Origin of the sequence: Cereibacter sphaeroides 2.4.1 (assembly GCF_000012905.2) — a bacterium.
GTDB classification, from domain to species: domain Bacteria; phylum Pseudomonadota; class Alphaproteobacteria; order Rhodobacterales; family Rhodobacteraceae; genus Cereibacter_A; species Cereibacter_A sphaeroides.
Genome location: NC_007494.2, coordinates 767,097 through 882,439, shown reverse-complemented (window position 1 = coordinate 882,439; position 115,343 = coordinate 767,097). Strand labels below are relative to the sequence as shown.

Annotated in this window: 93 protein-coding genes and 1 pseudogene (2 of these 94 cut by a window edge); 48 read left to right on the top strand and 46 right to left on the bottom strand. The window is 68.6% G+C overall.

The annotated features are described in order from the left end of the window. Positions 1-761 carry the 3' portion of a UvrD-helicase domain-containing protein gene (locus tag RSP_RS19475; RefSeq protein ID WP_011339588.1) on the top strand. Its footprint begins 325 nt before the window's first position, so the window shows 761 of its 1,086 coding nt (coding positions 326-1,086); its start codon lies off the left edge, out of view; the stop codon is at positions 759-761. Continuing rightward, complete coding sequence (locus RSP_RS19470; protein ID WP_011339587.1) at positions 758-2,191, top strand: RES domain-containing protein; 1,434 nt, start codon at positions 758-760, stop codon at positions 2,189-2,191. Before RSP_RS19475 ends, RSP_RS19470 begins: the two co-directional genes overlap by 4 nt. Positions 2,192-2,661: 470 nt before the next feature. On the opposite strand, the gene RSP_RS19465 is transcribed toward RSP_RS19470, so the two are convergent. After that, positions 2,662-3,615 (bottom strand): DUF4365 domain-containing protein, encoded by a 954-nt coding sequence (locus tag RSP_RS19465; RefSeq protein WP_235929202.1) that lies wholly within the window; start codon positions 3,613-3,615, stop codon positions 2,662-2,664. Positions 3,616-4,186: 571 nt separating this feature from the next. Here RSP_RS19465 and RSP_RS19460 point away from each other — a divergent pair. The 3 genes from RSP_RS19460 to RSP_RS19450 are packed head-to-tail and all read left to right on the top strand — an operon-like array spanning position 4,187 to position 6,464. Beyond that, on the top strand, positions 4,187-5,620 hold the full coding sequence (locus RSP_RS19460) for a hypothetical protein (protein WP_227590655.1): 1,434 nt from the start codon (positions 4,187-4,189) through the stop codon (positions 5,618-5,620). Between the two features lie 8 nt (positions 5,621-5,628). Then, a complete protein-coding gene (locus tag RSP_RS19455) occupies positions 5,629-6,024 on the top strand; it encodes a hypothetical protein (RefSeq protein WP_011339583.1) in 396 nt (131 codons plus the stop codon). Continuing rightward, positions 6,024-6,464 (top strand): hypothetical protein, encoded by a 441-nt coding sequence (locus RSP_RS19450; protein WP_023004239.1) that lies wholly within the window; start codon positions 6,024-6,026, stop codon positions 6,462-6,464. The genes RSP_RS19455 and RSP_RS19450 overlap by 1 nt, the downstream gene beginning before the upstream one ends. Positions 6,465-6,736: 272 nt before the next feature. Here RSP_RS19450 and blaRHO read toward each other — a convergent pair whose 3' ends face one another. Continuing rightward, positions 6,737-7,879, bottom strand: coding sequence for an RHO family class C beta-lactamase (gene blaRHO, locus RSP_RS19445; RefSeq protein ID WP_011339581.1), 1,143 nt, complete (start codon positions 7,877-7,879; stop codon positions 6,737-6,739). A 92-nt stretch (positions 7,880-7,971) separates the two neighbouring features. Here blaRHO and RSP_RS19440 point away from each other — a divergent pair, with 92 nt between their 5' ends. Then, positions 7,972-8,853 carry a LysR family transcriptional regulator gene (locus tag RSP_RS19440; RefSeq protein ID WP_011339580.1) on the top strand — a complete coding sequence of 294 codons (882 nt, stop codon included), beginning with the start codon at positions 7,972-7,974 and terminating at the stop codon, positions 8,851-8,853. A 356-nt stretch (positions 8,854-9,209) separates the two neighbouring features. Here the strand turns inward: RSP_RS19440 and RSP_RS19435 are convergent, their stop codons facing one another. After that, a complete protein-coding gene (locus RSP_RS19435; RefSeq protein WP_011339579.1) occupies positions 9,210-10,388 on the bottom strand; it encodes a M24 family metallopeptidase in 1,179 nt (392 codons plus the stop codon). 296 nt (positions 10,389-10,684) lie between these two features. Between RSP_RS19435 and RSP_RS19430 the strand changes: the two genes are divergently transcribed. Genes RSP_RS19430 through RSP_RS19410 form a run of 5 tightly spaced genes read left to right on the top strand, consistent with a single transcriptional unit; the run spans position 10,685 to position 14,537 of the window. Next, positions 10,685-11,299, top strand: coding sequence for a DUF1989 domain-containing protein (locus tag RSP_RS19430; protein WP_011339578.1), 615 nt, complete (start codon positions 10,685-10,687; stop codon positions 11,297-11,299). Then, positions 11,296-12,096, top strand: a complete 801-nt coding sequence (locus tag RSP_RS19425; RefSeq protein WP_009565108.1) for an amino acid ABC transporter ATP-binding protein — start codon at positions 11,296-11,298, stop codon at positions 12,094-12,096. The genes RSP_RS19430 and RSP_RS19425 overlap by 4 nt, the downstream gene beginning before the upstream one ends. Then, positions 12,093-12,752: an amino acid ABC transporter permease gene (locus RSP_RS19420; protein WP_002723203.1), complete on the top strand. Its 660-nt coding sequence runs from the start codon at positions 12,093-12,095 to the stop codon at positions 12,750-12,752. Before RSP_RS19425 ends, RSP_RS19420 begins: the two co-directional genes overlap by 4 nt. A 3-nt stretch (positions 12,753-12,755) precedes the next feature. After that, positions 12,756-13,718 (top strand): agmatinase, encoded by a 963-nt coding sequence (locus tag RSP_RS19415; protein ID WP_011339577.1) that lies wholly within the window; start codon positions 12,756-12,758, stop codon positions 13,716-13,718. A gap of 27 nt (positions 13,719-13,745) precedes the next feature. Further along, positions 13,746-14,537, top strand: a complete 792-nt coding sequence (locus tag RSP_RS19410; protein ID WP_011339576.1) for a transporter substrate-binding domain-containing protein — start codon at positions 13,746-13,748, stop codon at positions 14,535-14,537. A gap of 176 nt (positions 14,538-14,713) precedes the next feature. Here the strand turns inward: RSP_RS19410 and RSP_RS19405 are convergent, their stop codons facing one another. The 8 genes from RSP_RS19405 to RSP_RS19370 form a co-directional block, all read right to left on the bottom strand. Next, positions 14,714-17,089, bottom strand: a complete 2,376-nt coding sequence (locus tag RSP_RS19405; protein ID WP_011339575.1) for an aldehyde dehydrogenase family protein — start codon at positions 17,087-17,089, stop codon at positions 14,714-14,716. An 11-nt stretch (positions 17,090-17,100) separates the two neighbouring features. Next, positions 17,101-18,075, bottom strand: coding sequence for a deoxyribose-phosphate aldolase (gene deoC, locus RSP_RS19400; protein ID WP_011339574.1), 975 nt, complete (start codon positions 18,073-18,075; stop codon positions 17,101-17,103). Beyond that, positions 18,072-19,019, bottom strand: a complete 948-nt coding sequence (gene rbsK / locus RSP_RS19395) for a ribokinase (RefSeq protein ID WP_011339573.1) — start codon at positions 19,017-19,019, stop codon at positions 18,072-18,074. Before rbsK ends, deoC begins: the two co-directional genes overlap by 4 nt. 3 nt (positions 19,020-19,022) lie before the next feature. Beyond that, positions 19,023-20,117, bottom strand: a complete 1,095-nt coding sequence (locus RSP_RS19390; protein ID WP_011339572.1) for an aldose 1-epimerase family protein — start codon at positions 20,115-20,117, stop codon at positions 19,023-19,025. Further along, on the bottom strand, positions 20,114-21,124 hold the full coding sequence (locus tag RSP_RS19385; RefSeq protein ID WP_002723195.1) for an ABC transporter permease: 1,011 nt from the start codon (positions 21,122-21,124) through the stop codon (positions 20,114-20,116). Before RSP_RS19385 ends, RSP_RS19390 begins: the two co-directional genes overlap by 4 nt. A gap of 12 nt (positions 21,125-21,136) precedes the next feature. Then, positions 21,137-22,114, bottom strand: coding sequence for an ABC transporter permease (locus RSP_RS19380; RefSeq protein WP_011339571.1), 978 nt, complete (start codon positions 22,112-22,114; stop codon positions 21,137-21,139). Between the two features lie 8 nt (positions 22,115-22,122). Beyond that, the gene (locus RSP_RS19375) at positions 22,123-23,616 is read right to left on the bottom strand and encodes a sugar ABC transporter ATP-binding protein (RefSeq protein ID WP_011339570.1); all 1,494 of its coding nucleotides are present in this window, start codon (positions 23,614-23,616) and stop codon (positions 22,123-22,125) included. Between the two features lie 81 nt (positions 23,617-23,697). Further along, complete coding sequence (locus tag RSP_RS19370) at positions 23,698-24,744, bottom strand: autoinducer 2 ABC transporter substrate-binding protein (RefSeq protein WP_011339569.1); 1,047 nt, start codon at positions 24,742-24,744, stop codon at positions 23,698-23,700. Between the two features lie 163 nt (positions 24,745-24,907). Between RSP_RS19370 and RSP_RS19365 the strand changes: the two genes are divergently transcribed. Next, on the top strand, positions 24,908-25,627 hold the full coding sequence (locus RSP_RS19365) for a DeoR/GlpR family DNA-binding transcription regulator (RefSeq protein WP_002723188.1): 720 nt from the start codon (positions 24,908-24,910) through the stop codon (positions 25,625-25,627). Positions 25,628-25,669: 42 nt separating this feature from the next. Here the strand turns inward: RSP_RS19365 and yghU are convergent, their stop codons facing one another. After that, positions 25,670-26,551, bottom strand: a complete 882-nt coding sequence (gene yghU, locus RSP_RS19360) for a glutathione-dependent disulfide-bond oxidoreductase (RefSeq protein ID WP_011339567.1) — start codon at positions 26,549-26,551, stop codon at positions 25,670-25,672. A gap of 192 nt (positions 26,552-26,743) precedes the next feature. After that, the gene (locus tag RSP_RS19355) at positions 26,744-27,136 is read right to left on the bottom strand and encodes a hypothetical protein (protein WP_002723184.1); all 393 of its coding nucleotides are present in this window, start codon (positions 27,134-27,136) and stop codon (positions 26,744-26,746) included. A 475-nt stretch (positions 27,137-27,611) separates the two neighbouring features. Here RSP_RS19355 and RSP_RS19350 point away from each other — a divergent pair, with 475 nt between their 5' ends. From RSP_RS19350 to RSP_RS19325, 6 genes are all read left to right on the top strand, one after another. Beyond that, the gene (locus tag RSP_RS19350) at positions 27,612-28,202 is read left to right on the top strand and encodes an FMN-dependent NADH-azoreductase (RefSeq protein WP_011339565.1); all 591 of its coding nucleotides are present in this window, start codon (positions 27,612-27,614) and stop codon (positions 28,200-28,202) included. Between the two features lie 368 nt (positions 28,203-28,570). Next, positions 28,571-30,550 carry a dynamin family protein gene (locus tag RSP_RS19345; RefSeq protein WP_017140283.1) on the top strand — a complete coding sequence of 660 codons (1,980 nt, stop codon included), beginning with the start codon at positions 28,571-28,573 and terminating at the stop codon, positions 30,548-30,550. Continuing rightward, on the top strand, positions 30,547-32,256 hold the full coding sequence (locus tag RSP_RS19340; RefSeq protein ID WP_011339563.1) for a dynamin family protein: 1,710 nt from the start codon (positions 30,547-30,549) through the stop codon (positions 32,254-32,256). The genes RSP_RS19345 and RSP_RS19340 overlap by 4 nt, the downstream gene beginning before the upstream one ends. A 283-nt stretch (positions 32,257-32,539) precedes the next feature. After that, a complete protein-coding gene (locus RSP_RS19335; RefSeq protein WP_011339562.1) occupies positions 32,540-33,616 on the top strand; it encodes a sensor histidine kinase in 1,077 nt (358 codons plus the stop codon). Between the two features lie 176 nt (positions 33,617-33,792). After that, positions 33,793-34,947: an acyltransferase family protein gene (locus RSP_RS19330; RefSeq protein WP_011339561.1), complete on the top strand. Its 1,155-nt coding sequence runs from the start codon at positions 33,793-33,795 to the stop codon at positions 34,945-34,947. Between the two features lie 96 nt (positions 34,948-35,043). Continuing rightward, positions 35,044-35,994, top strand: coding sequence for a phosphoribosyltransferase (locus RSP_RS19325; RefSeq protein ID WP_011339560.1), 951 nt, complete (start codon positions 35,044-35,046; stop codon positions 35,992-35,994). A gap of 166 nt (positions 35,995-36,160) precedes the next feature. Here RSP_RS19325 and RSP_RS19320 read toward each other — a convergent pair whose 3' ends face one another. From RSP_RS19320 to RSP_RS19310, 3 genes are all read right to left on the bottom strand, one after another. Beyond that, positions 36,161-37,312, bottom strand: a complete 1,152-nt coding sequence (locus RSP_RS19320) for a glycosyltransferase family 4 protein (RefSeq protein WP_011339559.1) — start codon at positions 37,310-37,312, stop codon at positions 36,161-36,163. A 436-nt stretch (positions 37,313-37,748) separates the two neighbouring features. Further along, positions 37,749-38,702, bottom strand: coding sequence for a phosphoribosyltransferase (locus RSP_RS19315; protein WP_011339558.1), 954 nt, complete (start codon positions 38,700-38,702; stop codon positions 37,749-37,751). Positions 38,703-38,713: 11 nt separating this feature from the next. Further along, positions 38,714-40,228 (bottom strand): lipopolysaccharide biosynthesis protein, encoded by a 1,515-nt coding sequence (locus tag RSP_RS19310; protein ID WP_011339557.1) that lies wholly within the window; start codon positions 40,226-40,228, stop codon positions 38,714-38,716. Between the two features lie 333 nt (positions 40,229-40,561). Between RSP_RS19310 and RSP_RS19300 the strand changes: the two genes are divergently transcribed. Beyond that, a complete protein-coding gene (locus tag RSP_RS19300) occupies positions 40,562-42,004 on the top strand; it encodes a GMC oxidoreductase (RefSeq protein ID WP_017140282.1) in 1,443 nt (480 codons plus the stop codon). Positions 42,005-42,015: 11 nt separating this feature from the next. Further along, entirely contained in the window at positions 42,016-42,453 is a 438-nt protein-coding gene (locus tag RSP_RS19295; protein ID WP_011339555.1) for a hypothetical protein, read from the top strand. 71 nt (positions 42,454-42,524) lie between these two features. On the opposite strand, the gene selD is transcribed toward RSP_RS19295, so the two are convergent. Further along, the gene (gene selD, locus RSP_RS19290) at positions 42,525-43,580 is read right to left on the bottom strand and encodes a selenide, water dikinase SelD (RefSeq protein ID WP_011339554.1); all 1,056 of its coding nucleotides are present in this window, start codon (positions 43,578-43,580) and stop codon (positions 42,525-42,527) included. A gap of 319 nt (positions 43,581-43,899) precedes the next feature. On the opposite strand from selD, the gene RSP_RS19285 reads away from it, so the two are divergent. The 7 genes from RSP_RS19285 (at position 43,900) to RSP_RS19255 (ending at position 51,886) form a co-directional block, all read left to right on the top strand. Next, the gene (locus RSP_RS19285; protein ID WP_011339553.1) at positions 43,900-46,794 is read left to right on the top strand and encodes a monovalent cation/H+ antiporter subunit A; all 2,895 of its coding nucleotides are present in this window, start codon (positions 43,900-43,902) and stop codon (positions 46,792-46,794) included. Then, positions 46,794-47,138 (top strand): Na+/H+ antiporter subunit C, encoded by a 345-nt coding sequence (locus tag RSP_RS19280; RefSeq protein ID WP_011339552.1) that lies wholly within the window; start codon positions 46,794-46,796, stop codon positions 47,136-47,138. The genes RSP_RS19285 and RSP_RS19280 overlap by 1 nt, the downstream gene beginning before the upstream one ends. Next, positions 47,135-48,757 (top strand): monovalent cation/H+ antiporter subunit D, encoded by a 1,623-nt coding sequence (locus RSP_RS19275; RefSeq protein WP_009565140.1) that lies wholly within the window; start codon positions 47,135-47,137, stop codon positions 48,755-48,757. The genes RSP_RS19280 and RSP_RS19275 overlap by 4 nt, the downstream gene beginning before the upstream one ends. After that, a complete protein-coding gene (locus RSP_RS19270) occupies positions 48,754-49,242 on the top strand; it encodes a Na+/H+ antiporter subunit E (protein ID WP_011339550.1) in 489 nt (162 codons plus the stop codon). Before RSP_RS19275 ends, RSP_RS19270 begins: the two co-directional genes overlap by 4 nt. Further along, the gene (locus RSP_RS19265; protein WP_011339549.1) at positions 49,239-49,520 is read left to right on the top strand and encodes a K+/H+ antiporter subunit F; all 282 of its coding nucleotides are present in this window, start codon (positions 49,239-49,241) and stop codon (positions 49,518-49,520) included. Before RSP_RS19270 ends, RSP_RS19265 begins: the two co-directional genes overlap by 4 nt. Further along, positions 49,517-49,963 (top strand): monovalent cation/H(+) antiporter subunit G, encoded by a 447-nt coding sequence (gene mnhG / locus RSP_RS19260; RefSeq protein WP_009565143.1) that lies wholly within the window; start codon positions 49,517-49,519, stop codon positions 49,961-49,963. Before RSP_RS19265 ends, mnhG begins: the two co-directional genes overlap by 4 nt. A 261-nt stretch (positions 49,964-50,224) precedes the next feature. Further along, positions 50,225-51,886: a methyl-accepting chemotaxis protein gene (locus RSP_RS19255; protein ID WP_011339548.1), complete on the top strand. Its 1,662-nt coding sequence runs from the start codon at positions 50,225-50,227 to the stop codon at positions 51,884-51,886. 34 nt (positions 51,887-51,920) lie between these two features. Here the strand turns inward: RSP_RS19255 and RSP_RS19250 are convergent, their stop codons facing one another. After that, entirely contained in the window at positions 51,921-53,612 is a 1,692-nt protein-coding gene (locus RSP_RS19250; protein ID WP_011339547.1) for an FAD-dependent oxidoreductase, read from the bottom strand. A gap of 306 nt (positions 53,613-53,918) precedes the next feature. Here RSP_RS19250 and RSP_RS19245 point away from each other — a divergent pair, with 306 nt between their 5' ends. Next, complete coding sequence (locus tag RSP_RS19245; RefSeq protein WP_011339546.1) at positions 53,919-54,446, top strand: hypothetical protein; 528 nt, start codon at positions 53,919-53,921, stop codon at positions 54,444-54,446. Between the two features lie 91 nt (positions 54,447-54,537). Here the strand turns inward: RSP_RS19245 and RSP_RS19240 are convergent, their stop codons facing one another. From RSP_RS19240 to RSP_RS19220, 5 genes are all read right to left on the bottom strand, one after another. Then, positions 54,538-56,172: an FGGY-family carbohydrate kinase gene (locus RSP_RS19240; protein ID WP_011339545.1), complete on the bottom strand. Its 1,635-nt coding sequence runs from the start codon at positions 56,170-56,172 to the stop codon at positions 54,538-54,540. Positions 56,173-56,245: 73 nt separating this feature from the next. Further along, the gene (locus RSP_RS19235; RefSeq protein ID WP_009565148.1) at positions 56,246-56,974 is read right to left on the bottom strand and encodes an SDR family oxidoreductase; all 729 of its coding nucleotides are present in this window, start codon (positions 56,972-56,974) and stop codon (positions 56,246-56,248) included. Positions 56,975-56,986: 12 nt separating this feature from the next. Then, a complete protein-coding gene (locus RSP_RS19230) occupies positions 56,987-58,225 on the bottom strand; it encodes a sugar ABC transporter permease (RefSeq protein WP_017140281.1) in 1,239 nt (412 codons plus the stop codon). A 2-nt stretch (positions 58,226-58,227) separates the two neighbouring features. Further along, positions 58,228-59,025 carry an ATP-binding cassette domain-containing protein gene (locus RSP_RS19225; RefSeq protein WP_011339543.1) on the bottom strand — a complete coding sequence of 266 codons (798 nt, stop codon included), beginning with the start codon at positions 59,023-59,025 and terminating at the stop codon, positions 58,228-58,230. A gap of 58 nt (positions 59,026-59,083) precedes the next feature. Next, complete coding sequence (locus RSP_RS19220) at positions 59,084-60,133, bottom strand: ABC transporter substrate-binding protein (RefSeq protein ID WP_002723135.1); 1,050 nt, start codon at positions 60,131-60,133, stop codon at positions 59,084-59,086. A 220-nt stretch (positions 60,134-60,353) separates the two neighbouring features. On the opposite strand from RSP_RS19220, the gene RSP_RS19215 reads away from it, so the two are divergent. Continuing rightward, positions 60,354-61,367, top strand: a complete 1,014-nt coding sequence (locus tag RSP_RS19215) for a substrate-binding domain-containing protein (RefSeq protein WP_011339542.1) — start codon at positions 60,354-60,356, stop codon at positions 61,365-61,367. Between the two features lie 89 nt (positions 61,368-61,456). On the opposite strand, the gene cysW is transcribed toward RSP_RS19215, so the two are convergent. From cysW to RSP_RS19195, 4 genes are read right to left on the bottom strand one after another with little or no spacing between them, the layout of a single operon-like run. Then, positions 61,457-62,296 (bottom strand): sulfate ABC transporter permease subunit CysW, encoded by an 840-nt coding sequence (gene cysW / locus RSP_RS19210; RefSeq protein WP_011339541.1) that lies wholly within the window; start codon positions 62,294-62,296, stop codon positions 61,457-61,459. After that, a complete protein-coding gene (gene cysT, locus RSP_RS19205) occupies positions 62,293-63,150 on the bottom strand; it encodes a sulfate ABC transporter permease subunit CysT (protein ID WP_002723132.1) in 858 nt (285 codons plus the stop codon). Before cysT ends, cysW begins: the two co-directional genes overlap by 4 nt. Beyond that, positions 63,147-64,139 carry a sulfate ABC transporter substrate-binding protein gene (locus tag RSP_RS19200; RefSeq protein ID WP_011339540.1) on the bottom strand — a complete coding sequence of 331 codons (993 nt, stop codon included), beginning with the start codon at positions 64,137-64,139 and terminating at the stop codon, positions 63,147-63,149. Before RSP_RS19200 ends, cysT begins: the two co-directional genes overlap by 4 nt. Then, positions 64,136-65,251, bottom strand: a complete 1,116-nt coding sequence (locus RSP_RS19195) for a sulfate/molybdate ABC transporter ATP-binding protein (RefSeq protein WP_011339539.1) — start codon at positions 65,249-65,251, stop codon at positions 64,136-64,138. The genes RSP_RS19200 and RSP_RS19195 overlap by 4 nt, the downstream gene beginning before the upstream one ends. Before the next feature lie 369 nt (positions 65,252-65,620). On the opposite strand from RSP_RS19195, the gene RSP_RS19190 reads away from it, so the two are divergent. Further along, entirely contained in the window at positions 65,621-66,715 is a 1,095-nt protein-coding gene (locus RSP_RS19190) for a M20 family metallopeptidase (protein WP_011339538.1), read from the top strand. Here the strand turns inward: RSP_RS19190 and RSP_RS19185 are convergent. Continuing rightward, the gene (locus RSP_RS19185; protein ID WP_002723124.1) at positions 66,685-67,350 is read right to left on the bottom strand and encodes a TenA family protein; all 666 of its coding nucleotides are present in this window, start codon (positions 67,348-67,350) and stop codon (positions 66,685-66,687) included. The genes RSP_RS19190 and RSP_RS19185 overlap by 31 nt on opposite strands. Next, positions 67,343-68,185 (bottom strand): BtpA/SgcQ family protein, encoded by an 843-nt coding sequence (locus RSP_RS19180; protein ID WP_011339537.1) that lies wholly within the window; start codon positions 68,183-68,185, stop codon positions 67,343-67,345. Before RSP_RS19180 ends, RSP_RS19185 begins: the two co-directional genes overlap by 8 nt. Positions 68,186-68,217: 32 nt before the next feature. On the opposite strand from RSP_RS19180, the gene RSP_RS19175 reads away from it, so the two are divergent. Further along, the gene (locus RSP_RS19175) at positions 68,218-69,096 is read left to right on the top strand and encodes a PfkB family carbohydrate kinase (RefSeq protein WP_011339536.1); all 879 of its coding nucleotides are present in this window, start codon (positions 68,218-68,220) and stop codon (positions 69,094-69,096) included. A gap of 129 nt (positions 69,097-69,225) precedes the next feature. On the opposite strand, the gene RSP_RS19170 is transcribed toward RSP_RS19175, so the two are convergent. The 10 genes from RSP_RS19170 to RSP_RS19125 all read right to left on the bottom strand — a co-directional run bounded on the left by RSP_RS19170 (position 69,226) and on the right by RSP_RS19125 (position 78,621). Next, on the bottom strand, positions 69,226-69,990 hold the full coding sequence (locus RSP_RS19170; protein ID WP_011339535.1) for a glutamine amidotransferase: 765 nt from the start codon (positions 69,988-69,990) through the stop codon (positions 69,226-69,228). 22 nt (positions 69,991-70,012) lie between these two features. Further along, positions 70,013-71,077, bottom strand: a complete 1,065-nt coding sequence (locus RSP_RS19165) for a phosphotriesterase family protein (protein WP_011339534.1) — start codon at positions 71,075-71,077, stop codon at positions 70,013-70,015. Then, entirely contained in the window at positions 71,074-72,078 is a 1,005-nt protein-coding gene (locus RSP_RS19160; RefSeq protein ID WP_009565164.1) for an ABC transporter permease, read from the bottom strand. Before RSP_RS19160 ends, RSP_RS19165 begins: the two co-directional genes overlap by 4 nt. Continuing rightward, on the bottom strand, positions 72,078-72,863 hold the full coding sequence (locus RSP_RS19155; protein ID WP_011339533.1) for an ATP-binding cassette domain-containing protein: 786 nt from the start codon (positions 72,861-72,863) through the stop codon (positions 72,078-72,080). The genes RSP_RS19160 and RSP_RS19155 overlap by 1 nt, the downstream gene beginning before the upstream one ends. Beyond that, the gene (locus tag RSP_RS19150) at positions 72,860-73,792 is read right to left on the bottom strand and encodes a substrate-binding domain-containing protein (protein ID WP_011339532.1); all 933 of its coding nucleotides are present in this window, start codon (positions 73,790-73,792) and stop codon (positions 72,860-72,862) included. Before RSP_RS19150 ends, RSP_RS19155 begins: the two co-directional genes overlap by 4 nt. 2 nt (positions 73,793-73,794) lie before the next feature. Further along, positions 73,795-74,835: a LacI family DNA-binding transcriptional regulator gene (locus tag RSP_RS19145; RefSeq protein ID WP_002723115.1), complete on the bottom strand. Its 1,041-nt coding sequence runs from the start codon at positions 74,833-74,835 to the stop codon at positions 73,795-73,797. A gap of 388 nt (positions 74,836-75,223) precedes the next feature. Next, positions 75,224-75,595, bottom strand: coding sequence for a hypothetical protein (locus RSP_RS22485; protein ID WP_011339531.1), 372 nt, complete (start codon positions 75,593-75,595; stop codon positions 75,224-75,226). Between the two features lie 236 nt (positions 75,596-75,831). After that, positions 75,832-76,278, bottom strand: coding sequence for a ferritin-like domain-containing protein (locus RSP_RS19135; protein ID WP_002723112.1), 447 nt, complete (start codon positions 76,276-76,278; stop codon positions 75,832-75,834). 102 nt (positions 76,279-76,380) lie between these two features. Next, positions 76,381-77,061, bottom strand: a complete 681-nt coding sequence (locus RSP_RS19130; protein ID WP_011339530.1) for a helix-turn-helix transcriptional regulator — start codon at positions 77,059-77,061, stop codon at positions 76,381-76,383. A 573-nt stretch (positions 77,062-77,634) separates the two neighbouring features. After that, entirely contained in the window at positions 77,635-78,621 is a 987-nt protein-coding gene (locus tag RSP_RS19125) for a GNAT family N-acetyltransferase (RefSeq protein ID WP_011339529.1), read from the bottom strand. Positions 78,622-78,728: 107 nt separating this feature from the next. Between RSP_RS19125 and RSP_RS19120 the strand changes: the two genes are divergently transcribed. Beyond that, positions 78,729-78,986 carry a hypothetical protein gene (locus tag RSP_RS19120; RefSeq protein ID WP_011339528.1) on the top strand — a complete coding sequence of 86 codons (258 nt, stop codon included), beginning with the start codon at positions 78,729-78,731 and terminating at the stop codon, positions 78,984-78,986. A 60-nt stretch (positions 78,987-79,046) separates the two neighbouring features. On the opposite strand, the gene hpbA is transcribed toward RSP_RS19120, so the two are convergent. Further along, positions 79,047-81,083, bottom strand: coding sequence for an N-methyl-L-proline N-demethylase HpbA (gene hpbA / locus RSP_RS19115; protein WP_017140423.1), 2,037 nt, complete (start codon positions 81,081-81,083; stop codon positions 79,047-79,049). 138 nt (positions 81,084-81,221) lie between these two features. Between hpbA and RSP_RS19110 the strand changes: the two genes are divergently transcribed. Both RSP_RS19110 and RSP_RS19105 read left to right on the top strand, forming a co-directional pair. Continuing rightward, on the top strand, positions 81,222-81,845 hold the full coding sequence (locus RSP_RS19110) for a TetR/AcrR family transcriptional regulator (RefSeq protein ID WP_002723102.1): 624 nt from the start codon (positions 81,222-81,224) through the stop codon (positions 81,843-81,845). A gap of 237 nt (positions 81,846-82,082) precedes the next feature. After that, positions 82,083-83,249 carry a glycosyltransferase family protein gene (locus tag RSP_RS19105; RefSeq protein WP_011339526.1) on the top strand — a complete coding sequence of 389 codons (1,167 nt, stop codon included), beginning with the start codon at positions 82,083-82,085 and terminating at the stop codon, positions 83,247-83,249. Between the two features lie 140 nt (positions 83,250-83,389). Here RSP_RS19105 and RSP_RS22480 read toward each other — a convergent pair. The 3 genes and pseudogenes from RSP_RS22480 to RSP_RS19095 all read right to left on the bottom strand — a co-directional run. Next, a pseudogene (locus RSP_RS22480) lies at positions 83,390-83,544 on the bottom strand (IS5/IS1182 family transposase); the annotation flags it as partial. A 19-nt stretch (positions 83,545-83,563) separates the two neighbouring features. After that, on the bottom strand, positions 83,564-84,601 hold the full coding sequence (locus tag RSP_RS19100; RefSeq protein ID WP_011339525.1) for a siderophore-interacting protein: 1,038 nt from the start codon (positions 84,599-84,601) through the stop codon (positions 83,564-83,566). Between the two features lie 732 nt (positions 84,602-85,333). Next, positions 85,334-86,413 carry an ABC transporter ATP-binding protein gene (locus RSP_RS19095; protein ID WP_011339524.1) on the bottom strand — a complete coding sequence of 360 codons (1,080 nt, stop codon included), beginning with the start codon at positions 86,411-86,413 and terminating at the stop codon, positions 85,334-85,336. A gap of 126 nt (positions 86,414-86,539) precedes the next feature. Between RSP_RS19095 and RSP_RS19090 the strand changes: the two genes are divergently transcribed. The 7 genes from RSP_RS19090 to RSP_RS19060 all read left to right on the top strand — a co-directional run bounded on the left by RSP_RS19090 (position 86,540) and on the right by RSP_RS19060 (position 93,267). Continuing rightward, the gene (locus RSP_RS19090) at positions 86,540-87,265 is read left to right on the top strand and encodes a GntR family transcriptional regulator (protein WP_011339523.1); all 726 of its coding nucleotides are present in this window, start codon (positions 86,540-86,542) and stop codon (positions 87,263-87,265) included. After that, positions 87,262-88,179 carry an alpha/beta hydrolase gene (locus RSP_RS19085; RefSeq protein ID WP_011339522.1) on the top strand — a complete coding sequence of 306 codons (918 nt, stop codon included), beginning with the start codon at positions 87,262-87,264 and terminating at the stop codon, positions 88,177-88,179. Before RSP_RS19090 ends, RSP_RS19085 begins: the two co-directional genes overlap by 4 nt. Before the next feature lie 47 nt (positions 88,180-88,226). After that, the gene (locus RSP_RS19080; protein WP_011339521.1) at positions 88,227-89,441 is read left to right on the top strand and encodes an ABC transporter substrate-binding protein; all 1,215 of its coding nucleotides are present in this window, start codon (positions 88,227-88,229) and stop codon (positions 89,439-89,441) included. Positions 89,442-89,568: 127 nt separating this feature from the next. Further along, the gene (locus RSP_RS19075; RefSeq protein WP_011339520.1) at positions 89,569-90,495 is read left to right on the top strand and encodes a carbohydrate ABC transporter permease; all 927 of its coding nucleotides are present in this window, start codon (positions 89,569-89,571) and stop codon (positions 90,493-90,495) included. Next, the gene (locus RSP_RS19070; protein ID WP_011339519.1) at positions 90,495-91,328 is read left to right on the top strand and encodes a carbohydrate ABC transporter permease; all 834 of its coding nucleotides are present in this window, start codon (positions 90,495-90,497) and stop codon (positions 91,326-91,328) included. Before RSP_RS19075 ends, RSP_RS19070 begins: the two co-directional genes overlap by 1 nt. A gap of 53 nt (positions 91,329-91,381) precedes the next feature. After that, positions 91,382-92,269 carry a sugar phosphate isomerase/epimerase family protein gene (locus tag RSP_RS19065; RefSeq protein WP_011339518.1) on the top strand — a complete coding sequence of 296 codons (888 nt, stop codon included), beginning with the start codon at positions 91,382-91,384 and terminating at the stop codon, positions 92,267-92,269. Then, positions 92,269-93,267, top strand: a complete 999-nt coding sequence (locus RSP_RS19060; protein WP_011339517.1) for a Gfo/Idh/MocA family protein — start codon at positions 92,269-92,271, stop codon at positions 93,265-93,267. The genes RSP_RS19065 and RSP_RS19060 overlap by 1 nt, the downstream gene beginning before the upstream one ends. A gap of 318 nt (positions 93,268-93,585) precedes the next feature. Here RSP_RS19060 and RSP_RS19055 read toward each other — a convergent pair whose 3' ends face one another. Together RSP_RS19055 and RSP_RS19050 are read right to left on the bottom strand one after the other, a co-directional pair. Next, a complete protein-coding gene (locus RSP_RS19055; RefSeq protein ID WP_043764347.1) occupies positions 93,586-97,104 on the bottom strand; it encodes a hypothetical protein in 3,519 nt (1,172 codons plus the stop codon). Between the two features lie 13 nt (positions 97,105-97,117). Further along, the gene (locus RSP_RS19050; RefSeq protein WP_017140422.1) at positions 97,118-108,022 is read right to left on the bottom strand and encodes a DUF7507 domain-containing protein; all 10,905 of its coding nucleotides are present in this window, start codon (positions 108,020-108,022) and stop codon (positions 97,118-97,120) included. Positions 108,023-108,279: 257 nt separating this feature from the next. Between RSP_RS19050 and RSP_RS19045 the strand changes: the two genes are divergently transcribed. Further along, the gene (locus RSP_RS19045; RefSeq protein ID WP_011339513.1) at positions 108,280-108,996 is read left to right on the top strand and encodes a LuxR family transcriptional regulator; all 717 of its coding nucleotides are present in this window, start codon (positions 108,280-108,282) and stop codon (positions 108,994-108,996) included. Between the two features lie 221 nt (positions 108,997-109,217). On the opposite strand, the gene RSP_RS22370 is transcribed toward RSP_RS19045, so the two are convergent. Then, positions 109,218-109,628: a hypothetical protein gene (locus RSP_RS22370; RefSeq protein WP_011339512.1), complete on the bottom strand. Its 411-nt coding sequence runs from the start codon at positions 109,626-109,628 to the stop codon at positions 109,218-109,220. Positions 109,629-109,935: 307 nt separating this feature from the next. Here RSP_RS22370 and RSP_RS19040 point away from each other — a divergent pair, with 307 nt between their 5' ends. The 6 genes from RSP_RS19040 to RSP_RS19015 all read left to right on the top strand — a co-directional run. Beyond that, on the top strand, positions 109,936-110,637 hold the full coding sequence (locus tag RSP_RS19040) for a FadR/GntR family transcriptional regulator (RefSeq protein WP_017140420.1): 702 nt from the start codon (positions 109,936-109,938) through the stop codon (positions 110,635-110,637). 204 nt (positions 110,638-110,841) lie between these two features. After that, positions 110,842-111,396, top strand: a complete 555-nt coding sequence (locus tag RSP_RS19035) for a TRAP transporter small permease (protein ID WP_009561206.1) — start codon at positions 110,842-110,844, stop codon at positions 111,394-111,396. Next, complete coding sequence (locus RSP_RS19030; protein ID WP_002723068.1) at positions 111,393-112,673, top strand: TRAP transporter large permease subunit; 1,281 nt, start codon at positions 111,393-111,395, stop codon at positions 112,671-112,673. Before RSP_RS19035 ends, RSP_RS19030 begins: the two co-directional genes overlap by 4 nt. 67 nt (positions 112,674-112,740) lie before the next feature. Next, entirely contained in the window at positions 112,741-113,736 is a 996-nt protein-coding gene (locus tag RSP_RS19025) for a DctP family TRAP transporter solute-binding subunit (RefSeq protein WP_009561204.1), read from the top strand. A 51-nt stretch (positions 113,737-113,787) separates the two neighbouring features. Then, entirely contained in the window at positions 113,788-114,630 is an 843-nt protein-coding gene (locus tag RSP_RS19020; RefSeq protein ID WP_011339510.1) for a carbon-nitrogen hydrolase family protein, read from the top strand. After that, positions 114,627-115,343: the 5' portion of an HpcH/HpaI aldolase family protein gene (locus tag RSP_RS19015; RefSeq protein WP_011339509.1), read on the top strand. Its footprint extends 84 nt past the window's final position; the window shows 717 of its 801 coding nt (coding positions 1-717); it begins with the start codon at positions 114,627-114,629; the stop codon falls past the right edge of the window. The genes RSP_RS19020 and RSP_RS19015 overlap by 4 nt, the downstream gene beginning before the upstream one ends.

The following is a 115,343-nucleotide window of genomic DNA, read 5'->3' as shown; positions in this document are numbered from 1 at the left end:
GTCACTACTTTTTTGATGGCTCCCGGATTTATTCGGACAAGATCGCGAAGTTTGTTTGTGAGTGTGACCGACGATCGGGTGGCGCTATCATGCGCCGACTGAAGCAGCGCTTCCGCCACATCATCATCGACGAAATCCAGGACATGGCCGGGTACGATCTCGACCTCTTGGAGTTGATACTAAAAGCGGGCGTCCCGGTCACCTTTGTCGGTGACCACCGGCAGGCCACCTTTGCCACGAACAACGCTTCGAAAAACAAAGTGTTTTCTGGCCCGGCCATCATCAAGAAGTTCGAGCTGTGGAAGAAGCAGGGGCTCGTCGAGATCGAGTACGAAACCCACACACACCGCTGCAACCAAACCATTGCGGATCTGGGCGACGGCTTTTTCCCGAATGAGCCGAAGACCGTTTCGCGAAACGACAAGGTGACGGGACACGACGGAGTGTTTCTCGTCTCCAGCGCAGACGTCGGTGAATACATGAAGCGGTTCGCCCCACAGGTGCTCCGGTATTCCGCTGCGACCAATTGTGATCTCGACGAAGCTATGAATTTTGGGGAGTCAAAGGGCCTGACTTTTGAGCGGGTCCTGATCTACCCGCACGGGCCGGCTCGCAAATGGCTCGCGTCGGGCGACATCAGACATGTCGAGAAATCCTTGACGAAAATGTACGTAGCCGTCACACGCGCTCGGTACAGCGTGGCCTTCGTCCACGACGGAAAGATCTGCAGCGTCGCTGCTACCAAATGGGTACCCGGATGAGTCACGACGACGAGGAAGACGAAGTAGGGCCTTTCGTCTGCGATGAGTGCATCGGCGACGAGGTTCTCTCAGACGAAATCGAAGCTGAAGGCGGCGTCCGCGAGTGCGACTACTGCAACCAGGATCATAGTTCTACCGTTTCAATTCGCTGGCTAGGCCAGAGAATCGACGAAGTGTGGCGGGAGCTGATCGGCGAAGCCGAGCCTACGCCCTATATCGGGGATGACGATCGTACGAGCTGGCAGGCCAACGGCGATAGCGCGATCACGCTCCTGAGTGAAATGCTGATCGCCTCCGACGACAAGATCGCGGAGGACGTGCTCGACCTCCTCGGTTCCCAACATCAGTTCGACATCCATGATGGTGGATACGACTGCTACGATACGACCGAGGACAAATACGTCATTCGCCTTCCCGACGATCGCCGGTATCGGGACCTCTGGCAGTCGTTCTGCGAGTCTCTGAAACACGGTCGGCGCTTCTTCAGCGATGTTGCAGAAGAGCGTCTTGATGAGATTCTTGGGCCGATCCTACGGGGCGAAAATACGGACTACGGCGCAGCAATCCGCACGATCACACCGCAAGATGAGAACCGTTTCGTCTATCGGGCTCGGGTCGCGAACGATGATGCCAGTCGGCGCGCGATCTTTGCCGCTCCTATCAGGCAGCTTGGTCCGCCACCGCCAGAGCATTGCACCGCCGGCAGAATGAATGTGACCGGCATACCAGTTTTCTACGGGAGTTTTGACGTTGCGACCTGTGTTGCTGAAACACGGGTTCCGGTTGGAGGCTCGTCGATCGTCGGCCGCTTCGAAGTGGCCCGGCCGCTTCGACTTCTTGACCTCACGCAGCTCAGCTCGATTGGAAACCGCCTGAGCTATTTTCACCCTGACTATCTGCGGGCGCAGGCCTACCGGAGCTACCTCCGGGGCTTCCACAATGAGATCAAGCGCGCCGTCATTCCTGGCCGCGAAGCACTCGAATATCTTCCAACCCAGGTGGTAGCGGAGTACCTCTGGACTAGGGATGAGAATCGGGTCGACGGCATCATTTTCGGCTCGGCTCAAATGAGCGGCGATCACTCAAATTTGGTCTTGTTTCCTCATGCCGCCAAAATCGCCGGCGCTGACGAGGAAGTGCCACGCGACATCGTTCAGGCGTTCGTCTGGAGTGGAGACCCCGATGAGGGGGAGCCTCCCGTGCAAGCAGTCTCCTATCGTGAGCCTGTACCTGTGGCTGAAGCCGGACAAGAGACTGACGATACCTTCATCGGCGGACTTGAGGTTTGGGTTGTTGATCCGGTCGTTCCAATCGAGCCCGCTCTAAGCTTCACCGGGACGTTGATCAGAACGGAGGTGACAGGGATTCACTTCGATGTTGCCGAGATCCCTGTCGAGTATCATGCTCGCGTCGGTGACCCAGGTTTCTAGGGTCAGAACCCATCGATTTTGCTTCTGCGGCGTGGCTCGGCCGCGGCAAGGAGACTGACTGACTGCACCGCCCTCAGTCGGCTTCCCGCCCTCTGGGGCGCTCGGTCGCAGCATGCAGACTCGGCCCTGAGCTGCCTGTCGAGGGTTATCGGTTGCCACACTCGGCTTCACGATAGCTGCCGTTTGAACGCGCCAGAGCGAAGGAACCGAACAGCCATTTCTCAGTGATTGTTGAGGGCTTTGCGTCAATTGAGTGCAGCCAAACACTTACTTGCCATGCAGAACGAGGTCTGACGCTTCGCGCGGGGCTCATGACAGAAATCCATGATTGCAAACTTTCAGTGTTTCGTGCAGTCAGTCAAGTCGGTGGACCAACGTCTTCGGCAACCCAAAGCCGGCATACGTGCAAGTTGGGGTGAGGCCCTTCGGGTTGCCTCAGTTGTGCTTGGGCGTTGCGTCCACCACCGCACTCAGTAGGATATAGAATTTCCCCGGCGAAGCTCATGGACGCTGTAGAAATATAGACGAGACCTTCCTGACCCGGTCAATTTGCAGATGGAACGCGTTCTGCGAATAATTACCTGCACAGTGGCGGGAGCTCGCGATTTGAAAGTTACGCTGGCTCGCAGAGACAAGGCATCGAGAACATCGGTTGTCTGCGATCGTTCACGCGTTTTAGCGCTGCCCAACTGTCTCCAGTCAGCTCCCTGAATAATCATCTGGCGTGCGGCCTCAAGCAGGAAGAATGAGTTTTGTATGTTTTCGGGATTTCTACTGCGCCTTGTGAGATGTCTCCAACCCGCATTTGTGACTTCGATGTCCCCCAATTCAGGATGGTGCCGGAGGTTCGATTGCGACCATTCCCTGTAGAATTGTCGAGCGGATTTCCTGTCATGGACCGAAATTTGCGACAGTCGCTCAATCTTCCGCATGTCGATATTCTTAAGTGGCGCATCATCAGCTTTAGAGCCTGTTAATCGCCGCAGCGCTCCTTTGGCCTCGCTGCCGAATGTCTGATGCCGCGGGATAAGAACCACATTCTTATTTGTTGAGGAATAGGATGCATCTGATTTCAGGTTCTGCCAAAAAATAGATGAAGTTTTCTTGTCAGGTTCAGCGACATAGACAAGAATTACAGGGCCAGGCAGCGCTTCCCAGCGTGGTCGATGAGTCGCTATATAATCTTTGCCAATTTTTACCCCAATATATCCGGAGACGCGTTTCCGCTTGTAGTCCAACAAGAAGGATGGCCCGCTTTTCACCTGAACGAACAATAACCTTCCGAGGAACGCTTTTCCTTCTCGTAAGGAAATTATACCGTCGATACCGTTATCGTTTTCAGGATCGATATTCTGCCAACTACTTTGAAGAAGCGATCTGACCTGAAAGGACACCAGGTCTCTTCCCGCGGCCCCACGTTGCAAACTGTCCAATCTATCTTCCCCTCCAACATGGTCGAAGCTTCGCCCAAGGAACCTATGGATCAAGCGCTGCCAAAATTGCGTGACAATCTCTCACCCTACGAGAAGCTGGCATTTCATGCGCTGGCTGCGTTGCCAGTATCTTACACGAGCGGCGGCCTTCGTTCATAGAAGCGTCCGTTGGTGGCTCAAAACTCATTGTGATCCTTCTGCCGATTGTGTCGCTCTCCAGGCGCATGACGGATGGCCGCAATCGAAGATCTTCGCGGATGCGAGGGCTGCAGCCGCCCCTCGTGCCTGCGCCATGCCTTTCGCGGCGCCTCGCATGAAGGTCGGCAAAGGGCTGTCCGCGGCCTTTCGCCGCACCACTCTCGGATGGCGGCGAGGCCCAGGAAGCGACCACACGGCCTCAACGCCATGAGCGTGCGGATCTGCGAGGTCGGCCAATTGCGGCCCTCAGCGAACCTTCATGCCTGCTGCTATGAATGACTGGTCCGAGTCAAAAAGCGGGCGTGAGAACGTAAAATACCCCTGAAGAGCGACCGAGTGAACGTCACGCATCGACAACCTTTTGTTGCCAACGACCCGCAGTATTTGGTATCGACGAAGCAACCTCCCCCAGCATGCGGCGGTACCTTTGCTTATTCGACCTCGTCTTACAGACTATCATGGGATTCACGCCGCACAGGTCGATCTCGACTTCGCGATTCCGTTTCTGGATGAGGACATTCCCCTTTACCTAGACCCCTTTATGCTATGGCGATCGCCCTCTCAGCAGGATCATGGGCTGCACATAGGCCTAATCAACGCCTTCAATCACCTTGGGGTTCTCGCCGCGCAAGGCAAAGAAGCGCAGGCAATCGAAACATTGATCATCGCCTCCGAGTGCGACGAAGTCGGCTTGGGCACGTCCCTCACCCGAAAGGGAAAGCGGATTGGAGCAGATAAGGCCCGCGAGATAATTGACCTGTTCAAAGTGATTCCGCGCTATCAACAGAGCGGTTTCAGGCACTTCGAGGAGATTCAGCTCTTCATCGAAGGAATATCAAAGGACCGCATTTCTGATATTGGCTGCAACTTCCTGAAATCTTTTCTGATCGACTTCACGATTGAGCAATGCCAAAAACTCAGCGTTCCGACCCAGGATTGCACCGTTGAGCATGTCTATGATGCTCGCTTAGGTATGTTTAAACGGGAAGTGGGCGTACCGTTGCCCGTGAACCCTGAAAATGGCTCGCCGATTATCTTTGTGCCAAAGCGGTGGCTGCGGTTTGCCCCGTGGATCAGCTACGACGAGTATTTTGAAAAGCACTGCCCGCAAGATGAGATTTCGCACAAGCCCGAGGAACTGACGCGGGTTAAGGTTCTCAACTATAATCGCCAAAACTATGGCGTCATTGATCAGTATATCCAGTTGAAAGAACGCACGGCAGATGATTGCGCGCACGATCCGCTGTTCTCTCAAATCCCCATCACTTCGGCAAAGCGAGTATTTGCCGAGATAAAGAAGTTGCCGACAGGGAAAACAAACGGCGCAGACGTGAAGTATGAGAAGTTGGTCGGGCGATTGCTGCCGTCACTATTCTATCCAAGCCTTGACTTTGCACAGGAGCAGGCGCGAACGGACGACGGGGTGTCCATCCGCGACCTGATCTTCTACAACACCCGCTCGACGCCACTTCTTCAAGAATTGATGGACGACTACGGGTCGCGACAGATCACCTTTGAGATGAAGAACGTCGCGGCAATTGAGCGAACGCATATCGACCAGATCAACCGCTACCTAACAGACGAGCTTGGCAAGTTCGGGGTCTTCGTGACAAGGAAACCACTCAAGCGTGCGGAGTTTCAGCGCACAGTCAATCTATGGGGTGGGCAGCGGAAGGCCGTGATTACCCTCACCGATGCTGACCTGGAGCGGATGGTCGAGGTCTTCGACAGTAAACAGCGCGCACCGCTCGACATTCTGAACATGAAATACCGCGAGTTTCAACGCGCTTGCCCATAGGAGAGATCATGGACAGCAAAGAGGATGTAGAACGGCTCGAAAAACTAGTCGGCCAACTTCAGGGACTTTATTCCGAAGTAGGAGCCCTTGCAAAGAAAAACCCAAATGACGCAGTAAACTCGTTCAAGCTCAAGCTCATAAACAGAGTGTTAGAGATGGGCAACGAGGTGCTTGGAGAAAAATACAAGCCTTTCGACGACTTCGATAGTTTTGATCCAGACGACGCCCCTTCGACCAGCGATGTTACGATTGTTGTTGCGCAGTATATGGAAGAAGCCGAGCGATTCCGCTCTGACAACGTGATCAGCGCGTCGGTCAAGGGGAGTTACGGCTGGTATTATGTTGTGGATGGAAGGGCGAGCGAAGTTCGATCTGGCCCGCCGACAAAGATTGGAAGAAAATAATGGCATTTGAAGACCACTACTATTTCCCCAATATAACAACAGATGCAAAGGTCGCTGAGTATGAAGCGAGTCATGACGTGTTTTCGTCCTTGCTCGACGAAGTGAAAGAGCTTTCAAAGAAAAAGCCCGACGCATCTATGAGTGCGGGCAAAGTCAAGATCGTGAACCGGGTTCTTGAAAACTTGTTGGTCGTGCTCGAAGGCCAGCCAGACGCAAAATATCTTGAGGCTCTAGACGACGATGACCTGCCGCAGGTCAGCGACGCCGTTCTTGTCATGGTGCAATTCAAGTCGGCCCTCGCTTCATTCAAAGAAAGGCACTATCGGCACGTTTCGCGGATGGGCTATCAGTGGATCACCGTGGAGTTGATTGAACAGCTTAAGGTGGACTATGAGGAGGACCTTGAAGGCGACGAAGAGGACGAAGATGAAGCGTTGTAGAACATTAGCGAAGGCGACTGCAGCTTGAGCTCTGTTGAGGTATGCGCCAACACAACGACTTCGCAGCGTCTGCTTGGCTTCGCTTAGCCGTCGCTCTTGCAGACCGCAGCGACCGTCCGCTCCCCGCCCTGTACGTCGGGACCACATACCATGCTGCAGCGAGCTTGAAGGTCTGAGAAAGGGCTGCCAGCAGACCTTTGCCGCCCGGAATTCCGGGGGGCCGTGAAGCGGATGCTTCGGCCGTTTGGCGGTCCCCCCCGAGCGTGTCGAACTTATTCGGCCAAGATGTGAGTGATCAGGTCGTAAGTGGCTCGAACCCGCGCCTCGTTGGGGTAGTTGCGGTTGGCAAGGACGACGACGCCCAGATCCTCGCTTGGCACGATCGCGATGTACCCACCGAAGCCGTTCGTGGAACCTGTCTTGTTCAGGATGACCCTCCGATCGGGTGTCGTGTCCACCTCGTCCACAGGCTGAGGCTGGAGGATGAAGTCATACCCGTTCCCCTCCACCAGACGCTCTGGGTCGACAGGCCAAGGATAGGCCTCCCATATCATGGCCTGCGTGTACAGGCGGGTCTGGAACCGGCCCTCCTGCGTGGTGGCCACCGCCGTTTGAACTTCGGGCGAGGCAGTGCCGGTTCCAAGCTCGAGGTCGAGCAGCGTCAGCATGTCGCGAGCGGAGGATTTTACCCCGTACGCTTCATCGTCCAGCACGCCGGGCGTAACCCGGGTTGGCGCGTCTGTCTTGCGGTCATAGCCGAAGGCGTAGCGTCCCATCGCATCGGTGGGGACGTCGATCCACGTGCTCTTCAATCCGAGCGCCGGGAAGATAACCGTCTGGGACGCATCAGCATAGCTCATGCCCAGCACGCCCGCGGTGATGTGCCCCAATAGGCCGATGCTGATGTTGGAATAGCTGCGCGTACCGGGCTCGGGCGGTCGCCAACTCCGTAGCCAGTCGACCAGGCGATCTACATCTGCAACTTCGTCCGGCACCTGCAACGGGAGGCCGCCGGTATGGTGCGTCGCCAGATCGATCAGCGTCAGCTCTCCTGCAGGAGAACCTCGCAGGGAGGGAAGATAGTCGGCGACCGGCGCATCGAGCGACAGCGCGCCCCGCTCCTCTGCCAAGGCCGCCAGCGTCACGTTGAAGATCTTGCTGATCGAACCGAGCTCAAAAAGCGTGTCAGGGGTTACCGGCTGCTGATCTTCCCGTGAGGCCAAGCCTGTCTGATAGAAACTGTGCCGTCCGCCGTGGGTCACGCCCACCACCAGACCGGGAATGTCATGCTCCTCGATGACGCTCTCGAAGGCCGCGGCGGCGGCGCTCTCGAACGACGGCGTGGTGTCTTGCGCAAGCGCGGGCGTCAGCGCGCCCACCATGAGCAGGATGGAGAGGGGGGAAAGGTGCTTCATGTCCGGTCCTATGTGATCATCGGAGCCGGGATAGACCGCGCCGACTGCACGAGGCAGACGACAAAGGGTTGGACTGCACATAAGTAGATCTCATGCCAGATCGTCCCGACATCCCGCTGAACGCCCTGCGCACCTTCGAGGTGGCCGCTCGTCAGGGCAGCTTCACCCGCGCAGCCGTCGAACTGCGCGTCACCCAGGCCGCCGTCAGCCACCAGATCGCGCGGCTGGAGGATATGCTGGGCGTGATCCTGTTCCAGCGAACGCCGGGTGGCCTGATGCTGACGGATGCGGGTCAGGCGCTGTTCCCGGTGATGGAGCGCGGGCTGGACGACATCGCCCGCATGCTGGACCGGGTGGCGGCGGGGCAGGCGGGCGAAGTGCTCAACATCGGCGTGGTGACGACCTTTGCCGCGGGCTGGCTCATCCCCCGGCAGCAGGCATTCGGCCGCGCGCATCCCGGCATCACGTTGCGCCTGTCCACACACAACAACCGGGTGGAGATCGCGCGGGAGGGGCTGGACGCGGCGATCCGCTTCGGCGACGGCCAGTGGCCGGGGCTCGAGGCGCATCACATCATGGATGCCCCCATGACGCCATTCTGCGCTCCAGATCTGGGCCTGCGGGTTCCGTCAGACCTTCACCGGCACACGCTTCTGCGCAGCTATCGGGCGGATGAATGGCCGGCCTGGTTCGCGCAGACAGGTGAAAGCTGTCCTTCTCTGACGGGGCCCATCCTGGACAGTTCGATCGGGCTGGCGGACCTCGCCTCCGAGAGGTTCGGGATTGCCTTGCTGCCTGCGCCGATGTTCGAACGCCATGTTCGGGCGGGTCGGTTGACACGCCCCTTTGCCACCACCGTGACCCTGGGCAGCTACTGGCTGACCGTGCCCAAGGAGCGACGCATGACATCAGCATCACGGGCCTTGCTGGACTGGATGCGCGACGTGCTTCGTCAACCGCGTGCCCCTGAATGACAGCGACCGCTGCGAGCTGGCCGCAGCCCGAGGACGCGGAACATGGAGGGCCGCGATTTACGAGACGCGCCCGGGTTCACTGAACCTGAGTGAACCCGGAAATCTTGGCCAGACCGTGAACACGCGCCTTTTACAACACGCGCCTTTGACGGCAAATCAATGGCTTGGCTGGTGCCGCCCTTCTTTACACCGAGGATGTCGGGGGTTCGAGCCCCTCACCACCCACCATCAACGCAGATGACTTTCCGAACAGTTGCAGGGCGCGCTCGGGTCCGCAGCACCCATCCTGCTCACATCGCCCGTCGCGGGCCATCAGCCTTTCCGCACCGTGAGGCTTACGCCCAAGGCCGCATGGGTCACCAGAAATAATGGGGGGTGCGGGTGAGGAGTTCGGGGGTGCCTGCCGTCACGATCACGATGTCCTCGAAGAAGGCCGACCCCACGCCCTCGAGGGCGAGGAAGGCCTCGACGCCGAAGACCATGTTCTCCTCGACCACATCGCCCGGCAGCGACATGGCGGTCGAGATCCGCGGCTGCTCGAACGAGAGGCCGATCCCGTGGCCGTAGAAGGGGAAGTTCTTCATCAGCGGAGAGATCTCGCCGCCGAAGGCCTGTGTCATCCGGTCCCCCTCGGCCGCCACGTCAAGGAGACGCGCGCCGGGGCGCATCATGCCGATCAGCCGCTGGACGATGTCGTTGGTGGCCTCGATCAACCGCCGCTGATCGGCAGTGGGGGTGCCGCGCACCGCGGTGCGGCCGGGATCGAGATAATAGCCCTGGAAGAAGGCCGCATGGACCGTGCCGCGCACCATGTCGCCCACCGCCGGCGTGTCGGCGCTCGAGCCCGTGAGCGGGTTGCGGTAGTCATACTGCATCGTGTCGCCGTGGTTGGTGCCGATCGCCTGCACCCGCCCGCCGCGCGCCACGGTCACGCGGGCGGCCTCGCCGGCCGCCTCGCGCTCGGACAACCCCGACAGGAGGCCCTGCATCAGAACCGTGGTGGCCTCGGTCGCCGCCTCGCCCGCGATCCGGTAGCAGTCGAGTTCTTCCGCGCTCTTGATCCGGCGCAGGCTGCGGATCAGGTCATCGGCCTCGACCCATTCGATCCCCGGCGTCCGCGACACGAGCTGCTGGTAATATTTCACCGGGATGAACTGGGTCCCGCAGAGCGCGACGCGCCCGGTGACGCCGCGCGCCACCAGCGCTTCGGCCACACCGATGAACGGATGGTTGTGGCAGGCCACCCGGTCCACGGCGAGGAGATCCGCGCGTCCCTCGGGCTCGTCGATATGCAGCTCGGGCTCCTGCCCGCGGCGCAGGATCACCGCCGAGAAGGACCGCGCCGACCAGATCGTCGAATCGGTGCCCCCGCTGACCGAATAGTGGTTCGCCAGATAGAGCACGTCGCCGCAATTGTCGGTCGTCCCGCCGCCGCGCGAGAAGACGACAGCCGTCTCGAAGCCGCGCTCGGCCATCAGCGCCTCGGCCTTCTGCCAGCGGCGCTCGTACTCGGATCGGGAAAAATAACGGCTCATGGAGCTCCTCGCAGTCTCGCGCCGGGCCAGCTGCGCAAGGACTTGGCCTGATTTCAGTATACCGAGCGTATTCCGCGTTCGGCAAGGCTTGCGTTGCCGGGACTCGCCGGCACCCGAGGCGGGCACGGACCTGCCCGATCGTGCAGCACCGGTGCGCGAACTCTGCATCTTTCTTGACAGGTTCGTAAAAGACGGTTCCGAATGCCAGTGGTATACTGAATTTGCGTTTCCATGGCGACCGCTTCCCCCCACCACCGTCTGCATGAGCCTTGCCGACCTTCCGAAAGGACTGCCCGATGCGCGAAAGCCACATTCTTCCCGCCGCCCGAGGCGCAGCCTATGCGGTGCGGGCAGGCCAGTGCGCCACCATCCGCAACCCGCACGGGACGCAGGTCGTCGATACCTGGGCGCTGGCGCTCGACGATCCCTTTGACCATTCGGCGATGGAACATACGCGCTCGGTGAACAGCAATCTGTTCTTCGAGGCAGGTCAGCGGGTGATGTCCGTCCGCCGCCGACCGATGCTGACCATGATCGATGACACGACGCCGGGTCACCACGACACGCTGCTCTGCCCCTGCAGCGCCGAGATCTACCGCGAACTCGGCTGCACGGGGCACCACCGCAGCTGCACCGAGAACTTCCACGAGGCGATCGCCGCGCACGGTCTGTCGCTGCCCTTCACGCCCGCCTCGCTCAACCTGTTCATGAACGTGCCGGTGGCCTTCGACGGCAGCCTCGACCGGTTGCCGCCGCGCAGCCAGCCGGGCGACCGGGTGACCCTGCGCGCCGAGATGGATCTCCTCCTCGTGCTCTCGGCCTGCCCGCAGGATGTGACGCCGATCAACGGCAGCGCGCGCACGCCGCGCGACATCGAGGTCATCCTCCATGCAGAGGGAGAAGAGGCATGACGGAGGCCGCACCGCTTCTCCGCTTGCGCGAGATCCGCAAGAGTTTCGGCACCTTCGAGGTGCTCAAGGGCGTCTCGCTCGATGTGGCGCAGGGCGAGGTGGTCTCGATCATCGGCGCCTCGGGCTCGGGCAAATCCACCTTCCTGCGCTCCATCAACGTGATGGAGATGCCGCAGGCGGGCACCATGGATTTCGGCGACTTCCATTTCGACTTCCGCAAGGGGGCGGCTTCGCACCCGACCAAGGTCCAGCTGCAGAAGCTGCGCGCCGAAATCGGCATGGTGTTCCAGAGCTACAACCTCTGGCCGCACATGACCGTGCTGCAGAACGTGATCCACGCGCCGATGACGCTGCGCCGGACCCCGCGCGCGCAGGCGGTGGAAGAGGCCGAAGCCCTGCTGGCGCGGATCGGCCTCTACGAGAAGCGCGACAGCTATCCCGCGCGTCTCTCGGGCGGCCAGCAGCAGCGCGTGGCCATCGCGCGGGCGCTGGCGATGAAGCCGCGCCTCATGCTGTTCGACGAAGTGACCTCGGCGCTCGACCCCGAGCTCGTGCATGAGGTGCTGGTGCTGATGGCCTCGCTCGCCGCCGACGGCATGACCATGCTGCTCGTCACGCACGAGATCGCCTTCGCCCGCGACGTCTCGAGCCGCGTGCTCTTCTTCGATCAGGGCGTGATGGCCGAGCAGGGCCCGCCCGACCGGGTGCTGCGCAACCCAGAAAGCCCGCGGCTGCGGCAGTTCCTGCACCGCATCCTGCACGACGAAATGACCCGGACGACAGAGGATCAGGCATGAACGGCTCTCTTCTCCAGGATATCGCGGCCTACGGACCGGGCTTTCTCAAGGCCGCCTGGCTCGTCCTGTGGCTGACGCTGCTCACCATCCTCGTGAGCTGGGCCTGCGGCCTGCTGGCCGCGCTCGCCCAGCGGTCCGAGCTGCGTCTCGTGCGCGGCGCCGCCGCCTTCTACATCTGGTTCATCCGCGGCACGCCCGCCCTCATCCAGATCTTCATCATCTATTTCGGCCTGCCGCAGCTCGGCCTGCGCCTGTCGCCCTTCACCGCGGGCGTCATCGCGCTCGGCATCAACTCGGGCGCCTATGTGGCCGAGATCGTCCGCTCGGGCCTCTCGGCCATCCACCGCGGCCAGACCGAGAGCGCGCTGGCGCTGGGCTTCAGCCAGAGCCAGACCATGCGTACCATCGTGCTGCCGCAGGTCTTCCGCATCATCCTGCCCTCGATCACCAACGAGGCGATCTCGACGCTGAAGAACACGTCGCTTCTGTCCACGATCACGGTGGTCGAGCTCACGCTCTATGCCCAGACCCTGATCTCGGCGACCTTCCGGCCCTTCGACTTCTACATCGCCGTGGCCGTCATCTATCTTGTCCTCACCACGGTGCTCACCCAGATCGCGAACTGGGCCGAGCGGCGCTACGCAAGGCTGAGCTGACCCATGTCCGTCCTGCCCACCGATTCGCTCTCCACCCCCCGCTTCGTCGGCCTGCCGAGCTTCATGCGCCTGCCCATGGCCACGGAGCTTCAGGGGCTCGACGCCGCCATCGTCGGCCTGCCCTCGGATTCGGGCGCGCCCTTCCGCACCGGCGCGCGCTTCGCGCCGAACGCGCTGCGCGCCATGTCGGTGATGCTGCGCCCGATCAACCCCTACCGCGGCCACATCAACATCTTCGAGGTCCTGCGCGTGGCCGATGCGGGCGACGCGACCTGCGTGCCGGGCTACGAGATCGAGAGCCTCGCCGCGCTCGAACGGGCGCTCGACGCGGTGGTCGAGGCCGGCGCCGTGCCCTTCGGCATCGGGGGCGACCACTCGGTCTCGCTCGCCGGTCTCCGGGCGGTGGCCAAGCGTCACGGGCCGCTCGGCCTCGTGCATTTCGACAGCCACACCGACACCTGGGACAGCTACTTCGACGGCAAGCGCTACAGCGCCGGCACCATGTTCCGCCGGGCCATCGAGGAGGGCATCGTCGATCCCGCCCGCTCGATCCAGGTGGGGATGCGCGGCTCGCTGTTCCAGCCGGCCGATGTCAGCCAGTCGGTCGATCTCGGCCTCGAGGTCATCACCTGCGACGAGATGTTCGCGCTGGGACTGCCCGAGACCGCCCGCCGGATCGCCGCGCGCAGCGCAGGTCACCCGGCCTTCCTGAGCTTCGATCTCGATTTCGTGGATCCCGCCTATGCGCCCGGCGTCGAGACGCCCGAGTGCGGCGGCCCCACCGCGCGCGAGACGCTCTCGCTGCTGCGCAGCCTCCAGGGCCTCAACCTCGTCGGCTGCGACGTGGTCGAGCTCAATCCTTCCTATGACGGTCCGGGCCAGATCACCGCCCTGCTCGGGGCCACCGTCATGGCCGAGCTTCTGGCGATCCTCGCCGAGGCGCGGGTCCGCGAGCGGTCACGATAAGCAGCGTCCCAACAGAGAGAATAGATCATGACCCTGAAAGCCCTGGCGCTCGGCGCCGTCCTTGCCCTCCAGACCTTCGCCCCGGCCGCCTGGGCCGCCGACGAGCTGGAACTCCTCGTTCCCGGCCAGCTCAGCGCCGCGACCGAGGGCACCTATCCGCCCTTCTCGATGCGCGCCCCCGACGGCGAACTCGACGGGCTCGAGATCCGCGTGATGGGGGAGGTGGCCAAGCGGCTGAACCTCGAATATGTGCCGGTGCTGGTGAAATGGGAAAGCGTGCTGATCGGGCTCGAGGCCGATCAATATGACGTCATCAGCGTCGCCATGGACATCACCGAGGAACGGCAGCAGAAGGTCACCTTCGCCGATGGCTGGCTGGAATCCGGCGGCCGCGTGGTGGTGCGCACCGACAGCGACATCGCGGCGCCGGCCGATCTGAAGGGCCGTCCGGTGGGCGGGCTTGTGGCCTCGAACTGGACCAAGATCGCCGAAGAGCTGGGCGGCGAGGTCAAGGCCTACAAGGCCGAGTCCGATGCGATGCAGGATCTGGCCAACGGCAATGTCGATGCGATCATCACCGACGCGGTGGCCGCGGGCTATGCGATCAAGAACTCGAACCTGCCGCTGAAGATGCTCGACGAGCCGGTGAGCACGATCCAGAAGGGCTTCGCGATCAAGAAGGGCAAGCCGCACCTGACCGCCGCCATCAACAAGGCGCTGGGCGAGATGATCGCCGACGGCACCTATGCCAAGCTGACCTCCGAGCTCGTGGGCTATTCGCCCGCGCCGGCCGACCCGATCCGCAGCCTCGCCGACTGAGGCACGGCCCGCCATGTCGGGAAGGGCCGGCCTTCGGGCCGGCCCTTTCGCTTTGCGGCATAAGACCCTTCGCGTGCCCCGTGCTCTCCTGCCGCACGAGGGCCTCTCGACCCGGCCGGGACACGCGCCTGCGGGGGCCGCGGCGGAGGCGGGGCTTTCCTCGCCTCCGCTCCGGGTCAGGCGCCGTAGGGCACCCAGATCGTCTTGATCTGGGTCGCCCGGTCGAGCCAGCTCCGCCCGCAGGCCACGGCATCCGCGTTCCAGTCGAGCGCGCGCCCGCCGTTCGTCCAGACCTGCTTCAGGTTGCCCGCCGACAGCGCCTCGACCTCCGCCGCTCCCTTGGCCGATCCGTGATACCAGAGCCCGTCCACCGCATCGTGCTCGGCGAGCGTCCGGGCGAGGAGGTCGCGGTCGCCGGTGACGAGGTTCACCACGCCCCCGGGCAGATCCGACGTGTCGAAGATCTGGGTGAGCGGCTGCGCCAGCAGCGCCTGCGCGGGCGAGGGCACCGCCACCACGCGGTTGCCCGCAGCGATCAGCGGCAGGATCAGCGACATGAGCGACAGGAGCGGCGCCTCGTCGGGCGCAAGCACCCCCACCACCCCCAGCGGCTCCTTCACCGAGAGCGTCAGGTGGCGCGGCTTCGTCGCATGGATGCGGCCATCGTCCTTGTCGGCCATGCCGGCATAGAAGAACACCCGCTCGATGAGGCTGCGCACCTCCGCTGCGGCCTCGGATCTGCCGGCGCCGCCCTGCACGAGGGCCGCCGCAAGATCCTCGGCGCGGGCGGCGATGTTCTCGGCAAGGAAGAACAGCACCTGCGCCCGGCCATGGGCGCTGGCGGCCCAGCCCTTGGCCTTCAGCGCGGCCTCGACGGCGTTGCGGATGTCCTTGCGCCCCGACACGGGCGCGAGGCCCAGGGCCTCGCCCTTCGGCCCGCGCACCACATAGCTCGCGCCGCCGTCGGGCCGGACCTGCGCGCCGCCGATGTAGTTCTTCATCGTGCGGTCGATCAGTCCGGTCAGGCTGCCGCCCGTGCCGGTATGGGCGGTGAAATCCACGGGCGCCACCAGCGCCTCGGGGCCGCGCGGCGTGCGCGGGCGCAGATAGGCGCCGAGACCCTCGCGCGCGCCCTCGCGCCCGAAGCCGCTCTCCTTCATGCCGCCGAAGGGCGCGCCCGCATCGAAGAGGTTCGAGGCGTTGATCCAGACCACGCCCGCGCGGATCCGCGCGGCAAGCTCGGTCGCGGCATTGATATTCTCGGACCAGACCGAGGCCGCAAGCCCGTAGGGCGTGTTGTTGGCCAGCGCCACCGCCTCGTCGACGGTGCGGAAGGTGGTCGTGACCGCGATCGGGCCGAAGATCTCGACCTGCGCGACGGTGGCCGCGGGCTCGGTGTCGGCGAAGAAGCCGGGCGCCACGAAATGGCCCGCCGCGGGCAGCGGGCAGGCCGCCTGCTCGAGCCGGTAGCCCTCGCGCGCCGCGCCCGCGATCAGCTCCTCGATCCGGGCCTTCTGGCGCGCCGAGACGATGGCGCCCATGTCGGTGGATTTGTCGAGCGGGTCGCCCACGCGGATCTTCTCCATCCGCGCCCGGAGCTTGGCGAGGAATCGCTCGGCGATCCCCTCCTGCAGCAGAAGCCGCGAGCCCGCGCAGCAGACCTCGCCCTGGTTGAACCAGACGCCCTCCACCACCCCTTCGACGGCCGCATCGAGATCGGCATCGGCGCAGACCACGAAGGGCGACTTGCCGCCGAGTTCGAGCGTCAGGCTCTTGCCGCTGCCGGCCGTCGCGCGCCGGATCTCGCGGCCGACGGCGGTCGAGCCGGTGAAGGCCACCTTCGCCACGCCCGGATGGCGGACGAGAAGCGCGCCGGTCTCGGCCCCGCCATGGACGATGTTGACCACGCCCCTGGGCAGGCCGATCTCCTCCAGCATCTCGGCGAAGGCCACCGCGGTCAGCGGCGTGAGATCGGCGGGCTTCAGCACCACCGTGTTGCCCGCCGCCAGCGCCGGCGCGATCTTCCACGCCAGCATCAGCATCGGGAAGTTCCAGGGGATCACCTGACCGCAGACGCCGAGCGGCTCGTGGCCCGGAAACTCCTCGCCCAGCACCGCGGCCCAGCCCGCATGGTGGTAGAAGTGGCGGATGGCGAGCGGCACGTCGGCGGTGCGGGTCTCGCGGATGGCCTTGCCGTTGTCGAGCGTCTCGATGACCGAGAAGAACCGCTCGCGCTTCTGCAGGCCGCGGGCGATGGCATAGAGGTAGCGCGCCCGCTCGAAGCCCGGAAGCTGCGACCAGCCGGAGAAGGCCGCGCGGGCCGCCGCCACGGCGGCCTCGATCTCGGCCTCACCCGCCGCGGGGATCCGGGCGAGGATCTCGCCCGTGGCCGGGTTCTCGACCTCGATGGCGGCCGTCTCGGCGCCTGTGAAGGCGCCGTCGATGTAATGTCCGAGAGCATGGCCGCGCGCCGCCAGCCAGGCCTTCGCATCCGTCGCGGCCTCGGGCGCAGGGCCGTAATCCATGCTTTCCATGATGTCCTTGATGCTCATGTCTCAGGCCTTCAGCTCAGGGCGTGGTGGTCGGCGCTGGCATAGCGCCCCGTGACGTGGTGCTCGAGTTGCCGCTCGATGTCGCCGAGCAGCGTCGAGGCGCCGATGCGGAAGAGGTCGGGCCTGAGCCACGGCTGGCCCAGCTCCTCCTTCATCAGCGCGAGCCAAGCCAGCGCGTCCTTGGCCGCGCGCAGGCCCCCGGCGGGCTTGAAGCCGATCCGATAGCCCGTCCGCTCGCCATAGTCCCTCAGCGCCCGCAGCATGGTGAGCGAGACGGGCAGGGTGGCATTCTCGGTCTCCTTGCCGGTCGAGGTCTTGATGAAGTCGGACCCCGCCTGCATCGCGACCATCGAGGCGCGGTAGACGTTCGTCAGCGTGCCGAGCTCGCCCGTGGCGAGGATCGCCTTCATGTGCGCCTCGCCGCAGGCGGCCCGCATGGCCGCGACCTCGTCGTAGAGCGCCTGCCAGTTGCCCAGCAGAACATGTTCGCGGGTGATGACGATGTCGATCTCGGAGGCGCCCGCCTCGACGGCATAGGTGATCTCGGCCAGCCGCTGCGACAGCGGCGTCAGGCCGGCGGGAAAGCCCGTGGCGACCGAGGCCACCGGAATGCCCGAGCCCTGAAGGGCCGCGACCGCATGGGGCACCATCGTCGGATAGACGCAGACTGCCCCCGTGGTCAGGCCGATGTCGCCCACGCCCATCGCCTCCAGGAGGTCCGGCCGCACGGGCTGGCGCGCCTTGGCGCAGAGACGGCGCACCTTGCCCGGCGTGTCGTCGCCCGACAGGGTGGTCAGGTCGATGCACTGGATCGCGCGCAGGAGCCAGGCGGCCTGATGATCCTTCTTGACCGAGCGGCTGCCCGAGATCGTGGTCGCGCGGCGCTCGGCCGCGGTGCGGTTCACCTGCATCTCCTCGAACCAGTCGGGGGCGAAGGGCGTGCCGGGGTTGCGGGGGTGGCTGTCGGGCATGGCGTGGGCCTTCATGCGGATGGGGGGAGCGCGCGGCAGAAGGCCTCGAAGGCCTCCGGCGTGGCGTAGGATTTCTGGGTGCCGCGCCCCGTCACGGAATGGGCGGCATAGCGCGCGGCGTGGGCCAGCGCGCCCTCCACCTCGCCGGTCGCGGCGAGGAAATGGGCGAAGGCGCCGATGAAGGCATCGCCCGCGCCGGTCGTGTCGACGGGCGTCACCCGGACCGGGGCGATGGGCACCACGCCCGCGCGGGTCACCAGCCGGGCGCCGCGCCCGCCCAGCGTCACGATCACCGTGCCGATGCCGCGCTCGATCAGGCTCAGGGCGGCGGCCGCGATCTCCTCCTCGCTGCCGGTGGGCAGGCCCGAGATCAGCGCAAGCTCGCTCTCGTTCGGCACGAGGAAGCTCAGGTCGCGCAGGTCATCCACATTCAGGTCGGCCGCGGCCGGGGCGGGGTTCAGGATGGTGCGCACGCCCCATTCCGCCGCCCGCCGCACGGTATGGATCACCGTCTCGCGCGGGACCTCCATCTGCATCAGGATCAGGTCGGCCGCGCGCAGCGTCTCTTCGGCCGTATCCACATCGGCGGGCAAAAGGTCGGCATTCGCGCCCTTCACGATCAGGATCGAATTCTCGCCCGACGCCTCGACGAAGATCGGCGCCACGCCCGAGGACTTGCCCGCCACCGTCTCCACATGGCGGATGTCGATGCCGTGCTGGGCGAGGTTGCGGCGGGTGTTCTCGCCGAAGATGTCGTCGCCGACCTTCGTCACCATGCTGACCGCGCTGCCGAGCTTTGCGGCGGCCACCGCCTGATTGGCGCCCTTGCCGCCGCAGCCGATCTCGAAGTCGGGCGCCTCGATCGTCTCGCCGGGCGCGGGCATCCGGGTGATGTAGGTCACCAGATCGACCATGTTGGAGCCGACGACCGCGATGCGGCCGGGTTTCGATGCGGTCATGGCTCAGCCCTTTCGCATGGTGTCGATGTCGGCGCGCGCCGCGGCCACCTCGGTCGGCCCGAGCCAGCCCAGCGTCACCGGGAAGCGGGCGCTTTCGCCCGGCCCGAGCAGCCGGACATGGCCCTTGGCCTTCTCGGCCGTGTAGCCCTCGGGCTCGCAGGTCGAGGGCAGCGCGAAGGCCGCCACCTGCGCATCGCCGTCGTTCAGGATCCAGCGGACGCAGAAGGGCAGGTCCTCGGGCCGCCAGGCGACCGAGAAGGCGCCGCCCGCCGGCAGCTCCATCAGCATCCGGGTGCGGCCCCGGGCGTCGGTGCCGGGGTCGCGGATGTAGAAGACCTGCTCGGGCGCATAGAGGTCGGGCTCGGTCAGCCGCTCCATCCGCGCAGGGTTCACGGCCAGATCCTCCAGCAGCGCGAGGAACTCGGGCGTGGGGGTGACGTGGCCCGGCACCGCGCGGCGCACCTCGGTGCGCTCGGGGGTGAAGGGCGCGGCCTGCACGATCCGCCCGCCGGTCACGAAGTCGAAATTGGCGTGGAGCATGTACATGAGCTCCATCGGATGGGCCGAGCGGTTCTCGACCGCCATCTCGACCGCGATCAGCGCATCCTCGGCATGGAGCCGCACCCGCGGCGTGGCGCGGTAGTTCGGCCCGAAGCCCACCACATGATCGCGGTGCCCGCCGAGCTCGACGAAGGGGCCCTGCCCATCGGTGCCGAAGATCAGATGGGCGCTGTCCATGGCCGCCACCGGCATCTCGCCATGCAGCGGATGATCGTCCTGCGGACCGGGGGTGCCGTTGCGCAGCAGGCCCGCATGATAGGCGAAGGCGCCGTAGGTCTCGAGGATCGAGCCGCCCGCGCGGGGGCCGTCGAAGGCATTGCCCATGGTCAGGCGGCGCCCGTCGAACTCGGCGTCCCAGATCATCTGCCCGAGGAAGGGCAGGAGCGTCACCGCGCCCCGCGCATTCGTCAGCCGCAGCGCCTCGACGCCCGACGGATAGCGGAAGGCCGTGGCGGTGAAGCCCGCGCCGCTGGCGATGGGCCGCTCGCCCCGGTCGGGGAAGGCGTCGCGGGGCAGGGGTATATGGATCTCGGTCATTTCCGCGACCTCAGGTAGTTGATGGCGATGACGATGACGAGGAAGGCGCCCCAGACGGCATCGATCAGGAAGTTCGATACCCGCATGATCTGGAGACCCGACGAGAGCAGCATCAGCGCCACGAGCGCGAGCAGCACGCCCAGCACCCGGCCCTTGCCGCCGGCGGGATTGGTGCCGCCCAGCACCGCGATCAGCACCGCCTGCAGCAGGTAGGAGGCGCCGAAATCCGCCTTGGCCGAGTTGGTCCGCCCCGAGAGCAGCACGCCCGCCACGGCCGCGAGCATCCCCGTCAGCATGTAGCTGTAGAGGATCATCCGGCCCGAGCGGATGCCCGCGAAGATCGCGGCGCGCGGGTTGGTGCCCATGAGCATCAGGTTCACGCCGAGCGTGGTGCGGGCGAGCAGCAGCGCCACCAGCCCCGCGACCACGATCAGCACCCAGAGCGGCGTGGCGAGCCCGAGGATCTTGCCCGCCCCGATCCAGGCCCAGGTCTCGGGAAAGCCCGTGATGGCGGGGCCGCCGGTCAGCACGAGCGCGAGGCCCGCGAAGATCTGCCCGGTGCCGAGCGTGGCAAGGATCGGGATGATGCGGAGCCGTGCGATCAGCACGCCGTTCAGCCCGCCCGCGGCCAGCCCCACCACGAGCGCGATCAGGACCGCCGCCGCCGTATGGAGGACGAGCCCCGCGCCGCCCGCGGCTGTGGCTTCGCTCACGGCCGGGATGCGGAAATAGACCCCCGCCACGATGGCCGCGAGGTTCGCCACCCCCACGATCGAGAGGTCGATCCCCCCGGTCAGCATCGCGATCATCATGGCGACCGAGAGGATGCCCAGCTCGGGCGCGATATAGGTGAGCGACTCGAAATTGTAGTAGCGCAGGAACTTGTCGGGGTTCAGCGCGGTCATCGCGACGAAGATCAGCAGCGTGATGACGATGAGCTGCGCCACCGCCGCATCGCGCCCGAGAAGGCGGCTCAGCAGGGGGCGGGTTTCGGTGTTCGAGGCCATGGCGTTCCCCCCTCAGGCCAGCTTCTTGCGGTCGCGCCAGGCGGTGATGGCGGTCGCGGCGACGATGATGAGGCCCACGACCACCCGCTGCCAGGTCGTGTCCACCTTCAGCAGGATCAGCGAGTTCTTGACCATCACCAGCATGAACACCCCGATCAGCGTGCCCGCGACCGAGCCGCGGCCGCCGAAGATCGAGGCGCCGCCCAGCACCACGGCCGCGATCACGTCGAGCTCGAGCCCCTGGAAATCGCGCGGGTTGGCCTGCCAGATCATCGAGGTGTGGAGCATCCCGGCAAAGCCCGCGAGCAGCCCCGCGAGGCAATAGACGAACCAGATCGTCCGGCGGGTGTTGAAGCCCGCCCGGCGCGCCGATTCCGCATCCGTGCCGTAGGCATAGACCGAGCGGCCGATCATCGTGTGCCGCAGCACCAGATGCATGACGAGCGCGATGCCGAGATAGACCAGCACCATCGAGGTCAGCCCGTAGGTCGCCCCGTTCGCGGCCTCGACCGTCATCAGGTCGTGGCGGCCGAACTCGATCAGCTCCTTCGGCATCTTGTTGATATTGACGATGGAGCTGCCCAGAAGCCCCAGCACGAGTCCGCGCACGATCGAGGCGGTGCCGAGCGTCACGATCAGCGGGATCATCCGGAAGCGCTCGATGATGAAGGCGTTGAAGCCTCCGAGCACGAGTCCGATCGCGGCCGCGGCGAGGAAGGGAATGAACACCCCGTCGTAGTTCAGCTCGACCATGGCGCGCACGACGATATAGAGCGCCGCCACCGCGATGGCCGGAAACGACACGTCGATGCCGCCCGAGATCATCACGAGCAGCACGCCCAGGGCCATGATGCCGATGACGACGTTCGATTTCGCCAGGCTGAAGAGGTTGTCCAGCCCCCAGAAGGCCGGGTTCACGAGACCGATCAGCACCATCGCGGCCAGAAGCACGAGGGCGATCACGAATTCGGTGGAATGCAGGATCTTCATCGGACCGCTCAGTTCAAGGTCTTGAGGGCATCGTTGATCCGGTCCTCGGTCATCCCGGACCCGTCCAGATCGGCGACGAAGCGTCCACGGTGCATGACGTGGATGCGGTTGCAGTTGGTGACGAGCTCGGGCACGTCGTCCGAGATCATCAGCACGCCCAGCCCCTCGCGCTGCGCGAGGTCGCGGATGATGCGGTGGATCGTGGCCTTCGAGCCCACGTCCACGCCCACCGTGGGCCCGTTCAGGATCAGGACGCGCGCGCCGGTCAGGAGCCAGCGGCCGAGCATCACCCGCTGCGCATTGCCGCCCGACAGGTTGCCCACCGCCGTCTCGGGCGAGGGGGCCGCGATTTGCATGTCGCGGAACATCCCGAGCGTCTTCTCGCGCACGGCGCGCGTGTCGAGGAAGGGCCCGCGGCGCAGCCGCTCGAGGATCGAGACCACGAGGTTGCGCTCGATCGACTGCGGCAGGAACAGCCCCTCGGTCAGCCGGTCCTCGGGCACATAGGCGATGCCCAAGGCAATGGCCTCCTGCACCGAGCGGGGATGGATCTCGCGGCCCTCGAGCCGGAGGGTGCCGGTCATCGCGGGCTCCATGCCGAACAGCGCGCGGGCAAGCTCGGTGCGCCCCGAGCCGATCAGGCCCGAGATGCCCACGATCTCGCCGGGGCGGAGCGACAGGTCGATGTCCTGCACGCTGCCCGGCACCGAGAGCTTCCGGACCTCGAGCAGCGGCGGGCCCGGCGGCAGCGTGGGGCGGTAGGGGTCGTCGGTGAGCGAGAGGCCCGTCATCGCATGGGTGATCGCCGCCTCGTCGAAGTCGGACATCGGCCCCTCGGCCACCTTGCGGCCGTTGCGGAAGACGGTGAGCCGCTCGGAAATCTCCAGCATCTCGCGCATCTTGTGGCTGACGAACAGGACGGCGATGCCCTGCGCCTGCAGATCGCGCACGATGGCGAACAGCGCATCGACCTCGTGGCGGGTGAGGGCGGTGGTGGGCTCGTCCATGATGATGAGCCGGGCCTTGGCAAGGATCGCACGCGCGATGGCCACCACCTGCCGGCCCGAGGTGGGCAGCGTCCCCACTTCGGCGTCAGGGTCGATGTCGACGCCGAGCCGGGCCAGCACCTCGACCGCCATCGTCCGGGCGCGGCGCCAGTCCATCCGGCGGCGCCCCTCGAGCACATAGGTGTTGAGCGCGAGGTTCTCCGCCACGGTGAGATTCCCGAACAGCGAGAAATCCTGATAGATCACCTGCACCCCGTGCTGGACGGCGCGGATCGGGTCGAGCCGGCCCACGGGGCGGCCGTCGATCAGGATCTCGCCCTCCTCGGGCGTGTAGATCCCGGACATCACCTTGATGACGGTGGATTTTCCCGAGCCGTTCTCGCCGGCCAGGCAATGGATCTCGCCGGGGCGGATCGCCAGCGACACGCCGTCGAGCGCACGCACGCCGCCGAAGCGCTTGCCGATGTTTCTCAGCTCGATGAGGGTGTCCGACATGGCCTGCCCGTGCTGGAAAGGAGAGAGGAGGAAGGGGCCCCGGCGGGCCCCTTCGCGACGGATCCGGTCAGGCGAACCCGATCAGAAGTCGTAGTCGGCCATGTTGTCCTTGGTCACGCCGACCCAGCCTGCGCCATAGAGCAGATGCGGGTTGGCCGCGTCCGGCGCGGTCAGCTCCTCGTAGCCCGCGAGGCCGAGGTTCAGGCCCGGCTTGATCTCGTCCTTCTTGCCCTCGAGGGCCGCCACGGCCAGCATGTTCATCGCATAGCCCGCGACCGCCGGATCCCAGAACTGGATATACTGGATGTCGCCGTTCTGCAGATATTCGCCCGCGACCGACGGCAGGCCCGTGCCCGCGAAGAAGACCTTGTCCTTCAGCCCGCTCTCGGCGATCAGGCGACCGGCCCCGGCCGAGGTCGGCATCGGCGCGCCGAGGATCCCCGTGATGTCGGGATAGGTGGTCATCGCTTCCTTGAGCTTGGTATAGTCGATGGCCGCGTCGTCGGCGGTCTCCAGACGGTCGCCCACGAGGCTCATCTCGGGGTAATGCTCCTTCTGGTAGGCCACCGCGCCGTCGATCCATTCCATCTGGCTCTTCGAGGTGAGCGAGCCGACGGTGGCGACGTATTTGCCCTTCTCGCCCATGGATTTGGCGAGTTCCTTCATCAGGTTCGCGCCATAGGCGAGGTTGTCGAAGGCCTCGAGGTCGAAGTCGGTGTTCTGGATGTTCGACGCCTCGTGGGTGATGACCACGATGCCCCGGTCGCGCGCCTTCTTCAGCACGGGCTCCACCGCCTCGACCGAGAAGGGCACCACGCAGATCGCATCCACGCCCTGCGCGATCAGGTTCTCGATCAGCTGCACCTGCGCCGCCGCGTCGGCCTGGCTCGGGCCCACCATCCAGACGTCGTGGCCGGTGTCCTTCTGGAACTGGGTGATCCCGTCGCGCATCCGGTCGAACCAGGCGATGCCGTCCACCTTCACGACGGTGGCGATGGAATATTCCTTGCCGTCCTTCGTCGCGATCAGGTCCTTGTTGACCTTGGACACGTCGACGATGTCCTGAGCCACGGCGGGGGCCGCCAGAACCGACAGCGCCAGCGCCGCTGACGTCAGCATGATCTTCATCCGATTTCCTCCCTCGGAACAGACGGCGCCGATCCTCCTCGCGCCCCCTGCAGTTGCCTATATTGATCGAATCTCGTCAATATGATCTTATTCATTCAAAACCTGGGCTGGCCTGTCAATGTCTAGTTTGATGTGCCATGGCGGCGGCCTACCGGAGGTGCGAGTGGCAAGACCATCAGGCAGGGCAGAGCGGATCGCGGCGCTGGGCGAACTGTGCCGGGCGGGCTCGATCGTCCATATCGGCGAGGCGGCGCGCCAGATCGGCGCCTCCGAGATCACCATCCGGCGCGATCTGAGCGTGGGCGCAGGGGGGCTCGTCTGCCTCGGCGGCTATGTTATGCGCGCCTCCGAAGGGGCCGAGGGCTATTCGCTCACCGCGGCCGAAGCCTCCGAGGCGGGCGCCAAGGAGGCGCTCGCGGTGCGGGCGGCGGCGCTGATCGAGCCGGGCGACACGGTCTTTCTCGATTGCGGCACGACCACGCCCTATCTCGCCGCGCGGGTGCCGCAGAATGCGCGGGTGACGGTGGTGACGCAGGCGCTCAACATCGCCGAAACGGTGGCGCGGTTGACAGGTGTCAACCTGATCCTGCTGGCGGGGATCTACCACCCCGAGACGGCGAGCTTCTCCTCCGAGGAGGCGGTGGCGATGCTCGGGCGGATCAACATCACCAAGGGCTTCTTCTCGGCCGCGGGCGTGCATGAGACCGAGGGCGTGACCTGCTTCCACTTCCACGAGGTGCCGGTCAAGCGCGCGGCGCTGGCGCGGTCCCGCCAGCCCTATCTGGTCTGCGACGGCTCGAAATGGGGCCGGCTGCGCCCCGCGACCTATGCGCGGCTCGAGGAATTCGAGGGCTGGATCGGCGCGCCGGACCGGGCGGCCTGATCGCCCCTCCGCGGTCGGTCGACCCGCGGAGGGGCGGCGCAGTCAGCCTGCGCTGCCTTCCAGCTTGTCCTGCGTCCGGGTCTCGAAGTCGCCCGCTTCGTGACGCTCGTGCAGCTGCTCGGACAGAGGCCCCGAGGTCCGGTTCACCATGCGCCCGCGCTTGACCCCCGGCCGGGCGAGCAGCTGGTTGGCCCAGCGGTTCACATGGGCATATTCATGGGCGGAGAGGAACCGCGCGGCATCGCCATAGAGCGCGCCCGTCACCAGCCCGCCATACCAGGGCCAGACCGCCATGTCGGCGATCGTGTAGTCCGAGCCTGCGAGGAACTCGTTCTCGGCCAGCCGCCGGTCGAGCACATCGAGCTGGCGCTTGGCCTCCATCGCATAGCGGTCGATGGCATATTTGATCTTCACCGGCGCATAGGCATAGAAATGGCCGAAGCCGCCGCCGAGGAAGGGCGCCGAGCCCATCTGCCAGAAGAGCCAGGACAGGGTCTCGGCCCGCGCGGCGCCGCCCGAGGGCAGGAAGGCGCCGAACTTCTCGGCCAGATGCACGAGGATGGCGCCGGATTCGAAGATATGCACGGGCTCCGCGCCCGAGCGGTCGACGAGGGCCGGGATCTTCGAGTTCGGATTGACGGCGACGAAGCCCGAGCCGAACTGGTCGCCCTTGCCGATCTCGATCAGCCAGGCGTCGTAGTCGGCGCCCTCATGCCCGGCCTCGAGCAGCTCCTCGAACAGGATCGTCACCTTCTGCCCGTTCGGCGTGCCCTGCGAATAGAGCTGGAACGGATGGCGGCCCACCGGCAGCTCGCGCTCATGCGTGGCCCCGGCCGTGGGCCGGTTGATGTTGGCGAAGCGCCCGCCGTTGCCCTGTTCCCAGGTCCAGACCTCCGGGGGCGTGTAATCCGTCTGGTCGCTCATGCTAGCTCCTGCGCTGTCGGGGGTCGAGGAGGGGCGCTGCCGTCGAGGCGCGCGGTCCTCGGAGAAGGCCGATCCTTGCGCAGCTTGACGGCAGGTGCAACCTCGTCGGGCATCGCCCGAGATCTGCCTCCGGGGAACCGAGCGCGGGCGGTGGGGACCCCGGGGCTCGGTCGTCCGGCGCGGGGCCTTCCGTCAGTGGAGCAGCGCCCCCGGCGGGATCCAGTAGTCGGCGGGATCGCTCAGCGGCTGTTCGCCCAACCGCGCGAGCGTCTGGGGATCGTGGCATCTCTCGCTGAGAAGCTCCGCCATCTCGGCCGGATCCTCCTCGAGCAGCCAGCCCGCGAATTCCGCCGGCTTCAGGTCGCTGAAGATCTCCGCATGGCGCTCGGAGGGCGCATGCCATGCCGCGAGCGCCATGAAGGCCGCCGCGCGCCGCTGGTTGCCCGCCCCGAGGAGCGGCTCCACCAGTTTCACGCCGGTCTGGCCCTCGAGGAGCAGCGCCGTCCGGAGCGCCCATCCTGCGAAGGGTCGGGGGGCGGAGGCGGCGGCGGGAGCCGCGGAATTGGCTGTCGGATCGCTTTGCATGGGACTGTCACCGGCTGAAGGTACTGGGCGGAAGGCGAGCGCCCCTCCTTGTCGCATCCGCCTGCAGCGGTGGAAATATGGACAGGAGTCGGGTGCGCTCATCCGTTGGACGGTGCCACTGCCCATGCTCATCCGAGCGGATGGATCGGGGCGCAGCATAAGCATGGCGAAGGTGCCCTTCGGGCCCTGCCACGGCGCCGCGCCGGTCTTGCCGAAAGGCCCCGGTGCGCGGGGCCGGGCGACGTGGCCAGCTGATCCCGCCGGCGCGGCGCCCCATCCTGCCGCTGCCGGCCCGTCTCCGGCGCTTTCGAACAGGTTTTCTTCTGGCGCGACCTTCGGGGGGCGACCTCGATGCCGCCCCGGCTGACGCGGAGGAGATCTGTTCGCCCTTGCACAAGTCTCGCGCGCCGGCGCGCGTTGCTTGCGGATCGGTCTAATGCCATGTGATTGGCCACAGCCAACAGAGGTATCCGCCATGACCACCATCCTCCGCATCGACAGTTCCATCAAGGGCGAGGCTGCCGTCTCGCGCCGTCTCACCCAGCGCATCCTCGACCGGCTTCTGGAAGCGCATCCCGATGCGACGGTCGTCTCGCGAGACCTCGCCCAGGGCATCCGTCAGATCGACGGCCCGTGGCTCGGCTCGGTCTTCACCGCGCCCGAGCAGCGCACCGCCGATCAGCAGGAGATCGCCCGCACCGCCGGCGCCGTGATGGCCGAGGTGAAGGAAGCCGATATTCTGGTGATCGCGCTGCCGGTCTACAACTTCGGCGCCCCCGCGCAGCTCAAGAGCTGGGTCGACCATATCGCCCGCCGCGGCGAGAGCTTCGTCTATACCGAGACCGGCCCCGTCGGCCTGCTCACCGGCAAGCGTGCCATCGTGGCCTTCACCTCGGACGGCACGCCGCTGGGGTCCGAGCTCGATCATGCCTCGGGCTGGCTGCGGCAGGTGCTGGGTTTCGTGGGCATCACCGATGTGGACTTCGTGGCGGCCGACCGCATGGTCTTCGGCGCCGACGAGGCCATGGCCCGGGCCGAGGCCGCCGTGGCAGCCCTCGCCGCCTGATCCGACCGACAGACCGACGATGCAGACCGCGCCCCCTCGGGCGCGGTTTTTTCATGGGCCGCGGCAGGCAGCGCCACCGCCCGTCCCGGCCGAGCCGCCGGTGCCGTCCGGCCACTCCGGCCTTGAGCGGCGTGCGGGCCAAATTGTGGCGGCAATGTGGCGGCCCGGTTCGCCATTCGCGCGAAACCCTGCCCCCTGATGCGGTTGCAGGGCTTGCCTGCGCGTCCGGGCCGTCGGTTCCGTCTCCAAATTGCCGGGGTTGCGGTCAATTTGGATCACATTCCCCCGCCATCACTGAAGTCCTATGCGGATGGCGAGACGGCCGGTCCCGCCTCGGGCGTGGACCGACGGGTCGCCCGACTGCGGAGATGGCCCGGCTGCGGAGATGGAGTGTGCGCGATTTCGCCGAGAAGACCGAGCCTGTCTCTCCCCTCGGGCGGCCGGCGTTCGAGGAGCTGGAGAGCTACCGGGCGAGCCTCGGCCGCATCCGCGAGGCCCTGCTGGAGCTCGCGAGCGATGCCACGCCCGCGCTGCGCACCGACCTCGACCGGATCGTCGAGCGGATCGACGCGTTCGAACCTTCGGTGAGCCTGCTCGGTCAGGTGAAGGCCGGCAAGAGCACGCTGCTCAACGCGCTGATCGGGCGGCCGGGCTTCCTTCCGGCGGATGTGAACCCCTGGACCTCGGTCATCACCAACGTCCACCTGAATTCGCCACGCCGCCCGCTTAAGACGCGCGCGCTGTTCCGCTTCTTCGATGCGCTGGAGTGGGAGCGGCTGGCCCTCACCGGCGGGCGGCTCGGCGAGATGGCGCGGCGCGCCGGCTTCACCGACGAGGCCGAGGAGGTGCGGGCGCAGGTGATGCGGATGCGCCGGGCGACGGAGGCCCGGCTCGGCTCCGCCTTCGAGACGCTGCTCGGCAGCAGCCATGCCTTCCCCGACCTCCGTTCCGAGATCATCGACCGCTACATCTGCTACGGCGACCCGGCCGAGGCCTCTGCGGGCGGGCAGGGCTTCTATGCCGACCTCACCCGCACGGCCGATCTCTATCTCGATCTGCCGGGCTATCCGCAGAACCTGTGCCTGCGCGATACCCCCGGCGTGAACGACACGGTCCTGATGCGCGAGCAGATCACGCTCAACGCCATCAGCGAAAGCCCTGTCTGCGTGATCGTCCTCTCGGCGCATCAGGCGCTGACGACGATGGACATGGCGCTTCTGCGCATCATCGGCAATGTCGAGGCGCGCGAGGTTCTGCTCTTCGTCAACCGGATCGACGAGCTGGCCGATCCGGCCGCGCAGTGCCGCGAGATCGAGACCGCGATGCGCCGCACGCTTGCGGCGGCGGAGGTGGGCGCGGGCCTTACCATCCTCTTCGGCAGCGCGCTCTGGGCCGTGCGCGCGCTCGAGGACCGCTGCGAGACGCTTCCGGCGGCCAGCCGCGCGGCGCTGCGTCTCTGGGCGGCCGAGCAGGGGCTGCGCGAGGAGGGGGACCTCTGCCGCATGGCCTTCGAGGCCTCCGGCGTGCCGAAACTGCGCGCGGCCATCGCGCGCCGCGTGGTCGAGGGGCCCGGACAGGCGATGCTGGCCGACATCCGGGCCGAGACCGGCAATGTCATCTCGGAGGTGGAGACGGTCGATGTGGTGGCGCGCAGCCAGCCCGCGCGGCGGGTGGACCGCGCCGGCATCGAGGCGCGCGCGGCCGAGGTGGCAAGGCTCTGCGAGACCCGTCTTGCGGCGCGGCTGGCCGAGGCTGCGGCGGCCCTCTCGGATCGGCTCGGCCGGGCGCAGGAGCAGTTCGTCGAGGGGGCGGTCGCGGCCCTCGCCGCGCATATCGCGGCCTGTGGCGACGGCGAGGGCTGGCGCTGCGATCCGACCGCGCTGCGGATGATGATCCGCTCGGCCTATCTCGCGGCGGCCAAGGCCGGGCGCGACGCGCTGGCCGACTGCACCGCCGAGGCGGCCGAGGGCTACGGGCGGATCCTCTGCGGCGACCTTGCCGTGCCCGAGGGCAGCGTGGCCTTCCATCTGCCCCAGGGGCCGGTGCCGCAGGCGCCGGGGCCGATCGCGCAGGCGATCGCGCTCGACATGCAGACCGCGTGGTGGCGGCGGTTCTTCCAGCGCCGCGCCGCCCCCCAAGAGCTGGCGAGCCGCTACCGCGCGCTGATCGCCGACGAGACTCGGCCCATGATCGAGGCGGTCGCAAAGGAAGAATTTACCCTCTTCTGCGATGCCCTGTCCGAGGCCGCCCGTGCCTTCTGCACGCGGCAGGCGGGGTTCGTGACGGCGGTGCTGGACGCGATGGAGCGTCCGGCGACGGATGAGATGGCGCAAAGGGGAGCGGCATGAACCTGCCTCTGGAACTGTCCGAGGTCGTGGGAGAGACGGCGGCCGTTCAGGCGGCGCGACCGCGCATCCTCGTGGCGGGCGAGTTCAGCTCGGGCAAGACGAGCCTTGTGAACGCGCTTCTGGGCGAGGATCTGCTGCCCGCGTCGGTCACCTCGACGGCGCTGCCGCCGATCTGGATCCGTCACGGCGAGGGCGCACCCGACTGCCTGTTCCTCGACGGCACGGTGCAGCGCTTCGCTTCGCTGGCCGAGATGCTGGCCCATCTCGACGGGACCGATCTCGAGCGCATCTCGCACTGCCGCCTGGCCCATCCGAGCCCGCTCCTGCGCGCGTTCGACCTGATCGACACGCCCGGCGGCTCGGATCCCGGGATGCCCGCGGCCAGCTGGGAGCGGATGGTGCCCGAGGCCGACATGGTGGTCTGGTGCTCTCCGGCGGTGCAGGCCTGGCGGCAGAGCGAGAAATCCGCCTGGGCGGCGCTGCCCGCGGCGCTCACGGCGCCGAGCCTTCTGGTCCTGTCGCAGGCCGACAGGCTCGTGCGGGACGAGGACAGGGGCAAGGTCATGCGCCGCGTCCTGCGCGAGGTGGAGGGGTTGTTCGCGGCGGTGCATATGGCCTCGTTCTTGGCCGAGGCCGATGTGGGCGCCCTGCGGCTTGCGCTGCGCGAAGCGGCGGCCGCCCTGCCGCGGCGCCCCGTTCAGGAGCCTGCGGACGATCCTGCCCGGACGCGCATCGTGCCGCGGCGCGTCCGCGGACGCTCGGCCGCGCCCGCACCGCTCCTGCTCGTCGATCCGGCGGATGCGTCCGCGCGCGAGGGCGCGCCGCCGGACGGGCACGCCGTCTCCGGCGGGGATTGGCTTCCCGACGATCCGGGCGTCGCTTCTCCACTTGATGCGGAAGAGGGGCACGAAAGAGAGGAGTCGGCAGCTTTGGGCGCGGCGCACCTCCCGATGGGCGCGGACGGGCCGACACACGTCGAGAGCGCGCCCGAGGGAGGCCCCGGCGATGAGGAAGCGGCCCGGGGAGAGGAGCTTCTCCCGATCTCGCCCTCGCCCGCGCTGGCCTCCGGGCAGGAGAACCGCTCGGTCGGGGACCCGTCCCCGGACCTCGATCTCCCGGAGCCGGAGACCGCGCCGCGCTATGAGGATGGGGCGGATGCCGCCCAAACCGCGCCGCCGGAACCGGTTGAGGCGGCCGACGATGGGGCCTTCCTTGCCCTTCTGCGTGAGACGATCGGGACGCCCCAGCCTTCGACTCCGCTCTCGTCGGAGGCCGACGCTGGCGAGGCGACCGCCGAGGCTCGCGTGGCCGGTGCCCTGCCTGGAGGGGCCCGCACGCCGGACCCATCCCAAATGTTGGAGGCCGGAGCTCTGTCCAGGAAGGCCGGGACGCCGGATCAGTCGGAGCCCTCCCTGACGTCGGATGCTGTGGACCACGAGATCGCGGCGGACGCCCCCCTGCAGGGGCCGGGCAGGCCAGCGCCGCAGGCGAGCGCCGAGCCCCGGCCGCGGGCCGTGGCGCCCGCCATGATGTTCGGCCCGGCCCGGATGCTGTGGGAGCGGATCCTGCCGACGCTCGACCCGGACGACCCCGGGGCGATCCTCGACGGGGTCGATCGGCTGGTGGCCGAGCTCGACCTGAGCTGGGCGCGGGCCTGCCTGCAGGCCGCCCCGCCGTCCGGCCGCCGCCGCGGCGGTCCCGCCTGAGGCGGGGGGCGCGCGCATCGAGAGCGGCGCGCGGCAATGCAGCCGGATCGCGGCCTCTCGCCGGATCGCGAGGCCCGCGAGCGCTTCGAGCGGCTGCGGCAGGCGCAGGCGCGCCCCTGCCGCTCGCCCGGACGGCGCTGCAGCGCATCGCCGGGACACGGGCCCGCGAGGGCTGAGCGGTTTGCCACCAACGTGACCGGTCCGAGGGGGGACGTCGGGTCGGCTCCGGTTGCATTGGCCACCGCTTGCTGTAGTTTCGCCGGGTTCAGCGAAGGGTTGAAGGTTGGGACTGCTCACTGCGAAACTGCCGGACCGGCTGAGCCGGTTCGTCCTGCGCTGGGCGACCGGCCGCTCGCCCCTGTTCAAGAGCGTCTTCGTGCTCTCTGCCGTCGCGGTCTCGACCCTCCTGCGCTTCGCGGTCGACGAGGTGCTGCCGCCCGGCTTTCCCTTTCTCACCTTCTTCCCGGCCATCATCCTGACCGCCTTCTTCGCGGGGGCGGCGGCCGGATCGGCGGTGGCGGTCGCGACGGGCTTCATCGCCTGGTATTGCTTCATCCATCCGGTCGGCACGCTCTCGGTGACCACGCCTGCGCTGTTCGCGATGCTCTTCTTCGCCTTCATCGCGGCGACCGACATCCTGCTCGTCCATCTGATGACCGCGGCCCTGCACCGCATGGTCGAAGCCGAGGCCCGCAGCTCGGCGCTGGCCCATGCCCGCACGCTCATGTTTCACGAGCTTCAGCACCGGGTCTCGAACAATATCGCGACCCTGGGCTCGCTCCTGCGCCTGCAGGAAAGACGGCTCGGCGATCCGAAGGCGCGGGCCGCCGTGGCGGACTCGCGGGCCCGCCTCGAGGTGGTGGCGCGCCTGCAGCGGCGGCTGCACGATCCCTCGCGGCAGTTCGTCGATATGGGCGACTATATCCGCGGCCTCGCCGGCGATACGGTGGCGGCCATGGATGCAAGCGATCGCATCTCCTGCCGGTATGAGATCGACTCCTTCCGTTCCGAGCCCGATCAGGCGATGCCGCTGGGGCTGGTGACGAGCGAACTGCTGATGAATGCCTGCGAGCACGGCTTTGCGGGCGGCGCCTCCGGGACGATCCTGATCCGCCTGTCGGTCGCCAGCGCCGAGGGCCACGCGCGGCTCGTGATCGAGGATGACGGGGCGGGCCTGCCCCGGGGCTTCTCGGTGACCGGGACGACGAGCCTCGGCCTGTCGATCGCGCGGCAGTTCGCCGAGCAGATCGGAGGCGCGCTCACGATCCGCGCGCGTCCGGGCGGCGGCACCCTGTCGGAGCTGACCTTCCCCACCGAGATGCCGCGCGGCCCTCAGGCCGATCCCGTCCCGGAGGTTTGACGGCCCGCCTCTGCGCACCGGCCGTGCCGGTGCAGGCCGGATTTCGCCGCCCCTGAGCGGGATCGCGCACAACTTCAGGCTGCATGTGGTGCCTCCGGCGAAAAGGGCCTAGGGTCGCGGCCAAAGCCCCCGTCCCCGGCGGGACCCTTCTCACGCTCAGACGGAACCGAGGTCTCATGTCCCTGGCGCCTCCGCCTTCCCCGCGCATCGCGGCCTTCGACGGGCTGCGCGGCATCGCCGCCGCCATCGTGGTGCTCTATCACTATCTGTGCCTGCTCCATCCGCATCTGACGCCGTCGATGGGCAAGACGCTCACCGGCTTTGCCGATACGCCGCTGCATCTTCTGTGGAACGGTCGCTTCGCCGTCGCGGTCTTCTTCGTCCTGTCGGGCTTCGTCATGGCAGCCGCGGCCGAGCGGCGCCGCTCGGCGCTGCTGACGAACCTCGTGACGAGGTATCTGCGCCTCGCGCTGCCGGTGACGGTGAGCTGCCTCGTGGCCTGGGGCTGGCTCTCGCTGTTCCCGGATGCGGCGACCCGGCTGCAGAGCACGCTCGTCCAGCCGTCGCGCTGGCTGGCCCTGACCTATCAGGAGCCGCTGAAGCCGCTCTGGTTCGCCGTGGCCGACGGGATGGCGGGCAATTTCATCCGCGGCTTCTCGCGGTTCAACAATGTCCTCTGGACCATGAAGTTCGAGCTTCTGGGCTCGGCCGGGATCTTCGTCCTCTATTTCCTGACGGAGGGCCGGGTGCGGCTCCTCGCGCTCGGCGCGGCCAGCCTCGCCGTGCTGATCTGGCTGCCCGATCCCTATCTGGGCTTCGTTCTGGGCGCCGGCCTCTACGAGGCCCATCGGCGGGGTCACCTGCGACCGCTGCCGGGGCTGGCGCTGCCCGCCACGGCGCTGGTGGCGGCGGTGCTGCTGGGGTCGCCCGGCGAGGGCGCGCACGACCGGCTGCATCTGCCGGACGTGCCGGAGGGCTGGGAGGTGGGCGAGCCGCGCGGTCTCGTGCCGATCCTCGCCGCGGCGCTCCTGCTCTATGCGGTCCTCACGCTGCCTGCGCTGGCGCGGATCTTCGCCACACGGCTGCCGCTCTTCCTCGGCCGGATCTCGTTCGGCCTCTACCTCGTCCATGTCCCGATCCTCTACACGGTCGTGTGCTGGGCCATGCTCCGCGGCGCGCCCGAGGCGCTGGTGGCTTCGGTCTTCGCGGCACTCACGCTGGCGCTGGCCATCGCCTTCACCTGGCTCGTGGATGAACCTCTCCTCCGCCGGATCGCCACGCTGCGCGGCAGGTTCGCGCCCGACCGCCCCGGAACGCCCCGCAATGCTTGACCGGGCGGCGGCGGCTTCCCATCGTCAGGCGCCCGCCCCTCGACAGGCCGCAGGCCCGCCCCACCTCTGGCCTGAAGCCATGACCCGGAGACCCGCATGAACTACCGCTCGATTGCCGACATGAACCGCACGATCCTCGCGAGCCTGCATCGGCTGCCGCGGGATCTCGATCTCGTGGTGGGCGTCCCGCGGAGCGGGCTTCTGGCTGCGCAGATGCTGGGCGCGGCCACGGGCCTGCCGGTCGTGGCGCTCGACGATTTCCTCGAGAAGCGCACGCCCGCAGGCGGCGCCGAGCGGCGCGTCCTCGTGCTCGAGGACAGCCTGAGTTCCGGCATCGCCATGCAGGAGGCGCGCGACCGGGTGGCCTTGGCGGGGCGGGGCGAGGGCGTGCTCTACGCCGCCGTCTACGGGCTGAAGCCGCAGCATCCCGAGGCCGACCTGATCTTCGAGGCGGTGCCGCAACCGCGCATGTTCCAGTGGAACGCGATGCACCACAAGTTTCTCGCCCGCTGCTGCGTCGATATCGACGGCATCCTCTGCCACGACCCGAGCGAGGCCGAAAACGACGACGGCCCCGCCTATCTCGACTTCCTCCTGAACGCGCGTCCGCTCAACCGCACGCGCCAGCGGATCGGGATGCTGGTCACCAGCCGTCTCGAGAAATACCGCCCCCAGACGGAAGCCTGGCTGGCCGCGCAGGGCATCGCCTTCGACCGGCTGGCGATGCTGGATTTGCCGAGCCGCGAAGAGCGGATGCGCCGGGGCGCGCACGGCAGCTTCAAGGCCACGGTCTACCGCGACAGCGACGCGCTTCTCTTCATCGAGAGCGAGCCGCGGCAGGCCGCCGAGATCATGCGCCTCTCCGGGCGGCCGGTGCTGTGCTTGCCCGAGCAGCGGCTCTACCAGCCCGATCTCGGCCATATCGCCGCCCAGATCCCGCGCCTGCGCAGCCGCAGCGCCGCCCGCCATCTGGTGCGGCAGGCGGCCTGGTCGGTGCTGGGGCCGGATCGGTTTTCCGCCCTGAGCCAGCGCCTGCGCGGGGCCTGAGGTCCGGGCGGAGGCTGGACGATACGGGGCGCAGATGGTCGCGTCACGCCTTCAGGGGCAACGATGAAGAGGGAGAGCCAGCCCGCCTGTCGAGGGGCCGACGGTCGCGGCCCTCTGATCCGGCGGAGCGGGCGGACGGGACCGGGCCCCGTCCGCTGCGGGGTCGTCAGATCAGGGGCAGGGCCACGGTCATGGCCCGCGCCGCCACCGTGCCGGCGCGACGGGTGAAGTCGCCGCAGGCGCCGCGGAGCACCGAGAGGAAGGTGCGGAGCTGGTGGTCGCCCGCAATCTCGGGCCGCCGCGCATGGGCATAGGCTGCCGCCGAGGCCGCCTCGTAGGCCTTCGGATCGTCCCAGAGACGCCGCACCTCGGCCGCCCAGTCGGCCGCCGGCGCATCCACCGGCAGCACATGGCCGCCGATCCCGATGGCCTCCGGCAGGCCGCCCTGGTTCGAGCCGATCACCGGAATGCCGCAGAAATGCGCCTCGGTCGCGACCCGGCCCCAGGCCTCCTGCCAGACGCTGGGCGCGAGGAGGATCTTGGCCTTGCCATAGACCGATTTCATGTCGCTCGTCCGCATCCGCAGGGTGACGTTCGGCAGCGCGGCGATGCGCTCTTCCAGCTCCTGTTTGCGTTCGGCGCTGAGCGGCCAGCTCTCGACGAAGACGAAGGGGATGTCGGGGCAGAGCTCGGCCACGCCGAGCGCGGTCTCGAGCCCCTTCACCGCCACCGGGTTGATGAAGGTGACATTCTCGCGCGTGGTCTCGGTGCGGTAGAGCTCGGGCTCGACCAGCGGCGGGATCACGGTCGAGCGGATGCCGAAGACCTTGCCGTAGGTGCGGGCGGTGAATTCGGAATTGGCCACGAAGCGCGCGCCTTTGAGGCTCGCCGGGTTGCCGCCGAGATCCTCGAGTTCGACGTTCCGGAAGTAGAAGACGACCGGCACGCCGGCGGCCTCGAGCGAGCGCGCGAGCGGCACGGTGCGCTGCGTGTTGTCGTTCTGCACCACGGCCACGTCGGGCCGGAAGCGGCGGACCACCTCGGACGCGTCGACCGGGTTCCAGGTGCGGAACACGCGGTAGCCGCCCATGCGGTTCTGGGCATAGTCGCGGCGCAGCAGGCGGCGCTGCATGCGCGAGCGCAGTTCCGTCCAGCCGCCGCCCTCGAGACCCGCGAGCACCGCCACGTCATGACCTTCGGCGCGCAGCGCGGCGGCCAGCTGGTCGGTGCTCGACTGGGCGCCGCCGCTGCGCTGCGGCAGGTAGGGGTCTCCCAGAGTGAAAAGAATGCGGAGCGGCCGCGCGGCCGTCTGCGGCACGGACTTCTCGGATCTGACGCCACCGAAGCCGCCGAAGGGCAACTGCCGGTTGAGGTCCGCCGGCCGCAGCTGGTCCAGCCAGGACGGCCTCGCAGCCTCGGACCGGGCGAGAGAGGCGGAAGCTCCGCCGGCACGGCCTCTGGCCGTTTGACGAATGTTCTGTGACAACGTTCTGTTTTCCCGTGCTTCCTGTTGACGGTCGGAGTTGAGGAGATCGCTGGACCCCCGGTCGGTTCATGGATCGATCGGGACGGTGATCGCCTTCGCCACCAAACTGGCACCCAAACTCCTCGTGACAGACTCAACCATAGGTTACTATTTTCCGCGGTCCAACGTCTGGCCGCGGATTCTCACAAAGATGCAAACCGCCCGGCCCTGACAGGTCGGCCGCCGCAAGGTCTTCTCCGGTTCATGCTGCAGAGCGGCGCTTTTTTCATCACCGTGCGAACCGCCGCTTCAGAGCCGCCACCCGCGCCGGGCCGAGAAGGCCGCGCGCGATGGCCTTCGCCGTGCCCAAGGTGGAGGGCACGGGCGCTGCGGCGGGGGCGCGCGCCAGCGTCTCGCGGGTCACGAGGCTGTGGGTCTCGAGGCAGAGCACGGGCTTGCCCGACAGCTCCGCGATGCGGCGCGCCTGCCGGTTCTCGCTCTCGATGAAGAGCGGCGCGTCGGACTTGCGGTAGGTCTCGGCCTTGAAGCTGCCATGCGCCCCGAGCCGGATGCGCTCGGCCTGGCTCGGCAGGTCGAGCATCGCCAGCCGTCCGTAGGCGATGCCTTGGGCTGCGAGCCAGCCCTCGGTCTCGGCGCGGTATTTCTCGAGCCGGCTGGTGACCAGCGTTCCGATCCGCCGCACCGGGCGGTAGAGCGGCCGGGCGGTCGTCAGGAACTCCAGATAGGCCGCGCCGTCGTCGTTCTCGGCATGGGTGGGATCGAGGCAGAGGACGCCGTCGATATCCACGCAGGCGCGTTCGAGCACCGGATGCTGCATGAAGCTCCACTGGAAGATCCGCGGCTCGGGCAGGGCCTCGAGCACCAGATCCGCCCCCGGCACGTCCGGGCCATCGCCGTAGGCCACGACGAGCGTGGCGGCGATCCCGGCCGCCTCGAGCCGCGCGCGCGCCTCGGCCACGCCCTCCGCCGTGTCGGCCACCGCCACCACATGCTGCGGCTGAGGCGCCGGGCCGCCATCGAGCTTGGTGCGCCCCACCGAGAAGCTGCGCCCGGCGAGGATGCTCTCCAGATCCGACATCGGCACATTGGCCAGCAGGCACAGGATGTTGGCCGCCAGAACCCCGCCGCCCGGCAGCCCCACGACCAGATCGGTCTCGCGCGGGATGCGGTGCAGGCTCTGTTGCAGAAGATCGGCCAGATCGGTGATCGAACGGTAATGCATGTCTGTCCTCGTCAGCCGGACGTCGCGCGGCGGATGGTGCGGGAGCGGAGCTTCGAGAGGCCGCCGCGGAGAAGCGATCCGGCCTCGGCCAGCACGGCGCGGCCCTGCGGGAAGGGGGCGATGAGCAGGACGGTCACGAGATAGGCGAGCAGCGCCCCCTCGAGCAGCGCCGCCACGGGGGCCTCGGCGAGCCAGGGACGCGCGAGCCACACGACGCCGAGCGCCGCATGGCCCGCCAGCACGAGGGGACCGCAGGCAAGGGCCACATCGCGGGCGCGGACCGCGCCGAGCCGCCCGATATAGAGCCAGAGCACCGGGGTCTTCAGATATTCGCTGATGGCGTAGGCGATGGCCACGCCGAGCGCGCCATAGGGCAGGCCCAGCACGAAGGCCACCACCGCGAAGAGGGCCGTGGCGAAGCCCCAGTACATGAACTCGGTCGAGCGGCCCTGACTGATGAAGAGCCATCCGGCCGGATTGTTCAAAGGCTGCAGGAGTCCCGCGAAGCCGAGCGCCATGAAGATCGGCGCGCTGCCCGCCCAGTGCGCGCCGAGCGCGAAGGGGATCAGCAGGTCCGCCATCGCCGTCGCCGCCGCCACGCCCGGCAGGACGAGGAGGAGCGACAGCGTCAGCACGCGCAGATAGGCGCTCCGGTAGCGGTCGGGCTCGTCCAGCATCCGCGAGAGGGCAGGGATCATCACCTTCGACAGCGGATTGGCCACCTGATTCAAGGGCATGAGCAAGAGCTTGTAGGCACGGTCGTAAAGCCCGAGCTGCGCGCCGCCCCAGACCCGGCCGATCAGCACATTGTCGAGGTTGCGGGCGAAGAAGTTCGCGAAGTTGAAGCCCGTGATGCCCGCGCCGAAGCCGATGAGCGCCCGCCCGCCTTCGGCCCCGCCCGGCCGGCCCGGCCGCCAGCGCGAGGCGAGCCACATGAGGCCGGTGGGCAGCAGCGTCCCGGCCAGCTGGCCGCCGAACAGCGCCCAGTAGCTCGGCTGCACCAGCGCCCAGGCCGTCGCCGTGCCGAGCCCCGCCACCGCGCCCACCACGCCGATGATGGCGATGCGACCGTATTCCATCCGCCGGTTCAGAAGCGCCGCATGCTGCGCGCCCAGCCCGTTCGCGGCCACGATCAGCGCCATGGCGGCGATCAGCGGCCCGATCCGCGGTTCCTGATAGAAGAGGGCCACGAGCGGCGAGATCAGCAGCAGCAGCAGCGCCAGCGCGGCCGAGAGGGCGACATTGACCCAGAAGAGGAAGTTCACCTCCTCGTGCCGCAGGTCGGGCTTCTGCACCGTCGCCTGCACGAGGCCGAAATCCTGCAGCATCCCGATCAGCGCCAGCACCGGCGCGCACATGGCCACGAGGCCGAATTCCTCGGGCGCGAGCAGGCGCGACAGGATGACCACCGATCCCATCTGCGTGGCCACCATCACCGCCTGCGACGCGGCGATGGCCGCGGCGCCGCGGCCGACGGTGGTGCGCAGCGATCCCTGCGGCGGATCGAAAAGATGCTGGCCGCTCACCGGGACACCGGCCCGGCGCAGGCAGTCAGACAGGATCGCATCGAGACGTTTCTCCCTCGGTTCCGCGGCAGACCGGCGAGGGACCGGCCGACCCGCGGCTTGCGGACGAAGCCCCAAGGGGCCGCAAAGTTCCCAGACGTGCAACCTGGCGGTCTTCGGCACGCGCAGTTTCCTGCCGCTGCCCGTTCGAGCGGCACCTCCGCGCTGCATAAGCACAATCATGCTGCGGTTGCAAACCGGGCCGGCAAAGCCTTGCCGATCCACGGGGGCAGGTCTGGACAGTTTCCCGCCGCTCGCCCCAAGGTGGCAAGCAATAACTAGGAGATGAATCTTATGAACCTGGCTCCGCCCGAGAGCGTCGCCGGCGAACATTTCGATGTGATTATTGTGGGCTCGGGCTTCGGCTCCTCGTTCTTCCTGCATCGGCTGCTGCGCCAGCCGGGGCGGCGGGTCCTCGTCCTGGAATGGGGTCGGCATTCGACACACGACTGGCAGCTGGAGGAAGGGCGGAATTCGCCCGTGACCGACAGCGACACCTACGCCACCAACTCCGAGAAGCCCTGGAACTTCACCATCGGATTCGGCGGAGGCACCAACTGCTGGTTCGCCCAGACGCCGCGCCTCCATCCGGCGGATTTCCGGCTCGGGACCGATCACGGCGTGGCGCAGGACTGGCCCGTCTCCTACGACGATCTCGAACCCTACTGGTGCGAGGCCGAGGAAATCATGGCGGTTTCGGGCGATCCCGACATGGCGCAGGTCATGCCGCGCTCGCGTCCCTTCCCGCAGCCGCCGCATGTGATGCCCGATCCCGACCGGCTGATGAAGGCGGCGCGGCCCGACAGCCATTTCGTGATGCCGACCGCGCGGGCCCGCATCGCCACCGAGACGCGCGCGGCCTGCTGCGCCTCACTGCGCTGCCAGATCTGTCCGGCGGATGCGAAGTTCACGGCGAACAATTCGCTCGTGCCGCTCTACGAGACGCCGGGCGTGACCCTCTGCCTCGAGACGGAGGTGCGCCGCTTCGAGGCGGCGGGCTCATCGATCTCGGCGGCGGTGATCCGCGGCCCCGACGGGCGCGAGCATAAGGTGACGGGCGATCTCTTCGTGCTCGGCGCGAACGCGATCCACAGCCCGGCGATCCTTCTGCGCTCGGATCTGGGCGGCGGGCTGACCGGCGTGGGGCTGCACGAATCCTACGGCTGGTCGATGGAGGCCTGGCTCGACGGGGTCGACAATTTCGGCGGCAGCACCATCACGACGGGGCTCGACTTCGGCCTCTACGACGGGCCGCACCGCAAGGATCGGGGCGCGGCGCTGGTCTATTTCGAGAATCGCTGGTCGCACGGGATGCGGCTCGGGGCCGAGCGGATGCGCCAGACCCTGCCGCTCGTGATCGTGACCGAAGACCTGCCCGAGGACCGCAACCGCGTGACGCTGGATGGCGAGGGGCGGGCCTTCGTCGACTATCACGGACCCTCGGATTATGCGCTGCGCGGGATGGAGCGGGCCAAGGCCGCGCTGCCCGAACTGCTCGCGCCGCTGCCGGTCGAGAAGATCCTCGACCACGGCATCCGCGAGACCGAGAGCCACCTGCAGGGCACGCTGCGGATGGGATCCGATCCGGCCACGTCCGTGGTGGATGCGGGCCTTGTCCATCACCGGCTGCGCAATCTGGTGGTGGTGGGCACCAGCACCTTCCCCACCTGCTCGGCCGCCAACCCCTCGCTCACCGCCGCCGCGCTGTCGCTGCGCGCCGCCGACCTTCTGATCTGACGGAGCCGCCCATGAGACTGAGCCGCCGCCGCGCCCTCCAGCTGGCCGGAGCCACCGCCGCCCTCGCCGCGGCGGGGGGCTATGCGATCACCCGCCGGCCCGAGGATCTGGTCCGCGCCGTGCTCGAGCGCCATTTCGGGCCGCTCCGGATGGAGGAGGCGGAGGTCGAGGCGCTGACCGCGGCCAGCGTGGCGCAGCGTCCGTGGATCGCGCCGCCGTGGAAGCTGGCGGCGGCCTATGCCACCGCCTACCAGACCGGCCTCGAGGACCCCGCGATGGAGATGCTGCCCGACGACCGCGCCGCGCGGCTCGAACAGTTCGAGCGGCATATCCTCGGCGATGCGGTGCGGATGACCGACATCGCCATGCGGTCGGGACCGGACGAGGAGGTGAGCTTCATCGGCCCCACCGCCTGCCTCAATCCCTACGCGACCTTCGAAGTGGCCTGAGACGCTTCGGCGGGCTGCGTCGCACCCCGCGCGGATCGGTGTCCCCGGCGGGGCGCGCGCCCCGCCGAGCGTCAGCCGATCACGAGCTCCGCGGGGCCCTCTTCCACCGTGCCGATCTCGGCCGCGGCCTCGAACCCGTGGCGGGCGAAGGTGGCGAGCACCTCGCCCACGCTGTCCGGCGCGCAGGCCACGAGGAGCCCGCCGCTCGTCTGCGGGTCGGTGAGGAGCGCCCGCTCGGGCACCGGAAAGTCTGCGGGCAGCGCGATGCCTGCGCCGTAGCTGTCCCAGTTCCGCCCCGAGGCTCCGGTGACGAAGCCCTGCGCGAGCAGGCCCCGCACCGTGGGCATGACCGGCACCCGCGCCCAGTCGATCCGGAGCCGCGCGCCTGCGCCCCGCGCCATCTCGAGCCCGTGCCCGCCGAGGCCGAAGCCGGTCACGTCGGTCAGCGCATGCACGCCCGGAAGCTCGGCCAGATCCGGCCCCGGCGTGTTGAGCCGGGTGGTGGTGGCGATCATCTCGGCATAGCCCGCGGCATCGAGGGCCTCCTTCTTCAGCGCGGCCGAGAGGATGCCGGTGCCGATGGGCTTGCCCAGCACCAGCCGGTCGCCGGGGCGTGCGCCCGCATTCAGCCGCACGCGGTCGGGATGGACGAGCCCCAGCGCCACGAGACCGTAGATCGGCTCGACGGAATCGATGGTGTGGCCGCCGGCGATCGGAATACCGGCGGCGGCACAGGCCGCAGCGCCCCCTTCGAGGATCCGGCCGATGGTCTCTTTCGAGAGGACCGAGATCGGCATGCCCACCAGCGCCAGCGCAAGGATCGGCCGCCCGCCCATCGCATAGACGTCGCTGATCGCATTCGTCGCGGCGATCCGGCCGAAGTCGTAGGGGTCGTCCACGATGGGCATGAAGAAATCGGTCGTGGCGACGAGGGCCTGCTCGTCGTTCAGCCGCCAGACGGCGGCATCGTCCGAGGTGGCGGTGCCCACCAGAAGATCGGCCGGCACCGGCAGGGCGGGCGCCGCGCGCAGAAGCTCGGCCAGCACGCCGGGCGCGATCTTGCAGCCGCAGCCGCCGCCATGGGACAGCGAGGTGAGCCTCGGTTCGCTCGCGGGTCGGTCGGTCATGGGCTCCTCCGGACATCCTGTCGCACCCTCCAGCCATGAAGCGCCGGTTGCCGGCTGTCAACTCATGCCCGGGCGCGCGCGTCTGAAGGCGCCCGGAGGCCGCCCTGCCGGCGCGGATCCGCATTTTCCTCTGCGAGATTACTTTTCGTGACCTGCAAAGACTTGATCCGCAGGGGTCTTCCCATCCATAGGAGGGGCATCGGTTTTCCCGGCAGATGCCCGCTTTCGCGCCCCGGTTTCACGGCAGGCGCGCCTGCGCTGCGTCCTGCGGAAGGACCGGCCCTCGAACGCCCCAGCACGGAAAGGATCCCGGCCCCGCATGATCGAACAGAACCTGCTCCTGATCCTCGTGACGCTGCCGTTTCTCGGCGCGCTCGTTGCGGCCAGCCTGCCCGTGAACGCGCATAATGCGGCGGCGGCGGTATCGGGGCTGGTTCTGGCGGGGGCGCTGGCGATCCTCGCGGCGCTCCATCCCGCGATCGCCGAGGGGCAGGTGCTGCGCGCGAGCCTCGACTGGGTGCCGTCGCTGGGGCTGGGGCTCGACATCCGCCTCGACGGGTTCGCCTGGATGTTCGTGACCCTTGTCGCCGCCATCGGCGGGCTCGTGGTGATCTACGCCCGCTACTACCTGTCGAAGTCCGATCCGGTGCCGCGGTTCTATTCCTTCCTCATGGCCTTCACCGGCGCCATGATGGGGATGCTCCTGTCGGGCAACATCCTCCTGCTCGTGGTCTTCTGGGAGCTGACCTCGATCCTGTCCTTCCTTCTGGTCGGCTACTGGCACCAGACGCCCGCAGCGCGCGACGGGGCGCGGACGGCGCTCGTCGTGACGGCGGCCGGCGGGCTGTGTCTGCTCGCCGCGATGCTGCTCCTGGGCCGGATCGCGGGCAGTTACGATCTCGACCGGGTTCTGGCCTCGGGAGACCTCATCCGCGCCCATGGGGCCTATCCGCTGGTGCTGGGCCTGTTCCTGCTGGGCGCCTTCACCAAATCGGCGCAGGTCCCGTTCCATTTCTGGCTGCCGGGCGCGATGGCCGCGCCGACGCCGGTCTCGGCCTATCTCCATTCGGCCACCATGGTGAAGGCGGGGGTCTTCCTGCTCATTCGCTTCACCCCGGCGCTGGGCGGCACCGAACTGTGGTTCTACGCCGTGACCGGCACGGGGATGCTCACGCTGATCGTGGGGTCGGTCGTCGCGCTCTTCCGGCACGACCTGAAGGGGCTTCTGGCCTATTCCACCATCAGCCATCTGGGCCTCATCACCGCGCTTGCGGGCATCGGCAGCTCGGGCGCGATCCTCGCGGCCATCTTCCACATCGCCAACCATGCGGTCTTCAAGGCCTCGCTCTTCATGGCCGCCGGCATCATCGACCACGAGAGCGGCACGCGCGACATGCGCCGGCTGAGCGGCCTCATGCGGCTGATGCCGGTGACGGGCACGCTCGCCATCGTGGCGGCCGCCGCCATGGCAGGCGTGCCGCTCCTGAACGGGTTCCTGTCCAAGGAGATGTTCTTCGCCGAGGCGGTGGACTGGCACAACGGCACCTGGCTCGACGACATGCTGCCCTATCTCGCGACCTTCGCGAGCGTCTTCTCGGTGGCCTATTCGCTGCGCTTCATCGCGACGGTCTTCTTCGGCCCGCCGCCGGTGGACCTGCCGAAGGTGCCGCACGAGCCGCAGCCCTGGATGCGCCGTCCGGTCGAACTGCTGGTCGCGGTCTGCCTCGTGGTGGGGATCCTGCCGGGCCTCACCCTCGGGCCCACGCTGAACCTCGCGGCGCGGTCGGTGATGGGGCCGGACACGCCCTATACCTCGATCGCGATCTGGCACGGGATCAACGCGCCGCTCGTCATGAGCCTGGTGGCTCTGGCCCTGGGCATCCTGCTCTATGCGCTTCTCGGCAGCCGGATCGCGGCGGGGCCGGAGGGGCCGCCCCTCCTGCACCGCATCCGCGCGCAGAAGGTCTACGAATGGCTGCTCCTGCGGCTGAGCTGGACATGGCCGCGCCGGATCTACCGGGTCGTGGGCACCGAGCGGCTGCAGCCGCAGCTGCGGCTGATGGTGCTGCTGGCGCTCGGCGCCGCGACCGCCGTCATGTGGGGCCATCTGGCGCCGGTCGAGCGGGCGCGCGCCACGCCGGTCAGCCTGAGCTTCGCGCTCATGTGGGCGGTGGGCGTGGCCTGTGCCGTGGGCGCGGCGTGGCAGGCGAAATATCACCGGTTCGCGGCGCTCGTGCTGCTCGGCGGCGCGGGGCTCGTGACCTGTCTCACCTTCGTCTGGTTCTCGGCGCCCGATCTGGCCGTCACCCAGCTTCTGGTCGAGATAGTGACCACGGCGCTGCTGCTGTTGGGCCTGCGCTGGCTGCCCAAGCGGCGCGAGGAGATCGCGGCCGACAGGCTTCTGCCCGCGCGGCTGCGCCGCGGGCGCGACTTCATCATCGCGGGCGTCTCGGGCGCGGGGCTCGCGGCGCTGGCCTATGTGGTGATGACCCGGCCGCTCATCCCCAACATCGGCGACTGGTTCCTGCGCAACGCCTATCACGAGGGCGGCGGCACCAATGTGGTGAACGTGATCCTCGTCGATTTCCGCGCCTTCGACACGTTCGGCGAGATCACCGTCCTCGCGGTGGTGGGGCTCACGGTCTATGCGCTCCTGCGCCGCTTCCGTCCCGCCTCCGAGAGCGCCTCGATCCCCGACGAGCAGCGCGGCGAGGAGGCCGAGGCGCTGCAGGATTACATGTTCGTGCCCTCGGTCATCATGCAGTGGATGTTCCCGGCGCTGATCGTGATGTCGGCCTATCTCTTCTTCCGCGGCCATGACCTGCCGGGCGGCGGCTTCTCGGCCGGGGTCACGCTCGCCATTGCCTTCCTGCTCCAGTATCTCGCGACGAACGTGCGCTGGATCGAGATGCGCCTGACGGTGCTGCCGATCCGCTGGATGGGGGCGGGGCTCCTCGTCGCGGGCGGGACCGGCATGGGCGCCTGGCTCTTCGGCTATCCGTTCCTGACGGCCCATGCCCGCTATGTCGAGCTGCCGCTGGTGGGCAAGGTGCCGGCCGCCACCGCGCTCGTCTTCGATCTCGGCGTCTATGCGCTGGTAATGGGGGCCACCGTCCTCATGCTGATCGCCATCGCGCACCAGACGCTGCGCTCGGCGCGACTGCGCGAGCAGGACGCCGAGGAGAAAGAGACAGAGCGGAAGGAGACACCCTGATGGAAATCGTCCTGTCGCTCGCCATCGGCATCCTCGCCGGGTCGGGGATCTGGCTTCTCCTGCGGCCGCGCACCTTCCAGGTGATCGTGGGTCTCTGCCTCCTGTCCTATTCGGTCAATCTCTTCATCTTCTCGACGGGCCGGCTCACGCTGGCCCAGCCGCCGATCATGCCCAAGGGCGGCTTCATCGATCCGGCGCGCTATGCCGATCCGCTGCCGCAGGCGCTGGTGCTGACGGCCATCGTCATCAGCTTCGCCACCACCGCGCTCTTTCTCGTGGTGATGATGGCCTCGCGCGGGGTGACGGGCACCGACCATGTCGACGGAAAGGAGCGCGAGGAATGAGCGCGCACCATCTTATCGTCGCCCCGATCCTCATCCCGTTCGTGGCGGGGGCGCTGATGCTGCTCTACGACGACCGGCAGCGGAAGGCGAAGGTCGCGATCTCGGTCGGATCGACGGTGGCGCTTCTTCTGGTGGCGGCAGAGCTTCTGGCGGGGTCGAAGGGCAACGCGGCCTCGGGCGGCAACGACATCGGCTTCTACCTGCTCGGAGACTGGGCGGTGCCCTTCGGCATCGCGCTGGTGATCGACCGGCTCTCGGCGCTGATGCTGCTGCTGACGGCGCTGCTGGCGATCCCGACGCTGCTCTATGCCTCGGCCGGCTGGCACCGGCAGGGCAAGCACTTCCATTCGCTGTTCCAGTTCCTCCTGATGGGGCTGAACGGGGCCTTCCTGACCGGCGACCTCTTCAACCTCTTCGTCTTCTTCGAGGTGCTGCTCGCGGCCTCCTACGGGCTGCTCCTGCACGGGTCGGGGCAGCTGCGCATCCGGGCGGGGCTGCATTACATCGCGATCAACCTCGCGGCCTCGCTGCTGTTCCTGATCGGGGTCAGCCTGATCTACGGCGTGACCGGCACGCTCAACATGGCGCATCTGGCGCGGATCGTGCCGACGCTGGCCGAGGCCGACCTGCCGATCCTGCATGCCGGAGCGGCGCTTCTGGGGCTTGCCTTCCTCGTGAAGGCGGGGATCTGGCCGCTCTCCTTCTGGCTGCCCACCGCCTACATGGCGGGCGCGGCACCCGTTGCAGCCATGTTCGCGATCATGACCAAGGTGGGCGTCTATGTCATCCTGCGGGTCTCGATGCTGCTCTTCGGGCCGGCGGCAGCCGCCTCCGCGGGCTTCGGATCGGGGGTGCTGATCGCGGGCGGCATGGCCACCGTCGCCTTCGGCCTGCTGGGCGTGCTGGCCTCGCAGGGGCTCGGACGGATGACGGCCAATATGGTGCTGATCTCGTCGGGCACCGTGCTGGGCGTCGTGGGCTTCGCGCTCGCGGGCGGCGGCCCCGAGATGCTGGGCGGCGCGCTCTATTACCTCGTCAGTTCGACCCTCGCCACCGGGGCGCTCTTCCTGCTCATCGAGCCGATGAGCCGCGAGGAGGGCGGCATCGCCGCCATGCTGGCCCTGACCGCCGATGCCTACGGGCTCGACGAGGCCGAGGAGGACGAGCCCGAGGTGGGGCTCGCCATCCCGGGCACGCTGACCGTGCTGGGGCTGAGCTTCGGCGCCTGTGTCCTCGCGCTGGCGGGCCTGCCGCCGCTGTCGGGCTTCATCGGCAAGATCGCGATGCTGGCGCCCCTGCTGGCCGCGCCGGGCTTCGATCCGCTCCTCGGCTGGGCCTTCCTGTCGCTCCTGTTCCTTGCCGGGTTCGCCACCCTGATCGGCCTCGTGCGGATCGGCATCCAGACCTTCTGGGCCACCGACGGTTCGGTGCCGAAGGTGCTCGCGCTCGAGATCGCGCCGGTGCTGGGGCTGATCGCGCTGCTCGTGACGCTGACCGTCCGGGCCGAGGATACGCTGCGCTATATGCAGGCCACCGCGCGGGCGCTGCACGAGCCTGCCATCTATGCCGACGGCGTCTTCGCCGCCCCGCGCGTCACCGAGGGGAGCGCCGCCCCATGAGCCGTCTTGTGCCCTATCCGCTCCTGTCGCTGGCGCTTCTCGTGATGTGGCTTCTGCTCACGCGCTTCTCGCTGGGCCACCTGATCCTCGGCAGCGGCATCGCGCTGATCGCGGGGAAGGCGATGGCCGCGCTGCAGCCCGCGCAACCGCAGATCCGGCGCTGGGGGCCGGTCTTCCGTCTCGTGGGGATCGTGAGCCTCGACATCGTCCGCTCGAATGCGGCGGTGGCGCTTCTCATCCTGAACGGCGGCCGCCACGGCGCGCGCCGGTCGGACTTCCTGCAGATCCCGCTCAGGCTGCGTTCGCAGCCCGCGCTCGCGCTGCTCGCGATCATCCTGACCGCCACGCCCGGCACCGCCTGGCTCGAGCACGATGCCGAGACGGGAGTGCTGCTCATCCATGTCTTCGACATGGTGGACGAGGAGGAATGGATCCGCCTCATCCGCGACCGCTACGAGGCCCTGCTGCTGGAGATCTTCGAATGAGCGCCACGATCCTCTCGGCCGCCCTGACCTATGCCCAGTTCCTGCTGGCCCTGGCCAGCTGTCTCGTCTGCTGGCGTCTGCTGCACGGGCCGCGCGCGCAGGACAGGGTGCTGGCGCTCGACACGCTCTATGTGACCGCGATGCTCTTCTTCGTGGTGGCGGGGATGCGGCTCGGGACGACCTTCTTCTTCGAAGTGTCGCTGGTGATCGGCGTGCTGGGCTTCGTGGCCACCGTCTCGCTGGCGAAGTTCCTCATCCGGGGAGAGATCATCGAATGACGCATCTCGAGACCGTCCCGCTCTGGCTCGCGCTTCCGATCGCGCTGTTTCTCGTCCTCGGCAGCACGCTGACGCTTCTTGGCACGGTCGGGCTCGTGCAGCTGCGCAGCTTCTACGACCGGCTCCACGCGCCCACCCTCGGCACGAGCTGGGGCGCCGCGGGGATCATCCTCGCGGCGATCCTGCTCTTCAGCTGGATGCAGGGGCGGCCGGTGCTGCACGAGCTGGTGATCGGCGCCTTCGTGATGATCACCACCCCGGTGACGCTGATGATGCTTGGCCGCGCGGCGCTGCACCGCGACCGGGCAGAGGGCCGCGGCGGCGTGCCCGCGGCCGTGCCGCACCCCGACCCGAGCGAGGGTCCGCCGGACGTGGGCACGCTCTCTCCCGAGGATCTGGAGAGCCCGAGGCCTCCGAAAGCGCCGCCGATGGCGATTCGTTAAGGCTTTTCCTCCTTATATTCGGATCGGGTTGCCTGCCGCTCCCTGTCGGTCGATCCCGGCGTCCCTGCCGCGCGGCGGTGCGGCTGGTGCCGATAATGCCTCTCTTTGGGATGGGTCCCGCCGTCTTGATGATGCGGCACCCCGACCGCAGGGCGCAAGCGCTTCCGCCAGATTGTTCCGTCCATACCGGTGGAGCGCTCGACCTGCAGGGCCTTTGAGCGCATCTCGTATGCAGGTTCATTACGAGGATAGAGGCCCATCATGACGATCAAGCTCAAGCTCGCCGCGACGTTCCTTGCGGTCTTTCTTCTCTCAGGCATCGCCGGGCTGGTGGCGGTGCGGGATTTCAATCACATCGACGCACAGCTCACCGAGATGATCGAGAACCAGGTCCAGAACACGGTCAAGGTCCAGGAGCTGAACTCCGCGCAGCTTCGGCTGAAGGCGGCGATCCGCGAACATCTCATCACCCGCAACGAGGGGGCCATGCGCCGGCTCGAGGACGAGATGGTCGAGGCGCGGGCGCAGCAGAAGGACGCCATGGACGCGCTCGAGGCGGCGAAACTGGACCCAGAGGGCCGCGCCCTGCTCGACGAATACACGGCCCTGCGGAAGGGCATCTCCGAGATCAACAACAAGGCGATCGAATTCTCGAAGAAGAACGATCTGGAAGGCGCGTCGAACCTCCTGCTCGACCCGGACTATCTGGCGACCCAGAAGAAGCGCGAGGAGCTGGCCGCCGCCATCGTCGCCCAGCAGCTCGAGGCGCTTGACGCGGCCGAGAGCGATGTCCAGGCGATCATGGACGAGGCGAAGAAGATGCTGATCGGCCTCCTGGCGCTTGCGGGCGTGGTGGGGATTGCGGCTGCCGTCTGGATCACCATGAGCATTGCCGGGGGCCTGCGCCGGGCGCTCGATCTGTCGAAACGCGTGGCGGCCGGCGACCTGAGCGCCCAGGCGGATGCCCGCGGCCGCGACGAGATCGCCGAACTTCTCAAGTCGAACAACCTCATGGTGGAGAAGCTGCGCGAAGTGGTGGGCGGCGTCTCGTCGGTGGCCCGTCAGGTCTCCTCGGGCAGCGGTGAGATGGCCGCGACCTCCGAACAGCTGAGCCAGGGCGCGAGCGAGCAGGCTTCGGCCACCGAAGAAGCCTCGGCCTCGGTCGAGCAGATGGCCGCGAACATCAAGCAGGCCGCCGACAACGCGATGCAGACCGAACGCATCGCCTCGAAGGCGGCAGAGGATGCCCGCGCCTCGGGGGCTGCCGTGGAAGAGGCGGTGGGCGCCATGCGGTCGATCGCCGACAAGATCATGATGGTGCAGGAAATCGCGCGCCAGACCGACCTTCTCGCCCTCAATGCGGCCGTCGAGGCGGCGCGGGCGGGCGAGCACGGGCGGGGCTTCGCGGTCGTGGCCTCCGAAGTGCGCAAGCTGGCCGAACGCAGCCAGGCCGCCGCGGCCGAGATCTCGCAGCTCTCGGCGGGCACCGTCCGGGCGGCGACCGGCGCCGGCGAGATGCTGAACCAGCTCGTGCCCGACATCGAGAACACCTCGCGGCTCGTGACCGACATCTCGGTGGCCTCGCGGGAACTGGCAGCCGGGGCGCAGCAGGTGGCGACGGCGATCCAGCAGCTCGACAAGGTGACCCAGCAGAACAGCTCGGCCTCCCAGCAGCTGGCCGGCGGCGCCAACGAACTGTCGGGCCAGGCGGAGCAGCTCGAGACGACCGTGTCCTTCTTCCGCCTCTCCGAGGCCGCCCCGGCCCCTGCCGCGCCGCAGCTCCGCATCGTCGAGGGCGGGCGGAAGACCCCCGCCGCCGCGGCGGCTCCGAGCCCCGCGAAGGTGACCCCGGGCGGGTTCAGCTTCAGCCTCGACGGGTCGGACGACGATCTCGACCGGGCCTTCCAGCGTCAGGGCCGCTGATCCTGCGACCGGCCGTCCCCTGCGGGGCGGCCGGTCAGTCCTTCTCCGTCGGCACCGGCTTGGGGGCCGCCTGACCGTCCGTCTCGCCGAGCGGCGGCCATGTCATTCCATGACGGGCCATGTAGGGGCCGAAATAGTCCCGGAAGGCCTGGAAGCTGTCGGCGAGCTTCAGGAACTCCTCGCGGTCCATCACCAGCACCTTCGTATCCTCGGCCGCACGCACGCTGGTCTGCCGCCGCGTCGCCCCGAGGATCAGCCGCTCGCCGAAATGGCCGCCGGGCCCGATGGTGCGGACCTGCGGCAGGCCGGTTTCGGGATCGGTCCGCGTCATCTCCACCGCGCCGGTGACCACCGTATAGAACCCGTCCGAGCGGTTGCCCGCCTCGTAGATCACGTCGCCCGCGCGGTAGCGGACATAGCGGGTCGGCGGCACGCTGCGCGTATGCAGCTGCACGACGCTGCGCGGGCTGATCCCGTCCATGAACCAGTTCAGAAGCACGAAGATCCGCGTGGTGAGGCCGGGCAGGAAGGCCAGGTAGTAGAAGCGCCACAGGAGCCAGGCCGGAAAGCCCTTCAGCTCCAGGCCGAAGACCTGCGCCACGCCCTTGCGCGCGCCCAGCGAGGCAAGCGCCCCCTTCGAGCGATAGTCGAACGGCTGCGGCGTGCCGCCCGTGAGGGTGGAGGCGATGTTCTCGGCCAGCTGCTCGGCCTCCCGCACCGCGAACTGCGCGGTGGGAGGCGCATAGTCGCGCGGCCCCTGCGGCGCGTCCTTCAGCGCGATCAGCGCACAGTCTCCGAGCGCCCAGACGTCGCTCCGTCCCTTCACCGCCAGTGTGCGGTCGACCGAGATCCGCCCGCGCTCGGACGGCAGCCCCATGCGGCGGACGACGGGCGAGGGGGCATTGCCGATGGTGGCCACGATGGTGCGGGTGTCGATCACCTCGCCGGTCGTGGTCACGAGCTGCGTCCCCGTGGCGCTCGCCACGCCGGTGCCGAGCTTGACCTCGATCCCGCGCTCCCGCAGCGTGCGCGTCGCATAATCGGCCAGCCCTTGAGACATCTCGCCCAGGATCCGGTCGGCGAATTCGACGACGATCATCCGCACCTCGGACGGATCGATGTCGGGATAGAACTTCAGCGAGCGGTCGATCAGATCCTTCATTTCGCCCGCGGTCTCGATCCCCGAGAAGCCGCCGCCCACCACGCAGAAGGTCAGGGCGCCGCGCTTGACCTCGGGCAGGCGGGTGATCTGGGCATGTTCGAGCTGGCCGATCACATGGGCGCGCAGGCGGCGGGCATCCTCGAGCGTGCGCATGGTCAGCGCATGTTCCTCGAGCCCCGGCATCTTCGACAGATCGGCCGCCTGTCCCAGCGCGATCACCAGATGATCGTAGCCGATCTCGGTCGGGCGGCGCTGGACGCCCTGAAAGACCGTGACGAGGCGGCGGTCGAAATCGACGCTGTCGACGGTGGCCTTGCGGACGAACACGTCGCGCAGCAGGAAGCGCAGCGGCGAGACCGCATGGGCGGGCGTGATGGAGCCCGCGCCCACCTCGGGCAGGAGGGGCTGGAAGACGAAATAGTTCTCGGCATTGACGAGCTCGATCTCGGCGGCCCTGCCGAGCCGGCGCTTGAGGGCGCGGGCGGCATACATGCCTCCGAAGCCCCCGCCCAAGACCACGATCCGTGACGTCACGACGATTCTCCCGGTTGCGGGCCCCACCATAGCCGCTGGATCCTTGCGTGCCAGTAACTGCGCCTCCGAAAGCGACGGAGGCGAGGGTCCATGCCGTCGCAGCCGTGGCGGAGCACGGCCCGGGGCCGCGCAGGCCGGCGCCGCGCAGGGCCGCTGCCGCGGATCGGGCCCGGAGCGGAAAAGGGAGGCAGTCCGGTCCTGCGCCGCCGCCGCGGGCCGCGGCAAAATGTCCGTGCCGCAGGGCGGCACCGGGGGCCTGCCTCCGCCGTTGGACGGCTATACTCCCCCGGGACATCCGACGAAAGGCTGTCCCCCGCTTGTTGACGAGGTGCCGCGATGCCGAGTGAAGGCCTGTCCGGTCTGCCGATGCAGACCCCGCGATCCGCCGGAGGGGCGCGTCCCGCCGCACAGGCCGCCGCGCCGCATCCGATGGTGCCGCAGCCGCCCGACCACTGGCTGACCGATGCCGAGGTGCCGCCGGCGCTCCGCGTGGCCGAGGCGCTCGTGGCCTATCTGGCGCAGGGGCTCGCGCGCTACCGGGCGCTGGTGACGCTGGCCTCCGCCGCGCCACAGGTCCCGCCGCCCGACCGGATGCTCATCACCGTCGCCCCTGCCGGCCCGCGCGAGCTGCGCCTCGTGCTGTTCCTGCCGGGAAAGGACTCGCTCCGTCTCGACCTGATCGATCTCGGCATCTACCGGCTGCTCGGCTCGGGTCTGCCGATGGAAGGCGGGGGGCTGCGGCTGATCCCGATCCCGGCCTTCTCGCGCCTCCAGGCCGAGGGCGCGGTTCTGCGCAAGGATGTGGTCTACCGCATCGCCCCCCTCGACGCGCTGCCCGACGACAACGAGGCGATGGGCGGCTGACCCCCGGCTGCTTTCATTCTGGCGCAAATATCCCGCGGGGGCGCGGGGGCGCGAAGCCCCCGCTCTTCCGCCTCCATCCCCGATCCACCCGTCAGCCGCGCGCGGCCCGGGCCGCCTCCTGCAGGGCGAGGAAGGCCGCATAGCGGCGGTCGTGCAGCGCCGCGATGGCACCCCCGGCGGGCTCGTAGTGCGCGGCCGTGCGCGACATGCGCTGCATGGCGGCCGTCATGTCGGGCTCGTGCCCGGCCGCCACCGCGCCGAGGATGGCCGAGCCCAGCAGCACCGGCTCCGCCACGGCGCTCGCCAGCACGGGCTTGCCCGTCGCATCGGCCAGCAGCTGGCGCACCATGTCGAGCTGGCCCGCACCGCCCGAGATGGCGATCCGCTCGACCGGGGCGCCCGCGCGCTCCTGCGCCTCGAGGATCTGGCGCAGCCCGTAGGCGATGCCGCAGATCCCCGCCACATAGAGCGACACGAGGCTCGGCAGGTCGCGCTCCATCCCGAGGCCCGCGATCACCGCCCGCGCATGGGGATCGGCGAAGGGCGCGCGGTTGCCGAGGAATTCGGGCACCACATGCAGGCCCTCGGCGCGGGTGGCCACCTCCGACAGATCCGCGAGCCCCTCGGCGGCCAGCCGGGCCAGATGGACGGGCAGCGCCTCGCCCAGGGCCTCCGTGGCGCGGGCGGCCTCGGCCGCGGCGGGGTGGAAGGACACAAGCTGCTCGATCGCCGCGCCCGCGGCCGACTGGCCGCCCTCGTTCAGCCACATGCCGGGCACCATGGCCGAGCGGTAGGGGCCCCACACGCCCGGCACGAAGACCGGCTCGCGCGTGGTGGTCATGGTGCAGGAGGAGGTGCCGAACACATAGGCCAGATCGCGCTCGGGCGTGCCCTCGGCGCCCACGGTGCCGATCCCGCCGGCATGGGCGTCGATCAGCCCCGCGCCCACCGGCGTGCCGGGACGAAGGCCGAGCTCCGCTGCAGCCTCGCCCGTCAGCCCTTGGCCCAACGGCGTGCCGGGCTCCACCACCCGGGCGCCGATCCGCGCGAAGCCCTCGTCCGCCAGCACCCCGAGCCCCACCTGCCGGAAATAGCCCGCGTCCCAGCGGTGCTCATGCGCGAGATAGGTCCATTTGCAGGTGACGGTGCAGGTCGAGCGCGCCAGATCCCCCGTCGCCCGCCAGCCGAGATAATCCGCGAGATCGAAGAACTGCCAGGCGCGGGCGAAGATGTCGGGCCGGTGCTCGGCCAGCCACAGGAGCTTCGGCGTCTCCATCTCGGGCGAGATGCGGCCGCCCACATAGCGCAGCACCTCGTGGCCCTGCGCGTTGATCCGCTCGGCCTGCGCCACGGCGCGGTGATCCATCCAGACGATGATGTTGCGCTCGGGATCCTCGGAAGGCCCGACCGGCAGGGGCGCGCCGCCCTCGCCCACCACGACGAGCGAGCAGGTGGCGTCGAAGCCCACGCCGCCCACCGCCTCGGGCGGCAGCCCCGCCTCGGCCAGCGCCGTGCGGGTCGCGCGGCAGACCGCCTGCCAGATGTCGCGGCTCGACTGCTCGACCATCGCGCCCGGCGCGCGCCAGATCGCGATGTCGCATTTGGCCGAGGCGAGCATCCTGCCCGCGCGGTCGAACAGGCCCGCGCGCGCACTGCCGGTGCCGACGTCGATGCCGAGAAGCACGTCACCGGCGCCGGGCGCGGGACGGGAGGGATCCTGGGTCATGGAGGGGCCTTTCGCGGAAGGCGCGCCGGGGCCGGGCGGCGCCCCGCCGAAGGGGGCCGCCCGGAAGCGCGGGTCAGATGTCGACGCTGTGCGGCAGGATCACGAGGTCGCGGATCACGACGCCCTTCGGGCGCGAGAGCATGAAGAGCACGGCCTCGGCCACTTCCTTCGGCTGCATGAGCGAGCCGTTGGCCAGCGCCTCCTCCATCTTGGCCTTGGGCCAGTCGTCGAGGAGCGCCGTCACCACCGGGCCGGGCAGCACCGCGCCCACGCGCACGCCGTGCGGCGCGACCTGACGGCGGGTGGAATGGACGAAGGCCTGCACCGCGAATTTCGAGGCGGTGTAGATCGGCTCCCAGACCACCGGCACCACGCCCGCGACCGAGCTCGTGAAGAGGATGTCACCGCTCTTCCGCTCTATCATGTAGGGCAGGACGGCATGGACCGAGCGGAAGGCCGCGTTGATGTTGAGGTTCAGCATCCGGTCCCAGGCGTCGGGATCGCCCTCGGCCACCTGCCCGCCGATATAGGCGCCCGCATTGGCGTGAAAGATGTCGAGCGAGCCCGCCAGCTCGAGAATGCGCGGCAGCATCCCCGAGACCTGCGGCCCGTCGAGCAGATCGACGACGAGCGGCAGGGCGCGCGGCCCGATCTCGGCGCAGAGCGCCTTGAGCCGGTCCTCGGCGCGGTCGATCAGCACCACCGTGGCGCCTTCGGCCACGAGGGTGCGCGCGCATTCCAGCCCGATTCCCGAGGCCGCGCCGGTGATGGCGGCCACCTTTCCTTGCATGAGCTCTGCCATGATGGGTCCTTTCTAGGCGCGTCCGTGGCTGACCCGGCTCTGGCGGGCGAGCGAGTCCACGATGACGGCAATGGCCAGCACGCCGCCGGTGATCATGTAGCGGAGCGACGAGCTGAGGTTGAGAAGCGTGAGGCCGTTCGAGATCGCCTGGATGACGAGGATCCCGAGCAGGGCGGAATAGGCGCTGCCCCGGCCGCCGAAGAGGCTGGTGCCGCCGATCACGGCCGCGGCGATGGCATTGAGGTTCACGTCGCCGGTGCCGGCCTGCTGGCTCGAGGAGGCGAGCCGGGCCGAGGCGAGGATGCCGCCGAGGGCCGCCAGCGTCGAGCAGAGCATGAAGGCCGAGACATTGACCCGGCGCACATCGATGCCGGACCGGCGCGCGGCCTCGGCATTGCCGCCCACGGCGAACATCGAGCGGCCCCATTGGGTGCGCGTCAGCCCGTAGTTCATCGCCAGCACGAGCGCCACGAACAGGCCGAACATCCACGGGATGCCGCGGCCGAGGTTCAGGTAATAGGCCGCGTAGAGAAGCGCTGCGGTCAGGACGAGCGCCTTGACGAGAAGGACGCTCAGCCCCGGCGAGGAGAGGTTGGCTGCCCGCCGGCGCGCCATGGTGCGCAGCCCCGTAAAGACAAGGATCGCCCCCGGCAGCAGCGCCAAGAGGTAGGAGAGCCAGTCCGGCATGACATAGATCTGCCCGAACCGCACCAGCACCGAGGCATAGGGCAGGTTGATCGAGCCGGTGGGCCCGAGGATGTAGAGCTGCAGCCCCAGGAGCGCGAGAAGGCCCGCGAGGGTCGAGACGAAGCTCGGCATCCCGAAGCGGTTGAGGAGCACGCCGTAGAGCAGCCCCACCAGCGCCCCGAAGCCGAGCGCCACCGCGATGGCCGCGGGCAGCGGCCAGCCCATGTTGACCCAGAGCACCCCGATCATCGCCGAGGCGAGGCCGCTCATCGAGCCCACGGAGAGGTCGATCTGGCCCAGCATCAGCACGCAGACGATGCCGAGCGAGATGAAGCCCACCGTGGCCGCGTCGAAGAGCAGGTTCACGAGGTTGTTCGGCGCGAGGAACACCGGGTTCAGCGTCGAGAAGACGGTCGAGATCACCACGAGCCCCACGAGCACCGGCAGCATGCCGAGATCGCCCGAGCGCACGCGGTCGAAGAAGGCGCGCGCGGCGCCGAGAAGCCCCTCGTCGTGGCGCAGGCGGCTGTCGCCGCGGTCGAGCGCCTCTGGTTTCGGATCCATGGTCACTCCTGGGCCTCCTGCTGCTTGCGGGCCTGACGGCGCGAGACGGAGTTCTCGGTCGCGCCGGTGATGGCGGCGACAAGCTCGTTGTTCGACGTGTCGGCGGGGAAGGTGCCGTTGTTGCGCCCGAGCCGGAGCACGACGATCCGGTCGGCCACGGCGCGCACATCCTCCATGTTGTGGCTGATGATGATGACGCCGAGCCCGCGGTCGCGGACGCGCTCGATCAGGTTCAGCACCTCGGCCGTCTGCGCCACGCCGAGCGCGGCCGTGGGCTCGTCGAGCATGATGATCTTGGGATCGAGCAGCAGCGAGCGCGCGATGGCCACGGTCTGGCGCTGCCCGCCCGAGAGCGAGGCGATGGGCTCGCGCACCGAGGGGATGCGGGCCGCCAGCTCGCGCAGGAGCGTCCAGGCGCGGACCTCCATCCCCACCTCGTCCAGCCGCCAGGGCGACAGCTCGTGGCCGAGGAAGAGGTTCGCCACCACGTCGAGATTCTCGCAGAGCGCGAGATCCTGGAACACGGTCGCGATCCCGAGGTCGAGCGCCTTGCTCGGACTGTCGAGCGTGACGGGCCTGCCCATGAATTCGATGGTGCCCGAGGTCGGCTGATGGACCCCCGCCAGCACCTTGACCAGCGTGGACTTGCCCGCGCCGTTGTCGCCCACCAGCGCCACCACCTCGCCCGGATGGATGTCGAGCTCGATGTCGGCGAGCGCCGAGACGGCGCCGAACTGCTTCGAGACGCCGCGGAGCCGCAGGATGGGCTGGCCGCGCTCCTCGGCGGAGATCAGGGTCATCGCGATCTGCCTTTCTGGAAGGGGGCGCCCGTCCTCAGGGGACAGGCGCCCGGGGGGCTCACTGGATGCCGAGCTTGGCGCAGCCTTCGGCATATTCGCCGGTGCAGACTTCCGCCGCGGTCTGGATGCCCTTGTCGAAGATCTCGGCCTTGATGTTCTCGGCCGTCACCACCGCAGGCACGAAGAGCTCGGCCGGCGTGTCGTAGAGCGTGGTCTTGGCCTCGGGGGTCTCGCCCTTGAGGAAGGTCACGACCACCTTCGCCGCGGCCTCGGCCACGATCTCGGAGGGTTTCGAGATGGTGTTGTACTGGTCGCCCGAGATGATGAGCTGCAGCGCCGCGATGGTGGCGTCGTTGCCGGTGACCGGCGGAACCGGATCCACGCCCGCCGCCTTGAAGGCCGCGATGGCGCCGCCGGCGGTGCCGTCATTGGCCGCGACCACGCCCTTGATCTCGTCGCCGAAGCGGGTGATCTGGCCCGCGGCCCATTCCTGCGCCTTCGGCGGGGCCCAGTCCGGCGTGTCGAACTCGGCCAGCGTCTTGTAGCTCGATGCGTCGAGCGCCGCGTCGATCCCGTCGCGAATGAGGCCCGCGGCCGCATCGGTGGGCGAGCCGTTGATCTGCAGGACGCCCGCGCCGTCCGGCACGCCGGTGGCCTTCAGATGATCGACGAGCGACTGGGCGATGGCCTGGCCGATGCCCTTGTTATCGAAGGAGACGTAGTAATCCGCGGGCGTGGCCGGGATCGGCCGGTCATAGGCGATCACCTTCACATCCTGCGAATGGGCGATCTCGACCATCGAGGCGGCGGCGGCCGAATCGACCGGATCGAGCACGACGATCTTGGCGCCCTGCGCGATCACCGAGTTGAACTGCTGCTGCTGGAGCGCCACGTCGCCGTTGGCGTTCTGGTAGATCACCGTGCAGTCGGCGCAGAGCTCGCCCATCGACTTCTGGAAGCCGGGGAAGTCGTGCTCCTCGTAGCGGGTGGATGCCTGGTCGGGCATCAGGAAGGCCACGGTGGCGGCCTCCTGCGCGGAAGCGGCGGCGCCGAAAAGGGCGGCCACGAGGCCCGAGGCCGCAGCCAGGGCGAAGGTTCTGCTGGTCATGTCTCTCCTCCACATGTCAGGCGCCTCCGGGCCGACCGGGATGGAGACAGCACCGCGCCCGCCGTCGCGGGTCGCAGGGCGGCGTGGGGCCGCAGATCCTCTCCTCCCTCCGCCGCCGGACAGGCTGGCGCTATCGATTGCGCAACCATGCTCAATCGATGTAGCATGATTGTTACGAGGCACGGGCGATGTCAAGATGCTCTCTAGGGGAGGAGCGGGAGTGGTCGAGAAGGGCAAGCCGGAACCGGGATCGCGGAATGCGGCCCGCCGCACAACGATTTACGATCTGGCGGCACTGGCCGAGACCTCGGCCAGCGCGGTCTCGGCGGTGCTGAACGGGACATGGAAGAAGCGGCGGATCAGCGAGCGGCTGGCCGAGCGCATCCTGCGAGTCGCCGAAGAGCAGGGCTATTCGGTCAATCTGCAGGCCAGCGTCCTGCGGCGCGAGAAGTCGAACATCGTGGGCATGATCATGCCGAAATACGACAACCGATATTTCGGCGCCATCGCCGAGCGGTTCGAGGCGCGGGCCCGGGCGCAGGGGCTGTTTCCGGTCATCACCTGCACCCAGCGCGACCCGGAGCTGGAGTTCGAGGCCGCGCGCGAGATGATCTCCTATCAGGTGGAATGCCTGATCGCGACGGGCGCCACCGATCCCGACCGGATCAGCGACTTCTGCGCGGCGGCAGGGGTGCAGGCGATCAACCTCGACCTGCCGGGCGGGCGGGCGCCTTCGGTCGTGTCGGACAATTTCGGCGGCGCGCGCGATCTCGCGCATCTGCTTCTCGAGCGCGCCCCGCACGAGGCCCTGCTCTTCATCGGCGGGCGTCCGTCGGATCACAACACGGCCGAGCGGATCCGGGGCTTCCGCGCAGCCCACGCCGACCGCGGCATCCCGCTGCCCGAGAGCGCGATCCTCGCCTGCGGCTATGCGGCCGAGAAGGCCGAGGCCGCGCTCGAGGCGCGGGCGGGCGACCTGCCGCGCGGCCTCTTCGTCAATTCCACCATCACGCTCGAAGGGGTGGTCCGCTGGCTGCGCCGCCAGTCGCCGCCGGCACCGGTCGAGATCGGCACCTTCGACTGGGACCCGTTCGCGGCGCTGCTGCCCGACTGCGTGGGCATGGTCGAGCAGGATGTGGCGGGGATGCTGGAGGAGGTCTTCCGCCTGATCGGCCATGCGCCGGACGCGGGGCTGCGGATCGAGGTGCCGACGATCCTGCGCCGCCACCTCTGACCGCCGGGCTGCCCTTGCTCCGGGCCGAGTGACCGATCCACGCGCCCTCCGCGTCAGGGGGCAGGGCAGTTGCCGGCTGTCCCGAGGCCTCAGCCGCGCCGGCTCTCCATCACCGTCTTCAGGACGAGGATCACCAGCGCCAGAAGCGTGAGGGTGGTGGCCGCGGCGAAGGCGCCCGCCACGTTCAGGTCGTTGAAGAGGAGGTCGATCTGCAGCGGCAGCGTGTTGGTCTGGCCGCGCACGTTGCCCGAGACGACCGACACCCCGCCATATTCGCCCACCGCCCGCGCGGTGCAGAGGATCGCGCCGTAGAGAAGCGCCCAGCGGATGTTCGGCAGCGTCACCCGGCGGAACACCTGCCAGCCCGAGGCGCCGAGGGTCAGCGCCGCCTGCTCCTGCTCGGACCCCTGGGCCTGCATCAGGGGCAGCACCTCGCGCACGACGAAGGGCGAGGTCACGAAGAGCGTGACCAGCACGATGCCGGGCAGCGCGAAGAGGATCTGGATGTCGTGCGACAGCAGCGTGGGGCCCAGAAGCCCCTGACGGCCGTAGAGCAGCAGGTAGCAGATGCCCGCGATGATGGGCGAGATCGAGAAGGGGATCTCGATCAGCGTGAGCAGCGTCTTGCGCCCGATGAAGCGGAAACGCGCGATGGCCCAGGCGGCGGCGATGCCGAAGGCCACGTTCACCGGCACCACGATGACGGCGACCAGCGTCGTGAGCCCGATCGCATGCAGCGTGTCGGGCGCGAGGATGTTCTGGGCAAAGAGACGCCAGCCCTCGGCGAAGGCGCGGTGAAAGATGAAGGCCATCGGCACCACGACCATGAAGAGGGTCAGAAGCAGCGCGGCCCCGATCAGAAGGCGCGGCCCGAGCCGGCTTGCCCGTGGGGCGAGCGCGCCGGGGGCGGTGAGGGCGGCCGTGCTCATGCCTGTTTCCCCTTGTAGCGCAGGGCCCGCGCCTGCAGCAGGTTCGAGGCCCCGAGCAGCACCAGCGCGATGGCCAGGAGCGTGAGGGCGATCACCGCCGCGCCGTTGTAATCGTATTCCTCGAGCCGGATCACCGCGAGCAGCGAGGCGATCTCGGTCTTCATGGGCAGGTTGCCCGCGATGAAGACCACGGCGCCGAACTCGCCCAGCGAGCGGGCGAAGGAGAGGGTGACCCCCACCAGCAGCGCGGGGGCGATGGCGGGCAGGATCACCCGGCGGAAGATGGTGAAGGGGTGGGCGCCCAGCGTCACCGCCGCCTGCTCGAACTGCGGGTCGAGATCCTCGAGCACCGGCTGGACGGTGCGGATCACGAAGGGGATCGAGGTGAAGGACATGGCCGCGGCCACGCCCCAGATCGTGTAGACCACCTGAATGCCCATGGGTTCGAGGATCGCGCCATACCAGCCGCTCGCGGCGAAAAGCGCCGAGAGCGACAGGCCGGCGACCGCGGTCGGCAGAGCGAAGGGGATGTCCACCATCGCATCGAGGAACCGCTTGCCCGGAAACTCGTACCGCACCAGCACCCAGGCCATGAGAAGCCCGTAGAGCGTGTTGACCAGGGTGGCGATGCCCGCCGCCAGCAGCGTCAGCCGCAGCGCGGCGAGCGTTCGCGGCGCGGTGACGATGGCCCAGAAGCGGGCGGGGCCGATGTCGGCCCCCTTCAGCACCAGCGCCACCACGGGCAGCAGCACGATGACGCCCAGATAGGTCAGCACCATGCCCATGGTCAGGCCGAAGCCGGGCAGGACCCGTTTCGACCGGCGGGCCGGGCCGGGTGCGGTGCGCGCGATCATTGGTTCACGAAGACCGTGTCGAGGATGCCGCCCTCGGCGAAATGCTCGGCCTTGATCTTCTCCCAGCCGCCGAAGGTCTCGTCGACATCGACGAGCTTCACCTCGGGGAAGTTCGCGGCGAAGGCGGCCTGTGCCGTCTCGTCATGCACCCGGTAGAAATGTTCGGCGAGGATCTTCTGCCCCTCGGGCGCATAGAGGAAGTCGAGATAGGACTTGGAGACCTCGGCCGAGCCGTTGCGCTCGGCATTCTCGGTCACGATGGCGACCGGGAACTCGGAATAGAGCGAGAGCGAGGGCGTGACCCGCTCGAGGCCCTGATCGGCATATTGCGCGGCGATGCCCCCCGTCTCGGCCTCGAAGGTGATGAGCACGTCGCCGATGCCCTTCTCGGCAAAGGTCACGGTGGCCGCGCGGCCGCCCTGATCGAAGACGGGCACATTGGCGAAGAGCTGCTTCACGAACTCCTGCGCCTTGGCCTGATCGCCGCCGTTCGCCTCCAGCGCGTAGGCATAGGCCGCGAGATAGGTGTAGCGCGCATTGCCGCTGGTCTTGGGATTCGGGAAGATGACCTCGACGCCTTCCTTCACCAGATCGTCCCAGTCCTCGATCCCCTTGGGATTGTCCTTTCGCACGAGGAAGGCCGGCAGCGAGTAATAGGGCGAGGCCGCGTTCGGGAAGGCCTCGCGCCAGTTTTCGTCCACCATGCCGGCCTCGGCCAGCACGTCGATGTCCGTCACCTGATTGAAGGTGACCACATCCGCCGGCAGCCCCTCGAGGATGGCGCGCGCCTGCTTGGACGAGCCGCCGTGCGACTGGTCGATGGTGACGTCGCGGCCGGTGTCGGCCTTCCATTTCTCGGCGAAGGCGGGGTTGATCGCCTCGAACAGCTCGCGGGCGATGTCGTAGGAGACGTTCAGGATCTTGTCCTGCGCGGCGGCGGGGGCGGCGAGGCCGAGGGCCAGGATCGCGGCGAGGATGGGGCTTTTCACAGGTGGGACTCCTTCAGGATCGGTCGGTCGGCGGAGGGGGCGGCCGCGGCAGCGGTGTCGCCTCCGAGATGGGTCTGGCCGGGGAAGATCTGGCCGGCCTGCGCCTCGAGCCGGACGGTCTGGCCGGGGGCGAGGCCGCTGGCGGTGCGGCGCGGCACCTCGGCCTCGGCGCGGCAGCCCGCGGGGCCTTCGAGCCCGATCCGCAGCAGCGCGCCCGTCGAGGAGACATCGGTCACGCGGAATGTGCCTTCGGGATCCGGCGCGGGCCGCAGGTCGGCCGGGCGCAGGAAGAGCGTGGCGGGACCGTCGGCCATGGCGCGGCGGGGCAGGAGGCTCGTGTCGAGGCCCGCGGCGATGGCGCGGCCCGCGCGCAGGGCGACCGGGATCTCGACCGTGAGGCCCAGGAAGCGCGCGACGAAGGGGGTGGCCGGATGGTCGTAGATCTCGTCGGCATGGCCGATCTGCTCGATCCGGCCCGCGCCCATGATGACCACGCGGTCGGCCAATTCGAAGGCCTCCTCCTGATCGTGGGTGACGAAGATCGTGGTGGTGCCGGTTGCGTCATGCACCTCGCGCAGCCAGCGGCGCAGGTCGCGGCGGACCTGCGCATCGAGCGCGCCGAAGGGCTCGTCGAGAAGCAGGATCTCGGGGTCGATGGCCAGCGCCCGCCCCAGCGCCACGCGCTGGCGCTGCCCGCCCGACAGCTCGCCCGGATAGCGGTCGGCCAGCTGCGCGATCTGGAGGAAATGCAGAAGCTCCTCGACCCGCGCCCTGATCTTTGCGGCGGAGGGGCGCTGGGCGCGCGGCAGCACCGTCAGGCCGAAGGCCACGTTGTCGGCTACCTTCATGTGCGGGAACAGGGCATAATGCTGGAAGACGAAGCCCGTCCGCCGTTCCTGCGCCTTCCGGGCCAGCCAGTCCTGCCCGTTCACGGCAAGCCCGCCCGCGTCGGGCCAGTCGAGGCCCGCGATGATCTTCAGAAGCGTGGTCTTCCCGCTGCCCGAGGGCCCGAGCAGCGCGATCAGCTCGCCCTTGCGCACCTCGAGGTCGATGCCGCGCAGCACCTCGACGGGGCCGAACCGGCGGATCAGATGCGAGATGGTCATGGTCATGGGGCGTTTTCCCGACTCTGGCTGGTGCGAGGCAAACGGCCTCCGAAAGATGGGTTTACCGGAACGAACTTTATCCTTTTTAGCTTCCATTCAGAATATTGTTCTGGAAACAGGGGGGTCAACTTCGTCATACCGTGAACATTGTTCTGCTCTGGCTATCACAGCCCGGCCATCTCTCCAAGCCCCGGACCCGCGAAATGCACGCATCCCGCCGGCCGTCGCGCGGGTGCAACGGCAGGCGGGCCGGCTCGGGTCCCGCCCCTTCGGGTGCAAAAGGTCGCGGATCTGCCCCGGCCTCCGTTGTAAACCGCTTTACTGAGGCTGCGCGCGCATCCTACTCTGTCCGCCAGCCTGCGCAGGGGACATGCCATGACCGACCTTCTCACCGATGTGGTCGCGCTGACACGCGCGCTGATCGGCTTCGACACGATCAACCCGCCCGGCCGCGAGGCTCCGGCCATGCGCTTCTGTCAGGAGCTGCTGGAACGCGCGGGCTTCGCCTGCCGCCTGATCGATCACGGCAAGCACCGCGCGAGCCTGATCGCCGAGCGCGGTCCGGGCGGCGGGCTCTGCTTCAGCGGCCATCTCGACACGGTGCCGCTCGGCCGCGCGCCCTGGAGCAGGGAGGCCCATGGCGGCGCGGTCGAAGGCGACCGGCTCTACGGGCGGGGCAGCAGCGACATGAAGGGCGGCGTTGCAGCCTTCCTCGTGGCGGCGGCGCGGAGCGGGGCACCGGTGACGGTGCTGCTGACAGCGGGCGAGGAGACGGGCTGCGACGGGGCGCGCTGGCTGGCCGAAGCGGGTCGCCTGCCGCGAGTGCGGGCGATGATCGTGGGCGAGTCGACCGGGAACCGACCGCTGGCGGGCCACAAGGGCGCGCTCTGGCTGAAGCTCTCGACCGAGGGGCGCACCGCGCATGGGGCGGCCCCGCATCTCGGGATCAACGCCATCGGTCTCATGGCGACGACGCTCGCCCGGCTGACGGGCTGGCAGCCCGAAGCGCATCATCCCCGGATGGGGCGGGCCACGGCGAACCTCGGCACGATCCGCGCGGGCATCAACGTCAATTCCGTGCCCGACCTCTGCGAGCTGACCGTCGATCTGCGCTCGGTCGAGGGGGTGGATCATGCGGCGCTGGCGGCCGAGGTGCGGGGCCTCTGCGATCCGGCTGTCCGGGTCGAGACGCTGCTCGACCTGCCCGCGGTCTGGACCGAGCCGGAGGATCCGTGGTTCGCGCGCGCGGCGGGGCAGGTGCGGGCCGTGACCGGCCCCGCGGAGGGGCCGGACTGCGCCACCTATTTCACCGACGCCTCGATCCTGAAGCCCGCGATGGGCGACCCGGCGGTGATGATCCTCGGGCCGGGCTCGGTCGACCAGCCGCATGGCACGGACGAACATGTCCTTGTCTCGCGGCTGGCCGAGGCGGTGGAGATCTATGCCGCGCTGATCGCGGCGGGCGGATAGGCCGCCTCGTGGAAGTCGATCTCGAGCCGCTGCACATGGCCGAAGGTGCGCACGGCCGCGTCGCGCTCGGCCGGGGTCATGGTCTCTCCCAGCGCGTCGAGCCGGTCACGCAGCCAGTGCGCCTGCGCGGCAAAGCCCGGCGCCGCATGCATCTCGATCCAGTCGCGCACCATCGGATCGCTCATCGGCGCGGAGGCCACGGCGCTGCACCATGTCCAGTACATCCATTCGGCCGCGAACATGGATGTGACGATGCCGCCGAAATCGCCGTCGCGGGCGATGGCGAGCATCCCCTCGCGGAAGGCCGCGACCTTCGGATCGGCCTGCAGGGCCGGATCCGGCGCGATCCCGCGCCGGGCGAAGGCCGCCTCGAAATAGGGCATCTGTTCATTGGCTAGCGCATCGAGAGAGCCGATCAGCTTGCGCCGGTCGCCCATGTCGGTGGCCTTGGCCACCGCATATCCGAAGATGGCGATGGCCGTCTCGACGAAGGCGCCCTCGATCAGGAGATACCGGTCGAAGACCGCGGCAGGCAGCCGGTCGGCCTCGATGTCCCTGACGAACCGGTGGTTCACCATCGCGGCGAACGGATCCGCGTTCTCGGCGAGGATCCGGTCGGTCAGACGCTCAGCCATCGAGACCCTCCCGGGCTGCGGCCACGAAACGCGCGACGCGCTCGGGATCGACCGGGTTCCACCAGACGCCGCCCTCCTTCAGCGAGGAGGCGACGATCACCCCGTTGGTGCGCTTGAGGATCTCGACCACATTGGCCTCGGTCACGCCCGAGCCCACCAGAAGCGGCAGATGCGTGGCGCCGCCGATCTCCTCGATCTCGGCGATGGTGGCGCTGTCGCCGGTGCGCTGGCCGGTCGCGATGATGCAGTCGGCATCGAAGAAGGCCAGATCGCGCGTGAGTTCGGGGATCGAGCGGTCGGCCACGATGGCATGGCTGCCGTGCTTGACATGGGAATCGGCAAAGATCCTCACATGCTCGGCCCGCAGGAGCGACCGGTAGCGCATCGCCTCGGCGGCGCGGCCCTCCATGAAGCCCTCATTGGCCACATAGGCATTGGCCCACTGGTTCACGCGGATGAAGAGGGCGCCGCCCGCCACCGCCGCCGCCAGCGCGGGCAGCGGCGCATTGGCCAGCACGTTGATGCCGAGCGGCACGCCGAAGGCGCGCCGGATCCGGTCGGTGACAACGCCGAGGCAGGCCGCGGTCTCGGGGCCGATGTCGTCCGGCTTCGAGAAGGGAATGTCGCCGTGGTTCTCGACCACGAGCCCGTGGAGGCCGCCCGCCACCAGACGTTCGGCGTCGCGCAGGCAGGCGTCGACGATCGTGTCCATCGTCTCGCCCCGGTAGCGCGGAGCGCCCGGGAACGGCGGGCAATGGATCATGCCGATCAGGGCCTTGTCACGACCGAAGATCTCGTGGATCGCGCCGGAGGTTCTGTCGGAGATGAGCTGCATATCATGACCTTTCGGAAGAGAAGGAACGCGGGATGAAGGTCTTCGTCATCGGCAACGTGGCGCTCGACGAGACGCTTTCGATCGAGGACTTTCCCCGTCCGGGGGCCTCGATCTTCGGGGCGGCGCTGTCGCGCGACCTCGGGGGGAAGGGGGCCAACCAGGCGGTGGCGATGGGGCGGACGGGGCTTGCCTGCATCTTCGTCTCGGCCGTGGGGCAGGGGCCGCGCGGACAGGAGATCGCGCAGCGTCTGGCCCAGGAGCCGCTCGAGGCGGAGCTCGTGGCGCTGGAGGGCGTGGCCACGGATATCTCGATCGTGCTCATGTCGGCACGGGGCGAGAATGCGATCATCACCACGCGCGAGGCGGCCTCGGCGCTGACGCCGGAGGCGGCGGCCGCGGCGCTGGCCCGCGGCCAGACCGGGGACCTTCTGGTGCTGCAGGGCAATCTGAGTGCGGCGGCCACGCAGGCGGCGCTGCGCGCTGCGCGAGACGCGGGGATGCGCACGGCCTTCAACCCCTCGCCGCTCCAGCCGTATTTCGGCACGCTCTGGCCTCTGGTCGACACGGTGTTCCTCAATGAAGGCGAAGCCGAGGCGCTCGGCGGGGTGGAGAGCCTGCTGGCGCAGGGGGTGGGCGAGATCGTCCTCACGCTGGGCGCGCAGGGGGCCGAGCTGATCCGTACGACCGAGCGGACGCGGGTGCCCGCCCATCCCTGCGCCGTGGTGGACACGACCGGGGCCGGGGACTGTTTCATGGCGGTGGCGCTGGCCTCGGCCGCGCTGCGCGGCACGCGGCTCGATGCACGCGCGCTGAACCATGCGGCACGGGCGGCGGCCCACACGGTCGGGCGCGCGGGCACCGTGGCGGCCTTTCCGAACCGGGCCGAGATGGCCGCGATCCTCGCCACCTGAGGGCAGGGGCCCGACCCGCTCGCCCGGAAGGACGCGCGGGCCGGACCCGCCGGCTGGGGAGCGACAGCCGGCCCTGCGGCCCGGAACGGCCGGCCCCTGCGGGCCAGGCCCCTTCCCGGACCTGTCCTGTCAGCGGGCGACAAGCCAGCCCAGCACGTTCTTCCAGAGGCGGCCGTAGCCCTCCCACGCGCAGAAGTCGGGCGAGAGCCAGTGCGGGCCGATGTCCGAGGTCCAGGCGGCGGTGCGACCCTTGCCATGCCGGCCCAGAACGAGGAGCGGGTGGCCGCCCTGATCGGCGGGCAGGCGGGCGATGACCTCGGCCCCGTCGCGCGGCTCGACCTCGTTCACGCCGAGGATCGGCGGCCAGTCCATGCCGGTCAGCCCCTCCATCACCGGATGGTCGGGCGCCGTGATCTCGGCCACCGCACCCTCGGGGATCTCCACCCGGTCGTCCCAGGGGAAGCAGGTCACGGGCAGGGTGTCCTCGACCGGGGTCCTGCGCCAGCGCGCGCGCCCGTCGATGCCCTGGAACGAGAAATAGCCGCCCATCATGATGAGGTTGCCGCCCTCGGCCACCCAGTCCTTCAGCAGGCGCAGCCGGTTCGGCACGCATTGCGACCGTTGCCAGACCGCGGGCGGCAGAAGGAAGGTGTTCGAGCCGATGTCGGACAGGATGATGATGTCGTAGGCCCGAAGGCCCTCCATCGTGAAGGGGAAGCCCTCGGCCGCATCGTGGGCGGTCATGTAGTCGACCTCGAAGGCGCTGCCCTTCAGCGCCTCCAGCAGCGGCGTGGCGCCGGTGTGAAAGCGCACCGAGCCGAACTGGTCGAAGCCCTTGTAATGGGTTTCGGAGGTCGTCCAGCTTTCGCCAACCAGCAGTATCTTGGTGCTCATGATCTTGTCCTTGCAGGAAATGTTAGATGGAGGCGTCGAAGACCCGGCGCGGGTTCGTCACCATCAGCGTCTCGAGGGCCGCATCGTCCAGCCCGTGGCGCCGCAGACGCGGCAGGAAGTGCTTCGTCACGAAGGCGTAGCCGTTGCCGCCGTAGCGGGTGAGCATCATCTTCACGAAGACATCGTGCGACAGCAGGATCCGGTCGAGATAGCCGTGATCCGCAAGCCCGAGGATCGCGCGGGCCACCTCGTCGTCCGAGGGGCACTGCACCCCCTGATCGGCATAGAAGAAATCCATGCCGATCATGTCGAACTCGAGGAAGGCGCCGCGCTGGGCCAGTGTCGCCTGATAGACCGGGTCCATGTGCGAGGGGTTCATGTGGCACAGGACCGTGTGGCGCAGGTCGGCTCCCTCCTCTTCGACGAGGTCGAGCACGCGGTGCGCGAGGCGGAACCAGCCCGGCAGATGCACCATGAGCGGCAGGCCGGTGCGGACCTGCGCCCGGGCCGCGCCGCGGAGCGACTTCTCCTCCTCGGCCGTGAAGTCCGAGGAAACGCCGATCTCGCCGATCAGCCCGATGCGCGCATCGGTCCCGTCGGTGCCCTCCAGCGCCTCGGCCACGATCTCGTCGGCAATGTCATCGGCCGAGAGCCGCGCCGCGGTCTCGGGCATGGAGCTTGCGAGATAGTAGCCCGCCCCCATCACCACCTGCACGCCGGTCTCGGCCGAGATCCGGCGCAGCTTCACCGGATCGCGCCCGATGCCGCGGCAGGTCGGATCGACGATGCTTCGCCCGCCCACCGCGGCGAACTGCTTTACCTCGGCGATGGCCAGATCCAGATCGTCGAGCGCGATGTTGTGCTTGTTCACGAACGGGTCCTGCCGGAGTTCGGACAGGATCTCGATGCTGATCGGCGCCTCGGCCAGATACTGGCGCTCGGGCTCCTGCGGCGGGTTCCACCAGCAGCGGCAGTCGTTCTGCAGATGCTCGTGCATCAGCGTGTGGCCGAGGGCGGAGGACGGGATCGGCCCGTCCACCGTCATGATCCGGCCCGAGCGGACGTGGCAGGGAGAAAGCTCGCTCATGCCGGTTTCCTCCGTCCGAAGCGCCAGGGGCGATCGAAGAGCCGCGTGTTCATCCAGATGGCGACGAGGATGATGGTGCCTGTGACGATCTGGGTGAAGAAGGGCGAGATATGCATGAGGATCAGCCCGTTGCCGATGACGGCGATGGTCATGGTGCCGAGGACGGTGCCCAGCATCGAGGCCTTGCCGCCCATGAGCGAGGTGCCCCCCAGCACGACGGCCGCGATCACCTGCAGCTCGAAGCCCTGTGCCGCGTTGGACGAGCCCGAGCCGAGGCGGGCGGCGATCAGCATGCCCGCCACCGCGCTCGCCACGCCCGAGACGACATAGACCGAGGCCAGCACGCGCTTGGCGGGCATCCCCACCCGGCGCGCGGCCTCCATGTTCGAGCCGACGGCGATCACCTGCCGGCCATACTGGGTGCGCAGCATGACGACGAAGCCCAGCACGGCGATCAGGATCGCGATCAGGGCGGGCACGGGGAAGCCCAGCACCTCGCCGCGGCCGAGCCAGAAGAAGCCCGCCGCGTCGCGGATCGGGATCGAATAGCCCTCGGTCAGGTAGAGCGCGAAGCCGCGCAGGATCGAGAGGCCTGCGAGCGTCACGATGAAGGCCGGAATGCCCTGATAGGCGATGAACCAGCCCTGGATCCCGCCGATCAGCGCGCCGGCGACCAGCATCAGCGGCAGGGTCAGGGTCCAGTCGAGCCCGCTTGCCATGACGATGGCCGCGAGCGCGTTGATGAGCGCCACCATCGAGCCCACCGACAGGTCGATCCCGGCGGTCGTGATGACGAGGGTCATGGCCACGGCCACGATCAGGATGGGCGCCGCCTGTCGCACCACGTTGAGCAGGTTGCCCGAGGTGAGGAAGGTGGTGGTCATGGCGCCGAAGAACAGCAGACAGAGCGCGAAGAACAGCGCGATCGACAGGACCTGCGCATGGTCCCCGATGAAGTCGGCCAGCCGCGAGCCGGCCTGGCGCTCGGTGTAGGTCGCCATCAGTGGCCTCCCTTGCCGACGATGAGATCGACGAGTTCCTGCAGGTTGGTGTCGGCGATGGCGCGCTCGGCCACCTTGGTGCCCTCGTACATGACCGCCACGCGGTCGCAGACGCGGAACAGATCCTGCATCCGGTGGGTGACGAGCACGACGGCCACGCCCCGCGCCTTCACCCGGTTGATGAGGCCCAGCACCGCCTCGACCTCGGCCACGGCGAGGGCAGAGGTGGGCTCGTCCATCAGCAGGACCTTCGGCTCGAAGCTCGCCGCGCGGGCGATGGCGATGGCCTGCCGCTGGCCGCCCGAGAGCTTCTCGACCTTGGCGGTGAGGCGCGGGATGCGGATCTCGAGCGCGGCCAGCATCCGCTCGGCCTCGGCCAGCATCCGCTTCTGATCGAGGAACGGCCCGCGCTTCAGCTCGCGCCCGAGAAAGAGGTTGCCCACCACATCCACATGGTCGCAGAGCGCGAGGTCCTGATAGACCATCTCGATGTTGAGCGCGCGCGCCTCGGAGGGGGTCGCGAAGCGGACGGGCTTGCCCTCCATGGTGATCTCGCCCTCGTCGGGGATGTAGGTGCCCGAGATCACCTTCGAGAGGGTGGACTTGCCCGCCGCATTGTCGCCGATGAGGCCCAGGCACTCGCCCGGACGGATGTCGAGATCGACCCCGCGCAGGGCCTGATGCGAGCCGAAGGTCTTGTGGATGTTGCGCAGCGACAGGATCGGGGCTGCGGAGAGGGGGGGTACCCCCCTCTCTTCCTCGGGTGCGGAGGGCGCCGTCCTCATTTAAAGAGCGCCCGGAAGCCGTCGACATTGTCCTTGGTGACGATGGTCACGGGCACCGAGATGGTCTTGTCGACCTCGCCGCCGTCCGCGAGCGTCACCAGCGCCTCGACCGCCGCCGCGCCCATCGCTGCCGGATCCTGCTGGATCACGGCCTTGAGATAGCCCTCGTCGATGGCGTCGATGGCCTGCGCGGTCAGGTCCCAGCCGAAGATCGAGACATCGGCCTGCTTGCCCTGACTGGCCACGCCGGCGATGGCCCCCATCAGCGCGGGCTCGCCCGTGGCATAGATCGCGCTCAGGTCGGGGTTGGCGGTGATGAGGTTCTCGGCCGCCCCCAGCGCCACGTCCTGGATGTTCTGGCCGTCGACCGTGCCCACGACCGTCACCTTGTCGTCCAGCGCCTGCTCGAACCCGTCCTTGCGGACGTTCTGGATGTAGGAGTTGAGCGCGCCGACGATCCCGAGCTTCGAGGGCTCGGCCATGGTCTCGTTGTAATGCGCCGCGAGGTCGGCGCCGGCCTTGGCATTGTCCACGCCGATCTGCGCCTTCTGCGGCCCCTCGGGCAGGATCGCGTCGATGGCCACCACGGGGATGCCTGCATCGGCCGCCTGCTGGACGGCGGGCATGATGCCGTTCACGTCGATGGCCACCACCGCGAGACCGTCCACGCCTTCCTGGATGTAGGTCTCGATCGCGCTGTTCTGCGCGGCCGAGTCGTTGTTCGCATTGAAGATGACGAGCTTGACGCCCGCCTTGTCGGCCGCTTCCTGCGCGCCGCGATTCATCTCGTTGAAGAACAGGGCCTGCTGGTTGATCTGGACCAGCGCCACGGTTTTCTGCTCCTGCGCGAAGGCGGGCAGGGCCGCGGCGCCGAGCAGGCTCGAGGTCAGCAGGGCGCCGAGGGCACGGCGGGTGAAGTGGGGGGTCATGGTCAATCCTCGCTGTTTGTGTTGCGTCTGGTCTGTCCGACCGGCGGTGCAACGGACTCCCGCTCGATCAGCGTGACAGGAAGCAGCTCCTCTGGCGGGAGCCTTTCGGGGTCGACCGGCGGGGGGGCGAGCAGCAGCTCGAGGGCGCGCCTGCCCAGATCCCGAACCGGTTGCCGCACCGCTGTCACGGCCGGTGCGAAAAGATGGAGCGGGCCCACATCGTCGAAGCCCACGACGGAGACGTCGCGCGGGATCGACAGGCCCGCCTCGCGGAGCACCTCGTAGAGCCCGATGGTGAGCTCATCCGAGGTGGCGAAGATCGCGGTGGGGCGGTCCGGCCCGCGGGCGACGAAGGCCTGCGCCGCGGCGCGTCCCGCCTCGAACGTGTAGGGCCCGCAGGAGCGTTCGATGCGCACGTCCGGGCCTGCGATCTCGCGCATCCCCTCGAGGAAGCCCGCATAGCGGCGCGCGCCCGAGATCATCTGGTCGACGCCGCCGATGAAGAGCACATGGCGGTGGCCCGCGCGGGCGAGCCGGCGGCCCGCAAGCCGCCCGCCCTCGGCATTGTCGCAGAAGAGTTTCGGCACCCGTGCCTCGGCGATGTCCTCGTCCACCACCACGCAGGGACCGCCGCTGTTGACCTTCTCGGCCAGTGCCCGCGAGCCCGCATGGTTGGTGATGAAGATCAGCCCGTCGGCATGGCCCTGCCGGATATGATCGAGATATTTGAGTTCGCGGTCGGGGCGGTTCAGCGTGGCATGCAGCGCGAGCGACAGGCCCCGCGCATCGGCCTCGGCCTCGACCGCCGCCACGAAGGTGGCGAAGAAGGGCGTGGCAATGTCGGGCACCACGAGCGCGATCGTATCCGACCGTCCGAGGCTCAGCCGCCGGGCATGGGGATTGGGGCTGTAGTTCAGGGTGCGGATGGCCGTGTCGATGGCCTCGGCCGTGCGCGCAGGCAGCTCGAGCGAGCCGTTCAGATAGCGCGAAACGGTCGTCTTCGACACGTTCGCCGCCCGCGCCACATCCTGAAGATTGGCCATTCTACCTCGTCCAGATGATCCCGATCCCGAAGTAAATCGGTTTAGTAAACTGGTTTATCTGAACGCTAGGCCGAATCTCCCGCTGCTGTAAAGCGCCATTCAGGTCCGGGAGGGGCGATGACCGATTTCCGGTCGTTCTGCCTCCTGCGCTGTCGGTTCGTGAAAATGTCCTGAGGGGTCTCGGCGCATGGCGCGCAAGGGTCAGGATCAGCTGCGTCGCGCCGGGCAGGGAGGCGGTGCGGAGGCTATGTGCACCGGATCGTGCCGGTCGCCGCCTGCAGCCGATGGCGCGAGCCAGCCTCCACCGTCCGCGTCGCTGTGTGGTCCCGGAAGTGCCGGCCGCGGCCTCTGTCTCCCGGGGCGCGTGTCCGGCCGCCCGGTCAGAAGCTCAGCGCCGACGCTGCGGGATACTGCGTGCCTGAAGGCCCATGAGCAGCAGAAGGGACGCCAGCGCCACGGCCAGCCCGACGGCGAGGGTTCGACGCGGCGACGCGTCGGTGGCCGCCGGATCCTCGAGCTTTTCGTCCGCCGCGGCGTCCGCCGTCCCCGGCGCGCCGGATGTGAGATCGGCCGCGTTGGCCGTGGCCTCATCGGGCAGGCCCACTGTTGGCCCGGCTTCGCGATCCGCCCCTCGCACCACTGCGCTTTCCGGCAGAGCATCCGCACCGGCTGCTGTTGCCGGATCCTCCTGCGCTCCGGCCCCGTGAGCCAGAAGCGCGACCAATGCTCCGGCCGCGAGCCCGATCGTCCAACGCGCCATACCGCTTACCCATACAGAACACCGGCCTCCGTTCCGAGACCGGTGTCCATCCTAGCAGTCCGGCGACCGTGCTGAACCCGGCCGCGCCCCTGCATATTGACGCAGGGACCGCGAGGGCCTTCCTCAGGTCTCTAGGTCTCTAGGTCTCTAGGTCTCTAGGTCTCTAGGTCTCTAGGTCTCTAGGTCTCTAGGTCTCTAGGTCTCTAGGTCTCTAGGTGCCGCCGGTCGGGGCCTCGTCAGGACGTGGCCGCGCGCGCCTCCTCGAGCAGCCGCACCAGTTCCTGGCGAAGTTCGCTCAGCTTCGTCGCGACCTCGGGCGGTTGCGGTTGGGCAATCGCTTCGTCGAAGGCGTCGATGACGTTCTGTTCGCCGCTTTCGATCTGCTGGATCACATCCTCGTCGATCTTGTCGAAGATCGCCCGCAGCGAAACCACGGCGCGGTTCACGGTGGACATGAAGGTGCCGTCGTCCCCGGGGCTCCGGCCGGCAACCGACAGAAGCGCCGCGATCTCGGAGGACTGGCGGCGATGCAGCTCCTGGAACCGGCGGGCGAGCGGAAGGAACTCGGGCTCCGCCTTCTCCACCATCGTGTCGAAGCCTGCGAGCACGTCGACGGTGCGGTCATGCAGCGTCTCGAGCGCGTCGGCCGCGGCGGTATCGGGGGTATAGGACTGGTTACTCATCGAAAGGCCCTTTCAATCTGAATGAGCCGGATCAACGTGAGGCCGGCCGGCCTGTTCCGCGCGACGTTGCGGCGCGCGGAGCGCGCGGCCCGCCCGCAGCGGTCAGAGCAGCCCGCGGCGCTGGGCGATGTTGGCGGCCTGCACCGCGGTCCGGGCGCCCAGGCGATCGCAGGCGGCCTTGAAGCGGGCCTTCACCGCGCCTTCGGTGATGCCCAGACGGTGCGCGATCTCCTTGTAGCGCACGCCCTCGCTCAGCATCCGCAGGACCTCCGCCTGACTGGGGGTGAGCGCGTCGCGGTTCGGGGCATGAAGCTCGGCCAGTGTCGCGCGGAGCGTCGCGATCTCGTGGTTGGTCATCTCGCGGTCGTTGCGGGCGAAGAGGCCGAAGCTCCGCTTGCGGCTGCGGGCGGTGCGGGCGGGCAGGCCGATCACGCAACCGAAGCGCAGCCCATGACGGCGGTAGGCGGCGAGCACCCCCGCCTCGTCGGGCAGATGGACGGCGCTCCAGCGCGCGGCCCCGTTTGCGGAGGCCGCCCAGCGGATCAGCGGATCGCGCAGGCCGAAGGCCTGAACCGTGTAGTGGCGGATCCAGGACGACGGAAAGAAGTTGCATTCGTCCTCTGGCGCGAGGAACCCCACCCTCAGCGCCACATAGCAGCCGGCCGGAGCCAGATCACGGAACAGAGGTTCCTGATCCGTCAGGGCCGAGAGGGTTCCACGCTTCATCTTCTCATTTCGCTGGGCAGCCGATTGCGGCGCGAGGAGACCGTGCTGCCGTCCCATTCTCAAGTTGCGCAAAAGGTAAGGCGCTGGAAGGCCCGTCTTTTGAGCATCTGGTAAAAAAAAGAAGTAATTACATGAGCTTGGTGGGTGATCGCCTCAATCCGCGGACAAACCCTGAGGTTGAGGTGGGAGAGGCCCGACTCGCGCCCGTTACCGAAAATGTGCAGATGGCGGGTGTGGGGCGCAGCGGATCAGGTCGGCCGCCTGCGGCTTCTCCTGTCGCGGATCCGGCCATCGGACGGCAGGGGCCGGAAGCCGATGGCGGTTCGGGCTCGGGCCGCCTCCTGCGGCCGGCACGGTCTCTTCCCGACAGGCGTGAAGTGGACCTGTCCGGCGCCGTGGAGCGAGGCGGACGCGATGGTGCCCCGGAGGGGGTGACGGCCCCTCCTGTGCCGGGCAAGGCGGAGGACCGCTCCGGCGTCGTGCTGGCGCCTGACCGGAGCAGCATCGTGCAGAGGGCTTCCGAAGGTCGCGCTTCCCGGCCGCCGTACGCCGGTCGTGAGCGCGAACCTGAGCGGGACGCCGCGTCCGCGCAGGCTTGCGCCGGACCCTCCGGGCGCGGCCCGGAGCCCGTCAGCCTCGCGCGGACGGTCTCGCGGTCTGCGGCACGACGCCCGCGCGGAGCCCGAGCCGCGCAATCCGGGCCACAGAGCCCGTGCCCGGCGCGCGGAGCCAGGTCGCCCCGAGCGGACAGGCTGCCGCTCCGGTTCCGAGCTTGAACCGCGCGATGCCTTCCGTCCGCTCCGTGTCGAGCAGGCCCAGCTCCAGCGCCAGGATCCCCATCTCCTTCAGCCGCTCGATCGCCCTCCAGAGCAGCAGAGTGTGCGCATGGAGCCTGCGCCCGGCTGGCGATGTCCAGGCGAGGTGGTAGGTGGCCCAGGGGGGATGGATCAGGATCAGGATACCCGCCAGCGGCCCGCGGTCCCCCTCGGCGGCAAGGAGCAGCGTCCGGCCGCTTCGCGCCCAGGCGCGGGCGAAGGCCGGCGGCAGGCGCGCATAGCCCCGCGCCTGCGCCTGTGCCGCCTCGGCCCCGAGCAGCCAGTGTCCCGGGTTGTCGGGCAGGCTCGTCTCCGTCACCCGGAGCCCCGTGCGCTCTGCCTGCGCCAGCTTGTTCCGCCAGGCCGGCGCCAGTCCCGCCCGCAGCGTCGACAGCTCAGGCGCCAGCGCGAGCCGGGCCACATGAGCGGCCGTCATCACCGGGATCATGCCGCCGTGTAAGACGGGGCTGCCATCCTCGGCCTCAGGCGTGAAGAGGACGGCGCGGTGCCCTTGGCCGAGCGCCGACAGAAGCTCCGCCATGGCCGTCTCCGACCGCGCGCGCGGGGTGTCCGGCCTCCAGACCGGCCCCCGCGACAGAAGCGCCACGCGTCCGACGACCGGCAGCTGCCGGGCGAGAACCTGCGCCGTGCCGAGCGTCCGGCGCCCCTCGCGCCATTCGAGCCAGAGAGCCTCGGCCCCGAGGCTGCCGCAGGCCCGGCCGTAGGAGGGATGCTGCTGCATGGGCAGGCCGGCCCCTTCGGGCGGACGCGGGATGTCGCAGAGGGTCCAGCAGCAACGCATTCCGCCTTTAACCACACGGCAACTAATGGGGGGTAAACGCCGTCGTGGCTTTGCTGGCGAATGCGACGCCGGGCGGTGCGACAAGCTGGGGATACGGGGAGGGGCTTATGAAGCGGGGGCGAGACGAGGCGACGGGGGCGGATCTGCGAGGACCGGAGCGGGCGCGGGCGGGGGGCGCGCCGCGCGATGGGGCATCTGGCGGACGCGCGGCCACCACCGGGGCCGGGTCGGGCGTGGTCCGCGGCATCCATGCGCCGGCTTCGCGGCCGACGGCCATGGGCGGGCTCTGGATTGCGCTTTTCCTCACGCTGCCCTTCGCCGCCCTCGGCGTGCTGATCGATTTCGGATCGCGGCTCCTGCAGTGACCCGAGGCGCGGCCCCCGAGGGACCTGCGGAGGCCCCGTCTCGGGGCCTGCCTGCGGCCGTCAGAGGTCGCGCACCAGCCGCAGCGCGTCATAGATCGCGGCGTGGGTGTTGCGCGCAGCCACCGCGTCTCCGATCCGGTAGAGGCGGAAGCGGCCCTCGGGATTGATCAGCCGCTCCTGCGAGCCCCCCGTGGCAAGGGCGTCGTAATCTACCTCGCCCAGGTTCGACGAGAGCGGCTTCAGCTCGAAATAGAGATCGTCGAGCGGCCGCGTGCCGTGGTTGACCACCACCTGATCGACCAGCCGGTCCCGCAGCATGGGGCCGTAGTCGCTGCCCAGCACCGCGCGCAGGCGGTTGCCTTCGCGCCGGACCGACTTGAGGCGCCATGTCACGGTGAAGGTTGCGTCGCGCGCCTGCAGGCTGCGCATGTAGGGCACGAGGTTCATCGCCATCACCTCGGGTGCGAAGCTGCGGTCGGGTGTCACGACCTCGACCGCGGCTCCGGTCGCGGCTATGAGGTCGGCCGCCTGAAGCCCCGCATGATCGCCCGCATCGTCGAAGACGAGGGCGCTGGCACCCGGTTTCACATCGCCCGAGAGGATGTCCCAGGCCGAGCAGACGAGGTCGTTGCCCTCTTCCAGCACCTCGGTATGCGGCAGGCCCCCGGTGGCCACGATGACCGCATCGGGCTCTGTCGCAAGCACCGCCTCGGCCTCGGCGAAGCTGTTGAAATGAAATTTCACCCCCAGCTTGCCGCACTGGTCGAGACGCCAGCCCACTATGGACATCATCTCGCGCCGTCGCTCCTGCCGCGCGGCGAGCCGCAGCTGACCGCCGGCCTCGGACGCCGCTTCGAACACCGTCACCGCATGTCCCCGGCTGCCGGCCACGCGCGCGGCCTCGAGGCCGGCCGGGCCGGCGCCCACCACGGTGATACGTTTTTTTACCGGGGCAGGGGCGATCTCGTGGGGCTGCTCGATCTCGCGCCCGCTGGAGGGGTTGTGCAGGCAGAGCGCCATGCCGCCCTGATAGATCCGGTCGAGGCAGTAGTTCGCGCCGACGCAGGGGCGGATGTCGTCTTCGCGGCCTTCGACGATCTTGCGCACGAGATGCGGGTCGGCCAGGTGGGCGCGCGTCATGCCCACCATGTCGAGCTTGCCGCTGGCAATGGCGTGGCGCGCGGTTGCCACGTCGGGAATGCGCGCCGCATGGAAGGTGGGGAAACCGGTGGCGGCGCGGATCTCGCCCGCGAAATCGAGATGGGGCGCGCTGCGCATCCCCTGGATCGGGATCAGGTCGGTAAGGCCGGGGTCGGTGTCGATATGTCCCTTCACGACGTTCAGGAAATCGATCAACCCGCTCTCCTTCAGCCGGCGCGAGACCTCGAGCCCCTCGGCCGGGCCCATCCCCCCCGCCAGATCCTGATCGCCCGTGTAGCGGACGCCCACGATGAAATCGGGCCCTACGCGCCTGCGGATCGCGCCGAGCACCTCGAAGGTGAAGCGCAACCGGTTCTCGAGGCTGCCACCCCACGGCGCCTCGAGATCGTTGGTCAGAGGCGACCAGAACTGCTCGAGCAGGTGGCCGTAGGCTTCGAGCTCGATCCCGTCGAGGCCCGCCGCCTTCATCCGCTCGGCCGCGTCGGCGAAGTCGCCCACGATGCGGGCGATGTCCCACTCCTCCATCCGCTTGGGGAAGGCGCGGTGGGCCGCCTCGCGCTCGTGGCTCGGCGCCACCACCGGAAGCCAGTCGCCCTTGTCCCACCGCGTGCGCCGCCCGAGATGGGTGAGCTGGATCATCACCGCCGCGCCATGGTCGTGGCATTCGTCGGCAAGCTTTTTCATCCAGCCGACCACCTCGTCCTTCCAGACCAGGACGTTGTTGAAGACGGGCGGACTGTCGCGCGAGACGCTGGCCGATCCCGCCGTCATGGTCAGGGCCACGCCCGCCTTCGCCCGCTCGACATGATAGGCGCGATAGCGGTCCTTCGGCATCCCGTCCTCGGGATAGGCGGGCTCGTGGCTGGTGATGAGGATGCGGTTGCGCAGCGTGAGATGCTTGAGCCGGTAGGGCTGGAGGAGGGGGTCGTTCGACATGGGAGACTCCTTGGCGGGACGGATGCATCATCTGCCAAAATGTTCAGTTGTGTCAATTAAAGGTTCGGCAGTGACCAATGGATGATCTGTGGCGAACATTCGCTTGCCTGCCGGCTGTCGCCCGCCTAAGCACGGGACATGGAGGAACGGGATTCCGAGACGGGGTGGCGCGGGTCGCGCGAAGGCTGGCTTCAGGCGGCCTACGAGGCGCTGATCGAGGGCGGCGTGGAATCGGTCAAGATCATGACCCTCGCCGCGCGGCTGAAGCTCTCCCGCACCAGCTTCTACTGGTTCTTCAAGGACCGGGCCGACGTGCTGGATGCGCTGCGCAGCCAGTGGGCCGGGACGACGACCGCGCCCCTCGTGGCGGCCTCTGCCGAATATGCGGAGAGCCGGGCCGAAGCGATGCTGAATGTGCTGGCCTGCTTCCTCTCGGGTCGGTTCGATGCGCGCTTCGAATTCGCGGCCCGCAGCTGGGGCCTGCAGGATCCCGCCATGGCTGCGGCCGTCGAGGCGGCGGATGCCGAGCGGCTGGCGGCGCTGACCGACATGCTCGCGCGGTGGGGGCACGATCCGCAGGAGGCGGATGTGCGGGCGCGGACCGTCTATCTGGTGCAGATCGGCTATATCTCGATGCGGGCGGAGGAGACGCTGGAGACGCGGCTCGCGCGCATTCCGAACTATGTCGAGATCTACACCGGCGTGCGCCCCGAGCCGCGCGAGATGGCGAGGTTCCGGGCGAGGCTGGGTCTTGCGGTCTGAGCAGAGACGCCACCGACGGTCTGCCGGGGGACGATGCACGTTCAGGAAGCGCCCACTCCTCCTGTGCGGGTGACGAGTGCAACCCTGACGTGTGGCGGCGCAGGTTTTATGGCCTTTTCGCGATTGGTGCCTTGAAAGACGGAGCCGGATCGGCATCCTTGACCCATCTTTTATCTTTTCATTGGCAAGCGCACCGTCGGGTGCCGCACGCAAACTGATCGTTCGAGGATTTTCGGCATGACCCTTCGCAGGACGCTGCTCGTTTCCACGCACAACATGGATGCCCGGCCGTGGAGCGGCGTGCTCTGGGAATGGTCGAACGTCGTCTCGCGGCTCGAGGGCGGGCGGGTGATCGCGCCGCAGGACCGTCTCTACCGGCCGGGCGCGGGCGCGGTGAGCCTGCCGTTGCGCGACCGGCTGGAGCTCAAATACCGCAAGCTGCGCGGGCACTACGTCCCGCGGATGGAGCCGATGACGCTCGATCTCGACTACGACCTCACCCTCTACACCTGCCAGTTCGTCTATGAGATCGAGGAGATCGACCAGATCCGGCAGTGGCGCGACCGGTCGGGGATCGCCGCGATCTTTCTTCTGGAAAGCTGGTCCTCGACCTTCGAGCAATGGAAGGACAAGCTGCGGCTGCTGGATCGGTTCGACCATGTCTTCGTGCTGAACGGCTCGAGCAAGGAAGCGCTGGCGCGCTATACGAGCGCGCCGATCACGCAGCTGTCCACGGCAACCGACACGATGCTGACCGCGCCGTTCCCGCATCTGCCGAAGCGCGGCATCGATGTGACGGTGATCGGGCGCCGCGATGCGTCGGTGCACGAGCGTCTTCTCGATCTCTCCGCCGAGCGCGACCTCGTCTATGTCTATGACGTCTGGAAGGGGCAGGAGATGCGCGACGGCTGGGCGCCGGTGCGGCGCTACAACGCCGACCTGATCCGGCACAGCCACTGCTTCCTCGCCTGGGATCCGGGCGATCCGTCTGCGGTGCGCGAACTCGCCGGCGGCGACCGGGCGCTGTCGACGCGCTATTTCGAGGGGGCGGCCGGCGGTGCGCTCGTCCTCGGCAGTGCGCCCGATTGCCCGGAATATCATCAGGCCTTCGACTGGCCCGATGCGCTGATCCCGCTCGACCGGGACATCGGCGAGGTGCTGGCCGAACTCGAGGACAATCCGGCCCGGGTCGAGCGGGCACGGCGCAGCAACATCGCGCAGTCGCTGCGCCGTCACGACTGGGCCCACCGCTGGAAGCGGGTGCTCGACACGCTGGGGCTCGAGGCCACGCCCGAGCATGAGCGGCGGCTTCAGCAGCTCAATGAGATGGCGGCCCATGTCGAGCGGGCCGAGCCTGTCGTCCGCACGCGGCCGACGATGCTCGCCTCGACTGCAACGGGCTAGGCGCCTCGGCGGGGTCCAGAGGATGACGATGGGAAGCGGCGTCGCCCGGCCGTAACGGCTTGGGTGCGGCGCGGCGCCGCTGACGGGCACTCTGTTGCGGCAATCGGCTGACAGCCGGGCCTCCCCTTGGCCGGACAGACCTATCCTGCGACCTCGGTGACAGGTATGCCGAAGACGGGGCAGCCATTTGGGACGGCGATGCGGACCTGCGGCTCGGCAACCTGGCGTTCGAACTTCCGCCCATCAGATGCGGGCCCGGAAGCTTCGCACAGTGCCTCCTCGTTTCGATGCGTGCCGTCACCCGTCCGCAGGCTTCATCCCTCTCGACGCCAGTAGGTCGAGAAATAGGGGCGCATCGACGCCACCCGCGGGTCGCGCCGGAAATGGGCGCGTGCCTCCCGCACGGTCGCCTGCTCCGCCGCCACCCAGAGGTAGGGGGGCGGCGCATCGGGATCGAGATCGACCGCCCTCAGCGCTGCAAGCAGCGTCTCTCCCGCGTGGCGCCGGAGCCATGTCACCTCGACCTGCTCGGGCGCGCGGAGGGGCATGCGGTCACCGTCGTCGCCGATCTCGATCAGCACCCGGCCGCGCCGGTCGGCGGCGGAGGTCTCGAGGATGCGCCGGATCGCGGGCAGCGCCGTCTCGTCGCCCGCAAGGAGGATCTCGCCCGCGTCCGGAAGATCGCCGCCGCCCGGTCCCATCACCGCCACCTTCGTGCCGAGCGGGGCCGAGAGCGCCCAGGCGCTCGCCCGGCTTCCTTCATGCAGGAAGAGGTCGAAGGTGAAGCGGTTCGCCTCCGGCTCCAGCGCGACGAACGTGTAGGCCGCGCGGTGCAGCGCCTCCTCGCCCTCGGGCCAGACGGTGCGGCCGCGCCCGTCGAGCCGCGGCCAGACCGGCGCGCGGCCCTCGGGCGACAGGAGCAGCGAGAAATGCATCGGCCCCGCATCGAGCGCCGCCGTGCCCGCGCAGCCCATCGTCAGGCGCAGGAAGTTCGCGCCCCGCCGCTCGCGGGCGACGAGCGTCGCGGGATGAAGGCTCGGCGGCCGCTGCGTCTCGGGGGTTCCCGTCCAGGCGATGCCCTTGCCCGCAGCGGGGCAGACATGGTCGAGCAGATACATCGCACTCTCGCGAAGCTGGTAGAGCTCCACCGGGCCGCCGGCGCGGATCGCGATGCGCAGGCGCGCCCCCGCGGCCTCGATCTCGGTCTGGCCGCGGCCATAGGCGATGCGCAGGAGACCGTCCCTCCGCTCCTGAGGGATCTCGAACGCCGCCACATGCTCCTCGATGTGGTCGAGCAGCCCTTCCGGCAGCGGACCTTCGTAGAAGCCTACGGTCTGTTGAGCGAGGGTCATGGATGTCTCCTCAATGCGGGATCACGAGCGGCGTCCCTTGCGCGGGGTCGACCGGCAGGCGTCCGCAGGCGGATGCAGGGTGCCCCGCGCCGAGCGACAAGGCGCGGGGAGAGCGGTTGCTCTCCCGTCCGCGCGTTCCTCGGCGCTCGGCGCGGTCCGAGGGCCCGCTTTTCCTGCTGGCAGAAGCACCGCCTGCGGGGTCCGGCCGGACGGCCGGCCTTGGCCGCCGCGCGCGTGATGCGCAGGCAAAGCGCAGATTGCCGAAAGGTAAGCTCAGGCAGGGCAAGCAGCGACATGGTCCACCGTGCTGATGGGTTCGGTGGCTTGCACGGCACCTTTCGCGGAGGGAAACGCGAAGCGCCCGACTGGCTGGCGTCTCCTCCTAATGACCCGAGAATACCTGACAAGTCAACTCGGTCTTTGCGGCCTGCCTTTAGCGGTCCGGCAGCCGCGTTCGGAGTGCCTCAAGCGCTGCGGCTCATGGTCATGCGTTTCACGCACCAGCGCGGGCATCCTGTGCAGGGCCGAGGCGTTGCTGGACCTTGGATTGCGGCCAGCCGAAAGAGACGCCCAGGGGCGCCTGCACGCCGGAGCGAGGCGCTGCGGGGACCTTGGATCCTGCCAGCCAGAAGCCGCCCGCGGCGCACCTGCGCGCCGGACGGAGACGCTGGAGAGGACCTTGTGTCCAAGCGGCCAGAAGCGGCGCGCGGGGGGAGCCGCGCGCCGGGATCGTCAGGCGATGAAGTCGATCCGCTGGCCGTTCGCCGCATCGAAGAGATGCAGGTTCTGGCGGTCGAAGCGCAGCGGCTGCGTGCGGCCGAGGCTGCGGGCCCGGTCGGCCGGCACCCGCACGGTGATCTCGCGCTCGCCCATGAGGCAGATGGCGAGCGTATCCGACCCCAGCTCCTCGAGCACGTCCACCTCTGCGACGAAATCGGCCTCCTCGGGCGCGCAGGGCTCCAGATGCTCGGGGCGCAGGCCCACATCGAGGCTGGTGCCCACCGGCACCGGCAGATGCGAAAGCGGGATCGCGCCGCCGCCCACCTCGATCACCGTGCCGCGATCCGACGAGGCCACGCGACCCGGCAGGATGTTCATCTGCGGCGAGCCGATGAATTCGGCCACGAAGCGGCAGGAGGGCCGCTCGTAGAGCTCGAGCGGACGGCCGTGCTGGATGATGCTGCCCTTGCGCAGAACCACCACGCGGTCGGCCAGCGTCATCGCCTCGACCTGATCGTGGGTCACATAGATCGTCGTCGTGCGCAGCATCCGGTGCAGCCGCTTGATCTGGGTGCGCATTTCGACCCGCAGCTTGGCGTCGAGGTTCGAGAGCGGCTCGTCGAACAGGAAGACCTTGGGCTTGCGCACGATGGCGCGGCCCATGGCCACGCGCTGACGCTGGCCGCCCGAGAGCTGGCCGGGGCGGCGGTCGAGCAGGTCCTCGAGCTGGAGGATGCGCGCGGCTTCCTCGACCTTCTTCCGAATCGTCTCGGCGGGCTCGCCGCGCATCTTCAGCCCGAAGCCGATGTTGTCGCGCACCGTCATGTGCGGATAGAGCGCGTAATCCTGAAACACCATCGCCACGTCGCGGCCCTTGGGCTCGATATCGTTCACCAGCCGGTCGCCGATGCGCATATGGCCGCCGCTGATGTCCTCGAGCCCGGCAATCATCCGCAGCATGGTGGATTTCCCGCAGCCCGAGGGCCCCACGAAGGCCACGAACTCGCCGTCCTCCACCTCGAGATCGACGCCGTGGATGGCCTCCATCCCGCCATACCGCTTCACGATCTTCTGCAGACTGATGCGTGCCATGCGCTGTCCTCCCTGTCGTCCGGCCGCTTCTCGCGCCGAAGCCCGTCGGACCCACATTATCAATATCGTTGACATTATCAATAATCATGTGATTATCAATACAACATCAGGGAGGATGCAGGGGTCATGGGTGTGGGCGAGGCCTTCGGAGCGGGACCGCAGCGCAGCCGCAGCGCGCAGGTGGAGCATGCGCTCCGCCGCGAGATCGTGCTGGGGACGCTTCCGCCCGGCGGCGTGCTGCGCGAACTGGATCTGGCGCAGCGGTTCGCGGTGGCGCAGGGCACCATCCGCGAAGCGCTGATGCGGCTGTCGGAAGAAGGGCTGGTCCAGCGCCGCGCCCGCCGCGACACCCATGTGACGGAGGCCCATTCCGACGATGTGGTGGAGCTTCTGCGCATCCGCCACGACATCGAATGCCGCGCTGCGATCCGGGTGATCGAGGCGAACGACCCTCGCCTGCGCAGGGATCTCGACATGCTGCTGCAGGCCATGCGGCTGGCCGCGCTGCAGGAAGACGAATATGCGCTGCTGGAGCAAGACTGCCGCTTTCACCTGCGTCTGTTCGAGGCCGCCGCCATGCCGGTGGTGGAGCCGGTGCTGATGCGCTGCCTTCTTCATACGCAGCGGTTCAAGATCCTGAACAGTGCGGCGAACAGCCGGGAGCTGCTCGCGACCGCCGACCGGCATGTCTCGATCCTCGAGGCGCTAGAGACGCGCAGCGCCGAGGCGCTGATGCGCGCGCTCTCGCATCACATCGCGACCATCGTCGATTTCGGCCCCGAGGTCATGCCGACGCTCGCGCCCGAGGCAGGGCAGGGCATGGCGACCCCCGCCCTGAAGGTGCATCCATGAGCCTGACCCTTGCTCCCGAAATGCGCGCCGTGCTCGACCGGCTCTTGGCCGAGGACGGGGTGCAGCCCGATCCGACGCTCCTGCCGCCGGCCGAGGGCCGGGCGGCGGCCGAGGCCGGCAACCGGCGCTGGAACGGGCCGGAGCCCGCCATGGCGCGCGAGCTTCGCGTCGAGACGCCGGACGGGCGGCGGGCGCATGTCTTCCTGCCCGCGGGCGATCTCGGGCGCGAGGCGATCCTCTTCATCCACGGCGGCGGCTGGGCCTTCTGCTCGGCCGCGACCCACGAGGGGGCGGCGCGCCAGCTTGCGGTCGAGACCGGCGCGGCGGTGGTGACTTTCGACTACCGGCTCGCGCCGGAACATCCCTATCCGGCGGGACTGGAGGATTGTCTCGCCGTCTGGGCCGGGCGCGAGGCGATCCTCGCCGGACGCCGCTGGTCGGTGGCGGGCGATAGCGCGGGCGCCCATCTCGCGGTCGCGCTGATGTTCCGGCTGAACGGCCGCGACCTGCCGGCGACGGGGCTCCTCTTCTACGGGGTGTTCGATGCCGATTTCGAAAGCCCGAGCTATGTCGAGGTGGCCGAGGGGCCGGGCCTGACCCGCGCCAAGATGCTGCGCTACTGGGATTTCTACACGCCCGCGGCAGGCCGGCTCGAGGATCCCTGTCTCACGCCCGCCCGCGCGCCGGATGCGATGCTGGCGGCGCTGCCGCCGCTCTATCTCAACGCGGCCGAGATCGATCCCCTGCGCTCGGACGCCGAGCGCTTCTCGGCGCGGCTCACAGCGTTGGGGCGGACCGACAGGTTCGACATCGTGCCGGGGGTCGTCCACGGATTCATGCAGATGAGCCGTTGGCTGCCGCAGTCGGTGGCGGCCTACCGCCGGGCGGGCGAGGTGTTCCGGGCGCTCACCTGACCGCCGCCCCGGGCGGCGAACGTTTCTCGATTTTGGGAGGAGAGAGAATGAAAAGAACCATCAGCGCGCTGGCCCTTCTGGCCGGCCTCGCGCCGGGGATCGCCTCGGCCGACAGCACCGTCCGCTTCTGGTATCACTTCGACAATCCGGAGAACCCGATGTCGGATCTGGTGGCCAAGTTCGAGGAAGCGAACCCGGGCATCAGGATCGACGCGCAGAACGTGCCCTGGAACAGCTATTACGACAATCTCTACACGGCCATCGTCGGCGGCAACGCGCCCGACGCGGCCATGCTGAAGATGTTCGCCCTGCCGCGCCTTCTCGAGATGGAGGCGCTCGAGCCGCTCGACGAGATGATCGCGGGCTGGGAGGGCCGCGACGACATCCTCGACAATCTCTTCGACCTGACCGAGGCCGAGGATGGCAAGCACTATTACCTGCCGGTGCAATATGTGGCGCTCTACCTCTATTACCGCGCCGACATGTTCGAGGAGCTGGGCCTCGCCCCGCCCGAGACCTGCGACCAGTTCCGCGAAGCCGCGATCAAGCTCACCCGCGACACGAACAACGACGGCAAGATCGACACCTACGGGTTCGGCTTCCGCGGCGGCAAGTCCGGGCACGAACATTGGGGCGCCTTCACGCTGGGCCGCGAGGGCGTGGCGCTCGACGAGAGCCTCACCTCCGAGGCCGGCGTGGCGGGCACGCAGTTCGTGGTGGATCTCTTCCAGAAGGACAAGGTCTTCCCGCCCTCGGCCCCGAACGACGGCTTTCAGGAGATCATCGGCGCCTTCAAGACCGGCGTGACCGCGATGACGATCCACCATGTCGGCTCCTCGAACGATCTGGTGGCGGCACTGGGCGACAAGGTCGCGGCGGTGCCGGTGCCAGAATGCGGCGGCGGGCGCTGGACCACCTTCGGCGACGAATCCACCGGGGTCTTCAGCAATGCCAGCGACAAGGAAGCCGCCTGGAAGTGGATCTCGTTCCTTTCGTCGGAGGGCAACAACGCGCTCTTCAACAGCGCCACGGGCCAGCTTCCGGTGACCAAGAGCGACAGCGCCACCTGGGACCAGCACGAGAAGCGCTTCGTCGACGCGACCCAGGCCTCGCTCCCCTTCGCCCATCTGCTGCCCGCCTCCTCGGCCACGCCCGAGTTCGTGAACACCGTCTGGCCCACGAACATGCAGCGCGCGCTGAACGGGGAGATCACCGCCGCCCAGATGAACGAAGCCATCGCCAAGCTCTTCGCCGAAGAGTGACGGTGCAGGGCCGGGGCGCTCCCTCCCCGGCCCGCCTTCTTCCCGAACCATCCGACGCGCCGCCCGCGTCCGAGCCTGACCCGCCTGCCGGCCCTCCGCGCCGCAGGGGACGAGAGAGGTCCGCCCGATGACAAGTGTTCCGGTCCCTGACCGCGACGAAATCGCCCCCGCCCGCCGCGCGCGGCTCTGGCGGCAGGTGCTGCCGCTGGCGCTGCTGTCCCCGGCCGTGCTCGTCACGCTCGCCATCGTCTTCTTCCCGATGGTGCAGACGGCCTGGATGAGCCTGCACGACTATGTGCTGTTCCGGCCGAAGAAATTCGACTGGGTGGGGCTCAAGCACTATGCGGCGATCCTGCAGGACGAGGTCTTCTGGATCTCGCTGCGCCACACGGTGCTCTGGATCGCGATCACGGTGCCCGCGCAGGCGCTTCTGGGGCTGGCGACGGCGCTTCTCCTGAACCAGAAGTTCCCGTGGCGGCCCGTGGCCCGCGCGCTCATCATCATTCCCTGGGCACTACCCTCGGTCGTGATCGCGCTGATGTGGGCCTGGATCTACGATTCGAACTACGGCGTGCTGAACGACCTTCTGCTGCGCGTGGGCATCCTCGAACAGTCGATCCCGTGGCTCGCGAACCCCGGCACCGCGCTCTATGCGATCATCCTCACGCTGACCTGGCAGGGCTTTCCCTTCTTCGCGGTGATGATCCTCGCCGGTCTCCAGTCGATCCCGCGCAGCTACTACGAGGCGGCCTCGCTCGACGGCGCCTCGAGCCTACGGCAGTTCTGGCACATCACGCTGCCCGGCATCTCGGGCGTGCTCTTCACCGCGATCCTGTTGCGCACGATCTGGGTCGCGAACTCGATGGACGTGATCTTCGTGATGACCGGCGGCGGGCCCGGCTATGCCACCTATACCCTGCCGCTCTACGCCTTCCTCGAGGCGCGCACGAACCTCGATTTCGGCTACGGATCGGCACTCGCCATGACCTTCACGCTGCTCCTGCTCGGCATCGTGATCCTTTATCTGAAACGTTCGGCCAAGGCGGTGCACTGATGGCTCTGGGACGCAAATCCACCCTCCGGCGGATCCTGACCGTCGATCTGCCGATGGTCCTGATCCTCGTCTTCACGCTCGGCCCCTATCTCTGGATGGCGCTGACCTCGCTCACGGCCGAGGACAAGCTTTTCACCCGCGGCCCCTCGGTCTTCGACCTCGTCTGGGAGAACTACGCCCGGCTCTTCGCCAACGTGGGCTTCGCGCGCAACATGCTCGACAGCCTGATCGTGGCCTCGGGCACCGTGATCGTGGGCCTCACCCTGTCGGTGACGGCGGCCTACAGCTTCTCGCGCTTCGATTTCCGCTTCAAGCGCGTGCTGCTGCTGCAGTTCCTGCTCATCAACATGTTCCCGCTGGTGCTCCTGATCCTGCCGCTCTTCGTGCTGATGCGCCAGCTGGGGCTTCTGGACACGCATCTCGCGCTCATCATCGCGAACTCGACCATCGCCATTCCCTTCTCGGTCTGGATGATGACGAGCTACATCAACGGCATCCCGAAATCGCTGGACGAGGCGGCGATGACCGACGGCTGCTCGCGGCTCTCGGCCATGGTGCGGGTGATCCTGCCGCTCTGCGCGCCGGGCATCATCGCGACCGGCATCTACATCTTCATCACCGCCTGGAACGAATATCTCTATGCCCTGACGCTGGGTGGCCAGAACGTCCGGCCCATCACGGTCGCGGTGCAGACCATGATCGGCGAATATCAGGTCCAGTGGGGCCTCCTCACCGCCGGCGGCATCGTGGGCGCCATGCCCGCCACCCTCCTGTTCCTGATCGTGCAGCGGCGCCTCGTGGGCGGCCTGACTCAGGGCGCCGTGAAGGGCTGATCCCAGACCCGGCGGGGCCGGAGAGGGCCCCGCCTTCCCAAGAAGGAAGAAACGTGAAAAATCCTGTCGGCATCATCTCGATGCAGTTCATCCGGCCCTTCACCTCGGAGTCGCTGCATTTCCTGAAGAAGTCCCGGGCCCTGGGCTTCGATTTCATCGAGCTTCTCGTGCCCGAGCCCGAAGACGGGCTCGACGCGGCCGAGGTGCGGCGCATCTGCGAGGGCGAGGGGCTGGGCCTCGTTCTGGCCGCGCGCGTGAACCTCCAGCGCTCGATCGCGAGCGAGGAGCCTGCGGCGCGGGCCGGCGGGCGCGACTATCTGAAATATTGCATCGAGGCCGCCGAGGCGCTCGGCGCGACCATCGTCGGCGGCCCGCTCTATGGCGAGCCGCTGGTCTTCGCCGGCCGCCCGCCCTTCCCCTGGACGGCCGAACAGATCGCCGCCCGCGCCGCCCGCACCGTCGAGGGGCTGGCCGAAGTGGCCCCGCTCGCCGCGAGCGCGGGCAAGGTCTTCGGGCTCGAGCCGCTGAACCGCTTCGAGACCGACATCGTGAACACGACCGCACAGGCCATCGAGGTGGTGGATGCGGTGGGCTCGCCCGGTCTCGGCGTCATGCTCGACACGTTCCACATGAACATGGAGGAACGCTCGATCCCCGATGCGATCCGCGCCACAGGCGCGCGCCTCGTCCATTTTCAGGCCAACGAGAACCACCGCGGCTTCCCCGGCACCGGCACCATGGACTGGACGGCCATCGCGCGGGCGCTGGGGCAGGCGGGCTACGCGGGTCCGGTCTCGCTCGAGCCCTTCCGGCGCGACGACGAGCGCGTGGCGCTGCCCATCGCCCACTGGCGCGCCCCGCACGAGGACGAGGACGAGAAGCTGCGCGCGGGGCTGGGCCTCATCCGCTCCGCGCTCACCCTGGCGGAGGTGACCCACTGATGACGATCAGGATCGGATGGATCGGCTGCGGCCGCCACGCAACCTGGATGCTGATGCCGCAGCTCGCCCGTTCGGGCTTCGAGATCGCGGCGGTCTGCGACCGTGACGCGGCGGCCGCGCAGGCGGCCGCGCGCCAGTTCGGCGCGAAGGCCGTCTTCTCGGACTTCGAGGAAATGATTGCCGCAGGCGGGCTCGATGCCATCGGCATGGCGGTGGGCCCCGAGGTCCATTACCGCGCGACGCTCGCGGCCATCGCGCGGGGCCTGCCCGTCTTCATGGAAAAGCCCCCCGCCGCCACTGCCGTGCAAGCCGAAGAGCTGATGCGCGCCTCCGAGGCCGCGAAGGTGCCGGTCACGGTGGGCTTCATGAAGCGCTATTCCACCGGCAACCGGATCGCGAAGAACATCCTCGAGGGCGGCGACTTCGGCCCCGTGCTGGGCATCCACGGCAGCTACATGACCGCGCCCACCTATTTCGCGGGCGAGGTGGATTATACCGGCTTCTACCTGCACCATTGCGTCCATTACATGGACCTGATCCCCTGGTTCGCAGGGGCCGACTTCGCCGACGTGCAGCTGCGCAAGAATGTCTGCGGCAAGGGCAAGATGCTCCTGCACATGAACTTCGCCTGCGAGAACGGGGTGATCGGCAACGTGGTGATGGGCACGGTCCAGTCGCGCGGCACACCGATGGAGTTCGTTCAGGTGATGGGCGACCATCACCGCGTCGAGGTCGAGAATGTCATCAACGTGGCCTGGCACCGCAACCCGCCCTTCAAGGCCGAGGATCCCCGCGCCCTGCTCGATCCCGGCTGCGACAGCCTCGTCTGGACGCCGAACTTCACCGCGGCGGCGAACGAGGATCACAAGGGCTATCATGCGCTTCTGACCGATGTGGCGGCAATGATCCGCGGCGAGTCCGACCGGGCGCCGGTGATCCGCGACGGCTGGCTCGCCATGAAGCGGCTCGAACGGATGATCGCGCTGATCGAGGCCTGACGCCCGCCGCCGCCCGGTCTCCCGGGCGGCCGCACCCGCGCCCGCCCTGAGCCAGAGGCCGGCCGCTCCCGTCTGCCCTCCGGGTGCGGATCCCACGCCGCGGCTTTCGCAGACGGCCGACGGCTCGGCGCCGTCGCCCGAGCCGAACGAGCCCCGCCGCGAACACGCTGCCTTGGGTGCGGCGCGCAGGCCGGGCCTGCCGTCCCTCGCCTCTTCACTCTGTCCAAATATCCCGGGGGGACCGCAGGGGGCGGCACCGCCGCTCCCTGCCCGCGCCGAAGGCGCGGACGGGGGGCAGCGCCCCCCGCCTCCTGCGTGTCAGAACTGCGCGATCAGGTTCAGCGCCAGCCCCTTGTCGTCCTGCACGAGGTCGGTCAGATCGTCCGAGAACCGGCCGAAATTGTAGATCAGCCCCATCGACATGTTCCGGTTGACCTGCCGGTAGCCGCCCACCAGCACGCCGGTCTCGGTCGTGCCCGCCTGTTCGGCATGCAGCTGCCGCACCTCGGCCAGCAGGTCCCAGTTGTGCACGAGGTGATAGCGCGCGCTGACCACGCCCAGCCAGGCGTCGTTATCCACGAAGGCCTCGCCCTCGGCGGCCGAGCTCGCGCCGAACCGCATCCCCAGCTTGCCGCCCAGCGTCCAGCGTTCGGTCACGTCATATTCGGCATCGAGGCTCACCACATGGGTCTTCTGCCGCGGGCTCCGGCTCTGCACCCCGTCCGTCTCCTGACCGTAGAGATCGTAGAGATACTGGTATTTCGCGAGCAGGTTCAGCCGGTCGTTGTCGGTGGGCCGCAGCGCATAGCCCAGATCGTAGCGGATGTAGTCGCCCTCGGGCAGGGTGGCGGTGCCGTTGTCGGGCAGCACGAACTGCAGGCTCGACACGATCCGCTCGGCGTCGTTCAGCGCATAGCGCACCGTGCCCGTGCCGAGGATCGTGTCCGCATCGCGGTCGCGCCCCTCGTAGGTCCCGCTGTCGCGTCGCAGCTCCAGCCGGCCCTTCATCGAGAGCCGCTTGCCATCGTCGTAGCGCACCCCGAACGAGAGCGCCACGCGGTCGAGATCGCCCGTCGCATCGTCGGCCACGCGGCCGAACTCGGCGGCCCCGGTCCAGACCGTTCGCTCGCTCGCGGCATATTCCACGCCGTAGGAGGAGGCGAGGGTGCGCCGCTGGCCGAAGAGGTCGTAGCTGTTCTCGCCGAAGACCGAGGTGCTCTCGCCCAGCTTGCGCCGTGCGCCGCCCACGAACTTGCCGTGGTCGCGCCCGGTCAGGGTCACGTCGTCGAGCGTCCGGTCGGGATCGAGCACATAACCGAGATAGGTGCTCTCGGCCGCATCCTTCTCGCGGCGCAGCATGATCTCGCCGCCCCAGCCGGTGTGGCCGGCCGAAATCCCGGTCTGCAGCCGCCAGTCCTGCCCGAGTGCCGTGTCGAGCTTGACGCCCGCGCGGTCCGCGCGCTCGATCCCGCCCGACCGGGCCACGGTGGTGCGCCCCCAGAGCTCCCAGCTCAGCAGGTCCGAGAGCTCGCGGCGGAAGCCCGCGCCCGCATCCTGCCTGCGCCCCGTACGGTCGGCGCGGCCCGGATCCTCGCGGTCGAGATGGCCGAAGGCCAGCTCCACCGTGTCGCGGTCGTTCAGCCGGTGGGCATAGCCCAGCCGCGCCTCGTCGAGCTTCTCGTCGGGATCTTTGCGGTAATGTTCGTAGCGGAAGGCGAGCCTTCCGCGCTCCGACGTCGCGACCTCGGTCTCGAGGCCCCAGAGCTCCTCGTCCTCGGTCGTCTGATGGTCGATGGAGGAGAAGCCCGCCGTGCGCCGCTCGGCCCAGACCTCGACATGGCCCTCCGTGCCGGGCCGGAGGTCCGCCAGATCGGCCCGCGCCTTCAGCCGGTAGCCCTCGCCGGTGCCGTCGACCGGATCGGTCGTCTCGAGCGTGAGGCCGCCGTCGATCGAGCTGGTGAAGCCGAAGCCCGGCCCCTCAGAGCGCGCGGCCTCGGCCTCGAGATAGGTGCCCTCGGACAGTTTCCAGAGCAGGTCGGCCCCGGTCGAGGTCTGGTCGGCAAGACCGGTGCGGTCCACCTGACCGCTCATCCCCAGCCGCAGCCGGTCGGTGGCCCAGGCCTCGACGCGCGCGCCGAAGGCCATGCCGTCGACGTCGCCCGTCACCGGCGCCCATTCATATTGCGCCACAAGATAGAGATCGTCCTCGCCCACCGCGCTGCCGGACAGGAGCCCGGAGGTGCCCGCATAGGAGGAGAGCGGCGCGTAAAGCGTCACCACCCCCTGCGCGTAATTGACCGAGTAATCCTGCCCGTTCACGAGGCCGCGGGTCGAGATCACCCGGCCGGTATCGGGATCGCGGACCTGAACGGTCAGCGTCTCGGATCCTTCCAGAAGGTCCTGACGCGACAGGAAATAGACCGAGCCGCCGGTGCCGCGCAGCAGATCGCGCTGCGGCAGCTGGTCCGGTTCGGCCGCATAGCCCTCGAAGCGCAGCCGCGCCTCGCCCCCGGGCGTGGTCGCCCGGCTCTGCAGCACGAGCTGGCCGCCATAGAGGCTGCGCTCGTTGCGCAGAAGCTCGGTGCCGCGGCTCTTCGACTTGAAGTCGCCCCATAGGCCGAAACTGCCGTCCTTCTCCACCTTCACATAGAGGCCCGAGGAGGTGGGCGTGTCGTCGGTGAGGATCGAGTCGTCGCCGTAGGTCGGATAGTAGAGATCGGGATCGAGCCGGCCGAGCACCGCGCGCGGATCCTTGTCGAGCACGTTGCCCAGAAGGTCCGACAGATCGTCCTCGCGCGTGTCGGCCGAGGCGGTGATCTCGTAGCCGCGGGCGGTCTTGCCCTTGGCGTAGAACTGCAGCCGCCCGCGCTGCCACGTCTTGTCGGTGCCCTCGGGCAGCGAGCCCATGCGGCGGCCGAAGCTGAGGTCGGCCACGCCCACGGTGAACCAGTCCGAGGCGGGGATCGTCAGGTCGCGCGTGATGTCGAGCGCGCCCGGCACCCGCACGTCGATCCCGTGATGGCCCGGCGGCAGGATGCGCTGCACGACGGCCGCGCCCGACGGATCGGGGACCACGCTCGTGCCCAGCGTCTCGAGCCGCGCGCCCGGTGCGAGGTTGCGCACATGCACCGTCACCGCGCCGCCCCGGATCGGGATGTTGCGCTGGGTCGCATTGTCCGACCCCTCCTCCTCGCCCGCGCCGAAGGCGAGGCCGCGGCGGTCGGGGGCGCCGAAGGGCAGGGGGGCTGTCTCGTCGTAGCGACCCGCGCGGTCGTAGACGCGCAGCACATACTGAAGATCGCGCCCCTCGGGCAGCGTGAGCGCCGCCTCGCCGTTCGGCGCGACCGGAACGGTGGTCAGGAGCCGCGTGCCGCCGCCCGAGGCGTCCATGTCATAGATGCGGAACTCGGCCCGGGCGAGGAAGGCCGGATAGTTGGTCCGGCTCCGCAGCACCACGCGGTCGCCCGGCCCGGCGGGTCCCGGATCGGCCCGGCCCGCATCGAGCCGCGGCGCCACGCCGAAACCGTCGAAGCGCAGATCCACATCGGCGTCCGAGAGCCGGAGGTCCGCCTGCCGCTGGCCGTCGGCCGTTGCGGGATCGCCCGCGGCCGGCGCGCCGTCCACCGAGATCAGGAAGCCGTCGCCGCCCAGCGGAGGCTGCACCACCGGGCCCCCGGCCTCGGTATTCTCGCCCACGGGCAGCGCCACCTGATCGCAGGCTTCCATCGCCGACGGGCCGGGCCTGCCCGCGCAGTCCTCCGCCAGCGCGCTGCCTGCGCCGAGGGCCAGCAGCGAGACCGAGAGGCCCGCGAGCGCGCGCACGTTCATTCCGAACATTCTGGTCATCCTCTTACTGGTCCCGCTGGATCGTGCGTTCGATGAGCACCGGCCCGGCCCGACCCTTCCAGGCCTTGCGCACCAGCGCCTCGGCCGCATCGAGCCGCGCTTTTGCCGCGCCCGCGCCGCCGGCGTCCTGCCGGGTGCTGATCCGCACCACCACCGGCGCATCGCCGAGGCTTGCCGCCGTCTGCTCGAGCGCCCGGGCGAAGGCCGCGGTCGGCCGGCCGTCCGCGAAGGCCGCCGCCGTCAGGTCGAGCCGCACCACCCGGCCCAGAGCCGCGCCGAAGTTCAGCTTGGCCATCTTGCCCGGCGTGACGCGGATCGTGCGCGGGTTCTCGGTCGTCACCCGGTAGCCCGAGGGCAGGGAGCGGGTGTCGAGCTTCAGCGTGAAGTTCGCGCCGGTCTGGCCGGGTAGCTCGGCGCAGGGGACGTGGAAGCGGCCGAACTTGTCGGTCTGGATCAGGGTCCCGTTCGGCGTCGCGAGACGCACATCGGGGATGCCCGGCTCTTCGGCCTCGGCGCCGCGGCCGTGGGCCGCGCCGTCGATCGGATCCTGATAGCCGTTCATGTTCCGGTCGTCGAAGACCTTCCCGATGATGTCGGCGCATTCGAACACATGCTCGGGCTCGCGGATCACCACGGCCTCCGCCACGTTCGAGGAGCGCTGGCCCGTGCGGTCGAGGAGCCAGGTCTTGTTGGTGAGCGGCCCGTAGGGCGCAGCCCCCAGCACGCGCGCGGCGAAGCGCACGGTGATCGTGCCGCCCGCGGGCAGGGTGTCCGCCTGCCAGCGCAGGAAGCGGCCGCTGACTTCGGGCTCCAGAGGCGTGCCGTCGAGCGTGGCGCTGCCGGGCGTATAGACGAGGCCGTCGGGCATCCGGTCGACCAGCACCACCTCGCGCATCGAGCGCGGCGCGTCGTTGGTGAAGGCCAGCACATAGGAGACGGTCTCGCCGATGACCACGCGCTCGGGGCTGGCGGTCTTGGTGGCCGTCACATCCGTGGGCACGTCGAGCTCGACCACGGTCGGCGTGTCATTGCCCACCTCGGTGCCCGAGACATCCGTCACCGGCGTGTCGGGATCGCCCGGATTGGTCCCGCTGACGCGGGCCGTGTTCGCGACCTGCCCCCGCTCGAGATCCGCCGCCGTCAGCGCATAGCGTGCCGTGAAGGTGGTGCTGTCGGTCTCGCCCGGCGCCAGTGCGGCGATGGGGCCGCCCGAGACCACCGCGCCCGCCAGATCGTCGGTCAGGGTGACGTCGGTGAGGGTCACGTTGCCGGTGTTCGTCACCGTGAAGCGGTAGAGAAGCTCGTCGCCCAGGGCCGGGCGCGTGCTGACGGACTCGTCCGCCACCTCCTTGACGAGGGCGATCCCGGGCGTCTGCGGCACGAGCGACAGGGTCGGATCATCGTTCTCCGCCTCGGTGCCCGAGATGTCCTCGACCGTGCCCGGTTCGCCATCCGGCCCGCGATACGCGCCCGTGGCCCGGGCCGTGTTCTCGATGACGCCGCGGTCGAGGTCTGCCTGCGTCAGCGCATAGGCGGCACTGTAGGTCACGCTGTCGCTCTCGCCCGGAGCAAGCCGCCCGATCGGGCTGCCGCTCAGGACGAGGCCCGGCAGGCTCGTGTCGCTCACCGTCACATCCGCGAGCGTCACGTTGCCCGTGTTCGTCACGGTGAAGCTGTAGCGGACCAATTCGCCGATGGCCGCCGGGCTGCCGATGCCCGAGACATCGGCCGTCTTCACGAGCGCGATGCCGGGGACGGGCGCGAACTCGGTGTCGGTCGGATCGTCGTTCTCGATCTCGGTGCCCGAGATGTCGGTGACGGTGTCGGCCGAGCCGTCGGGCGCCCGGTAGCTGCCGGTGACGCGCGCCGTGTTCGACACCCGACCCTGATCGAGATCCTCCTGCGTCAGCAGGTAGCGGGCGCTGTAGGTCGTGCTGTCGCTCTCGCCCGGCGCAAGGCGCGGGATGGGACTGCCCGCCAGCACGAGGCCCGGAAGGCTGTCGTCGGTGACGGTCACGTCCGTCAGCGTCACGCTGCCCGTGTTCGTCACGGTGAAGCTGTAGGTCAGCGGGTCGCCCACCGCCGGCGGCGAGGAGACGGCCGAAGCGTCCACCGCCTTGACCAGCGCCACGGCCGGCGCCTGCCCCACCGGAGCCACGGTCGGATCGTCGCGACCGACGTCGGTGCCCGAGACATCCTCGACCTGCGTCTCCCGCCCGGTGCCGTCCGTATGGAGGCCGGTGGCCAGCGCCGTGTTCTCGACGAAGCCGCGGTCGAGATCCTCCTGCGTCAGGGCATAGCGCGCGCTGTAGGCGGTGCTGTCGCTCTCGCCGGGGGCGAGGCGGGCGATCGGGCTGCCGGTAAGGACGAGGCCCGGCAGGCTCGTGTCCGTCACGGTCACATCCGTCAGCGTCACATTGCCGGTGTTGGTCACCGTGAAGCTGTAGGTGAGCGCCTCGCCCACTTCCGCCGGCGTGCCGAGACCCGAGAGATCAACCGTCTTCACCAGCGCGAGGGCCGGGGCCGGCTCGATCAGGGCTTCGGTGGGAGTGTCATTGCCCGCGTCGGTGCCGGAGATGTCCTCGACTTCGGTTTCGCCGCCCGTGCCGTCGGTATAGGTGCCGGTCACACGCGCGGTATTCTCGACGAAGCCCCGGTCGAGATCCTCCTGAGTGAGCGCATAGCTCGCCGTGTAGGTGGCGGTGTCGCTTGCCTTCGGAGCGAGGCTGGCAATGGTCCCGCCCGTGAGGGTGAGGCCCGGCAGGCTCGTGTCCGTCACCGTGACATCCGTCAGCGTCACGTTGCCGGTGTTCGTCACCGTGAAGCTGTAGGTGAGCAGGTCGCCCACCGCTGCCGGAGAGGAGACGGCCGAGACATCGACCTCCTTGACCAGCGCGATGGAGGGCAGGGCGTCGAGATCGGCGCGCGTCAGCGTGTCGTTGGTGGCCTCCGTGCCGGAAATATCCTCGACCTCGGTCTCGACCCCTGCGCCATCCGTATGAGTGCCGGTGACGAGCGCGGTGTTCTCGACATAGCCGCGGTCGATGTCCGCCTGCTTCAGCGCATAGCTCGCCGTGTAGGTGGTGGCATCGGTCGCATTCGGTGCGAGCGACGGGATCGGGTCGCCGGTGAGCACGAGACCCGGCAGGCTGTCGTCGGTGACGGTCACATCGGTCAGCGTCACGTTGCCGGTGTTGGTCACGGTGAAGCTGTAGCTGAGCAGATCGCCCACCGCCGCCGGCGAGGAGACCGCCGAGGCGTCGACCGTCTTGACCAGAACGATGGCCGGCGCGGTGCCCAGATCGGCGCGGGTCACCGTGTCGTTGGTGGCCTCGGTGCCGGAGATGTCCTCGACCTCGGTCTCGACCCCTGCGCCGTCGGTATGGGTGCCGGTAACGAGCGCCGTGTTCTCGACATAGCCGCGGTCGATGTCCGCCTGTTTCAGCGCATAGCTCGCCGTGTAGGTCGTGGCGTCCGCCGCGCCCGGTGCCAGCGACGGGATCGGGCCGCCGGTGAGCACGAGATCCGCGAGGCTGTCGTCGTTCAGGGTCACGTCGGTCAGGGTCACGTTGCCGGTGTTCGTCACCGTGAAGCTGTAGCTGAGCAGATCGCCCACCGCCGCCGGAGAGGAGACCGCCGAAGCATCGACCGTCTTCACCAGCGCGATGGAGGGCGTGGTGTCCAGATCGGCGCGGGTCGGCGTGTCGTTGGTGGCCTCGGTGCCGGAGATGTCCTCGACCTCGGTCTCGATCCCCGCGCCATCGGTGTAGGTGCCGGTGGCGAGCGCGGTGTTCTCGACGAAGCCGCGGTCGATGTCCGCCTGCGTCAGCGCATAGGTCGCGGTGTAGGCGGTGGCATCGGTCGCACCCGGCGCGAGCGTCGGGACAGGGCTTCCCGCGAGCACGAGACCCGCGAGGCTGTCGTCCGTCACGGTGACGCCGGTCAGGGTCACGTTGCCGGTGTTGGTCACGGCAAAGCTGTAGGTCAGCAGCTCACCCACCGCCGCCGGCGAGGAGACGGCCGAAGCATCGACAGTCTTCACCAGCGCGAGGGCGGGCGCGGTCTCGAGATCGGCGCGTGTCAGCGTGTCGTTGGTGGCCTCGGTGCCGGAGATGTCCTCGACCTCGGTCTCGACGCCTGCGCCATCGGTGTGGATGCCGGTGACGAGCGCGGTGTTCTCGACGAAGCCGCGGTCGATGTCGGCCTGCTTCAGCGCATAGGTGGCGCTGTAGGCGGTGGCATCGGTCGCACCCGGCGCGAGCGACGGGATCGGGTCGCCGGCGAGGATCAGATCGGCGAGGCTGTCGTCGCTCACCGTCACGTCGGTCAGCGTCACGTTGCCGGTGTTCGTCACCGTGAAGCTGTAGGTGAGCAGGTCGCCCACCGCCGCCGGAGAGGAGACGGCCGAAAGATCGACGGCCTTCACCAGCGCGATCGAGGGAGTGGTCCCCAGATCGGCGCGCGTCGCCGTATCGTTGGTGGCCTCGGTGCCGGAGATATCCTCGACCTCCGTCTCGACGCCCGCGCCATCGGTGTGGGTGCCGGTGACAAGTGCCGTGTTCTCGACGTAGCCGCGGTCGATGTCGGCCTGTTTCAGCGCATAGGTCGCGGTGTAGGTGGTGGCGTCCGCCGCACCCGGCGCGAGCGTCGGGATCGGATCCCCCGCGAGCACGAGGTCGGCAAGGCTGTCGTCCGTCACCGTCACGTCGGTCAGCGTCACGTTGCCGGTGTTCGTCACCGTGAAGCTGTAGCTGAGCAGATCGCCCACCGCCGCCGGAGAGGAGACCGCCGAGGCGTCGACCGTCTTGACCAGTGCGATGGAGGGCAGGGCGTCGAGATCGGCGCGCGTGGGCAGGTCGTTGCTCGTGTCGGTGCCCGACGCGTCCTCGACCTCCGTCTCGACCCCTGCGCCGTCGGTGTAGGTGCCGGTGGAAAGCGCCGTGTTCTCGACGAAGCCGCGGTCGATGTCGGCCTGGGTCAGCGTGTAGCTCGCGCTGTAGCTCGTGCTGTCGGTGGCGTTCGGCGCGAGCGAGGCGATGGGGCCGCCCGTCAGCACGAGATCCGCGAGGCTGTCGTCGGTCACGGTCACATTCGTGAGCGTGACGTTGCCCGTGTTGGTCACGGCGAAGCCGTAGCTTAGCACGTCGCCCGCCGCGACCGGGCTCGAGAGGGCCGAGAGGTCGACGGTCTTCACCAGCGCGATGGCGGGCGCGGCCTCGACGTCGCTGCGGGTCGGAAGGTCGTTCGCGGCGTCGGTGCCGGAGACGTCCTCGACCTCGGTCTTGTCGCCGTTCCCGTCGACATGGGTCCCGGTGACGAGCGCCGTGTTTTCGACAAACCCGCGGTCGATGTCGGCCTGCTTCAGCGCATAGGTGGCGGTGAAGGTGGCAGCGTCGCTCGCTCCCGGCGCGAGGGTGATCGGCCCGCCCGACAGGACGAGGCCCGGCAGGCTCGTGTCCGTGACCGTCACATCCGTCAGCGTCACGTTGCCGGTGTTCGTCACCGTGAAGCTGTAGCTGAGCTGCTCGCCGACCGCCGCGGGGCTGGAGATGCCGCTCGCATCCACCGCCTTGACCAGCGTGATGGCCGGGGCAGGGGGCACGGTCGCCACGGTGGGCGTGTCGTTGGAGGTGTCCGTCCCGGACCTGTCGGTCACTTCGGCGGGCGTGCCGCCGGGCCCGGCATAGGTGCCGGTCGCCAGTGCGGTGTTCTCGACGAAGCCGCGGTCGAGATCCTCCTGCTTCAGGCTGTAGGAGGCGGTGAAGGTGGTGCTGTCGCTGTCGCCCGGCGCGAGGGTCGCGATCGGCCCGCCCGTCAGCACGAGACCCGGAAGGCTGTCGTCGGTCACGGTCACGTCGGTAAGCGTCACGTTGCCCGCGTTCGTCACGGTGAAGCTGTAGGCGAGCACGTCACCCACCGCCGCCGGAGAGGAGAGGCCGGTCGTGTCGACCTCCTTCACCAGGGTGATGGCGGGCGCAAGCGCGAGTGGCGTGGTCACGCTGTCATCGGCCGTGACCGGCACCCGGCCGCCGCCCTGAACCTGAACGAAGCCCGTCACGCTCGCGTCGTTGGTGAAGCTGCCCGCATCGACGTCGGCCTGGGTCAGCTCATAGGTCGCGGTGAAGCTCGTCGTGTCCGAAGCCCCGCCTGCCAGCGAGATCGGCCCGCCCGTCACCTGCACGCCCGGCACCGCATCGGTGAGCGTCACGTCGGTGAGGGGGGCCACGCCGCCGTTGGTCACGGTGAAGCTGTAGCGGATGGTCTCGCCCGCCAGCGGCGGCGAGGAGAGGCCGCTCTCATCGGCGGTCTTCACGAGCGAGATCGCTCCGATCTGCACCGTCGTCGGCGTGTTGTTGGCGGTGGTCGTGCCGGAGAGGTCGCTGACCGTCACCGGAGCGCCGCCCGAGCCTTGCGTCCAGGTGCCGGTGGCGGTGGCCTGGTTCTCGACACGGCCCGCGTCGATGTCGGCGGCGGTGAGCAGGTAGGTGGCCGCGAAGGTGGACGTGTCCGTCTCGCCCGGCAGCAGGACCGGGACGGTCAGCCCGTCGAAGGCGGCGGGCAGCATCGGATCGGCCAGCGTCACATCGGCCAGCGGCACGTTGCCGGTGTTGGTCACCGCGAAGCTGAAGAGGATCGGGTCTCCGGGCGCGATCGGATCGGAGAAGCCCGAGGTGTCTGCCGTCTTCACCACCGCGATGGCGGGGGCATAGGTGACATTGACCGGCGTCGGATCGTCCTCGCCCGGGTCGTTGGCATAGCCGTTCCCGTTCGGGTCGGGGTTCGAGCCATTGTCGGAGAGATCGGTCACGGGCTCGCCCGAGAGCTGGCCCACGGCATCCAGCCGCGCCTGGTTCCGGTAGCGCGGCGACGCGGAATAGGGCAGGGGGATCTCGGGCCGCACCTGCAGCGTGAGGGTGATGGAGCAGCCTGCCCCCGCGGCGAGGGTGCCGCCCGAGACGAGCTCGGTCGCGCCCGCGCCGGTGTAGCCCGCGTTCAGGCCACCGCAGCTGCCGCCGGGCGCCGAGACGAGGCCATATTCCCCCGGTTGCAGGGCGGACAGGTCCGGGTTGTAGGTGCCGAAGCCGGGCAGACCGCCCTGAAGCATGTCGGTCACGGTCAGGCCCTGCACCGGCTCGACGCTGAAGTTGCGCACCGAGAAGGCGAAGCTCACGCGGAACGCGCCATCGGCCCGCAGCGCCGGCTGCGAGGACACGCGCTTGGCGATGCCCACGGTCGGGATCGGCCGCACGGTGAAGTCGTAGCCGGTCAGATCCTCGTCCGGGCCGATCGCCACCGAGCCGATGACAGTGGCGCTCGACGCGGTGCCCGAGCCGCTTGCCGGGACCAGCGCCGCCAGATCCTCGTGGCGGGCGGGGAGGCTGCCGGTGCGGGTGATCGTATAGGTGCCTTCGGCCAGAAGGCCGAAGCTATAGCCGCCGCTCGCGTCGGTGGTGGTGGTCCGGGTAACCGGGGCGCCGGTGAGGTCGGTTCCGCTCAGCTGGATGGCGATGCCCCCAAGGCCGGTGTCGGTCCCGGCGCGTGTGCCGTCCTCGTTGAAGTCGCGCCAGACCGCGCCCGCGACGGACGAGCCGGTGATCTCGACCGAGCCGCTGTTGCTGTTGTTCGACGGCACGCGGTCGTCGGAGTCGGTCGTGACGCTTGCGCTGTTGGTGAAGCTCTGCGGCGTGCTCGTGATCGCCGTGACTCGGACGGGCAGGGTGACCACCGCCTCGGCTCCGGGCGAGAGCGTGCCGAAGGAGCAGCTGACCGCCGTGCCGCCGGCCGTGCCGGTGCAGCTCGTCGCGCTGGCCGTGCCGGACGCCATCGTCACGCTCGGCGCGCCCGTCAGCACCATTCCCGAGGGCAGGCTGTCGGTGAAGACGACATTGTCGGCCTCGGAATAGCGCGGGTCGCTGGCGTTGCGGATCACCACGTCGAAGGTGAAATCCTCCCGCAGCGGCACCGACGGCGCCGAGGGCGTCTTGCTGGCCACCTGCACGTCCACCCGGGTGCGCAGCGTCGTGTTCTGCGTCGCCGTGTTGTTGTCGGTGCGGCTCTCGAAGTCGCCGGCGCGGTCGGCCGTCACCGAGGCCGTGTTGGTGACCGAGCCCTTGGCCTCGGCCCGCATCGTCACCTCGAAGGTGCGGCTCTCGCCCGAGGCGAGATAGGGCACGCTGCAGATCACCTGACCGCCGATGGCGCCCGCCGCGGGCGTGGTGCCGCAGGACCCGTCCGCCGGGGCGCTGGCCTGCACGAAGCTCAGCCGCGTCGCGGGAAGCGTGTCGGTGACGATCACATTCTCCGCCGCCGAGGGGCCGTTGTTCGTCACGAGGATGCGATAGATCGTCTCGTCGCCCACCGTCACCGGATCGACCGTGTCGGTCTTGGCGATCAGCAGGTCGAAGCGGGGGAAGGTCACGTCGACCGAAGCCTCGGCCGCGTTGTTGGTCTCATCGGTCTCGGTCGTGCTGGTGGTGACCTCGGCCCGGTTGACGAGGGTCGATTCCAGCAGCGACAGAAGCGGCCGCACGACGATCGTCACCGTCTGCTGCGAGCCGTTGTTGATGGTGCCGAGGTTGCACACCACCTGATTGTTGCCGCCCGAGGTGGCGCTGCCGGCCGCCGGCTGCGTGGCGCAGCTGCCCGTGGAGGGGCTGGCCGACAGGAACACGAGCCCCGAGGGCAGCGTGTCGGAAACCGTCACGTTCTCGGCCTGGCTGAGGCCGTTCGCCACGTTCTTCGCCGTCAGCACATAGTTCAGCGACTGGCCCACGGCGACGGGATCGGGGTTGGCCAGCTTCTCGAGCGTGACGTCGGCCCGGGGTTCGACGGTGAAGCTCGCGCTCGCGCTGTTGTTGGCCGAGGCCGGGTCGGCCGTCGTCTGCGAGACGACGGTCGCGGTGTTGGTCCGCGCGCCCGCATTGCCGCCCGGGGTGGTCACGAGGGTGATCCGCGGGCAGTCGAGGCCGGGGGTGCAGACGGGGAGCGTGTCGAAGGAGCAGCTCGCCGTGACCGAGGTCGCGCCGGTCGTTGCACCGCCGCAGCTGGCCCCCGTCGCCGCGAAGGGCTCGACCGAGATGCTCACGAGGCCGTTGCCCGCGCCCGAGGTCGCGCCGTTCGCGAGACCGGTCAGCGGATCGCTGAAGCGCACGTTCGCGGCCTCGGTGGGGCCGAAGTTGGTGATCTCGACCTCGAAGGTCTGCGGCTCGCCCGCAATCGCGGTGGCGGCAGTGCTCTTGGTCAGGCCGATGTCGGCGGCGAACGGCGGTTGGCTCACCGTCACGTCGGCGCCGCCCGAGTTGTTGCCCGGCGTCGTGTCCTCGAGCGTGCCGTCGACGGTCTCGACGCCAGCCGTGTTGCGCACCGGCCCGTCCTGCAGGGCGACCGCGGTCAGCACCAGATCCGGCACGCGGCCCCCGGCCGCAAGCGGCGCCGCCCCGTCATAGGGCCGGTCGCAGACGAGGTCGGCGGGGCCCGTGACGGGCAGGGGCGCACAGCTCCAGCCCGAGCCTGTCACAGACTCGATCGTGAGGCCCACGGGCACCGCATCCGTCACCCGCACGGTGCCGTCGAAGCCCGCATTGCCGCGGTTCGTCACGCCGATCCTGTAATCGAAGGGGCTGCCGCTCACGGCGAGGGCCGGAGAGGGCGCCGATTTGGACAGGGCGAGATCGACGAAGGGCGCCTCGATAGTCACGCTCACCGACGAGCTGTTGTTGCCCGGGAACGGATCGGTGGTGTCGGCGGCGGAGACCGTCGCGATGTTGAGGGGCGTTCCCGGATCGACCGCGCGGGCGGTGATGCGGATCTCGCCTATGGACACGTCCTCGCCCGCGCCGGTGGTGGGGGCAGGGCGGGCGCAGGTCACGGTGCCGCCGCTCTCGCCGCAGGTCCAGCCCGCGTCCGCCTGAACCGAGACGAAGCTGTAGGCCGCGGGCAGTGGATCCGTCACCGTCACGGTCCCGCCGGGCGCGTCGCCGCGATAGCTGGGCGACAGGATGAAGACCAGTTCGTCACCCACGAGAATGGTGCCCGAGGGCGTGCGCGACTTCACGATGCGCAGGTCGCTGCCCGCGGTGACGGAGGTGCTGGCCGTGGCGAGGTTGTTGGTGGAATCGGCATCGGCCGGCTGCTGGCCCATGATCGCGACCGAGGCGGCCACGGTCGAATTGGATGCGGCCGTCACCTGACCGGCGAAGTCGAAGGCGAGGCTGTCGCCCACGGCGAGAGGGTCCGCCACCCGGCAGAGGAAGGTGCCGCCGGACCGCGTGCAGCCGGCGGGACCCGTCATGTCGACGACGCCCGTGGGAACGGGGAATTCGACCTCGAACGCCTCGGACGTGTGGGGCCCCTCGTTCTCGACCCGCACTTCATAATGCACCGTGCCGCCCGAGGGCACGGTCGCATCGGCGGTCAGCGAGACCGAGATGTCCGCGCCGCGCTCCACGGTCGTGGTGACTTCCTCGTAGTTGTTCCCGGCCAGCGCATCGGTGTCGGGGACGCGGGCGAAGAGGACGAAGGTGCCTTCGTCCAGCGTCTCGAACGCCACGTCCACGACGGTGGATGCGTCCTCGGCGAGGGCGGGAATGGCGCAGTCGACGAGGCTGCCCACCACGGCGCAGCTGGCCGAGGACAGGTCCGGGCGGAAGATCGTGTTGGCGGGGATGTTGGTCTCGATCCGCGTCGGCGGGGCGCCCGCGGTGCCCGTGTTCTGCACATCCACCTTGTAGAGCGCCACGCCGCCTGCCGCGATGGCGAGGCCGGCCGAGCCGTCGAGCTGGACGCGCCAGTCGTAGTCGACCGCATCCTGCGCCTGAGCGAGGCCGGTCAGAAGCCACAGGAGGGCCGGGACGAGGGTTGCACCGAAGGCCGCGGCAGCGGCCGCCTTACGCGAATGTCTGATCCACACAGCTTTGTCCCCGCCACCCGGTTCGTCTGGCCACGGCGGCGGGCGCCATCGTGTGCGGGAGGAGAGGGTCGCCGGGGCGGAACATCTTCCCAGGCATCGGCAGGACGGGGTGGTTCAGAGAATTCGCCCTGCGGATGCGCGTAAAGCTGCCCATCGCAACAAATTGAGAACTGCTTCAACTGTTCGATTGACCAGTTGACCCATGCGGACTAGGCCAAAGCCATCGGATAGAGCGTGCTACCCGTTGGAATGGATCCATGAGTCTTCTTGCAGTTACCGCGAATGCGGTGGGGTCCATATCTCGCGCCGAGAGCCGGAACGAACTGTCTCAGGCCTTGAAAGACGCGGTCGTGGGCCTTGGGTTCCAGACTTATTCGCTCGCCTACCAAAGACCTCATGCACTGGAGGCGGTGACGGCGCCTCACCTCACCACCTGGCCCTGCGAGCAGGACGGCGCCTCCGATCCGGCGTCGGCCCGGATCCGGGATCCGCTGCTCGATTATGCCGTGACCGGCATCAAGCCCCTGATCTGGCGGTCAGGGAGCTGGAAGTCATTGAGAAAAGACAGGTATTTCCCGTGTCCGCACAGTTTCGAGGCTCGGGCGGGGCTGATCGTTCCTCTCCCGGACCGTCGGGGGCGGATCGGCGCCATCACCATGTTGTCTGCCCAGCGGGAGGATTATCCGGAGGAGATCGCCGAGGCCGGGCGGATCGTGGCGCTGGCCGTTCTGGTGCGCGCGGGCTCGCTCTTGCCCGCCGCCGCCGCGGTGTCGCCCGCTCTCGCCGGCCTCGCGAAACTGAGCCCGCGGCAGATCGAGATCCTCGACTGGATCGCGCATGGCAAGAGCAACAGCGAAATCGCCCTCATCCTGGGGTTGTCGCGGCGCAACGTGACCTATCACGTCAGCGAGATCCTGAAAAAACTCGATGTGACATCTCGCACACAGGCGGTCGGCATCTATACAGGTCGCTGACGCACGGCCGGGGCCGGAACAATGTCCCTGTCTGCGCCCGACGAACAGGCTCCGGTGCCGAACCAGGACCGGACGCGGCGGCTCTGGCCCTCGCCGCCGGAGGCCGGGCCGCCCGTTCGCTCAGGCCCCCCCGCCCTCCGGTCCGACCGGGGCGCCCGCGCCGTGGGCCTTCCGATCGTTCCGGTGCGGGTCAGTCCCGGCCGCGTCGCGCGTCGCGCCCCTCAGCTCCCGGGGCGCCGGCCCCTCTCCCCGCCGCTGCCACTCCAGCGCAAGCTTCTCGATGTCCACGCCCCTTCCTCTGCGAGAAGCGCCACAGCCGTCTCGTGCAGCTCGCGCGGAACGTCGCGGTTGCAGACGAGCGTGCCGCCGCGCGAGATCCCTTCGGAACGGTGCGCCTGCTCCGGTTCGGGCAGCACATGGTCGAGCACCGGATCGCCGGGGCTGTGGCTCTCCTCTCGCGGCCCCTCTGCGTCGAGGCGCCCGGACGCAAGCCGGAGACAAGCGCGCGATACGGCCGCCTCGACGAGCCGCTCGACGGCACGCGCCGCCGCCTCCTTGCTGTCGAAGACGCCAGTGATCGTCAGGATCCGGCCATGGGGCTCCTCCTTTGCCCGAAACCCGGCCTTAGGCATTAGTTCCGACGGCCTTGCCCGTCCGCCTTGCCGTCCGGCGGAGGCGCGGCGAGGGGGCGGGGCGCTCGGGCCACGCGTCCGGCTGCCCGCCTGTCGATTTCGCGCTTCGTGAACGGACAGGCTCGGAGGCGCGCCGCGTTCCGAAGTGCGGGATCCGCGACCGGCAACGAAGGACATGCTCCTCATGCGGCCCAACGCGCCCGTCGCTCGGGCCGACCGCTCCGCGGAGGCAGTTGCCGCCCGTCGTTCCGCCCTGTACATGCCAGCTCATCAGTTGTCTGATGACCGTGCAATACAGGGGACCTTCATGAGAAAACGCCGTGACAGCCTGGCTTCCGTCGTCGCCCGGGATCTGGCCGGGCGCATCGAGCGTGGCGACTACGCCGTGGGCGACAAGATCCCCATCGAAGCGCAGCTGTGCGAGATGTACAACGTGAGCCGGACCGTGGTGCGCGAGGCCATCGCGACGCTGCGCTCCGAGGGGCTGGTGACATCGCGCCACGGCGTCGGCGTGTTCGTCGAGGAGCGCGGCAATCCGGCGCTGTCGATCACCCGGGAGGCGGCGGGCGAGCTCTCGGAGGTGCTCGAACTGCTCGAGCTCCGGCTCGGGGTCGAGGTGGAAGCCGCCGGCCTTGCGGCCCGGAGGGCCACCGCGGAAGACCTGCGCCAGATCCGGGAGGTGCTCGAGAAGACGGACGATCTCGAGGCCTTCGCCGAGCACCGGCGCGAGCTGGACTATGCCTTCCATCTGGCGATCGCGCGGGCGAGCGGGAACAGCTGGATGCCGAAGTTCATGGATTTCATCGGCCCCGTCATCATTCCGCGCAGCCAGCTTCTGCACGACCCGCAATCGGGCATCACCGGCGACTACCTGCGCCAGATGGTCGAGGAGCACCGGCAGATCGTCGAGGCCATCGCCGCGGGCGAAGCGGCCGCGGCGCAGGAGGCGATGCGGATGCATCTCTCCACCTCGCTGGAGCGCTACCGTCGCCGGCTGACCGACGCATAACTCATAATTCAACAGTCATCATTTGACAGACATCATACAATTAGCTATCGAAGGTTCAGGGAGGTAGCCGCGTCGAGTCTGCGCGCAGATCCCGGACAGACGTCGGGCTAGAGCACTGCCCGGGCGTCTTCCGGGCACCAGGCCTCTTTGCAACGAGAACGGTGGGCCGGGCACCGACCGCGGTCACACTCAACAGGGGGCTTTATGTCTTACCTAAGGGAAGTCTACCTGCGCAGTCTGCGCGGGGCAGTGGTCCTGTGCCTCGGCGGCATCCTGGCCATGGTCTTTCTCAATGTCGTGCTGCGCTACCTCTTCAACAGCGGCATCTTCCTGACCGAGGGCCTGTCCGGCCTGCTCTTCGTCTGGATGACCTTCGCGGGCGCGCTGCTCGTGCTCTACGACGGCGGTCACATCGGGGTCGATGCGCTGGTGCGGCGCGTGCCGGTCGCGGCGCAGCGGGGGCTGTTCCTTCTGGCGCATGCGGTGATGCTCTATGTCAGCTGGCAGATGCTGCTCGGCAGCTGGCAGCAGATGGTGATCAATCTCAAGGTGATCGCGCCGGGGACCCGACTGCCGGTGGCCCTGCTCTATGCGGCCGGGGTCTTCTTCGCGGCGATGAGCGGCCTTTTCCTTTTGCATCAGATGTTTCTCCTTCTGACCGGGCGTCTGCCGCAGAGCGCGCTGCGCCCCGGCACCTCCGAAGAGGAAAGCGATGTCGAGCGCCATGTGGGCGCGCTCGCGCCGGAGGGCCGCAAATGACCATCGGCCTCTTTCTCGGAACCCTGATCGCGATGATCGGCATCGGCGCCCCCATCGCCTATGCGCTGATCGTGACCGGCGCGGCGCTGATGTGGCAGATGGGGCTCTTCGACGGGCAGATCATCGCGCAGAACCTGCTGAACGCGGTCGACAGTTTCCCGATGGTGGCGATCCCGCTCTTCATCCTCGCCGGAGAGGTGATGAACGCAGGCGGCCTGTCGCGCCGCATCGTCGATCTGGCGCGGGCGCTCGTCGGCCACCACCGCGGCGGCCTCGGCTATGTGACCATCTTCGCGGGCGTCCTGCTTTCGAGCCTCTCGGGCTCGGCCCTTGCGGATGCGGCCTCGCTCTCGGCGCTGCTGCTGCCGATGATGGTGGCCGCGGGCCATGCGCGCGAACGCTCGGGCGGTCTCATCGCGGCCTCGGCGATCATCGGCCCGATCATCCCGCCGAGCATCGGCTTCATCGTCTTCGGCGTGGCCACGAACCTCTCGATCAGCAAGCTCTTCATGGCGGGCATCGCGCCGGGCCTGATGATCGGGCTCGCGCTCTGCATCGCGTGGTTCTTCGTCTCGCGCCGCGACGATGTGGCGACCGCACCCAAGGTCGGTGCGCGCGAGCGGCTGCGGGCCTTCGGCCGCAGCCTCTGGGCGCTGATGCTGCCGGTGATCATCATCGTCGGGCTGCGCTTCGGCATCGTGACCCCGACCGAGGCCGCCGCCGTCGCCGCCGTCTATGCGCTCTTCGTGGCGCTGGTCGTCTACCGCGAGCTGAGCTGGCGCGACCTGCCGGACCTCGTGCTCGACGCAGGCAAGACCGCGGCGGGCGTGATGTTCCTCGTGGCCGCGGCCGCGATTCCGGCCTGGATGATCTCGGTGGCCGACATTCCGGGCCAGCTCGTCGACCTGATCGAGCCGCTGATGGGCAACCAGACGCTGCTGATCGTGGTGCTGATGCTGCTGATCCTGATGGTGGGGACGGCGATGGATCTCACCCCGACGATCCTCCTGCTCGGCCCCATTCTGGTGCCGGTGGTGATCGAGGCAGGCATCGATCCGATCTATTTCGGGGTGCTCTTCATGATCAACTGCTCGATCGGCCTCATCACGCCGCCGGTCGGCACGGTGCTGAACGTGGTCTGCGCCGTGGGCCGTCTCGATTACGAGGCACTGGTGCGCGGGACGCTGCCCTTCCTCCTCGCGCAGGTGGCCGTGCTGTTCCTCCTGATCCTCTTCCCCGCCCTCGTGACCCAGCCGCTGCAGTGGTTGCTGCACTGACATTCCACAGGAGCCCCAGAAGCTCCGGAATATCCCGACCGACCGAAACTCCAACAAGGACAGACCCATGAAACTGATCCACGGCCTTCTGGCCGCCGCCCTTCTTGCGACCGGCGCACAGGCGCAGGACTACAGCAGCCGCACCATCAAGTTCGCCGCCACCGGTCAGGAAGGCACGCCTCCGGTGCAGGGCATGCATATCTTCGCGCAGAAGCTCGAGGAGCAGAGCGGCGGCAAGCTGAAGACGCGCGTCTTCGCCAATGGCGTGCTCGGCGGCGATGTGCAGGTGCTGTCGTCGCTTCAGGGCGGCGTGGTCGAGATGATGGTCTGGAACGCCGGCAACATGATGACCCAGGCGCAGGATTTCGGCATCCTCGATCTGCCCTTCATCTATCAGGACGAAGAGGTGATGGATGCGCTGCTCGACGGCGAGGTCGGCAGGAAGCTCACCGATCAGCTGCCCGAACATGGCGTGATCGGCCTGTCCTTCTGGGAACAGGGCTTCCGCCAGCTGACCAACGACACCCGCGAGGTGCACAGGCTCGAGGATATCGCGGGCCTCAAGGTCCGCGTGCAGCAGAACCCGCTTCTCGTCGACATGTGGCGGGCGCTCGGTGCCAATCCCACGCCGATGGCGGTGACCGAACTCTACACCGCGCTCGAGACCGGCGCCGTGGACGGGCAGGAATGCACCGCGCCCTTCGCTCTCACCGCGAAATATACCGAGGTGCAGAAATATCTCTCGGTCACCCGCCACAACTACAATCCGCAGATCGTGCTGATCGGCAAACCCTTCTGGGACAAGCTCACCGACGATGAAAAGGCCCTGATCCAGAAGGTCGCGCAGGAGACTGCGGTCGAACAGCGCCGCATTTCGCGCGCGGCGCAGGACAGCGCGCTGGAGGAGATCCGGGCGGCCGGCAATGTCGTGACCGAGATCACCCCCGAAGAGCTCGCCCGCATGCAGGAGGCCGTCGCCCCGGTCATCCGCACCTATGCACAGACCTTCGATCCCGAGCTCGTGCGCACCGTCTTCGATGCGGTCGGCTTCTCGCTGGATTGAGCCCGGCCGGGACCCGCGCCGCGGGTCCCGCTCCCGCAGAATGGAGTGGACATGAAAATCGCATTCGCCCAGCTGTCGCCCGTGCACGGCGACACCCCTGCCACCGTCGCGCTCGTCGCGGAGGCCGCCCGCGCCGCGGCGGCCGACGGGGCACGGCTCATCGTCTTTCCCGAGTGCTTCCTCACCGGCGGCTCGTTCGACGACCGCGCCGCGCTGCTGCAGGCGGCCGTCGACATCGAGCGGGGCGATCTCGCACCCATTCTTCTGGCGGCCCGCGAGGCGGACATCCATGTCGTCGTGGGCTTCTATCAGAAGTCCGGCCCGCAGGCCCTGAACACCGCGGCCCTGATCGGGCCCGAGGGCATCATCGGCCTGCATCACAAGATGCACCTGCCGTTCATGATCGGCGACCGCTTCGCCGACATCCCCCAGATCGAGGGCCCGTCGGTCTTCGACACGGCGATCGGCCGCATCGGCCTCGCGATCTGTTACGAGATCCGCTTCCCCGAGGTGATCCGCACGCTGGCGCTGGAAGGCGCCGAACTCGTGGTGCTGCCCGCCGCCTGGCCCGAGGCCGCCCGCATCCTGCCCGACCTCTTCAGCCGCGTGCGCGCCGCCGAGAACTTCGTCTATTTCCTGTCCTCGAACCGCATCGACGTCGATGACGGCATGGCCTTCATGGGCAGCAGCCACGTCATCGGCCCGGACGGCAACGAGATCTTCAATGCCGGCATGCAGGAAGGCATCTTCACCGTCGATATCGACCTTGCGCGCGCGCGCACCAAGTCGATCATCCGCGATCCCGGCGTCTACGAGGTGCATCCCTTCCGCGACCGCCGCCCGCAGGATTACCGCATCTGCGCCGCCCCCGCAGCACTCTGGCTCGAGGCATGAGCCCCGAGTGGCGCGACAGGCTCGCCGCGGGCGGGCCGGTCTTCGGCATGAACGTCTATTCGGGCAGCCCCTCCGCGGTCGAGATCGCGGGCGCCTGGGGGCTCGACTTCGTGTTCATCGACGCCGAGCACAGCGTGCTGGGCCTCGATCTGCCGATGGAGCGCATGATCCTCGCCGCGCGGCTGGCCGGGGTGGCGCCGCTCGTCCGGGTACCCGACAGCGCGCCCACCGGGTTGCGCAAGGCGCTCGAACTCGGCGCGGCGGGGGTGATCGTGCCGCAGGTCCACGATGCGGACCAGATGCGCGCGATCATCGCGGCCACGAAGTTCCCGCCCCTGGGTCGGCGCGGCGGGGACAGCTCCGTCCGTTCGGCCGGATGGGCGGGACCGGGGTTCGACTGGGCGGACTATGCCCGGCGCAGCAACCGCGACACGTTCATCGTCCCGATGGCCGAAAGCCCGGAGTTCTTCGAGAACATCGACGAGATCCTCGACGTGCCCGGCATCGATGCCGTGCATTTCGGCCCGGCGGACTTTGCCCTCTCGAGCGGCCTCGAGGTGGATTATTCCATGCGCGAGCCGACGGTCCGCGAGGCCATGCGCCTGCTTATCGCGAAATGCCGCGAGAAGGGCATTCATGTGATGCTGCCCTGCGCGCCCGCCACGGACGAACAGGCCGCGGACCTTCTTGCCGAGGGCGGCGACATGCTGCTG

Coding starts and splice junctions, on each gene's coding strand:
- RSP_RS19150 (WP_011339532.1), bottom strand. CDS start 73,792: ATGACCCCCCACTTCACCCGCCGTGCCCTCGGCGCCCTGCTGACCTCG.
- RSP_RS22485 (WP_011339531.1), bottom strand. CDS start 75,595: ATGGCGCGTTGGACGATCGGGCTCGCGGCCGGAGCATTGGTCGCGCTT.
- RSP_RS19300 (WP_017140282.1), top strand. CDS start 40,562: ATGAACCTGGCTCCGCCCGAGAGCGTCGCCGGCGAACATTTCGATGTG.
- RSP_RS19270 (WP_011339550.1), top strand. CDS start 48,754: ATGAGCCGTCTTGTGCCCTATCCGCTCCTGTCGCTGGCGCTTCTCGTG.
- RSP_RS19185 (WP_002723124.1), bottom strand. CDS start 67,350: ATGGCTGAGCGTCTGACCGACCGGATCCTCGCCGAGAACGCGGATCCG.
- RSP_RS19025 (WP_009561204.1), top strand. CDS start 112,741: ATGAAACTGATCCACGGCCTTCTGGCCGCCGCCCTTCTTGCGACCGGC.
- RSP_RS19110 (WP_002723102.1), top strand. CDS start 81,222: ATGGAGGAACGGGATTCCGAGACGGGGTGGCGCGGGTCGCGCGAAGGC.
- RSP_RS19055 (WP_043764347.1), bottom strand. CDS start 97,104: ATGTTCGGAATGAACGTGCGCGCGCTCGCGGGCCTCTCGGTCTCGCTG.
- RSP_RS19325 (WP_011339560.1), top strand. CDS start 35,044: ATGAACTACCGCTCGATTGCCGACATGAACCGCACGATCCTCGCGAGC.
- RSP_RS19345 (WP_017140283.1), top strand. CDS start 28,571: ATGGCCCGGCTGCGGAGATGGAGTGTGCGCGATTTCGCCGAGAAGACC.
- blaRHO (WP_011339581.1), bottom strand. CDS start 7,879: ATGAAGCACCTTTCCCCCCTCTCCATCCTGCTCATGGTGGGCGCGCTG.
- cysW (WP_011339541.1), bottom strand. CDS start 62,296: ATGAGCACGGCCGCCCTCACCGCCCCCGGCGCGCTCGCCCCACGGGCA.
- RSP_RS19250 (WP_011339547.1), bottom strand. CDS start 53,612: ATGGTGGGGCCCGCAACCGGGAGAATCGTCGTGACGTCACGGATCGTG.
- RSP_RS19225 (WP_011339543.1), bottom strand. CDS start 59,025: ATGACCCTGATCTCCGCCGAGGAGCGCGGCCAGCCCATCCTGCGGCTC.
- RSP_RS19180 (WP_011339537.1), bottom strand. CDS start 68,185: ATGCAGCTCATCTCCGACAGAACCTCCGGCGCGATCCACGAGATCTTC.
- RSP_RS19135 (WP_002723112.1), bottom strand. CDS start 76,278: ATGAGTAACCAGTCCTATACCCCCGATACCGCCGCGGCCGACGCGCTC.
- RSP_RS19375 (WP_011339570.1), bottom strand. CDS start 23,616: ATGTCGGACACCCTCATCGAGCTGAGAAACATCGGCAAGCGCTTCGGC.
- RSP_RS19455 (WP_011339583.1), top strand. CDS start 5,629: ATGGACAGCAAAGAGGATGTAGAACGGCTCGAAAAACTAGTCGGCCAA.
- RSP_RS19245 (WP_011339546.1), top strand. CDS start 53,919: ATGCCGAGTGAAGGCCTGTCCGGTCTGCCGATGCAGACCCCGCGATCC.
- RSP_RS19385 (WP_002723195.1), bottom strand. CDS start 21,124: ATGGCCTCGAACACCGAAACCCGCCCCCTGCTGAGCCGCCTTCTCGGG.
- RSP_RS19380 (WP_011339571.1), bottom strand. CDS start 22,114: ATGAAGATCCTGCATTCCACCGAATTCGTGATCGCCCTCGTGCTTCTG.
- RSP_RS19190 (WP_011339538.1), top strand. CDS start 65,621: ATGACCGACCTTCTCACCGATGTGGTCGCGCTGACACGCGCGCTGATC.
- RSP_RS19170 (WP_011339535.1), bottom strand. CDS start 69,990: ATGAGCACCAAGATACTGCTGGTTGGCGAAAGCTGGACGACCTCCGAA.
- RSP_RS22370 (WP_011339512.1), bottom strand. CDS start 109,628: ATGCCTAAGGCCGGGTTTCGGGCAAAGGAGGAGCCCCATGGCCGGATC.
- mnhG (WP_009565143.1), top strand. CDS start 49,517: ATGACGCATCTCGAGACCGTCCCGCTCTGGCTCGCGCTTCCGATCGCG.
- RSP_RS19090 (WP_011339523.1), top strand. CDS start 86,540: ATGGGTGTGGGCGAGGCCTTCGGAGCGGGACCGCAGCGCAGCCGCAGC.
- RSP_RS19330 (WP_011339561.1), top strand. CDS start 33,793: ATGTCCCTGGCGCCTCCGCCTTCCCCGCGCATCGCGGCCTTCGACGGG.
- RSP_RS19155 (WP_011339533.1), bottom strand. CDS start 72,863: ATGAGGACGGCGCCCTCCGCACCCGAGGAAGAGAGGGGGGTACCCCCC.
- RSP_RS19075 (WP_011339520.1), top strand. CDS start 89,569: ATGACAAGTGTTCCGGTCCCTGACCGCGACGAAATCGCCCCCGCCCGC.
- RSP_RS19020 (WP_011339510.1), top strand. CDS start 113,788: ATGAAAATCGCATTCGCCCAGCTGTCGCCCGTGCACGGCGACACCCCT.
- RSP_RS19195 (WP_011339539.1), bottom strand. CDS start 65,251: ATGACCATGACCATCTCGCATCTGATCCGCCGGTTCGGCCCCGTCGAG.
- RSP_RS19470 (WP_011339587.1), top strand. CDS start 758: ATGAGTCACGACGACGAGGAAGACGAAGTAGGGCCTTTCGTCTGCGAT.
- RSP_RS19060 (WP_011339517.1), top strand. CDS start 92,269: ATGACGATCAGGATCGGATGGATCGGCTGCGGCCGCCACGCAACCTGG.
- cysT (WP_002723132.1), bottom strand. CDS start 63,150: ATGATCGCGCGCACCGCACCCGGCCCGGCCCGCCGGTCGAAACGGGTC.
- RSP_RS19425 (WP_009565108.1), top strand. CDS start 11,296: ATGACGGAGGCCGCACCGCTTCTCCGCTTGCGCGAGATCCGCAAGAGT.
- RSP_RS19430 (WP_011339578.1), top strand. CDS start 10,685: ATGCGCGAAAGCCACATTCTTCCCGCCGCCCGAGGCGCAGCCTATGCG.
- RSP_RS19230 (WP_017140281.1), bottom strand. CDS start 58,225: ATGGATCCGAAACCAGAGGCGCTCGACCGCGGCGACAGCCGCCTGCGC.
- RSP_RS19350 (WP_011339565.1), top strand. CDS start 27,612: ATGACCACCATCCTCCGCATCGACAGTTCCATCAAGGGCGAGGCTGCC.
- RSP_RS19080 (WP_011339521.1), top strand. CDS start 88,227: ATGAAAAGAACCATCAGCGCGCTGGCCCTTCTGGCCGGCCTCGCGCCG.
- RSP_RS19405 (WP_011339575.1), bottom strand. CDS start 17,089: ATGAGCATCAAGGACATCATGGAAAGCATGGATTACGGCCCTGCGCCC.
- RSP_RS19285 (WP_011339553.1), top strand. CDS start 43,900: ATGATCGAACAGAACCTGCTCCTGATCCTCGTGACGCTGCCGTTTCTC.
- RSP_RS19160 (WP_009565164.1), bottom strand. CDS start 72,078: ATGGCGACCTACACCGAGCGCCAGGCCGGCTCGCGGCTGGCCGACTTC.
- RSP_RS19125 (WP_011339529.1), bottom strand. CDS start 78,621: ATGCGTTGCTGCTGGACCCTCTGCGACATCCCGCGTCCGCCCGAAGGG.
- RSP_RS19265 (WP_011339549.1), top strand. CDS start 49,239: ATGAGCGCCACGATCCTCTCGGCCGCCCTGACCTATGCCCAGTTCCTG.
- selD (WP_011339554.1), bottom strand. CDS start 43,580: ATGACCGACCGACCCGCGAGCGAACCGAGGCTCACCTCGCTGTCCCAT.
- RSP_RS19420 (WP_002723203.1), top strand. CDS start 12,093: ATGAACGGCTCTCTTCTCCAGGATATCGCGGCCTACGGACCGGGCTTT.
- deoC (WP_011339574.1), bottom strand. CDS start 18,075: ATGAAGGCCCACGCCATGCCCGACAGCCACCCCCGCAACCCCGGCACG.
- RSP_RS19030 (WP_002723068.1), top strand. CDS start 111,393: ATGACCATCGGCCTCTTTCTCGGAACCCTGATCGCGATGATCGGCATC.
- RSP_RS19145 (WP_002723115.1), bottom strand. CDS start 74,835: ATGGCCAATCTTCAGGATGTGGCGCGGGCGGCGAACGTGTCGAAGACG.
- RSP_RS19235 (WP_009565148.1), bottom strand. CDS start 56,974: ATGGCAGAGCTCATGCAAGGAAAGGTGGCCGCCATCACCGGCGCGGCC.
- RSP_RS19130 (WP_011339530.1), bottom strand. CDS start 77,061: ATGGGACGGCAGCACGGTCTCCTCGCGCCGCAATCGGCTGCCCAGCGA.
- RSP_RS19275 (WP_009565140.1), top strand. CDS start 47,135: ATGAGCGCGCACCATCTTATCGTCGCCCCGATCCTCATCCCGTTCGTG.
- RSP_RS19175 (WP_011339536.1), top strand. CDS start 68,218: ATGAAGGTCTTCGTCATCGGCAACGTGGCGCTCGACGAGACGCTTTCG.
- hpbA (WP_017140423.1), bottom strand. CDS start 81,083: ATGTCGAACGACCCCCTCCTCCAGCCCTACCGGCTCAAGCATCTCACG.
- RSP_RS19440 (WP_011339580.1), top strand. CDS start 7,972: ATGCCAGATCGTCCCGACATCCCGCTGAACGCCCTGCGCACCTTCGAG.
- yghU (WP_011339567.1), bottom strand. CDS start 26,551: ATGAGCGACCAGACGGATTACACGCCCCCGGAGGTCTGGACCTGGGAA.
- RSP_RS19040 (WP_017140420.1), top strand. CDS start 109,936: ATGAGAAAACGCCGTGACAGCCTGGCTTCCGTCGTCGCCCGGGATCTG.
- RSP_RS19220 (WP_002723135.1), bottom strand. CDS start 60,133: ATGACCAGCAGAACCTTCGCCCTGGCTGCGGCCTCGGGCCTCGTGGCC.
- RSP_RS19315 (WP_011339558.1), bottom strand. CDS start 38,702: ATGCATTACCGTTCGATCACCGATCTGGCCGATCTTCTGCAACAGAGC.
- RSP_RS19450 (WP_023004239.1), top strand. CDS start 6,024: ATGGCATTTGAAGACCACTACTATTTCCCCAATATAACAACAGATGCA.
- RSP_RS19105 (WP_011339526.1), top strand. CDS start 82,083: ATGACCCTTCGCAGGACGCTGCTCGTTTCCACGCACAACATGGATGCC.
- RSP_RS19340 (WP_011339563.1), top strand. CDS start 30,547: ATGAACCTGCCTCTGGAACTGTCCGAGGTCGTGGGAGAGACGGCGGCC.
- RSP_RS19435 (WP_011339579.1), bottom strand. CDS start 10,388: ATGAGCCGTTATTTTTCCCGATCCGAGTACGAGCGCCGCTGGCAGAAG.
- RSP_RS19370 (WP_011339569.1), bottom strand. CDS start 24,744: ATGAAGATCATGCTGACGTCAGCGGCGCTGGCGCTGTCGGTTCTGGCG.
- RSP_RS19240 (WP_011339545.1), bottom strand. CDS start 56,172: ATGACCCAGGATCCCTCCCGTCCCGCGCCCGGCGCCGGTGACGTGCTT.
- RSP_RS19355 (WP_002723184.1), bottom strand. CDS start 27,136: ATGCAAAGCGATCCGACAGCCAATTCCGCGGCTCCCGCCGCCGCCTCC.
- RSP_RS19280 (WP_011339552.1), top strand. CDS start 46,794: ATGGAAATCGTCCTGTCGCTCGCCATCGGCATCCTCGCCGGGTCGGGG.
- RSP_RS19085 (WP_011339522.1), top strand. CDS start 87,262: ATGAGCCTGACCCTTGCTCCCGAAATGCGCGCCGTGCTCGACCGGCTC.
- RSP_RS19390 (WP_011339572.1), bottom strand. CDS start 20,117: ATGACCGAGATCCATATACCCCTGCCCCGCGACGCCTTCCCCGACCGG.
- RSP_RS19255 (WP_011339548.1), top strand. CDS start 50,225: ATGACGATCAAGCTCAAGCTCGCCGCGACGTTCCTTGCGGTCTTTCTT.
- RSP_RS19095 (WP_011339524.1), bottom strand. CDS start 86,413: ATGGCACGCATCAGTCTGCAGAAGATCGTGAAGCGGTATGGCGGGATG.
- RSP_RS19045 (WP_011339513.1), top strand. CDS start 108,280: ATGAGTCTTCTTGCAGTTACCGCGAATGCGGTGGGGTCCATATCTCGC.
- RSP_RS19295 (WP_011339555.1), top strand. CDS start 42,016: ATGAGACTGAGCCGCCGCCGCGCCCTCCAGCTGGCCGGAGCCACCGCC.
- RSP_RS19410 (WP_011339576.1), top strand. CDS start 13,746: ATGACCCTGAAAGCCCTGGCGCTCGGCGCCGTCCTTGCCCTCCAGACC.
- rbsK (WP_011339573.1), bottom strand. CDS start 19,019: ATGACCGCATCGAAACCCGGCCGCATCGCGGTCGTCGGCTCCAACATG.
- RSP_RS19120 (WP_011339528.1), top strand. CDS start 78,729: ATGAAGCGGGGGCGAGACGAGGCGACGGGGGCGGATCTGCGAGGACCG.
- RSP_RS19415 (WP_011339577.1), top strand. CDS start 12,756: ATGTCCGTCCTGCCCACCGATTCGCTCTCCACCCCCCGCTTCGTCGGC.
- RSP_RS19100 (WP_011339525.1), bottom strand. CDS start 84,601: ATGACCCTCGCTCAACAGACCGTAGGCTTCTACGAAGGTCCGCTGCCG.
- RSP_RS19165 (WP_011339534.1), bottom strand. CDS start 71,077: ATGAGCGAGCTTTCTCCCTGCCACGTCCGCTCGGGCCGGATCATGACG.
- RSP_RS19035 (WP_009561206.1), top strand. CDS start 110,842: ATGTCTTACCTAAGGGAAGTCTACCTGCGCAGTCTGCGCGGGGCAGTG.
- RSP_RS19070 (WP_011339519.1), top strand. CDS start 90,495: ATGGCTCTGGGACGCAAATCCACCCTCCGGCGGATCCTGACCGTCGAT.